Source organism: Bacillus sp. FJAT-27231, assembly GCF_001183975.1.
Lineage (GTDB): Bacteria > Bacillota > Bacilli > Bacillales > Domibacillaceae > Pseudobacillus > Pseudobacillus wudalianchiensis.
In genome coordinates, this window is record NZ_LFZU01000001.1 from 2,107,703 (window position 1) to 2,223,045 (window position 115,343).

122 protein-coding genes, 3 pseudogenes and 2 riboswitches (2 of these 127 running past the window's edge) are annotated in these 115,343 nt (G+C 40.1%); of the genes and pseudogenes, 33 read left to right on the top strand and 92 right to left on the bottom strand.

What is annotated here, in order from left to right; translation table 11 throughout:
- On the bottom strand, window positions 1-370 hold the 5' end (the start) of the coding sequence (locus tag AC623_RS09820; RefSeq protein ID WP_049662264.1) for a sigma-54 interaction domain-containing protein. It extends 1,034 nt beyond the left edge of the window; 370 of the gene's 1,404 nt are visible here — the first part of the coding sequence; its start codon is at window positions 368-370; the stop codon falls past the left edge of the window.
- Window positions 371-635: 265 nt separating this feature from the next.
- Here AC623_RS09820 and AC623_RS09825 point away from each other — a divergent pair, with 265 nt between their 5' ends.
- Genes AC623_RS09825 through AC623_RS09835 form a run of 3 tightly spaced genes read left to right on the top strand, consistent with a single transcriptional unit; the run spans window position 636 to window position 3,555 of the window.
- On the top strand, window positions 636-1,832 hold the full coding sequence (locus AC623_RS09825) for an amidohydrolase (RefSeq protein WP_049662265.1): 1,197 nt from the start codon (window positions 636-638) through the stop codon (window positions 1,830-1,832).
- A 38-nt stretch (window positions 1,833-1,870) separates the two neighbouring features.
- A complete protein-coding gene (locus tag AC623_RS09830; RefSeq protein ID WP_049662266.1) occupies window positions 1,871-2,077 on the top strand; it encodes a DUF3311 domain-containing protein in 207 nt (68 codons plus the stop codon).
- Window positions 2,074-3,555: a sodium:solute symporter family protein gene (locus AC623_RS09835; RefSeq protein ID WP_049662267.1), complete on the top strand. Its 1,482-nt coding sequence runs from the start codon at window positions 2,074-2,076 to the stop codon at window positions 3,553-3,555. The genes AC623_RS09830 and AC623_RS09835 overlap by 4 nt, the downstream gene beginning before the upstream one ends.
- A 126-nt stretch (window positions 3,556-3,681) precedes the next feature.
- Here AC623_RS09835 and AC623_RS09840 read toward each other — a convergent pair whose 3' ends face one another.
- From AC623_RS09840 to ytvI, 4 genes are all read right to left on the bottom strand, one after another.
- The gene (locus AC623_RS09840; RefSeq protein ID WP_049662268.1) at window positions 3,682-4,617 is read right to left on the bottom strand and encodes a metal ABC transporter substrate-binding protein; all 936 of its coding nucleotides are present in this window, start codon (window positions 4,615-4,617) and stop codon (window positions 3,682-3,684) included.
- Between the two features lie 12 nt (window positions 4,618-4,629).
- Window positions 4,630-5,493 (bottom strand): metal ABC transporter permease, encoded by an 864-nt coding sequence (locus AC623_RS09845; protein WP_049662269.1) that lies wholly within the window; start codon window positions 5,491-5,493, stop codon window positions 4,630-4,632.
- Entirely contained in the window at window positions 5,493-6,236 is a 744-nt protein-coding gene (locus tag AC623_RS09850) for a metal ABC transporter ATP-binding protein (protein ID WP_049662270.1), read from the bottom strand. Before AC623_RS09850 ends, AC623_RS09845 begins: the two co-directional genes overlap by 1 nt.
- 290 nt (window positions 6,237-6,526) lie before the next feature.
- The gene (ytvI, locus tag AC623_RS09855; protein WP_049662271.1) at window positions 6,527-7,558 is read right to left on the bottom strand and encodes a sporulation integral membrane protein YtvI; all 1,032 of its coding nucleotides are present in this window, start codon (window positions 7,556-7,558) and stop codon (window positions 6,527-6,529) included.
- A 187-nt stretch (window positions 7,559-7,745) separates the two neighbouring features.
- On the opposite strand from ytvI, the gene msrA reads away from it, so the two are divergent.
- Genes msrA through AC623_RS09870 form a run of 3 tightly spaced genes read left to right on the top strand, consistent with a single transcriptional unit; the run spans window position 7,746 to window position 10,864 of the window.
- Entirely contained in the window at window positions 7,746-8,291 is a 546-nt protein-coding gene (gene msrA, locus AC623_RS09860) for a peptide-methionine (S)-S-oxide reductase MsrA (RefSeq protein WP_049662272.1), read from the top strand.
- A gap of 51 nt (window positions 8,292-8,342) precedes the next feature.
- Window positions 8,343-9,761: a MocR-like pyridoxine biosynthesis transcription factor PdxR gene (gene pdxR, locus AC623_RS09865; RefSeq protein ID WP_049662273.1), complete on the top strand. Its 1,419-nt coding sequence runs from the start codon at window positions 8,343-8,345 to the stop codon at window positions 9,759-9,761.
- A 32-nt stretch (window positions 9,762-9,793) separates the two neighbouring features.
- A complete protein-coding gene (locus tag AC623_RS09870) occupies window positions 9,794-10,864 on the top strand; it encodes a DUF3900 domain-containing protein (RefSeq protein WP_049662274.1) in 1,071 nt (356 codons plus the stop codon).
- A 633-nt stretch (window positions 10,865-11,497) separates the two neighbouring features.
- On the opposite strand, the gene AC623_RS09875 is transcribed toward AC623_RS09870, so the two are convergent.
- Together AC623_RS09875 and AC623_RS09880 are read right to left on the bottom strand one after the other, a co-directional pair.
- Window positions 11,498-12,451: a zinc-binding dehydrogenase gene (locus tag AC623_RS09875; RefSeq protein ID WP_049662275.1), complete on the bottom strand. Its 954-nt coding sequence runs from the start codon at window positions 12,449-12,451 to the stop codon at window positions 11,498-11,500.
- A gap of 119 nt (window positions 12,452-12,570) precedes the next feature.
- Window positions 12,571-13,341, bottom strand: a complete 771-nt coding sequence (locus AC623_RS09880) for an SDR family NAD(P)-dependent oxidoreductase (RefSeq protein ID WP_049662276.1) — start codon at window positions 13,339-13,341, stop codon at window positions 12,571-12,573.
- 137 nt (window positions 13,342-13,478) lie between these two features.
- Here AC623_RS09880 and AC623_RS09885 point away from each other — a divergent pair, with 137 nt between their 5' ends.
- Window positions 13,479-14,075 carry a TetR/AcrR family transcriptional regulator gene (locus AC623_RS09885; protein WP_082174383.1) on the top strand — a complete coding sequence of 199 codons (597 nt, stop codon included), beginning with the start codon at window positions 13,479-13,481 and terminating at the stop codon, window positions 14,073-14,075.
- 760 nt (window positions 14,076-14,835) lie between these two features.
- Here the strand turns inward: AC623_RS09885 and AC623_RS09890 are convergent.
- The 6 genes and pseudogenes from AC623_RS09890 to AC623_RS09910 form a co-directional block, all read right to left on the bottom strand.
- On the bottom strand, window positions 14,836-16,611 hold the full coding sequence (locus AC623_RS09890) for an ABC transporter ATP-binding protein (RefSeq protein WP_049662278.1): 1,776 nt from the start codon (window positions 16,609-16,611) through the stop codon (window positions 14,836-14,838).
- Complete coding sequence (locus tag AC623_RS09895) at window positions 16,595-18,361, bottom strand: ABC transporter transmembrane domain-containing protein (RefSeq protein ID WP_049662279.1); 1,767 nt, start codon at window positions 18,359-18,361, stop codon at window positions 16,595-16,597. Before AC623_RS09895 ends, AC623_RS09890 begins: the two co-directional genes overlap by 17 nt.
- An 800-nt stretch (window positions 18,362-19,161) precedes the next feature.
- Window positions 19,162-19,332, bottom strand: coding sequence for a hypothetical protein (locus tag AC623_RS21455; RefSeq protein ID WP_156187021.1), 171 nt, complete (start codon window positions 19,330-19,332; stop codon window positions 19,162-19,164).
- Between the two features lie 423 nt (window positions 19,333-19,755).
- Entirely contained in the window at window positions 19,756-20,409 is a 654-nt protein-coding gene (locus AC623_RS09900) for a TetR/AcrR family transcriptional regulator (RefSeq protein ID WP_049662280.1), read from the bottom strand.
- A gap of 40 nt (window positions 20,410-20,449) precedes the next feature.
- A complete protein-coding gene (locus AC623_RS09905) occupies window positions 20,450-21,514 on the bottom strand; it encodes an ABC transporter permease (RefSeq protein ID WP_049662281.1) in 1,065 nt (354 codons plus the stop codon).
- Window positions 21,511-22,237 (bottom strand): annotated as a pseudogene (locus AC623_RS09910) (ABC transporter ATP-binding protein). The gene AC623_RS09905 and the pseudogene AC623_RS09910 overlap by 4 nt, the downstream one beginning before the upstream one ends.
- Window positions 22,238-22,444: 207 nt before the next feature.
- Between AC623_RS09910 and AC623_RS09915 the strand changes: the two are divergent.
- Window positions 22,445-22,870: a hypothetical protein gene (locus tag AC623_RS09915; RefSeq protein ID WP_049662282.1), complete on the top strand. Its 426-nt coding sequence runs from the start codon at window positions 22,445-22,447 to the stop codon at window positions 22,868-22,870.
- On the top strand, window positions 22,857-23,531 hold the full coding sequence (locus tag AC623_RS09920; RefSeq protein WP_049662283.1) for a PspA/IM30 family protein: 675 nt from the start codon (window positions 22,857-22,859) through the stop codon (window positions 23,529-23,531). The genes AC623_RS09915 and AC623_RS09920 overlap by 14 nt, the downstream gene beginning before the upstream one ends.
- A 48-nt stretch (window positions 23,532-23,579) precedes the next feature.
- On the opposite strand, the gene AC623_RS09925 is transcribed toward AC623_RS09920, so the two are convergent.
- The 4 genes from AC623_RS09925 to AC623_RS09940 all read right to left on the bottom strand — a co-directional run bounded on the left by AC623_RS09925 (window position 23,580) and on the right by AC623_RS09940 (window position 27,271).
- A complete protein-coding gene (locus AC623_RS09925; protein ID WP_049662284.1) occupies window positions 23,580-24,263 on the bottom strand; it encodes a type 1 glutamine amidotransferase domain-containing protein in 684 nt (227 codons plus the stop codon).
- Between the two features lie 51 nt (window positions 24,264-24,314).
- Complete coding sequence (locus tag AC623_RS09930; protein ID WP_049662285.1) at window positions 24,315-24,962, bottom strand: DsbA family oxidoreductase; 648 nt, start codon at window positions 24,960-24,962, stop codon at window positions 24,315-24,317.
- Between the two features lie 425 nt (window positions 24,963-25,387).
- Window positions 25,388-26,104 carry an SDR family NAD(P)-dependent oxidoreductase gene (locus AC623_RS09935; RefSeq protein WP_231603448.1) on the bottom strand — a complete coding sequence of 239 codons (717 nt, stop codon included), beginning with the start codon at window positions 26,102-26,104 and terminating at the stop codon, window positions 25,388-25,390.
- Between the two features lie 123 nt (window positions 26,105-26,227).
- Window positions 26,228-27,271, bottom strand: a complete 1,044-nt coding sequence (locus AC623_RS09940) for an S-layer homology domain-containing protein (RefSeq protein WP_049662286.1) — start codon at window positions 27,269-27,271, stop codon at window positions 26,228-26,230.
- A 307-nt stretch (window positions 27,272-27,578) separates the two neighbouring features.
- Between AC623_RS09940 and AC623_RS09945 the strand changes: the two genes are divergently transcribed.
- Window positions 27,579-28,124: a GNAT family N-acetyltransferase gene (locus AC623_RS09945; RefSeq protein WP_049662287.1), complete on the top strand. Its 546-nt coding sequence runs from the start codon at window positions 27,579-27,581 to the stop codon at window positions 28,122-28,124.
- Between the two features lie 190 nt (window positions 28,125-28,314).
- Here AC623_RS09945 and AC623_RS22170 read toward each other — a convergent pair.
- Together AC623_RS22170 and AC623_RS09950 are read right to left on the bottom strand one after the other, a co-directional pair.
- A pseudogene (locus tag AC623_RS22170) lies at window positions 28,315-28,410 on the bottom strand (SMI1/KNR4 family protein); the annotation flags it as partial.
- A 51-nt stretch (window positions 28,411-28,461) separates the two neighbouring features.
- Window positions 28,462-28,656 carry a DUF3916 domain-containing protein gene (locus tag AC623_RS09950; RefSeq protein WP_053104113.1) on the bottom strand — a complete coding sequence of 65 codons (195 nt, stop codon included), beginning with the start codon at window positions 28,654-28,656 and terminating at the stop codon, window positions 28,462-28,464.
- Window positions 28,657-28,847: 191 nt separating this feature from the next.
- On the opposite strand from AC623_RS09950, the gene AC623_RS09955 reads away from it, so the two are divergent.
- From AC623_RS09955 to AC623_RS09980, 6 genes are all read left to right on the top strand, one after another.
- Window positions 28,848-29,318: a hypothetical protein gene (locus AC623_RS09955; RefSeq protein WP_049662288.1), complete on the top strand. Its 471-nt coding sequence runs from the start codon at window positions 28,848-28,850 to the stop codon at window positions 29,316-29,318.
- A gap of 36 nt (window positions 29,319-29,354) precedes the next feature.
- Complete coding sequence (locus AC623_RS09960) at window positions 29,355-29,600, top strand: hypothetical protein (RefSeq protein ID WP_049662289.1); 246 nt, start codon at window positions 29,355-29,357, stop codon at window positions 29,598-29,600.
- Between the two features lie 148 nt (window positions 29,601-29,748).
- A complete protein-coding gene (locus AC623_RS09965; RefSeq protein ID WP_049662290.1) occupies window positions 29,749-30,177 on the top strand; it encodes an Hsp20/alpha crystallin family protein in 429 nt (142 codons plus the stop codon).
- Window positions 30,164-30,364, top strand: a complete 201-nt coding sequence (locus AC623_RS09970; RefSeq protein WP_049662291.1) for a hypothetical protein — start codon at window positions 30,164-30,166, stop codon at window positions 30,362-30,364. The genes AC623_RS09965 and AC623_RS09970 overlap by 14 nt, the downstream gene beginning before the upstream one ends.
- Before the next feature lies 1 nt (window position 30,365).
- Window positions 30,366-30,725 carry a hypothetical protein gene (locus AC623_RS09975; protein WP_049662292.1) on the top strand — a complete coding sequence of 120 codons (360 nt, stop codon included), beginning with the start codon at window positions 30,366-30,368 and terminating at the stop codon, window positions 30,723-30,725.
- A 16-nt stretch (window positions 30,726-30,741) separates the two neighbouring features.
- Complete coding sequence (locus tag AC623_RS09980; protein ID WP_231603451.1) at window positions 30,742-31,062, top strand: hypothetical protein; 321 nt, start codon at window positions 30,742-30,744, stop codon at window positions 31,060-31,062.
- A gap of 99 nt (window positions 31,063-31,161) precedes the next feature.
- Here AC623_RS09980 and AC623_RS21460 read toward each other — a convergent pair whose 3' ends face one another.
- Complete coding sequence (locus AC623_RS21460) at window positions 31,162-31,305, bottom strand: hypothetical protein (protein ID WP_156187022.1); 144 nt, start codon at window positions 31,303-31,305, stop codon at window positions 31,162-31,164.
- 309 nt (window positions 31,306-31,614) lie between these two features.
- Here AC623_RS21460 and AC623_RS09985 point away from each other — a divergent pair, with 309 nt between their 5' ends.
- The 3 genes from AC623_RS09985 to AC623_RS09995 are packed head-to-tail and all read left to right on the top strand — an operon-like array spanning window position 31,615 to window position 34,019.
- Window positions 31,615-31,842 carry a FeoA family protein gene (locus AC623_RS09985; RefSeq protein ID WP_049662293.1) on the top strand — a complete coding sequence of 76 codons (228 nt, stop codon included), beginning with the start codon at window positions 31,615-31,617 and terminating at the stop codon, window positions 31,840-31,842.
- Complete coding sequence (gene feoB / locus AC623_RS09990) at window positions 31,839-33,851, top strand: ferrous iron transport protein B (RefSeq protein ID WP_442853533.1); 2,013 nt, start codon at window positions 31,839-31,841, stop codon at window positions 33,849-33,851. Before AC623_RS09985 ends, feoB begins: the two co-directional genes overlap by 4 nt.
- A gap of 21 nt (window positions 33,852-33,872) precedes the next feature.
- Window positions 33,873-34,019 carry a FeoB-associated Cys-rich membrane protein gene (locus tag AC623_RS09995; protein ID WP_049662295.1) on the top strand — a complete coding sequence of 49 codons (147 nt, stop codon included), beginning with the start codon at window positions 33,873-33,875 and terminating at the stop codon, window positions 34,017-34,019.
- A 167-nt stretch (window positions 34,020-34,186) separates the two neighbouring features.
- On the opposite strand, the gene AC623_RS10000 is transcribed toward AC623_RS09995, so the two are convergent.
- From AC623_RS10000 to AC623_RS22105, 3 genes are all read right to left on the bottom strand, one after another.
- Window positions 34,187-34,648, bottom strand: coding sequence for a divergent PAP2 family protein (locus AC623_RS10000; RefSeq protein ID WP_049662296.1), 462 nt, complete (start codon window positions 34,646-34,648; stop codon window positions 34,187-34,189).
- 383 nt (window positions 34,649-35,031) lie between these two features.
- Entirely contained in the window at window positions 35,032-36,003 is a 972-nt protein-coding gene (locus AC623_RS10005; RefSeq protein ID WP_049662297.1) for a sensor domain-containing diguanylate cyclase, read from the bottom strand.
- A 365-nt stretch (window positions 36,004-36,368) separates the two neighbouring features.
- Window positions 36,369-36,497 (bottom strand): hypothetical protein, encoded by a 129-nt coding sequence (locus AC623_RS22105; RefSeq protein ID WP_269429910.1) that lies wholly within the window; start codon window positions 36,495-36,497, stop codon window positions 36,369-36,371.
- 229 nt (window positions 36,498-36,726) lie between these two features.
- Here AC623_RS22105 and AC623_RS10010 point away from each other — a divergent pair, with 229 nt between their 5' ends.
- Window positions 36,727-37,137 carry a DUF1259 domain-containing protein gene (locus AC623_RS10010; RefSeq protein ID WP_231603453.1) on the top strand — a complete coding sequence of 137 codons (411 nt, stop codon included), beginning with the start codon at window positions 36,727-36,729 and terminating at the stop codon, window positions 37,135-37,137.
- A 210-nt stretch (window positions 37,138-37,347) separates the two neighbouring features.
- Here the strand turns inward: AC623_RS10010 and AC623_RS10015 are convergent, their stop codons facing one another.
- The 3 genes from AC623_RS10015 to AC623_RS10025 form a co-directional block, all read right to left on the bottom strand.
- Window positions 37,348-37,944 carry a YdhK family protein gene (locus tag AC623_RS10015; protein WP_049662298.1) on the bottom strand — a complete coding sequence of 199 codons (597 nt, stop codon included), beginning with the start codon at window positions 37,942-37,944 and terminating at the stop codon, window positions 37,348-37,350.
- A gap of 106 nt (window positions 37,945-38,050) precedes the next feature.
- Window positions 38,051-38,725: a response regulator transcription factor gene (locus tag AC623_RS10020; protein WP_049662299.1), complete on the bottom strand. Its 675-nt coding sequence runs from the start codon at window positions 38,723-38,725 to the stop codon at window positions 38,051-38,053.
- Window positions 38,722-40,101 (bottom strand): sensor histidine kinase, encoded by a 1,380-nt coding sequence (locus AC623_RS10025; protein ID WP_331456993.1) that lies wholly within the window; start codon window positions 40,099-40,101, stop codon window positions 38,722-38,724. Before AC623_RS10025 ends, AC623_RS10020 begins: the two co-directional genes overlap by 4 nt.
- A 144-nt stretch (window positions 40,102-40,245) precedes the next feature.
- Here AC623_RS10025 and AC623_RS10030 point away from each other — a divergent pair, with 144 nt between their 5' ends.
- Window positions 40,246-40,572 (top strand): four-helix bundle copper-binding protein, encoded by a 327-nt coding sequence (locus tag AC623_RS10030; protein ID WP_049662300.1) that lies wholly within the window; start codon window positions 40,246-40,248, stop codon window positions 40,570-40,572.
- A gap of 104 nt (window positions 40,573-40,676) precedes the next feature.
- Here AC623_RS10030 and AC623_RS10035 read toward each other — a convergent pair whose 3' ends face one another.
- Both AC623_RS10035 and AC623_RS10040 read right to left on the bottom strand, forming a co-directional pair.
- Window positions 40,677-41,108 (bottom strand): DoxX family protein, encoded by a 432-nt coding sequence (locus AC623_RS10035; RefSeq protein WP_049662301.1) that lies wholly within the window; start codon window positions 41,106-41,108, stop codon window positions 40,677-40,679.
- Between the two features lie 25 nt (window positions 41,109-41,133).
- Window positions 41,134-41,919: a dioxygenase family protein gene (locus AC623_RS10040; RefSeq protein WP_049662302.1), complete on the bottom strand. Its 786-nt coding sequence runs from the start codon at window positions 41,917-41,919 to the stop codon at window positions 41,134-41,136.
- A gap of 297 nt (window positions 41,920-42,216) precedes the next feature.
- On the opposite strand from AC623_RS10040, the gene AC623_RS10045 reads away from it, so the two are divergent.
- Window positions 42,217-42,765, top strand: a complete 549-nt coding sequence (locus AC623_RS10045; RefSeq protein WP_049662303.1) for a helix-turn-helix domain-containing protein — start codon at window positions 42,217-42,219, stop codon at window positions 42,763-42,765.
- A 78-nt stretch (window positions 42,766-42,843) separates the two neighbouring features.
- Here the strand turns inward: AC623_RS10045 and fosM are convergent, their stop codons facing one another.
- From fosM to AC623_RS10060, 3 genes are all read right to left on the bottom strand, one after another.
- Entirely contained in the window at window positions 42,844-43,263 is a 420-nt protein-coding gene (gene fosM, locus AC623_RS10050; protein WP_442853566.1) for a FosM family fosfomycin resistance protein, read from the bottom strand.
- A 211-nt stretch (window positions 43,264-43,474) separates the two neighbouring features.
- On the bottom strand, window positions 43,475-43,750 hold the full coding sequence (locus AC623_RS10055; RefSeq protein WP_049662305.1) for a YqhV family protein: 276 nt from the start codon (window positions 43,748-43,750) through the stop codon (window positions 43,475-43,477).
- A gap of 161 nt (window positions 43,751-43,911) precedes the next feature.
- A complete protein-coding gene (locus AC623_RS10060; protein ID WP_049662306.1) occupies window positions 43,912-44,292 on the bottom strand; it encodes a hypothetical protein in 381 nt (126 codons plus the stop codon).
- Window positions 44,293-44,462: 170 nt separating this feature from the next.
- Between AC623_RS10060 and AC623_RS10065 the strand changes: the two genes are divergently transcribed.
- On the top strand, window positions 44,463-44,816 hold the full coding sequence (locus AC623_RS10065) for a hypothetical protein (protein ID WP_049662307.1): 354 nt from the start codon (window positions 44,463-44,465) through the stop codon (window positions 44,814-44,816).
- Between the two features lie 50 nt (window positions 44,817-44,866).
- Here the strand turns inward: AC623_RS10065 and AC623_RS10070 are convergent, their stop codons facing one another.
- Entirely contained in the window at window positions 44,867-45,349 is a 483-nt protein-coding gene (locus tag AC623_RS10070) for a C40 family peptidase (protein WP_049662308.1), read from the bottom strand.
- Between the two features lie 115 nt (window positions 45,350-45,464).
- Window positions 45,465-46,283: a GDSL-type esterase/lipase family protein gene (locus AC623_RS10075; protein ID WP_049662309.1), complete on the bottom strand. Its 819-nt coding sequence runs from the start codon at window positions 46,281-46,283 to the stop codon at window positions 45,465-45,467.
- Window positions 46,284-46,488: 205 nt separating this feature from the next.
- Here AC623_RS10075 and AC623_RS10080 point away from each other — a divergent pair, with 205 nt between their 5' ends.
- A complete protein-coding gene (locus AC623_RS10080; protein WP_049662310.1) occupies window positions 46,489-46,785 on the top strand; it encodes a DUF6509 family protein in 297 nt (98 codons plus the stop codon).
- A gap of 86 nt (window positions 46,786-46,871) precedes the next feature.
- Here the strand turns inward: AC623_RS10080 and AC623_RS21750 are convergent, their stop codons facing one another.
- The 11 genes from AC623_RS21750 to AC623_RS10130 all read right to left on the bottom strand — a co-directional run bounded on the left by AC623_RS21750 (window position 46,872) and on the right by AC623_RS10130 (window position 55,907).
- Window positions 46,872-47,012 (bottom strand): hypothetical protein, encoded by a 141-nt coding sequence (locus AC623_RS21750; RefSeq protein ID WP_176713704.1) that lies wholly within the window; start codon window positions 47,010-47,012, stop codon window positions 46,872-46,874.
- A gap of 166 nt (window positions 47,013-47,178) precedes the next feature.
- Window positions 47,179-48,462 (bottom strand): acetyl-CoA hydrolase/transferase family protein, encoded by a 1,284-nt coding sequence (locus tag AC623_RS10085; protein WP_231603455.1) that lies wholly within the window; start codon window positions 48,460-48,462, stop codon window positions 47,179-47,181.
- Window positions 48,463-48,610: 148 nt separating this feature from the next.
- Entirely contained in the window at window positions 48,611-49,645 is a 1,035-nt protein-coding gene (locus AC623_RS10090; RefSeq protein ID WP_049662311.1) for a ribonucleotide-diphosphate reductase subunit beta, read from the bottom strand.
- Between the two features lie 14 nt (window positions 49,646-49,659).
- On the bottom strand, window positions 49,660-51,885 hold the full coding sequence (locus AC623_RS10095; protein WP_049662312.1) for a ribonucleoside-diphosphate reductase subunit alpha: 2,226 nt from the start codon (window positions 51,883-51,885) through the stop codon (window positions 49,660-49,662).
- A gap of 206 nt (window positions 51,886-52,091) precedes the next feature.
- Window positions 52,092-52,269: riboswitch (cobalamin riboswitch) on the bottom strand.
- A gap of 102 nt (window positions 52,270-52,371) precedes the next feature.
- Window positions 52,372-52,785 carry a sporulation protein gene (locus AC623_RS10100; protein WP_049662313.1) on the bottom strand — a complete coding sequence of 138 codons (414 nt, stop codon included), beginning with the start codon at window positions 52,783-52,785 and terminating at the stop codon, window positions 52,372-52,374.
- Between the two features lie 141 nt (window positions 52,786-52,926).
- A complete protein-coding gene (locus tag AC623_RS10105) occupies window positions 52,927-53,556 on the bottom strand; it encodes a metal-dependent hydrolase (protein WP_049662314.1) in 630 nt (209 codons plus the stop codon).
- Window positions 53,557-53,656: 100 nt separating this feature from the next.
- Window positions 53,657-54,088 (bottom strand): spore coat protein, encoded by a 432-nt coding sequence (locus AC623_RS10110; RefSeq protein ID WP_049662315.1) that lies wholly within the window; start codon window positions 54,086-54,088, stop codon window positions 53,657-53,659.
- A gap of 33 nt (window positions 54,089-54,121) precedes the next feature.
- Window positions 54,122-54,577 (bottom strand): spore coat protein, encoded by a 456-nt coding sequence (locus tag AC623_RS10115; RefSeq protein ID WP_231603458.1) that lies wholly within the window; start codon window positions 54,575-54,577, stop codon window positions 54,122-54,124.
- A gap of 137 nt (window positions 54,578-54,714) precedes the next feature.
- Window positions 54,715-54,933 (bottom strand): hypothetical protein, encoded by a 219-nt coding sequence (locus AC623_RS10120; RefSeq protein WP_049662316.1) that lies wholly within the window; start codon window positions 54,931-54,933, stop codon window positions 54,715-54,717.
- Between the two features lie 110 nt (window positions 54,934-55,043).
- Window positions 55,044-55,358 carry a hypothetical protein gene (locus tag AC623_RS10125; protein WP_049662317.1) on the bottom strand — a complete coding sequence of 105 codons (315 nt, stop codon included), beginning with the start codon at window positions 55,356-55,358 and terminating at the stop codon, window positions 55,044-55,046.
- Between the two features lie 201 nt (window positions 55,359-55,559).
- A complete protein-coding gene (locus AC623_RS10130; RefSeq protein ID WP_049662318.1) occupies window positions 55,560-55,907 on the bottom strand; it encodes a hypothetical protein in 348 nt (115 codons plus the stop codon).
- A 213-nt stretch (window positions 55,908-56,120) separates the two neighbouring features.
- Here AC623_RS10130 and AC623_RS22110 point away from each other — a divergent pair, with 213 nt between their 5' ends.
- Complete coding sequence (locus AC623_RS22110; RefSeq protein WP_269429911.1) at window positions 56,121-56,252, top strand: hypothetical protein; 132 nt, start codon at window positions 56,121-56,123, stop codon at window positions 56,250-56,252.
- 101 nt (window positions 56,253-56,353) lie between these two features.
- Here the strand turns inward: AC623_RS22110 and AC623_RS10135 are convergent, their stop codons facing one another.
- Complete coding sequence (locus tag AC623_RS10135) at window positions 56,354-57,454, bottom strand: AbrB family transcriptional regulator (protein WP_049662319.1); 1,101 nt, start codon at window positions 57,452-57,454, stop codon at window positions 56,354-56,356.
- A gap of 124 nt (window positions 57,455-57,578) precedes the next feature.
- Here AC623_RS10135 and AC623_RS10140 point away from each other — a divergent pair, with 124 nt between their 5' ends.
- Window positions 57,579-58,451 (top strand): LysR family transcriptional regulator, encoded by an 873-nt coding sequence (locus AC623_RS10140; protein WP_049662320.1) that lies wholly within the window; start codon window positions 57,579-57,581, stop codon window positions 58,449-58,451.
- A 145-nt stretch (window positions 58,452-58,596) separates the two neighbouring features.
- On the top strand, window positions 58,597-59,181 hold the full coding sequence (locus tag AC623_RS10145; protein WP_049662321.1) for a hypothetical protein: 585 nt from the start codon (window positions 58,597-58,599) through the stop codon (window positions 59,179-59,181).
- A 495-nt stretch (window positions 59,182-59,676) separates the two neighbouring features.
- Here AC623_RS10145 and AC623_RS10150 read toward each other — a convergent pair whose 3' ends face one another.
- On the bottom strand, window positions 59,677-60,561 hold the full coding sequence (locus tag AC623_RS10150) for a DMT family transporter (RefSeq protein WP_049662322.1): 885 nt from the start codon (window positions 60,559-60,561) through the stop codon (window positions 59,677-59,679).
- A 663-nt stretch (window positions 60,562-61,224) separates the two neighbouring features.
- Between AC623_RS10150 and AC623_RS10160 the strand changes: the two genes are divergently transcribed.
- Window positions 61,225-62,094 carry a LysR family transcriptional regulator gene (locus AC623_RS10160; protein ID WP_049662324.1) on the top strand — a complete coding sequence of 290 codons (870 nt, stop codon included), beginning with the start codon at window positions 61,225-61,227 and terminating at the stop codon, window positions 62,092-62,094.
- A gap of 292 nt (window positions 62,095-62,386) precedes the next feature.
- Here the strand turns inward: AC623_RS10160 and AC623_RS10165 are convergent, their stop codons facing one another.
- The 17 genes and pseudogenes from AC623_RS10165 to AC623_RS10240 all read right to left on the bottom strand — a co-directional run bounded on the left by AC623_RS10165 (window position 62,387) and on the right by AC623_RS10240 (window position 82,830).
- On the bottom strand, window positions 62,387-63,985 hold the full coding sequence (locus AC623_RS10165) for an amidohydrolase (RefSeq protein ID WP_049662325.1): 1,599 nt from the start codon (window positions 63,983-63,985) through the stop codon (window positions 62,387-62,389).
- Window positions 63,986-64,336: 351 nt separating this feature from the next.
- Complete coding sequence (locus tag AC623_RS10170; RefSeq protein ID WP_049666493.1) at window positions 64,337-65,953, bottom strand: amidohydrolase; 1,617 nt, start codon at window positions 65,951-65,953, stop codon at window positions 64,337-64,339.
- Between the two features lie 370 nt (window positions 65,954-66,323).
- Window positions 66,324-67,697, bottom strand: a complete 1,374-nt coding sequence (locus AC623_RS10175) for a sigma-54 interaction domain-containing protein (RefSeq protein WP_049662326.1) — start codon at window positions 67,695-67,697, stop codon at window positions 66,324-66,326.
- Between the two features lie 566 nt (window positions 67,698-68,263).
- Window positions 68,264-70,453: a bifunctional diguanylate cyclase/phosphodiesterase gene (locus AC623_RS10180; RefSeq protein WP_231603460.1), complete on the bottom strand. Its 2,190-nt coding sequence runs from the start codon at window positions 70,451-70,453 to the stop codon at window positions 68,264-68,266.
- 177 nt (window positions 70,454-70,630) lie between these two features.
- A complete protein-coding gene (locus tag AC623_RS10185) occupies window positions 70,631-72,757 on the bottom strand; it encodes a bifunctional diguanylate cyclase/phosphodiesterase (RefSeq protein WP_049662328.1) in 2,127 nt (708 codons plus the stop codon).
- 56 nt (window positions 72,758-72,813) lie between these two features.
- Window positions 72,814-72,897, bottom strand: a riboswitch (cyclic di-GMP riboswitch).
- A 119-nt stretch (window positions 72,898-73,016) separates the two neighbouring features.
- The gene (locus tag AC623_RS10190) at window positions 73,017-74,159 is read right to left on the bottom strand and encodes a SpoIIE family protein phosphatase (protein ID WP_049662329.1); all 1,143 of its coding nucleotides are present in this window, start codon (window positions 74,157-74,159) and stop codon (window positions 73,017-73,019) included.
- 25 nt (window positions 74,160-74,184) lie between these two features.
- Window positions 74,185-74,544, bottom strand: coding sequence for an STAS domain-containing protein (locus AC623_RS10195; RefSeq protein ID WP_231603462.1), 360 nt, complete (start codon window positions 74,542-74,544; stop codon window positions 74,185-74,187).
- A gap of 12 nt (window positions 74,545-74,556) precedes the next feature.
- Window positions 74,557-74,955, bottom strand: coding sequence for an ATP-binding protein (locus AC623_RS10200; protein ID WP_049662330.1), 399 nt, complete (start codon window positions 74,953-74,955; stop codon window positions 74,557-74,559).
- 25 nt (window positions 74,956-74,980) lie between these two features.
- Window positions 74,981-75,802, bottom strand: a complete 822-nt coding sequence (locus tag AC623_RS22305; RefSeq protein WP_442853567.1) for a methyl-accepting chemotaxis protein — start codon at window positions 75,800-75,802, stop codon at window positions 74,981-74,983.
- A pseudogene (locus AC623_RS22310) lies at window positions 75,800-76,567 on the bottom strand (MCP four helix bundle domain-containing protein); the annotation flags it as partial. The gene AC623_RS22305 and the pseudogene AC623_RS22310, both read right to left, overlap by 3 nt.
- Before the next feature lie 2 nt (window positions 76,568-76,569).
- Window positions 76,570-79,155 (bottom strand): chemotaxis protein CheW, encoded by a 2,586-nt coding sequence (locus AC623_RS10210; RefSeq protein WP_049662331.1) that lies wholly within the window; start codon window positions 79,153-79,155, stop codon window positions 76,570-76,572.
- A 3-nt stretch (window positions 79,156-79,158) separates the two neighbouring features.
- Window positions 79,159-79,620, bottom strand: coding sequence for a chemotaxis protein CheW (locus AC623_RS10215; RefSeq protein WP_049662332.1), 462 nt, complete (start codon window positions 79,618-79,620; stop codon window positions 79,159-79,161).
- A gap of 287 nt (window positions 79,621-79,907) precedes the next feature.
- Window positions 79,908-80,429 (bottom strand): MogA/MoaB family molybdenum cofactor biosynthesis protein, encoded by a 522-nt coding sequence (locus AC623_RS10220; RefSeq protein WP_049662333.1) that lies wholly within the window; start codon window positions 80,427-80,429, stop codon window positions 79,908-79,910.
- A gap of 21 nt (window positions 80,430-80,450) precedes the next feature.
- On the bottom strand, window positions 80,451-81,461 hold the full coding sequence (gene moaA, locus AC623_RS10225) for a GTP 3',8-cyclase MoaA (protein WP_049662334.1): 1,011 nt from the start codon (window positions 81,459-81,461) through the stop codon (window positions 80,451-80,453).
- A gap of 43 nt (window positions 81,462-81,504) precedes the next feature.
- Window positions 81,505-82,131, bottom strand: a complete 627-nt coding sequence (locus AC623_RS10230; RefSeq protein ID WP_049662335.1) for a molybdenum cofactor guanylyltransferase — start codon at window positions 82,129-82,131, stop codon at window positions 81,505-81,507.
- A gap of 5 nt (window positions 82,132-82,136) precedes the next feature.
- Entirely contained in the window at window positions 82,137-82,367 is a 231-nt protein-coding gene (gene moaD, locus AC623_RS10235; protein WP_049662336.1) for a molybdopterin converting factor subunit 1, read from the bottom strand.
- Entirely contained in the window at window positions 82,360-82,830 is a 471-nt protein-coding gene (locus tag AC623_RS10240; protein ID WP_231603464.1) for a molybdenum cofactor biosynthesis protein MoaE, read from the bottom strand. Before AC623_RS10240 ends, moaD begins: the two co-directional genes overlap by 8 nt.
- Window positions 82,831-82,951: 121 nt before the next feature.
- Between AC623_RS10240 and moaC the strand changes: the two genes are divergently transcribed.
- The gene (moaC, locus tag AC623_RS10245; RefSeq protein WP_049662338.1) at window positions 82,952-83,446 is read left to right on the top strand and encodes a cyclic pyranopterin monophosphate synthase MoaC; all 495 of its coding nucleotides are present in this window, start codon (window positions 82,952-82,954) and stop codon (window positions 83,444-83,446) included.
- Window positions 83,447-83,456: 10 nt separating this feature from the next.
- Here moaC and AC623_RS10250 read toward each other — a convergent pair whose 3' ends face one another.
- The 15 genes from AC623_RS10250 to AC623_RS10320 all read right to left on the bottom strand — a co-directional run bounded on the left by AC623_RS10250 (window position 83,457) and on the right by AC623_RS10320 (window position 96,516).
- Window positions 83,457-84,479 carry a ThiF family adenylyltransferase gene (locus tag AC623_RS10250; RefSeq protein WP_049662339.1) on the bottom strand — a complete coding sequence of 341 codons (1,023 nt, stop codon included), beginning with the start codon at window positions 84,477-84,479 and terminating at the stop codon, window positions 83,457-83,459.
- Window positions 84,480-84,768: 289 nt separating this feature from the next.
- A complete protein-coding gene (locus tag AC623_RS10255; protein WP_053104118.1) occupies window positions 84,769-85,212 on the bottom strand; it encodes a GAF domain-containing protein in 444 nt (147 codons plus the stop codon).
- Between the two features lie 12 nt (window positions 85,213-85,224).
- A complete protein-coding gene (locus tag AC623_RS10260; RefSeq protein WP_049662340.1) occupies window positions 85,225-85,884 on the bottom strand; it encodes a response regulator in 660 nt (219 codons plus the stop codon).
- A 215-nt stretch (window positions 85,885-86,099) separates the two neighbouring features.
- Window positions 86,100-86,756 (bottom strand): sensor histidine kinase, encoded by a 657-nt coding sequence (locus AC623_RS10265; RefSeq protein WP_049662341.1) that lies wholly within the window; start codon window positions 86,754-86,756, stop codon window positions 86,100-86,102.
- 1 nt (window position 86,757) lies between these two features.
- Window positions 86,758-88,272: a nitrate/nitrite transporter gene (locus AC623_RS10270; protein ID WP_049662342.1), complete on the bottom strand. Its 1,515-nt coding sequence runs from the start codon at window positions 88,270-88,272 to the stop codon at window positions 86,758-86,760.
- Entirely contained in the window at window positions 88,265-88,549 is a 285-nt protein-coding gene (locus AC623_RS10275) for a hypothetical protein (RefSeq protein WP_049662343.1), read from the bottom strand. The genes AC623_RS10270 and AC623_RS10275 overlap by 8 nt, the downstream gene beginning before the upstream one ends.
- The gene (locus tag AC623_RS10280; RefSeq protein WP_049662344.1) at window positions 88,536-88,847 is read right to left on the bottom strand and encodes a hypothetical protein; all 312 of its coding nucleotides are present in this window, start codon (window positions 88,845-88,847) and stop codon (window positions 88,536-88,538) included. Before AC623_RS10280 ends, AC623_RS10275 begins: the two co-directional genes overlap by 14 nt.
- The gene (locus AC623_RS10285; protein WP_049662345.1) at window positions 88,837-89,046 is read right to left on the bottom strand and encodes a hypothetical protein; all 210 of its coding nucleotides are present in this window, start codon (window positions 89,044-89,046) and stop codon (window positions 88,837-88,839) included. The genes AC623_RS10280 and AC623_RS10285 overlap by 11 nt, the downstream gene beginning before the upstream one ends.
- Window positions 89,036-89,557, bottom strand: a complete 522-nt coding sequence (locus tag AC623_RS10290; RefSeq protein WP_049662346.1) for a Rieske 2Fe-2S domain-containing protein — start codon at window positions 89,555-89,557, stop codon at window positions 89,036-89,038. The genes AC623_RS10285 and AC623_RS10290 overlap by 11 nt, the downstream gene beginning before the upstream one ends.
- Before the next feature lie 14 nt (window positions 89,558-89,571).
- The gene (locus AC623_RS10295) at window positions 89,572-90,132 is read right to left on the bottom strand and encodes a 4Fe-4S dicluster domain-containing protein (protein WP_049662347.1); all 561 of its coding nucleotides are present in this window, start codon (window positions 90,130-90,132) and stop codon (window positions 89,572-89,574) included.
- Window positions 90,133-92,301 carry a molybdopterin oxidoreductase family protein gene (locus AC623_RS10300; protein WP_049662348.1) on the bottom strand — a complete coding sequence of 723 codons (2,169 nt, stop codon included), beginning with the start codon at window positions 92,299-92,301 and terminating at the stop codon, window positions 90,133-90,135.
- Window positions 92,288-93,370 carry a membrane protein gene (locus tag AC623_RS10305; RefSeq protein ID WP_049662349.1) on the bottom strand — a complete coding sequence of 361 codons (1,083 nt, stop codon included), beginning with the start codon at window positions 93,368-93,370 and terminating at the stop codon, window positions 92,288-92,290. The genes AC623_RS10300 and AC623_RS10305 overlap by 14 nt, the downstream gene beginning before the upstream one ends.
- A 109-nt stretch (window positions 93,371-93,479) precedes the next feature.
- Entirely contained in the window at window positions 93,480-94,001 is a 522-nt protein-coding gene (gene mobB, locus AC623_RS10310; RefSeq protein WP_231603466.1) for a molybdopterin-guanine dinucleotide biosynthesis protein B, read from the bottom strand.
- On the bottom strand, window positions 93,998-95,263 hold the full coding sequence (locus AC623_RS10315) for a molybdopterin molybdotransferase MoeA (RefSeq protein ID WP_082174389.1): 1,266 nt from the start codon (window positions 95,261-95,263) through the stop codon (window positions 93,998-94,000). Before AC623_RS10315 ends, mobB begins: the two co-directional genes overlap by 4 nt.
- 236 nt (window positions 95,264-95,499) lie before the next feature.
- Window positions 95,500-96,516: a zinc-binding dehydrogenase gene (locus AC623_RS10320; protein WP_049662350.1), complete on the bottom strand. Its 1,017-nt coding sequence runs from the start codon at window positions 96,514-96,516 to the stop codon at window positions 95,500-95,502.
- A 163-nt stretch (window positions 96,517-96,679) separates the two neighbouring features.
- Between AC623_RS10320 and AC623_RS10325 the strand changes: the two genes are divergently transcribed.
- Both AC623_RS10325 and AC623_RS22115 read left to right on the top strand, forming a co-directional pair.
- A complete protein-coding gene (locus AC623_RS10325; protein WP_231603468.1) occupies window positions 96,680-97,069 on the top strand; it encodes a hypothetical protein in 390 nt (129 codons plus the stop codon).
- Window positions 97,070-97,135: 66 nt separating this feature from the next.
- Window positions 97,136-97,261 carry a hypothetical protein gene (locus tag AC623_RS22115; RefSeq protein ID WP_269429913.1) on the top strand — a complete coding sequence of 42 codons (126 nt, stop codon included), beginning with the start codon at window positions 97,136-97,138 and terminating at the stop codon, window positions 97,259-97,261.
- Window positions 97,262-97,621: 360 nt separating this feature from the next.
- On the opposite strand, the gene AC623_RS10330 is transcribed toward AC623_RS22115, so the two are convergent.
- From AC623_RS10330 to AC623_RS10350, 5 genes are all read right to left on the bottom strand, one after another.
- The gene (locus tag AC623_RS10330) at window positions 97,622-98,077 is read right to left on the bottom strand and encodes a hypothetical protein (protein ID WP_197090960.1); all 456 of its coding nucleotides are present in this window, start codon (window positions 98,075-98,077) and stop codon (window positions 97,622-97,624) included.
- Between the two features lie 154 nt (window positions 98,078-98,231).
- Window positions 98,232-98,552: a 2Fe-2S iron-sulfur cluster-binding protein gene (locus AC623_RS10335; RefSeq protein ID WP_049662351.1), complete on the bottom strand. Its 321-nt coding sequence runs from the start codon at window positions 98,550-98,552 to the stop codon at window positions 98,232-98,234.
- Between the two features lie 332 nt (window positions 98,553-98,884).
- On the bottom strand, window positions 98,885-99,337 hold the full coding sequence (locus tag AC623_RS10340; RefSeq protein WP_049662352.1) for a hypothetical protein: 453 nt from the start codon (window positions 99,335-99,337) through the stop codon (window positions 98,885-98,887).
- A gap of 463 nt (window positions 99,338-99,800) precedes the next feature.
- Complete coding sequence (locus AC623_RS10345; RefSeq protein WP_082174390.1) at window positions 99,801-101,198, bottom strand: M28 family peptidase; 1,398 nt, start codon at window positions 101,196-101,198, stop codon at window positions 99,801-99,803.
- A 212-nt stretch (window positions 101,199-101,410) separates the two neighbouring features.
- Window positions 101,411-103,582 carry a sensor domain-containing protein gene (locus AC623_RS10350; RefSeq protein WP_049662353.1) on the bottom strand — a complete coding sequence of 724 codons (2,172 nt, stop codon included), beginning with the start codon at window positions 103,580-103,582 and terminating at the stop codon, window positions 101,411-101,413.
- Between the two features lie 204 nt (window positions 103,583-103,786).
- On the opposite strand from AC623_RS10350, the gene AC623_RS10355 reads away from it, so the two are divergent.
- Both AC623_RS10355 and AC623_RS10360 read left to right on the top strand, forming a co-directional pair.
- Window positions 103,787-104,584, top strand: coding sequence for an SDR family NAD(P)-dependent oxidoreductase (locus tag AC623_RS10355; RefSeq protein ID WP_049662354.1), 798 nt, complete (start codon window positions 103,787-103,789; stop codon window positions 104,582-104,584).
- A 150-nt stretch (window positions 104,585-104,734) separates the two neighbouring features.
- Window positions 104,735-106,147, top strand: a complete 1,413-nt coding sequence (locus AC623_RS10360) for an FMN-binding glutamate synthase family protein (protein WP_049662355.1) — start codon at window positions 104,735-104,737, stop codon at window positions 106,145-106,147.
- Between the two features lie 25 nt (window positions 106,148-106,172).
- On the opposite strand, the gene AC623_RS10365 is transcribed toward AC623_RS10360, so the two are convergent.
- The 9 genes from AC623_RS10365 to AC623_RS10405 all read right to left on the bottom strand — a co-directional run.
- On the bottom strand, window positions 106,173-107,276 hold the full coding sequence (locus tag AC623_RS10365; protein WP_049662356.1) for a GerAB/ArcD/ProY family transporter: 1,104 nt from the start codon (window positions 107,274-107,276) through the stop codon (window positions 106,173-106,175).
- Window positions 107,277-107,313: 37 nt separating this feature from the next.
- Window positions 107,314-107,535, bottom strand: coding sequence for a hypothetical protein (locus AC623_RS10370; RefSeq protein WP_049662357.1), 222 nt, complete (start codon window positions 107,533-107,535; stop codon window positions 107,314-107,316).
- A gap of 3 nt (window positions 107,536-107,538) precedes the next feature.
- Entirely contained in the window at window positions 107,539-108,747 is a 1,209-nt protein-coding gene (locus AC623_RS10375; protein ID WP_049662358.1) for a Ger(x)C family spore germination protein, read from the bottom strand.
- An 18-nt stretch (window positions 108,748-108,765) separates the two neighbouring features.
- Window positions 108,766-110,334 (bottom strand): spore germination protein, encoded by a 1,569-nt coding sequence (locus tag AC623_RS10380; protein ID WP_049662359.1) that lies wholly within the window; start codon window positions 110,332-110,334, stop codon window positions 108,766-108,768.
- A 164-nt stretch (window positions 110,335-110,498) separates the two neighbouring features.
- Window positions 110,499-111,539: an ABC transporter substrate-binding protein gene (locus AC623_RS10385; RefSeq protein WP_049666515.1), complete on the bottom strand. Its 1,041-nt coding sequence runs from the start codon at window positions 111,537-111,539 to the stop codon at window positions 110,499-110,501.
- A 67-nt stretch (window positions 111,540-111,606) separates the two neighbouring features.
- Window positions 111,607-112,386 carry an ABC transporter ATP-binding protein gene (locus tag AC623_RS10390; RefSeq protein ID WP_049662360.1) on the bottom strand — a complete coding sequence of 260 codons (780 nt, stop codon included), beginning with the start codon at window positions 112,384-112,386 and terminating at the stop codon, window positions 111,607-111,609.
- Between the two features lie 4 nt (window positions 112,387-112,390).
- Window positions 112,391-113,206, bottom strand: a complete 816-nt coding sequence (locus tag AC623_RS10395; RefSeq protein WP_049662361.1) for an ABC transporter permease — start codon at window positions 113,204-113,206, stop codon at window positions 112,391-112,393.
- 211 nt (window positions 113,207-113,417) lie between these two features.
- Window positions 113,418-113,876, bottom strand: coding sequence for a YaiI/YqxD family protein (locus AC623_RS10400; RefSeq protein WP_049662362.1), 459 nt, complete (start codon window positions 113,874-113,876; stop codon window positions 113,418-113,420).
- 48 nt (window positions 113,877-113,924) lie between these two features.
- Window positions 113,925-115,343, bottom strand: partial view of an ATP-binding protein gene (locus AC623_RS10405; RefSeq protein ID WP_049662363.1) — the 3' portion only. The gene runs 177 nt beyond the window's last position; 1,419 of the gene's 1,596 nt are visible here — the last part of the coding sequence; its start codon lies beyond the right edge, outside the window; its stop codon occupies window positions 113,925-113,927.

Below are 115,343 nucleotides of genomic sequence, written 5' to 3' on the forward strand. Positions count from 1 at the left end.
ACTGAGGGGTACTAGAAGCCAATTTGCTCATATCCCTGCCGTGAGCAATCACATATTTGCTCTTCCCCTGTTCATCAAAAATAATATGTCCGGTAGTCATATGCTTTTTCCCGTTCAATAAGGTTTGCACTTTTGTAATCCGCTCTCCTGTTTCGATGACATTTTTAATAACAGACGGTTGAAATACTTTCTCCTTTTCGAGTTCTTTTACATTTTTACCGATAATGTCTATTCCCTCGAAGGATTCTTTACTTGTTTTATTCATCCATAAAGTGGTCCCGTTTTTGTCGGCAATATAAATTGCGTCATCTAAGGAATCAAAAATTTTGAAAAAATCATTTGAATTTATGGAGATATTTTCTTTCTTCATCCATGGTTCTCTCCTTTTTTTAAGAAAAACGAGTCTTTATTGGTTCAAATCCTCACACTCTATTAAATACTTCAAAAAATCGAACCATATATAAATCAGCACCAAGGAAATCGAACCAAATTTGGTTCAATTATATATGAACTTCTTGAAAACTTCTATCAATTTATTTAAATTTACGCACTATTCCAACATGTAAGCGATTGAAAACAGGCACAGAAATTGCAGTATGAAAAATCGAACCGAAATAAAGAAAGGTGAGTAAAAAATGACAACTATTCTTGAACAACTCTCATGCTCTGTTGATCACATGAAAGAAGACATTGTGCACTGGCGGCGTTATTTGCACGAAAATCCTGAATTGTCGTTTCAGGAAGAAAAGACCTCCCAATTTGTGTTCGATACTTTACAGTCCTTTGGCGGTCTAGAGGTCACTCGCCCGACAAAAACAAGTGTAATGGCCCGGTTAATTGGCTTCCGTCCTGGCAAAACACTTGCTCTCCGAGCAGATATGGACGCCTTGCCTCTTCAAGAAGAAACTAGTTATGAGTTTGCCTCCAAAAACCCAGGCATCATGCACGCCTGCGGACATGACGGCCATACAGCCATGCTGCTGGCGTGCGCTAAAATTTTATCCGGTTTGAAGAACCAGATAAAAGGAGAGATTCGTTTCCTATTCCAACATGCTGAAGAGGTACCGCCGGGGGGAGCGATCGAAATGGTCGAAGCTGGTGTGATGGATGGGGTTGACATGGTGATTGGCTTGCATCTTATATCGACAATGGAAGTCGGAACATTGGCCATCAACTCCGGCCCCCTCCATCCCGCTTTAGGTAATTTTGACATTAAAATTCTAGGGAAAGGCGGACACGGTGCCTCTCCGCATGAAACGGTAGACAGTTTAACCATTGCCGCCCAGGTCGTGACGAATCTGCAGCACATTGTATCAAGAAACATTGATCCATTTGAAACGGTTACCTTATCGATTACCAAAATTCATGGGGGCGCTGTCGAGGGAAATACGGCTTACAATGTCATTCCTGATGCACTTGAGCTTGGCGGTACGGTGAGATGCTTTAATGAGGAACTTTTAAACTCCATCCCTGCATTGATGGAACGCATCATAAAAGGAATTACGGATGCACACGGCGCAAGCTATCAATTTTCATACAAACAAGGCTATCATCCCGTTATTAATGATGATCAAATATCTGCCCTTGTCGAGGAAGCACTGATAGAAGCGTTTGGGGCAGAAGCAGTCCATAAAGCGAAACCAAGCATGCCGGGAGAAGATTTCTCTGAATACCTTCAAAAGGCACCTGGCGCTTATTTTTACATTGGCGCTGGAAATGAAGCAAACGGAATCATCTATCCGCATCATCACCCACGGTTTGCCATCGATGAAGATGCCTTAAAAATCGGGGTACAAGCCTTTCTCCATGCGGTATTCAAATTGTTGGATTGATCCATGCACTATATAAATTTTCAAGAGGAGAACATGACATGAAAAACATTCACTTACTAGGCGTTTTGCCATTTATCGGAATGCTTGGCGGACTTCCCTTCGCTAACAGAGAAACACCATACGTTCTCGGAATGCCCTTTCTTCATTTTTGGATTGCTCTGTGGATCGTTCTCACCTTTTTTATTATGTTAACTATCTATAAATTTGATAAAAGCAATATGGATAAGGAAGGTGAAAAGGAATGAATATAGCAACGATTATCATTTTTGCTTTTCTTCTTTTATGTCTTTTTTTAGGAATTCAAGCGAAAAAAGGGAAAGAAATGAATATTGAGCAATGGGCTGTAGGCGGCCGTGGTTTTGGTTACATGTTTGTCTTTATTTTAATGGCCGGCGAAGGATACTCCACTTTTACGATGCTTGGGGCGAGCGGCTGGGCCTACTCAAAAGGCGCCCCTGCCTATTATGTCCTCAGCTATACAGCTCTGGCATTTGCTATTGGCTACTGGCTGCTGCCGCCTATTTGGCGCTATGCGAAAGAACATAACATTGTCTCTCAACCAGACTTCTTTACCTATAAATATAAAAGCAAGTCATTAGGAGTGCTGACTGCTGTCGTAGGCATTATTGCAATGATTCCTTATATTATTATCCAATTCAAAGGATTAGGCATCATTGTGTCTGAAACTTCTTATGGAACCATTTCGCCAGAGCTTTCCGTTATCATTGGAATGATATGCATAACGATTTATGTAATGATATCTGGAATCCACGGTTCTGCCTGGACTGCTGTTATGAAGGACATCCTAGTATTCTTTATTATTGCTTTCCTGGGGATTTATCTTCCCTATCATTATTATGGCGGACTGCAGCCGATGTTCGAAGCCGTAAGCGCAGCCAAACCGGATTTCCTTACTTTCTCCGAGTCAGGATTAAGTATATCTTGGTTTATTTCAACCGTTCTCTTATCAGTTTTTGGCCTTTATATGTGGCCTCATTCACTCGTTCCTGTCTTTTCCGCTAAAAATGAGAAGACATTTAAAAAGAACGCCATTATGATGCCGGCCTACACACTCATGCTGCTGTTTGTTTTCTTTGTTGGCTTTGCTGCCATTCTCAAAGTCCCTGGACTCGTTGGCCCTGAAGGAGATCTCGCTTTGCTGAGAATTTCTGTGCAAACGTTCAGCCCTTGGTTTGTTGGACTGATTGGAGCCGCTGGATTATTAAGCGCTCTAGTCTTAAGCTCAATTTTGCTGATGACAACTTCAACAATTTTAGCCAACAATATCTATAAATTATTTGATCCTAATGCCAGCAGTGTCAAAGTAGGAAAAATAGCGAAGCTCTGCGTTCCGCTCATCTCCTTGATATGTTTATATTTCACCCTGGGAAACAGTAATTCCTTAACCGTACTGTTTCTATCAGGCTTTAGTATCGTCACACAATTATTTCCGGCTTTTTTTGCCAGCTTGTTTAAAAAGAATCCTTTTACAACCCAGGGAACCTTTGTCGGCATTACACTTGGTGTTGGCATCGTTCTGTATACAACCGTCACACAGCAGACAATGGGAACCCTTTTCCCTCACATGCCACAGGTAATTAAAGATTTAAATATTGGTGTTTTAGCATTAGTCATGAATATTATCTCAATGAGCATCATTAGTGCTGTTATGCCCAAACATTCTTCTATTGCTGGACAAGAAAGCAAAGAAAAAGCGGTATAAGAAAAAGCAGGATGTCTCACTTAATAGAGTGGGAATCCTGCTTTTTTCTTATATAAAACATTTCATTAAACCATACAGAGTGGAATCTAATGGTTTTTGTTTTTATCACGATGATTAAGGCATCTCTTATTTTCCTTCCAAATTATCAAGAATCACCGTAATATTCGATTCCATCATCTTAATATAGGAATCTCCCTTTTCTCCAGGCTTGCCGAGAGAATCGGTAAACAATGTGCCGCCAATCGGTATGTCTGTTTCTTTCGCTACCATTTCCATACTGCGGGGATCTACACTTGTTTCTACAAACAAGGAAGACAAGTCTCTTGACTTAATAAGGTCTACTAGTTTTTTCACTTGCTGAGGAGTGCCCTGGTTTTCTGAATTGATTTCCCATATATATCCCGCTTCAAAACCGTAGGCCGCGCAAAAGTATTTAAAAGCTCCTTCACTTGTTACGAGGAAGCGTTTTTCCTTAGAGATTTGATTAAAATCTGCCACTGCTTCTTCGTGGAGCTTCTCTAGTTTGGCAATATATTCTTGTGCATTCTTTTTGTAAAAGCCGGCATTTTCAGGGTCTGCTTGAACAAGGGCATCCCGAGCATTTTTTGCATATTGAATGCCGTTACGAATATCAAGCCAGGCATGGGGATCTTCTTCCCCTTCATGACCTTTTGACGTTAAATGTTTCGGCTCTACCCCTTTACTCAAACGAAATACCGATCCATCTTTCTCTGATTTCCCTGCTGTCTCAATGAGTTTCTCAAACCAGGAATTCCCTGCTTCCAAATTTAATCCATTGTAAAATACAACGTCCGCATCAGTTGTTTTTTGGATGTCGAGCGGAAGAGGATCGTATTCATGCGGATTAGACCCGATAGGTGCCAGACTATGGATATCGATACGGTCGCCACCAATGTTTTTCACAATGTCATATAAAATAGAATAAGTCGTGACGACTTGCAGTTTTCCCTCTTTATCTGGGACTTTCTCTTCCTTTCCGCAACCGGAAAGCATAGCCATTATGAAAAGCCCTATTATAAGTAATTTCAATACATGTTTCATTTCTATTCCCCCTCACTCGTTATATAATGATGCTTTTTGTTTTCTTGTTTTTAGAGCCCGCCACAAGATTCCCTGTTTTGGAGAAAAAGCAAAAGCTAACAGGAACAGGAAGGTTGACACCAAAACGATCGTAGCGCCGGAAGCAAGATTGTAAGTAAAGCTAAAGTATAATCCGATAACAGAGGTTGCTACTCCTAACCCGGCAGAAAGATAAATCATGATCCACAACCGGTTTGTTAACAAGTAAGCAGTGGCAGCCGGTGTAATGAGCATGGCGACTACGAGTACAATCCCAACCGTTTGCAGGGAAGCGACAGTTACCATTGTGAGCAGGGTCATTAAAAAGTAATGAATCACTTTGACTGGCAGTCCATACGCTGCAGACATAATCGGATCAAAAGAAGTAATCAAAAGCTCTTTATAAAACAGATAGATGGAAGCAAGGACGAAAACACCGATTCCAAGTGTCGTCCACATATCTGAAGGGCGCACGGCGAGAACATTGCCAAATAAAATGTGATAAAGATCAGTGCTGCTTTTCATAAAGGTGATGAGGATGATCCCCAGGGCAAAAGCAAAGGTGAACATAATACCAATGGAGATGTCATTTTTAATGCGGCTGTTCTGGCTGACAAAACCGATCCCCATAGCTGTTAGGACCCCGGAAATGACCGCGCCGATAAAAAAGTTGATTCCGAGCATATAGGCGATCGCTACTCCAGGGAGAACCGCATGAGAGATGGCATCCCCCATCAGCGCCATCCCCCTTAAGATGATAAAGCACCCTACTGCCCCGCATATAATACCCACCATGACGGAAGTCAACAATGCTTTTTGCAAGAAGCTGTAATGAAGAACCGCTTCAATAAACCCCATCACATCTCTACCCCCAATTGGTTTAGAAAAGAAAACTGGCCGGAATAAGCTTTAGAGAGCATATCTGCCCGCCATACTTGATCAACGGTTCCGAAGCCAATCAGTTCTTTATTTAACAAAATCAGCTGATCAAAGTAGTCGTTTACTTTACTTAAATCATGATGAACGACGAGGATGGTTTTCCCTTCCTGCTTTAAGTCTTTTAAAATCGCCACAATCGCTTCTTCACTCGCTGCATCGATCCCGACAAACGGTTCATCTAGAAAGAAGATTTGCGCCTTTTGTGCGAGAGCACGTGCTAGAAATACCCGCTGCTGCTGGCCTCCAGAAAGTTCACCAATTTGACGGTTTTTAAAACTTTCCATTCCGACTCTTTGCAAGCAGTGTAACGCCCAGTCTTTGTCTTGCTTCTTTGGCCATTTGAACCAGCCTAACTTTGGATACGCCCCCAGCAGAACGGTGTCCAAAACGGTGATGGGAAAGTCCCAATCGATGTTGCTCCTCTGCGGCACGTAAGCCACCGCTTTTCTTTGTTCCTGAAAGCTTCTCCCGTATACTTGGACGTTTCCTTTATCTTTGGGAATCAAGTTCAACAAAGCTTTTAAAAGAGTAGATTTCCCTGCACCGTTCGGGCCGATGATGCCGACCAAGTTTCCAGGTTTGATCGCAAAGCTGATATCACTGATCGCTTCATTTCCATGATAAGAGACGAATAAATCCTTCACTGTCAGCGCCTCATTCATATCCATTCTCCTTCCGCTGTTTTCTGAATGCAGAATGCAAAAAAAATGATTTCATGCCATTAAGAGTTATTTACTTCCTGCTATTTTGTTTCCTTAGGGCAAAATTTTATTTAAAAAAAAATGATCTTCTTTTATAAGATTACTTTATGCAATGAAGAAAAAAACGACATATGTATACAACCAATATTTTTTCTCTAATACAAAAATTAAAGTATAATCAAACTTCTGTCAATGCTTTTGGCATAGAAAAATACACCATCCTTATTTGTGGATGGTGTATGCAAAAACAATTAAATTTTCCATCTGCTTTTCATAATCCCGGCTTCTCGCAGTGTATCGTACACAATCACGACGGCTGGGCCAACAAAAAAGCCGATAAACCCAAGCAGTTTGAACCCAATAAACAGACTGATCAAAGCGGCCAGAGGGGAAATGCCCATATTGCTTGAAAATACTTTTGGCTCCAAGATTCTCCGTACTACCGTGATGACAATAAACAGGACGATCAAACCGAAGCCAAGAAATTGATTTTCTTGGAAAAAACAAAAGATTGCCCACGGAACGAGCACCGAGCCTGTGCCTAAGATGGGAAGAATATCAACAAAAACAATCAAAATAGATAAAAGCAAAGCGTACGGGACTTTTAAGATAGCAAGTCCAATAAACGCCATCATAAAGGTGACGATGCTTAGGAAGATTTGTGCTTTAATAAAACCAATGCCAGCACGATTCAACTGAGCAGTAATTAAATACAACTTTTCTTTCGTCGTTTCCCTCAAATGCCGTTCTGTTTTAATCCGCAGCCGTGACAGTTCTAAACTAAATAAAAACACGGCAATTAAATAGACTAAAAACTCGATTAAAAATCCCGGTATCGCGGCGGCCAGCCCAAACAGCCACTCAACGATTCCCTGCAGCATACTCGTGACAGACTGCAGCGTGTTTTCGATTGTTTTTTCAAACGATTGGAAAACATCAACCGGCAGTGATTTGAAGTATTGCTGCGATTGGTCAATAAATCCCTTTAATGACTCTTTATAAAAGTCGTTAGCAAAAGGCGGTCCCTTTTCTGCGAGCGTGACGGCCTGATCGATGACGAGCTTCACGATAAACCAGACGAACAAGGCAATAAAAAGCAGATAGAGGATAAAGGTGGCGAGCACGGCCCGAAAGCGCGGCCATTTAAAACGCATCATGAACCACTTGACAGAATTCTCAAGCAGGATCGCCGTAATCAATGCCAGCAGAAATGGCAATGAGTATGGAATTAAATAGATTGTGATGATGATTAAAGCGGCTGTAATGATCCATCTTTTTATCATTGGTTTATCTACTGCTCCTTACTTCAATGACTCCTTACGTGTAGTTACTATAATAAACCATTTCTTTGGGAAAAGTCACTTTTTAAGCTAGCCGCAAAGTGTTTTTATAAAGATTGGCCCGTGACAAACTAAGAGAATAAGTGATAATATGAACTATTATTTCAAGTATACAAAGAGGTGGAAAACCATGAATAAAAGAGTAGAGAAAGCAACATTTGCAGGCGGCTGCTTCTGGTGTATGGTCAAACCGTTTGATCAATGGGACGGTGTGTACGAAGTCATTTCCGGCTATACGGGCGGCCATACGATAAATCCAACATACGAGCAGGTAAAAAGCGGAACGACCGGTCACTTAGAGGCTGTACAAATTACATATGACCCTGCTGTTATTTCCTATCAAACAATGTTGGATTTGTATTGGCCGCAAATTGATCCGACAGATGACGGCGGCCAGTTCCAGGACCGCGGCGACTCCTATCGGACGGCGATCTTTTATCATACACCAGCGCAGCAGGAGCTGGCGGAAGCCTCCAAGAGAGAGATTGAGGAAAGTGAAAAGTTTCAAAAACCAATTGTGACCCGCATCTTGCCGGCTGCCCCATTCTATCCAGCAGAGGATTATCATCAAGACTTCTATAAAAAGAATCCTGATGAATACAAAGCAGACCGCCAGAAATCAGGTCGGGATGAGTTTATTCAAGAACACTGGACAGAAGAAGATAGCAAGCAGTAAAACAGGATGATATGATAGAGGCAGCACAACAATAGGGAGATTGAAATACGAATGGGTACAAACCTTGCAAAATACGAAAAAGTGATGAATTACATTAAAAAAGCGATCTCAAGCGGCGATTGGCCGATCGGCAGTAAAATTCCGAGTCAGCGCAAACTGGCCGATCTGCTGTCGGTTAACCGCTCTACGATTGTTACCGCGCTTGAAGAGCTAAAAGCAGAGGGATTAATTGAAGGTGTGATGGGAAAAGGCACTATGGTTGTAAATAATACGTGGACCTTGCTTGCAGCAAGCCCCCCTTCCTGGGACGAATCCGCGCCGCTGTCTTTCCCTAAATCAGTGCCTTCCCCCGTTTTGGAAACAGATGAAATAAAAGCACCAGACCATTTAATTGAACTAAGCAAGGGCGAACTCGCACAGGATATTTTTCCAAAGGATAATATGCAGCAAGTCATGATGCGGCTTGCTCAAAGCCTGGAGCCCTTCGGATACGAGGAACCAAAAGGGTATCTTCCGCTAAGGCAGGCAATCAGTGATTATATGAAAAAACAAGGAACCAATGTTTCCCCCGATTCGATTTTAATTGTCTCCGGAGCGATTCAAGGATTGCAATTAATCGCTGCTGGCCTTTTGCATAAAGGATCGACCGTCTTTCTGGAAAAGCCGTCTTATCTGTATTCCCTTCATATTTTTCAGTCGGCCGGCATGAACTTATCCGGCTTGCCGATGGATGAAGAAGGATTGCAGTCCGCCCCTCTTGCTAAAAAGGCGATGGACGGTCCCTCTTCGATTCTGTATACGATCCCCTGTTTCCATAATCCGACCGGCATCTTAATGTCGGAAGCACGCCGAAAAGAGCTGCTCGATATTTGTGCGGAAAAGCGGCTTCCAATTATTGAAGATGATATTTACCGTGAGCTTTGGATCGACAACCCGCCTCCGCCTACACTGCAGTCACTCGACTCAAACGGCCATGTGCTGTACATTGGGAGCTTTTCAAAAACCCTCACGCCTGGCCTTCGCATCGGCTGGATTGCAGGAGCAGAACCAGTCATTGACCGGTTAGCGGAAATGAAAAAACAAACGGACTATGGCTCCAGTTCCCTCTCCCAGCTTGTAGCAGCCGAATGGATTTCGAGCGGTCTGTACGAGCAGCACTTGTCTTTCGTTCGTGAAGAATTAAAGAAACGGCGCACTGCTGCCCTAAACGTGTTAAATCAATATATGAGCGATCTTGCCGAATGGGACGTTCCGGCCGGCGGCTTCTTAATTTGGCTGCGAATGAAAAAGAATGTGCAATTAAAGGATATTCATCAAAAAGCGTATAAAGCAGGAATTTCATTGAACATGGGCAGCATTTACACAGAAGAGTCTGTTCAAGCCATTCGACTTTCCTACGGTTACGCTTCCATTGAAGAGTTTGAACAAGGCATTATAAAATTACGGGAAATCATCCTTGAGGACAACTAACATAAGATTGATTGAAAAATTAGGTGATAATAATGGATTTTAAAATACACTACTTATCCTTCTTTTTGATCCGGGTAGATGATAAAGAAGAAAACAAACGGGCCCAGCACTTTCGCACCCTCAATGAGGAAGAATATGAAAGCAGCCCGCTGAAAGACTTTCTTGACGGCGAATTTACTAAGATCGTAAAACGCAAGGCCGAACGCCATCCAAAAGCAGAACAAGTGCCGACAAAAATCGGCTTTTTCACAGCAGAACCGGGCCATGACTTAACGTCAAACCCGAACTATAACCTATTCGCTAAAGCCCGGGCTGCTTTTTCACTGTTAGAATTTCAAGAAGCAAGTGAACAGTTTGCCTCGCTTTACACACAAACAAGTGCTGCACGCGGCGGTGTATTCATTGTGGCTAAAGCACAATTAAGAAAATATTTTGATGATCCCTTTGTTTTTGTTTTAAAATGTGACTTTGAGCCAAAAGTAGCTTCCATTTCGGATGCCTCCTCCCTTATCGAGCATGTAGAACTGGCAATTACAACAAAAAACATGAAATCGATTCAGTACCCCTACATGCCCGAAGAAGGGATGATTGAAGAAGGCGAACTAAAAATTCATCAGGCTTCCCACGCCCGTTACTTTGAGGATTTCTTAAAATACGTTGGCTACGAACAATCGATGCCTGAAATCGTCAAAACGCAAGTGATGGACTTCGTGCGGGAAACGGTCATTGAAGACTTGGAAGATGAAAGTCCTGAACGTGCGCAGTTTGAAGAAGCGATGGAAATTTGGGCAGAGAGCCCGAAACGAGAGCTACAGGAGCGGTTTTCAACGGAAGAGATCGTGGAAGCCGCAAGCCGCATGGTGGAGCATACACCTGAATTAGAACTGAAGATGAAGCTCGACCATATGGGTGTTAAAGCCATGCTGTCAGACTTTGGAGAATCGGTTCATTTGGCTAAAATCGGCGACCGCTATGTCGTTCTGATGGAAGCTGATTCGGTTGTGTTTGAAAAAGGCTTCTCGCCGATTGAGTTTCATAAGCCTGAGGACTTGGATGAGGTCGTTGAGAAGATTCGGGAGAAGCATGGAAGCTTTTCGAGGTGATACGTGTGAGCGCTATTTCTATTAGAAAAGAGGGTTATTCAAGCATCTGCAACCGTTTATGTGATTAAAGTTTATGTTCTAAACATGTTGGTAAGGGATTCCTTTAATTAAATATACTTAAAATATTAAATTAAAAAGACAGTGAGTCTATCTTTGCTTACTGTCTTTTCTGATTTTCATAGCTATTTAACTTTGGAGATAGTAGGAGTAAACTCGCCTCAAAAACTTCAATTCATTCTTTAGAAAAAGAATAAAAATTTTTACATGAAGGACTTTATTCAAAAGAGTGGGAGGAATAAAAAGAGGCCGCTCTGTATTAAAGAGCTGCCTGCTTTATCAGTTGCTATCATTATTTTAAACAACTGATTTTCTCTTATAATTGTTACCACACTTTACATGTCCAGAGTGTATGTGGCAACACATGAGTACCGGTGAGTTTAATTAAATATCTAGGTTCCTATTCCAGTGGAATTTAGCTATTTTTCTAATACATATTCAACTTTGCCCTTTTTAGCTTGAGTAAAAAATTTCACATAAAACATGATGGGACCTAACTAGCTTAAAATATAAAAGCCTGTGAAATTTTAGAGGATTGTTTTATCCCAACCTCTACCTTATAAATTAAATTTACATTTATTCAAATACAGCTACTAAGCGGCCTTTTACTTCATGGTTTTTCAGTTTTTCGATGCCTTTGTCGATTTCTTCGAATGGGATAGTGATGAGATTTGGATTCATTTTTCCAGTAGCGAAGCAATCATATACACCTTTTAAGTCTTCTACTGACCCACCATTACTTCCTAAAAGCTTAATTTCTTTTGTAATCATTAAATACGTGTTGATATTTGATTCTAATTTACCCATACCAACAATGACAACTGTTCCTTGAACTTTTACAGCTTCTAATGCATCAGAAGTTGTTTGTCCAAAGCCGGCAAAGTCAACAATGACATCGCATTCTGCTTCTTTCATATCTAGAACAGTATCGTAAACTTTATTAGCTCCTAGTTCTTCAGCAAGTTTTCGAGCTTCTGGAGATACATCTGTAGCGTATACTTTACAACCTTTAATTAATGCCATTTGTAAGGCAAATTGACCAAGTCCACCGATACCGATAATTCCTAATTTTGTACCTTCTTTTGCTTGTCCAATACTGAAAAGAGCTCGATACGCTGTAATTCCTGCATCTGTTGAAGCTGCCCCTTCTACAAAGGAAACACTTTCAGGAATGATCACACATTGGTGAGCAGGAACACGCACTTTTTCTGCATATCCTCCGTCATAGTTGTACCCAGCAGTTATTTTCGTTGCTCGATCCATTGGGTTAGCCCCAACACGGTCTCCAACTTTAATACCTTCTACACCTTCCCCCACTTCAATAACAACCCCAGCAAACTCATGCCCCATAATAACAGGACCATTTGGGAAAAGTGGCATCCAACCTGGATCTTGTAATGCTGCAACGTCCGAATGGCATAAACCAGCAGCTTTCACGTCTATCACAACGTGACCTGGAATCGCTTTTGGATCTTCTTTTTCAATCAATTCTAGTGGTTTATTTGTACCTGAAAATTGCCAACCTCTCATACTATCTCCTCCAAATTGTTTTAATATATCGAGTTAATTAATAACTCAAAAAATAAACTCTTAATATTTCAGTCTAATCTAGCTTTTGAGCCAGCTTCATGGACTCATTATTCAATAAATTAAACGTTGTATAATGCTCCATCAACCGTGAATGAAGATGAACTAACATAAGTAGCTTCATCAGAAAGTAAGAAAGCAATCACGTTAGCTACTTCTTCAGGTTCACCGTAGCGTTTCATTGGCACCGCATCGTTATAGGCTGCTTGTGCTGCTTCTGCTGCACCTGGTGCAACTTTTGATTCAATATTACGCATCATTTGTGTATTAATAACTCCCGGGTTTACTGTGTTCACACGTACATTATATGGAGCAGCTTCTAACGCGGCTACTTTATTCATACCCATTAATGCATGTTTCGACGAATTATATAGCATCATTTGTGGTGAACCAATTAGTCCTGCTACTGAAGCAGTATTTACAATTGATCCTGCTTTCTGTTGTTTCATGATTGGTAATACATATTTTAAACCGTAGAAAGCACCTTTTACGTTAATGCTATATACGAAATCGAAATCTTGTTCCGTTATTTCTTCTATACTTTTTGCTGGACCTTCTACCCCTGCATTATTTGCAAATCCATCAATATGGCCGAACTTTTCCATAGTTTGCTCAACATAATTCTTTACTTCTGCTTCTTTAGAAACATCTGCCTTTAATGTTAGAACGCGATCTTCACCTAAGTTAAGTTCCTCTGCAACCGCTTTCACAGCAGCCTCATTTAAATCCACAAGGGTTAACTTTGCACCTTCACTTGCAAGTTTACGAGCAATTTCTTTTCCTATGCCTCCAGCAGCACCTGTAATAATTACGACTTTGTTTTCAAATCTCATATTAATACCCCCTCTAAAGATTTTGGTTATATTTAAAGTGTAATCGCTTTTACACTTTGTACACAATCCTTAACATTTGCTATAATGTCGAAGAAGCCAACACTTTCGATCAATCTGTCGAATAATAGGAGAGGAATATGATGAAATCCAATTCCACCCAAGCTTTAAGGACCAAGAGTTTCTTAAAAAAGGCATTTATTGAAATGGTACATAAGAAAGGATTTAGTACTGTTACGGTGAAGGACGTGGTTGATTATGCTCAATATAATCGAACAACCTTTTATGTGTACTATCAAAACATATACGATCTTGTTGAAGAGTTAATGGATGAAATGTTTGAAGCCATACAGTATTACAGCATGTCGAAATACCAAAGCGATAGCCGGGTAAAAGTAAAGGAGTTGACAACAAACTCTTTCGATTTGTTGTATTACATTTACGATAACCGTGATTACTTCACATTACTACTTTTAGAAGATACGTTACCATACATACACCAGCAACTGCCTGAAGCGATTTTTAATTTACTAAAATCTAAATTCGATATTCAATATGGAGTGTCGTTTGTCGATGATCATTCCCAAAAGCGCTATATGGCCTATGGTACGGCGGGATTAATTACGGACTGGATTGCGAAGGATTTTGATGTGACACCTGGTGAAATGACAGAACGCCTCATTCGTATTTTAAATACATTTGCAAACGGTTTTGTCATAAAAGAAATCGACACTTAATAATACCTTAACAAGCAAAAAAGAACGAATTCCACTAAAATTGGAACTCGTTTTTTAATATATTTGTGTTAGCTCCAACCAAACGACAGCTTCGCAATGGGTTGTATACGGGAACAATCTTCCCCATTTTGACCGTTCATCATTTCTAGATCTGTTCAGGTAATAGGTGTTATCTGTTCAACAGTTGCTTATATAAAAAGCACTCCTTGGCAGCTAACCAAAGAGCGCCGTACTTTTACATTTGGCACACTATCACATCTCAAAATCCTACTCTTTTACACGCATCAATTACATATTTCTCACGAAAATATTGGTCACCTTCTGGTAACATCGTGGTAACAAACTATAGAAAACTACCGAAAATCACAGTTCATTTAAAAACTTACAAAGCCCTAAAAAACCCTGATATAAAGCCAATCGGGGAAAGTTTAAACTGGAGATATTGTCCAGTTTAAACTCGCAACTAACACTATTCCCATTATAGATGAAATATCCATAATGCTCCAAAATGAATTACAATAAACCAACTCCTTAAAGAGTCAGCTCATTGTTGCAGGACAAACCTTTTTGTTCTATTCTCCTCCGCTATCACTAAAATTTCTGAGGAAACTCCTTTGTTTAGCTCTTAAGCTAAAGCTTCAATAGCATTCTTAATTTATTGAGCATCTAACTTACCTCTGAGAAAGACAATCAATCTCTTGGAGAATACATAAACATATAACAAAGTGTTTTTGTTCACGTGAATCTTTTGTGACAACTATTACGAAATGACGAGACCATTTTGCAACTGGTACATTTGATAATAGAGTCCTTTTTGCGCCAATAGTTCCTGATGTGTTCCTCTTTCGACAATGTTTCCTTGATGCAAGACGAGAATTAAGTCAGCATCTTGAATCGTTGATAATCTGTGCGCGATCGCAATTGTCGTTCTCCCTTTACGCATTTTTGCTAAAGCAGCTTGAATTTCTTCTTCTGTTTCCGTATCAATATTAGCCGTCGCCTCATCGAGAACAAGGATCTTTGGATCTGTCGCAATGGTTCTCGCGAATGCAATAAGCTGCCGCTGTCCACTAGAGAAAGTAGAGCCACGCTCAACGACTCGATGCTCGTAACCATCTTCTAGCTTTTCGATAAAGCGATGTGCCCGAACAAACTCCGCTGCTTCTTTTACTTTTTCATCGGTCATTGAATCGTTATGCAAGCGAATGTTATCCTTTATCGTCCCATAAAATAGGAAAGGGTCTTGAAGAACGAGTCCCATTTTTTCCCGTAACTCCTCACGTGAATATTCCTTAATGGACATCCCATCAATCAAGATATCCCCTCGCTCAAATTCATAAAACCTCATCAGCAAATTAATGATTGAACTTTTCCCGCTACCCGTATGACCGACCAACGCGACCGTCTCACCCGGTTTTGCCGTGAAGGAAATATCTTTGAGCACATCCTTTTTCCCATCATAGGAAAAACTGACGTCACGGAACTCGATTTTTCCGTCTTTGATTTTTGTTTCACCCTCATTCTTTTGTTCTGGTGCCATTTCTGATTCATCAAGCAGTCGGAATACCCTGCCAGCAGCAATAATGGCTTGTTGATACAACGATAGCTGTCTCATCACGTCATTCACTGGCCTAAAGAAACGATGCAAATACGTTGTAAAAGCATAGACCACACCAATTTCGACAGGACTATTTAAAGAGGTAATCCCGAAATAGCTTAGTGCCATAATTAAAGAGCCAAAATACACGAGCTCGACTGCAGGTCTTAAGAGCAAGCTGTCTAGTTTAATATTTCTGCGACCGGCAAGAAAATGCTTTTCGTTGATCGTTGAAAACTCTCTTTCCAGTCTTTTCTGCTGTCTGAACATTTGGATCATGGACATGCCCTGCAATGATTCATTAATCTTTGCATTCAACAGACCTAATTGTTCACGCATTTCCGCATAATAACGTGAACTGTATTTCCGATACATTTTTATGATCAAAAAGACAAGCGGAAGAATGATTAAACAAAATACTGCCAATTTCACATTTAAAATGAACATCGCGATAAAAATACCGATAATTAAAAATCCACTTTGGATAAAGCTGGCGAGAACCGTTACAAACAGTTCCTTTATGGCCTCTGTATCATTTGTCACTCTAGAAACAGTACTTCCCGCTGGAGTCTTATCAAAATATTTTAACCCGAGCCCTTGTACTTTTGTAAAGACATCCACACGGATTTTTTGAATGATTTTTAAGGCAATCTCCTGAAATTTATATTGTTGAAAATACGTAATAAACGACCTTGCTACATGAATTGCAAGGTAGCCTCCTCCTAAAAAGAGCAATGGCTGAAGAGGAAGATGTCTCGGTGCTAAATAGTGATCAATAAAGTGCGCAATCATTAGCGGTCCGACAATTTCCCCCAATGTAGCCAGCGTCAGCAGGATAAAGGCAAAAATAATTTTTTTATAATGAGGGGTCGTATAGGAAAGCAGTCGAAATAGGATCGTACGCTGCTCCTGTTTTGTAAATTCAGTTGGTTTGCCCATGAGATCCCCCTTTCTCTACAAGTGCTTCTAACTGCTGATGGAGATACATTTCCTTATACCAGCCATCCTGTTCCATTAGCTCATCGTGTGTACCCATTTGGGCAATCTCTCCTTCATCAAGAACGACAATCCTATCTGCATGCTGGATAGCACTTAAACGGTGTGCGGTAATAATCGTTGTTTTTCCAGCACGTGTTTCCCTTAATGATGCGAGGATCCCTTCTTCCGTTTTCGCATCAACAGCAGATAAGGAATCATCAAGAATTAGGACTTCTGGTTGCATTAATAATGCTCTGGCAATGGATATCCTCTGCTTTTGTCCACCGGAAAGGGAGACGCCTCTCTCGCCAACAATCGTCTCATATCCATCCGTAAATTGAAGAATATCCTGATCCACCTTCGCTAATTTCGCGGCATGATGAACCTCCTCGATTGAAGCGTCCGGCTTTGCGAATGAAATGTTTTCTGCAACCGTCGCAGAAAATAGAAAATGCTCCTGTGGTACATAACCAATGGCTTCACGAAGCCTTTCAAGTTTATATTGGTCTATACGTCTTTCGCCAAACAAAATGTCTCCATCAAAACCTTCACTCTCCCGAATGAGAAGTTTTAGTAACGTCGTTTTTCCAGCTCCTGTTTTTCCGACAATGCCAAGGGTTTCTCCCCTTCTTAATCGAAAGTGAATTTGTTTTAATACAGGGTGCTGTTCTCCTGGGTACGTAAAATCATTAATATGAAACGCAATATCCCCAGTTGGAACTTGATCTAGCGCATCTGGTGTATCTTTTACATCCACGGGTTCGTTTAGGATCTTCCTTATCCGGTCATAAGAGGCTCTTCCTCTTTCTAAAATATTAAAAAGCCAGCCAAATGCCAGCATCGGCCAGACGAGCAGCCCTAAATAGGCATTAAACGAGACGAGTTCTCCAATTGTAATCATTCCGTCTATGACAAACTTCGCACCAAAAGCAATGGATAAGAAAAAAGAGACCCCTACAATGCCAGCGATGGTTGGATCATATAAGGCATCCACTCGTGCAACTGCCAAGTTCTTTTTCACGACATTTGCTGATTGGTGATAAAATTCTTCGACATCTTCCTTTTCTTGACCAAATGTTTTAATGACTTTAATTCCTGTAATACTTTCCTGCGTTTTGTCGTTCAAAGATGAAAAGGCTTCTTGCGCCTTGTAAAACCGTTCATGAAGCAAACGACCATACCAGTTTGTCATAATCGCCATGAATGGCATGGGGATTAAGCAAATCAGCGTTAATTCCCAGCTGATCGTAGCTGCCATTATCACAACAACCGCAATTCCAATCGTCAAAGAATCGACCATTGTTAATACGCCGGCTCCAGCGGTCTGCTGAATTGCCTGTAAGTCATTCGTCGCATGAGCCATTAAGTCCCCTACTCTTTTCTTTTGATAGAAGGTTTGCGACATTTTTGTAAAATGAGCATACAGCATATCCCGCAGCTGTCTAGCAAGCTTAAGAGAGGAACCGAAAATCATAGCCCGCCAGAAATAGCGAATGACATACATCGAAATGCCTGTGACTGTTAAAATGATCATCCATTTCAGAAGCTCGCTTCCTGTTAAAGTCCCTTCTTTAATCGCATCTACAATAATCCCAATGATTTTTGGCGGAACCAATTCAAGCATCGCAACAATAATTAATAAAAGGATTCCTACAATATATGGTCTTTTTTCCTGTTTAAAGAACCATTTCAAATCCATAAAAACCTTCATTCAACCACCCCCTATAAAAACATAAGAATATGAACCCTGTCATTTCCTCTACACCAAATAAAAAGCACTCATTTGCGAGTGCTTTTCATCTTTCATTTTTACTGCTAAACGCTGTGAACTGTCGTGTCGGCCTCCAATTCACTTCAAAAACCAAAACCTTTGAACAAATATAAGTTTAGAGAAAAACTAGACAGTTTTCAAATAGAAAGAAATATCACTTCTATCAATCATTGTCTATTAATTGTCTAGTTTAAGCAAGGGATTCAACTCTTATATCCTCGATCAGAACAATACAATGCAGCTGTCGGTAGTACAGGTGGAGCGGCAGCGATTTTAGGGGGAGTTGCAATATGTATTACTGCGGGGGAAACAGCAGGCAGGACGGCGTTTGAGCAAGGACAAAATTAGGCTGCAAAGATACATGTACACACATCTAAAAGGGGCAACACACCAACGTTTTATTGATAATACTGTAGATAATGCTGGTTTTAGTTTAAATTCATACTGTCACAATCAGTTTAATATACTCTAACAAGCAATAAAATCACATTTTTGAATCTTTACTTAATCAATTAATCCTGAATTAACTTATTGTTCCCGACTTGTCGTTCCGAAAAATACAGGCTTTCAAATCAATTTTTTGCAATAACCTAATGTATAAAAAAAGCTAAAAACAATCTTTTCATAAAACGATTGTTTTTAGCTTTTTTAATGTTTTTCCGTATTAAATTGAATAACTGCATTCTTGGTTCTTGTATCTGCTGGAAAATGATTTATGTCAAAAAGCTTTAAAAACATCATTAAGAACGTTCTGACTGTTCCCTGTTAACTGCCTCATTATTGTCGTTAATCATACTTCTTACTTCTTGCACCATTTCATCAAACGTTTGGTTCACTCTATTCATAATCTCATCTTGAGACGTGTTGCCATTTTCAACATTGCTGCTTTCATTGTTATTGCCTTTTTTCAATTTCTTCACCTCCGATACAAATATGGTTTGTAACGGGAAGAAAAATATACTTTGAATTGCTTGTTCACTACGGCTTGTGTAATAAAGTTAATCTAAAATAGAGCTTTTATATTATTGCTTTTTTAGGCTGTAGAGCGATAATAAAGTTGTTTTAATTCACTAAAATAAACAAAAGCCTTACTATGTTTGATATGTAGTAAGGACTTTAGAAGTTGTTTAAAACCACATTGATCTAAAAGAATTTTACTGCTAAAAAGGATAATAAAGTCATTTCATTCTTTTTAACTAAAGCACCCGTTAGTTTAAGTATATTTAATCACAATCTTCAATACATATATCCGATATAACTCATTACTCTTTGTTATTGAAAATGTTACATTTTAATTGTCTCTTCTTACTAATGAGCATTTCATAAAAATCCTTTTATTGAGGAGATTGCCCAAACCCATTTAGTATAAAAAATACGATATCTTCAATGGCATCTTCGCTAATGGATTTTTTATTTAACAATACAAAATTAGAAATAAAGAATCCACTCATTACTGTGCCCAGCATTTTTAGGATTGAGTCGTTTGGTATGTCTTTTATATCTCCCCGTTGTTTGAATATCTCAATTACTTTTACTAAGCGAACAGACGCCGCTTCTAAAAGGTAGGGAAGTATTTCATTTTTAAGTTCTTCTTTATAAATTATTTCTTTTATGACTACCTGAAATATTTCTCTGTTTTCCGAGATAAAAGCAATACGATTTGTTAAAAAAGCTCTTAAAAACTCTTCAAATGTACACTTATCATTCATTATTTCTCCAATAAGTTCATCTGCCATCGCAGGGAAAAAATCTTTTATAAAAGGTACCATTATAGATAATAATAAATTTTCCTTTGTTCCATAATGTTTAAAAATTGTTCCCTCAGCAACGCCTGCCATTTTTGCTATTTCTGACGTTGCAGTATTTGAATATCCTTTTTCTGCAAAAAGTGTAATAGCAACCTCAATAATTTTCTTTTGTTTAACCGTTTGTTTATTTGATTTTTTAAGTATTTTAGCCATTTCATCCAATAGATTATTATTTACCATTTTATTCACCATCTTTGCTTAACGCTATATCGTTACCGTATTATAGCTTACGATACTTTTTCAGAGCAAACAAATTTAAGACGATAAATACTGCTGAAAAAGCCAACAAGATATATAAATTACTACTAATGTCAGTTAAACTTAAACCTTCGTACATTACTCCTTTTAACGCATCTGCTGCATAATACAACGGCATAAAGTTCGCAAATACTTGTAGCCACTCCGCCATTCCCTCGATAGAGAAAATGCCTGAAAAGAATATTTGTGGCACAACGATAATTGGAATGAACTGAATCATCTGGAACTCTGAACTTGCGAAAGAAGATAACAATATTCCAAGTGATAAAGCCACAAGTGCTACGATGATATTAATTAAAATAACATTCCAAATAGAACCGACTAAAACCATATCTAGCACATTGATTGCAAACAAAACAATAATAATGGTCTGTATCACCGCTAATATACCGTAGCCAACAAGATAGCCTGTGACAATCTCTCCTCTTTTAATAGGTGTTGCTAACAAACGTTCTAGCGTTCCAGTTGTTCTTTCGTTTAATAGCCCAATGCCAGAGATTAAAAAAACGAAAAAGAAGACAAAGAACCCTACCAAAATAGGACTAAAAGTATCAAAAAGCTCTGTATCGCTGCTACCATATACATAGTTGGTTTTCATCAAATCTTGTGATGGAAGTTCACTCGGAATTGCGTTTGCTCCCATTAGCTTTAATTGGATTTCTTTACTATAAATTTGCTTTACTTTCATTTCTAAGCTTTTTGCTATCGAAGGATCGTTATTAAGTAACGTTATTGTTGCTTTATTGCCATCGACTTGTAAAAATCCGTCTAAATTTTTATCTAATATAGTTTCATTCACATTTGAAACTTTGTTGTATTCTTTGACCTCAATGTCAGCATCTTTTAATTTTTCAATGATTTGCTGATTCCCATTAGCAACTCCCAAAACAGGATCAACGGTATTTCCATTAAAAACTAGGTTCATTAGTGTTAAAACTAATAAAGGAGCCACAAAGAGAAGAGCCAACGTACGCTTATCTCTAAGAATTTGTAATAAAATTCTCTTAATAAGTGCTACTGTTCTCATTGTACTTTCCTCCCCGCATCTAAAAATACCTCATCCAAACTATTTACTTCATATTGGTCTTTCAATTGGCGAGGTGTGCCAGTTGCAATAAATGAACCATCTCGAACCATTGCGATGTAGTCACATTTTTCTGCTTCATCCATTACGTGAGTCGTTACAATAATGGTTTTTCCTTCTTCATTTTTTAATCTTAAAAGCTCAGTCCAAATACTTAATCGTAATTCAGGGTCTATCCCCACAGTAGGTTCGTCTAAAATCAGAACTTTAGGATTTTGAATTAAAGCAATTGCCAAAGATAATCGACGTTTCATACCTCCTGAGTAAGCTGACACTCTTTTATTAAGATCGGCAGTTAGGTTAACTAAGTCAGCAGCGTAGGAAATGCGTTTCTGTTTTTCAGTTTTATCTAATTTAAATAGGGATGCGAAAAACATTAGATTTTCCTTACCTGTAAGGGCCATGTATAACGCATCTGATTGTGCCATATAGCCAATTTGCTGTAAGATATTTAAATTAGGCATTTTTTTACCTAATAAATAGATAGACCCTTTATCTGGAATATCCATACCAACTATCATTTTAACTAATGTTTCCAGCTCCAGAAGGCCCAATAAAACCATAAATACAACCTTCTTTAATATCAAAGTTGATGTCTTTTAATACAACTTTCTTTCCGAAACTTTTCGTGACTTCTTGAATTTGAATAGTATTTGTTTCACTCATTTTTTATTCCCCCTCTTGAAGGTGAGTGTTTAATCACTTACTTTTATTATATTTTTAAGTTGGTGGTTTTTCAATAACTTTATTATCTCTTTACATAGGCAACCCAAGATTTTCATTATTTTCCAACGAAATATTCTCCTTTCACCAAACTTTCACCTTCCCCCTTTAGAATTCAACCTATCAAAGAAAGGAAGGAGGAAATGGAGTATGAAATTAAATGTGAAGAAAAGTTTCTTTTGGGGGGCAATCGGGATAGTCATCTTATTATTTTTCAAATTTGCTTTGAGCTTGATGAGTTTCTTCTCCCCTTCCGGACAACCTCTTGAGCAAGGCTTTGTGGGCAGAGGGCATGGACGCGGTCCTGGTTTTGAGCCCCATCATGTTATGCATGGAGCGTGTCATGGAGGGTATTTCCCGTGGATTGGCCTACTTCTCTTCCTAGTGATCGCCTTGGCAGCTGTTGTCTTGTTTTTCAAATGGCTACGCCGAAAAAATGATTCACTTGAGCAATTTGTGAACATCCCGTTAACCGACTCTTCCGCTATTTTTATTGAAAGCAACGCTGATATTTTGGATACATGGGAAAAAAATCAAACGATGAAAAAGGAGAATGACAACGATGTGCCTTTTTAAAAGAATGAAATCCATTATGATGGCAGAGTTACATGGTGCACTGGATAAAGCGGAAGATCCAATTGCGATGTTAAATCAATATGGAAGAGAAATGGAAGAGAACGTGGCAAGGGGCCAGGATGCTCTTGTTAGACAAATTTTTCTTGAGAAAAAACAACAAGCCTTGATTTCTGAAACAGAAGCGTTGATTGCTAAAAGAGAGCGACAAGCAAGGCTTGCAGTAGAACAAGGTGACGACAACATGGCCACTCTCGCTCTTTATGAAAAAAGCCTCCAAGAAAACCAGCTGAAGCTGTACATGGAACAATTTAAAGCGATTCAGCAGCAGACAGAGTCCCTTAAAGAAAAATTGCAAGAATTCAAAGGAACATCCAATGAGCTGCTGCATAAAAGAATTTTATTAAGCAGCAGAGCGAACGTAGCTCGATCAATTAAGCAAATGCAACAAACAGCTATTTCATTTAATTCTGAAAGCGTCGTAAAAGGAATGGCCCGCGCAGAAGATCGTATTTTATTAATGGAGTCAGAAGTTCAAGCCTTTAGTCAATCTTTACAACCACATGAACCTTCAGCGAAAGGCTATGTGAATAGCAGCCTGGAAGAGCTTCTGCAAGAGGAGCTTCAAAAACTAAAGCAAGGTTCATCCAGAGAAACAGCCTAAACAATGTTTGGGAAGCGCCTTTTTTTATTACGGCGCTTCCCTTTACATTCATTTATTTCTTTTCTCAAATACCTTTACTAGTTCTTCTCCCATCAATTCAGATGAAAAGGGATCACGGCTTGTCACGATCTGCTCATCCGCCCATACGGCATGGGCTTTTTTAGACAAGTCTCCCTTATCATAAGAGGCAATTTTGGTCATTTCTTGTTCCAAGCTAAAAGGTAAAATATCAAGCAATCCTTCTGGTTCAATTTCATCCGGATAACCTGTTACCTTCTTTCCGGCAATGATGCTTTTTCCATCCGGACGCAGCGTCCAAATAAGAGGAGCCGGTCCATGACATTCGGCAGCTACAATCCCTCCATTATCATAAACGGCATTAATAATTTGATGTAAGTCTTCATTTTTAGCTAAGTCATACATGGCTCCATGTCCGCCAACGATTAACACGGCTTCATATTCCTTTGGATTGATATCAGCAAGTTTTGCTGTTTCATCTGCCTTCCCTGATTCATAGAGCGCCTTATACGTCCCTTCAGGATCATATTCTGGTAAGAAACTAGCCTGATCAACGACCGGTTTTCCTCCTAATGGAGAAGCCAAATCGACTTGATGACCTGCCTTTTCTAAGGCATGTAACGGAGCAAAAAGCTCTTCGCCCCACCACCCGGTTTCATAGTTGTTTTTTTCGTCCTTATATCCGCTTGAGAGAACAGTTAATACTTTTGCCATAACTTTCTTCACTTCCTTATTTTTATTATTTACTCTTAAAAAACCTTTTCCTTAACAGCCATCCCTATCGCAGGCCATGCCTTCGATTGAACTATTCGCTGTTTCCTTTTGGCTCTCTTCATTGATAATTTGCTCAAGCGTCTCTTTAGATCGGATTCCTCCGATAATGGTATTGCCGATGACAAACGTTGGAACGGCCGTAATGTTTGCTTCTTCATAGGCATGTTTTAATGCCTTTTCGTGTTCCTCTTTATAAGTTCTTCTCTCCAAGACTGTCCGATATTCTCCCTCGTTAAGCCCTATTTCTCCAGCTAATTTTGTCAGTACTTCAATATTCCCGATATCTTGTTCTTCTTGAAAAAAGGCACGAAGCACTCGGTCGTTATACTTGTTTCCCTTTCCTTGTTCTTTTGCGTATTGATATCCTTCAAACGCCAAATGTGTGTAGGGCTGTGGTGATACCTTTGACAGAACAATCGAGATTCCCATCCGTTCCGCTAACGGATAGACTGATTGCTTCCAGGTATTTTGCAAATAATCTCCCTCCGGCTTTAACGTTTCATTTGGAAAGGGACGCAGCTCAAAAGGCATCCATTCTACTTCTACATCTTTTCCTTTGATGGCTTCCTCCAACGGCTTTTCCGCTAAGAAACAAAAAGGACAGACGTAATCTGAATACACCTTAATTTTTATCCTCACAGTGATCCCCCCTTTTTATCATGCTGTACATCTGATCTATTCCCTTGAATGAAAAGTAAATTCATCTCGGGCGCCATTATTTTTGACATACTTTTGTATTTTTATTTTTTCTTTTGTTTTTATCATTTATTGGCCGAGGAGTTTTTTGATTGCTGATCTTTGATTTATTTTTTGAATTTTGCACACAGTGATTTTAGCATTTAAAATAACAGCATTTGGTTGACACTTTCCTTTGTTTCTTAAACTTTCCTTTTCTGAGTTTTTTGCATTTATTCAAAGCAGCCTTTTGACTGGTGCGCTCACTGTTAAATGTTTAAGTGATACTATCTCTTGCTATTTCGGGATTTAATTATAAAAAGAAACCGCTCAATTGAACGATTTCTTTGAAGGTCAGTCGTTTCATGTACATTAGAGAAATTTTATCTTTAATTAAATAAGAAAAGAAGTTTTAATAACCAAGCAATACTGCGCCATCGTTTAGTCACATACACTGTCTTCTTTTTCTTTTTTATCCCCTCATATATTTGCAAAGCGGCCTTTTCTGGAGGTGCCATCCAAAACATCTTGTCTCGATTGCCTTTGGCCATTTCCGTATCAATGAACCCGCATTTAACATCCGTTACAAAAATATTATTTTTTTGAAGCTTGAACTTTTTTCGAAGACTCACTAAATAATTCGATATAAAGGTTTTTGAAGCATTATATGAAGGAGCAGCAGGATTAGCCATTAATGCTCCGATAGACGATATACCGACTATATGTCCTGAATCTTTTGATAAAAAATGGTTATAGGCAATGTTAGTGATCGCTATAAATCCGGAAACATTAACGTCTACTGTCTCTTTTTCCAAACTTAAAATCAAATCAGGATTAAGATGCCCCACACCAGCACTAACTACCATTAAGTCTATTCCTTCCATCTCTTCAATAAATTCTTTTAAAAGATCTTTCGCATTCCAATGTGCAATATCTATACATTTGATATACGATTCATGCGGGAGCTGTTTTTGAAGAGCAAGTAGTTTTTCTTTTCTTCTAGCGACTAAACCAACTATATATCCTTCATTCGATAACAACCTTGCAAGCTGTTCCCCAATACCTGAACTTGCACCAACCACTACCGCTTTTTTCACGCCATCCACCACAGCCTCTTTTATTTTACTGATACAGATTTATTATCAATCCAAAAATCTATTACTCAACCATTCCCATTAAAAGGTCAAGCACGCCCTTTACCTAACAGAAAAACGGCCTTGCATTTCCTTCTATTCTGTTAGTGTGAATTCAGCCGCTATACGTACAGGCTCTTCTTTCCCTTCACTATGTGCGGGGCCAAATGTATGCCTCACTCTGTATTTGCCTGCGGTCATTAATGTTCTAAATCTGTCAAATGAGAGGGTTACTTTTTTACTTTCACCTGCTTCTATTGGTGGCAGATCAAGTAGAAATTCTGTGCCCAAATTGTATTTTATTTGCAGCCACTTATCTCCCTGTTTCTTTTCTAATATGTATTCACGGGTAGAGGCATAATCGAAATCTGCCGTATTAACAAGTACTATACTTACAGCCGTATCAGACGACAGGCTGTAGCTTTCCTTTTCTGTTTTTATTGTCAAGCCATTTCGCGAAGAAGGAAGATCACCGTAAGAGGATGGGGATAAAGCCGGGTCACTCAACCGGGCTGTCATGACAGCAAACTCCCCTCTTGTTACAGGGTCATTCGTGCCAAACTTCGTAAGAGACTTTCCGTTTGTAATCCCTGAAGCAGCAAGCCGGTTGATGGCGGTCGCGTATCTCCCTGTTGCATCTGTAAATTGGTGCACCGTTTCGTCCGGAGATGATAGTACATCATAATAGGCTCTTGAGAGAATAATAGCGGCTTCTCCTCTCGTGATCACATCATTGGAGCCGAAAAAGATATCCGTTTTTCCTTGGATGATTCTATAAAACTGAAGGTAGGAAATTTCATCTTTCGCACGATCCGGAATGTCCTGAAACGTCGACCTCTCCCCCGGCAGATGCAAGCTTTTTCTAAAACCGATGCCACGTGCTACAATCACAGCCGCATCTACCCGTTTGATTAGCAACCCCCAACCGAATGCATCTTCACTCACACCATTAAGGAACTTATTTTGATAAAGAGCCGATACCGTTTCCTTGTATTGTACAGGCACATCCTTAAAAGGAAATGTACTCGCAGGCTGTGCTAATACCGGATTAAAGTTGGCTGCTTCTGTTAAATCTGCAGGTATTGAGCAAAGGATCCCTGCTAATGAGGCTGCAATCAAACTATGTTTCATTTTTTTCATGTCTCTCTACTCCTTTCCACTTTAATTCATTATTTTATTTATTATACCAAACGAAAACCAATTTTTTACTATTGGTTAAGAAACTAACACAATATGCAGCTGCATAAAACGGTAAAAATGACGAAGACAAACACCGGCTTAAAAATGAATAGTCCACTCTAAATACAAATTTATCATTCTCCCATAGTTTGCAAGAATGGCAGATAAATCTATAATAAGAAAATATCGTTTCTTCTAAAAAAGCAGGAGTCTGCTGCAGACTTTTTACGATTAAACAAGGAAAAAACTAAACACGGGAGGCCAAAAGATGAAAATTAACCAGAAGGAATTTACTGTTAATGGAATAGACTACATCATCAGATCGGCTGTCAATAAAGATGCAGAGGAGCTATCAAGCGTTAGATTACAGATTGATGGAGAGACTGAAAACCTTGATAGAGAAAAAGGGGAAGCTTTCATTGATACATCTGGGTTTGAGTCACTTATCCAGGCAGATACAGAAAATGAGAAAAATCTCTTTTTAGTTGCAGTCGTAAACGATCGGATCGTCGGTTTTTCGAGATGTGAAGGAAATTTTTTAAAACGTTTTGCTCATAAAGTAGAGTTTGGGGTCTGTGTCTTACAAGATTATTGGGGATTAAGCATCGGGACAAATCTTTTGAAGGAATCCATCGCTTGGGCAGATTCAAATGGAATCACCAAAATCACTTTACAGGTACTAGAATCAAACGACAAAGCGATACACCTTTACAAAAAGTTTGGTTTTAAAGTCGAAGGCGTACTTGAACACGATAAAATCCTTTCAGACGGCCGCTATTACAACACCGTTGTGATGGGAAGATTTAAGGGATAAGGTCTTCCAGTCTAATCAAACCTCATAAAAATTGGCTTTTTAGAATAGAGAGGACATGCATTCTCTCTGCAGAGAAAGTCCGCTTCCTACTTTCTCTGCTTTATTAGGATAACTATATATGGGCTCACTTATAAACTTAGCTCTACCGTCACACCCATCCATCTTACTGTTGTTTCTATTCATCTATCTCCTAGATACTAACCGTTCCTCCCGCCCATCCTTTCATAAAATCTTTCAACGAGGAAGCAACCCAGGTTCGGCTATCGTCTTCATGATCCCAAACATAGCAGCTTCTCGTTATATTAAGGCTTTATCTTGATTAAATGCTCTGTTCTATCTAGCAAAGTCTGCATGCAAGCCCTTTTGATAGAAACAGTTTTTTAGCTGAAGAAATGAAAGACTGGGCAACTGGTAAATGCAGATGCCAATACCCATTGTAAAACTCAGACAGGAATGTCTCTGTTTCCTGCTCGATTCTCTCCATCATCTTTTTCGTTTTACGCTTTAATCCCCGTATTTTTTTATTCGGCATCGTTTCTCCCTCTGCTAAAAGTATGACTTATACTGCTTAAATCCCCTAGATAGCTATATGCATTTTCATTACAGGGTTTTTAGCTTTAGAAAATAAAAACCGCGAACCCTTACTCAAAGTTCAACATATGGTAAAGTATCGCCTAGATTTTGTTCTTATATTGTATCGAATATTGTGAAGGAGTGAAAATATTGACTCCTGCCAGAATAACGAATCACGTGAACGTGAATCAAATTTATGTTAATTCTATTGATACTTCTTCTGGAATTTTTGTAGGGACCAATTATGCTAACAATTGGTCTTCACATCGAAAAAACAATTATGGATTTGGATCCATCAGCCATTCTCAAGTTTCAAATAATTACAGTTACGTAATGGATAATGATTTAATCGATACTCCTATACAAAACAATCCAACGATTCTACTGGATGGACACATGGCTGAAAACCAAAATGATATTGATATTGGCCAAATTAATATCAATGTGCTGGATACGTGCGCAGCCGTTTCTGTTGGAGAAAATGAATTAACTGGCTGGAGCTCACATAGTAAACGAAATGCTGGTCAAGGAAGATTTACAGGGGAAGTTCACAACACGCAAAACTCCTCTCTCATCTTGGATGCCGATGTCATTGACTGTGAAATAAATGATAACCGCTAACATTTGCTGGTACAGGGAAAAAGGAGGAGGATTTACTTGGCAATAGCTTTTACATTAGGCTCTATCAATGTGAATTCTCAGAATACAAATTCAGCCATTTCTATCGGTGAAAATCAATTGCCTGGCTGGGCTGCACATCGAAAGGTAAATAACGGGATGGGTTTTCAGGCCGGGAATGTGTTTAACGCTGGGAATATGACGGGCGTTAACGATCCTGATGCGATAGACGGAATGATGAATAACCAAAATATTTCCCCTAGTGCTCAAGGTCAAGCTCTTTAGAATTTACGGCTTGACCTTTGTTTTATATCAATTCTTATAAACCTTTTAGCATACCGAAAAATGAAATTCATATAGTATATAAAGTCTTTTGCGCATCTGTCATTTTAATCAATATATTATAGTTCCACGTATGGGAGGTAGTAAATGAGTGGTACAACCTCATTTTCGTTCTAACGTTAAAGATGTGTTAGGAAAAGATTTTTCCGAACTATTGTATGAAATAGCCCCATTTGTAGAACCGAGAATTGATATTTTTCAATCCGATCATTATTTTATGATTTCTGTTGAAATAGCGGGGGCACGTCATGACGATATTTCTGTTAAGCGGCAACAGAATACTTTACTAATTGAAGGAACGATTCCTAATAGGCATATAGAAGAAAATATAAAGGTGATCAATAGCGAACGATTTTACGGCCCTTTTAAAAGAAGTGTATCAGTCCCGAAAACTTGCGCGCTAGAGAGATTAGACGCTGTATTACAAAGAGGAGTATTATGGATCACCATTCCGTTTCATTCTAACGCCGATGACAACGAAATTAAAATCTTTGAGGAGAATAGCCATGACATCAATTAAATACGGATCATTAAAGATTAATCAAATTACCTCTTCTTCTGGTTTGTTTGTCGGGACAAACATTCAAAAAGGCCGAAAAAGCAAAGCAGAACTTAACGAAGGCTTTGGCACTATTCGGGGCCGCCGCAATAAAGTGGAAGCAAATTCAGGGGTTGTAGCGAAAGATTCTAAAAAAGGAACAGGATAAGATGGACCAGGAACATATATTAGATAAGCTTGAGGAGCTGTATGAAAAACTTAATGCGCTCGAAACATCTATCCATAGGAAAGGTAACCTTTCTATTGTCATGAATATCGATGTGAAAGACCTGCACCTGCAGGAATTAAACTTAGAGGAACTGGCCTTTCATCTTGATAAGCTAGATATAAAAGAATTGAGCGGAATGCTGAATCTTGGAAATGCTTTTTCGCCTGTTGTTCATCCTAAAAAGGAACCTGAAAAGGCGAATACCCCAGAAAATCGGGAACAGACCGAAAAGAAAAAACAGACAGCTGACGATATCAAAATAAGTGTGAATGAAAAGTCAGTGCCCTATACAATCGATTAAGGAAAGGATGTTGGCTTTGAAGCGATTTTCCCCTTCTTTTTTCATTGGTTCCATTTCCATTGGAACAGTTGAAGGTGCCTCCTGTGTCAATCTTGGAAACAACCTTCCGAGCGGATTTGTAAATTATAAAAAACAGAACCAAGGGTTTGGCTCGATATCTGGGGATCATAATGATATTCGTGATATTTTAGCTACCATCGAAGAACAAGATATCAATGATTCTTTTCATTATAATGGAATAGATCACACAGAATACGAACAAGCCATTGAAAATGAGATGCTGAATACAAACGTTGAGATTGATGAAGTGAATAATAGCAGACAAGATGGCAAATGAGAATGTTGTTTTACTTAGATATGGAGAGGCAAAGTTCAACTCAAACTAAGCATGGCGCCGGCCGTTATGTCTATCTAAAGCTAATCAAAGATTTGCCTTTTATCCAAAAATAATTGTGAGAAATCCTAAGTCATTTTTGTATTTATCATGAATGGGCTTGAAGCAGCCCGTTTTCCCCGGTCGTGCGCCAGCTGCTAATTTCCTTATCATCGGCAATAATGACATGTTAATTTCTTTTACCATTTCCTCCCATATACTTGAATATACTCTGTCTTTATCTAAGACAAGGAGATTCAAGACCCTTCATCTTTTTATTATAGTAAGTATGCGAACAAACTTTCAACTTACTGCATCGTTCTCTGATCTCCATTCCACTTTCCTTTTATGCCGATATTTATATGTTTTGTTACAATCTCAAAAAAATGTTCTCTAAAAATAGCATTTACTGATATAATTGAGAAGAATAATCATTATCTATTTACGGACATGATGATGTACTTTTAAATACATGATAAAGCGTCTGATTTTTATTATTGGCTGGAGGGAATACACGTGCTTCTTTCGGAGTTAAGTCGAGGAGAAAAAGCCAAGATTGTGGATTTATCTAAAGTAAACGATATGGTAAAACGGAGATTGCTAGATTTAGGAGTTATGGAAGGCATGGAAATCCAATTAAAAGAACGTATGCCTTTTAAGGGTCCTTTTATGCTTAATCACAGTGGGCAATGTCTCGGGATTCGTCATCAAGAAGCAGTTCAGATTGAGATAAAGAGGCTATGATGAACCTTGCTCTGTTAGGAAATCCGAATACCGGAAAAACTTCTTTATTTAATAATTTGACCGGCTCTTACGAATATGTTGGAAACTGGAGCGGAGTGACGGTCGAAAAGAAAATTGGAACATTAAAAAATAAAACAGGACAGCTCATTGATCTCCCGGGCATTTACACACTAAACCCTTTATCAAAAGATGAGGGAGTCGTTTCAAACTTTTTTATTCATGATTCATTTGATGGGATCGTCAACATTGTGGATGCGTCCCAATTAGAAAGAAATTTAAATTTGACTATACAGCTTCTTGAATTTGGAAAGCCTATGGTGATTGGTTTAAATATGAACGATGTCGCCAAAAACCGAGGCATTTATGTAGATGAACAAAAACTTTCTATTGCCCTGCACGTTCCTGTTACGTCAATTATTGCACGAACAGGAGAAGGCTGCAGCCTTTTACGTGATCAACTTTCTAACTTACAAACGATAGAACAGCAGCCATTGATTCTTCACTATGGGGCCGCTTTAGAAAAAGGCATTGAAGCATTATCAAAGCTTATGCCAAAACAAGCTGCGAACAACTTGCCCCACCGTTGGCTGGCTTTGCAATTTTTCGAAGGCAATCAAAATGTACAGGACTTTTTGGCCACTTTCATATCAACGGAAACTTTGAAGGCGCTCTATGAAGAAACAGAACAAGCTGTGCAGAAGAGTCATGGCGTAAACAGCTTGTCTCAGTGGATATATACGGTTAGACGGACATACATCGACTCGATCATTGAGCAGGCAGTGGATCACCAGTCCGCTCACTCCACTAATTGGACAGACCGGATTGATGCTGTCGTGACCAATAAAGTTTTAGGACTGCCAATCTTTTTGCTCTGTATGCTCTTCTTATTTAAATTAACGTTTGATTGGTTAGGTACACCGCTTTCTGATGCTTTAGACAGTTTTTTTTCAGGGCCGTTAACAAACTGGCTATCATGGATTCTTACGAGTATCGGTGCTTCTTCTTTTATTCAAGCGCTCGTGCTTAACGGAATTATTTCCGGAGTAGGCGGTGTGTTAGTATTTATGCCGCAAATCTTTATTTTATTTTTCTTTATCTCTCTTCTTGAAGATTCAGGCTATATGGCTCGTGTAGCGTTAGTGATGGATAAAGTGATGGAATCCGTCGGTTTAAATGGCAAAGCCTTTATTCCGATGATTATTGGCTTTGGCTGTAATGTTCCTGGAATAATGGCTGCCAGAACCATTGAACAGCCAAAAGAACGATTACTTACGATTCTATTGACTCCTTTAATGTCCTGTTCAGCCAGATTGCCGGTATATGCGCTTTTCGTTGGCGCATTCTTTGTTCAGTATCAAACAATTATCGTCTTTTCACTTTATTTGTTAGGAATTGTCATGGCCTTGCTATTAGCTAAATTGTTTTCCATGACCATTTTAAAAGAGGAACAATCTTTGTTTGTGATTGAGCTTCCGCCTTATCGTCTTCCTCAATCAAAGGCGCTCTTTAGAAGCACCTGGGATAAAGGAAAAGGCTTTATCCGAAAAGCTGGTACATTCATTTTTGGGGGTTCCGTCATTATTTGGCTGTTAACTTATGCCGGTCCTCACGGTTTAAACGTTCAGATGGACGACAGTTTTCTTGCCTTAGTTGGCGGATTTGCAGCCCCGCTTTTAGCACCTCTTGGTTTTGGCACATGGCAGGCAGGCGCCGCCCTGATTACAGGATTTTTGGCAAAAGAAGTAGTCGTATCAAGCATGAACATTATTTATCACGTTCCAAATGTAGATTCACTGCAAGGGTTGATGGCTACGCAATTTACGCCGCTTGCTGCTTTTACCTTTATGGTGTTTGTTCTTTTGTACATCCCTTGCCTGGCGACGGTAGGAACGATCCGAAAAGAAACTGGTTCAGCTAAATGGACTTATTTTTCGATTATTTACGCCCTAGTATTAGCTTATGTCTTATCTTTTGTCATTTATCAAGGCGGAAAATTATTAGGCTTCTAACCCTCTAGGAGGAATGAACAGATGATAGCAAGTATAACGATTGGCACGGTTATTTTTGGTTATTCAGGCTGGACGATTTTCCGCTATGTCAAAAAAAGCAGAGAAGGAAAATGCGCTGCCTGTTCATTAAAAAATAGCTGTAAAAGCAAATGTGACTCTTTTAACTAAATCATTTGATTGTGTTTATAAAAAAGGGAGCTGTCTCAAAAAGCCGTGTTTATCAGCTTATGCGACAGCTCCCTTTCTATCTGGCAAGCAGTGCCCGATCTTTGGCAAAACGGATCCATTCCTCCAAGCATCTCTTATGTATATGGATTAGAGAACCGGAAGATTATCTATTTTCTCTTCGACATGTAATAGCCGGCCATGCCTAATAACGTTCCCAGCAAGGCTCCGCCTATCACTTCACCTGGCTTATGGCCAAGCACTTCTTTAAGCGGATCAGGCGCCTTTTCCTCATATTTAACCGGATCATCTTGATGAATTTTATCAATCAATTCATCTAAATCATTTACTTTTAAAGTCAATTCACCGGTTTGTCTGCGGATTCCCTGGGCATCATACATAACAATTAGACCAAAGATGACTGAAAGAGCAAAGTCAATGGTCGAGACTCCTTTTTTCATGGCAATATACGTAGCTAAGGATGATACTCCAGCTGAATGAGAGCTCGGCATGCCCCCTGTCGCCAAAAACAGTTCAGGCTTCCATTCTTTTTTCTTCATATAGTGAAGTGGAATTTTCGCAGCCTGTGCTGTCCCAATACTTGATAATGCAATGATAATACCTCTATTCAAGTCGCTCACCTCCATGTTATTTTGAAAAAAAGCAGCAGTTTTTATTCTCTTGCAGCATAAAAAGAAGACAGTATAGAAAACTTAGCCGTTTAATAGGATATTTCTCTTTTTTTAGACACCTTAAACAAAAAATTCATGGAACGATGTTATTGGCACAAAAAAGGAAATTTCTCTCTTAAAAAGGACTAAATCATGGGCACTACTGTACGGAACATTACATAACGGTATTAGATGTGTTATTCACTTTTTTATTAAAAAATTTAATAAAAAGTTTTTAGGCAAATAAAAAAGACCAAGCACTGGTCTTTTTAAAGATACATTATTTTCCACATTGATGGAGAGAAGAAAAATTTTATCTATATATTCAATATCTTCTTTTTTCGTTATAAACTTTCAGCAAACTCATTCTTTCTTTTTATTTTATCTGCATACATGTTTTTATCTGCCTGGGAAAACAAGCGCATCATTTGTTCTATTGAAAAAGGAGAATAACTATAGCCAATAGACATTTTAATTATCACATCAGAAGAGTATGTATTATAATGTTCGATCGCTTTTACTATATTAGCTATTAATTGTTTTATTTGTTTCTCTGTCCGATCAGCCACAATTAATACAAACTCATCTCCGCCAAGTCTTGCAACAGTTATATAATCGGAAGAAAATTTATTTAATATTCTTGCAGTCGTCTTTATTAATAAATCCCCAATGATATGTCCGTAATGGTCATTTGTATGCTTCAATTCGTCTAAGTCACATAAAATTATGGCGATCGGAGAATTTATTTCTTCATTAAATTTAGAAAAAACCAATTCAAAATACTCCCGATTATAACTATCCGTTAAAGTATCATGGTATAAACGATAGTTTAATTTTTCCTGTAACTCTACTTTATCATCTATAGTTCTTAATACTCCTTGAATAGCCACTAATACACCATTTTCATAAACAGGCGTCGCATATTCCTCAAACCACCTATACTTTCCATCTTTATCTTTCCACCTTTGAATAATTGCTTCACTATAATCTACTTGACCGGTAATTTTTTTATACAAAGTATCATAATCATCAGGATGAATATCTCTAAAACAAACATCAGGATTTACATAGGCATATGCAATGGACCCTTTTCCAAAAATATTTTCTGCGGAAGGACTAAGGTATTTATACTGTCTTTCCGGATAGACTTGGTAGTAATAAATAAAGTCCTTTGAATTTTCTACTACATTAACAAATTGGTTATGTTTCTCAATAAATCTAGCCCTTTCTTTCTGCCATTTTTTATATAAAAAAGGAATACTGAGGATCACTAGTAAAGCAGCAGTAGCGAATCCTGATGCAAACGCTGAATACATAACCAGCTACCCTTCTTTCATCTAAAGTTGTCTTATGAATATAATAACAGGAAATTAGGTAAAATTGGATAATTTTAAAAACTTAATACCTATATCTTAATTTTATTGTAATAGAAGAGTTTTATTTAATTTTGAATTTAGCACAAAGTTAATTTTAATTATATTTTATATAAAAATGCCCTTTTTTATACTATTTTCCATAAAGCAGTATCACTTCTTCAAGTAAGTCAATGCCCTTTACTATCTCATCCGGCTCGGTATATTGGTTTGGATGGCGGTTAAGCTCCTTCACTCATGGAACAAATATCAGGCCAACTGGACACCGTCTCGTCATGTTCATCGTATTGTGAGCCGCTCCACTTTGCCTATGCACATAAAAGCATGCGTTCAAGTTTGCTCTTTTTTTGGACAAGCAATTCTTGTAATGCTTTTTCACCTGAATGGTATTGACTGATTTTATCAAAAAGTAGTTGATATTTCTGCTTACTGTTCATTCAAATATCTCCTGTTCTATTATTCTCAGATTTAAAAACCCATATTATCATGATTTTACAAAATTGATCTTTGTGAATGTTCAGATATTTTTTATGAAAGAGGATATTTTAAAAAGAAATAGGCGATTTCTCAAAGATTTATAAATTTTTATTCTCCTATTTTATTCGTCTAGACAAGCTGTTTAGCGGCTGCATATATTATTACATACCAATTGAAAGGAGGAATTTTATGTCACACGATATGTCAAACAACATGTCTTCCTGTGAAAGACTTGCCAATATTATTGGAGGCATGGTTATCACTTCATCTCCCGCTTGTGTTGTTCAGCGTCTTCGAAACATTAATGCTACTATTTTAGGCCGTCGTACTCGCTCTCCATTAGCCCTTCCATTTGCCCTCTCTTTTGAAAATAATCGAAATGGCGAAACTCTTAATCTAGGCGAAACGGTCATCCTTCAAAGAGAAATCAACCCATTCCTAACAGCATTGCGTAAAAGAGGCATCACGGTTACAGCTCTTCACAACCACTGGCTTTTCGATGAGCCGCGCTTAATGTACATGCACTGGGAAAACGTTGGAGATCCATTTGAATTTGCAAGAAATAGTATTGAAGCAGCAAGAGAAGCAGGTCTCTTCTAAAGATCAGCCACTTATAACGTCTTTAATAGGCGTTATAAGTGGCTTTTTCTCTTCTTATCGCGAAAGTTATAAAAGTCCTTCCTATCTTATGTTCTCCAATAAGTAAAACCTTCGATAACTCAATGTTTCGAAGTCAGCAAACGAAAACCGCTTTCCTATAAAAAGAAAAGCGGTTTTACAGACAAATAGAATACTAACTTATAGCGCTTTTTATTTTACGGCTGACAATTCACTTTCAGTTACCCATTTATGGTTTTTTACCTTTTCTCCATTTGTTGTAGAAGTGTAATGGACCATGTAGACAGTTGTGTGTTCAGATGACTCTATTGTAGCTGCAGCCCCTTTCATCCCCTTCATATGGTCTGCTTCTAATGTTACCTTTGTCCCAGGTTCTAAAACTTTGTCGTCCGCTTCTTTTATTTCCTCTTGAATTACCCACTTATGATTGGTTACCCTTTCACCGCCAGTAGTTGGATTATAGGAGACAACATAAGCGATCGTATCGTAAGCACCTGCGATGGTTGCTTCTGCCCCTTTCATTCCCTTCATGTGATCCGTCTCAAGGATGGCTCTGTCTCCCACTTTATACGTTGGATTCTCTTTCACCTTTAATTCTTCTGGAACTTCTCCGGAGCTAGAATGATCCATTTCTTCATGGTCCATTCCTTCCGTTTGCTCTGTATGCTCTTGATTTTCGATATTTTTTGTTTCATCTTCCTTTTTCACACTTTCGTTCTGATCATTTGAGCAGGCGCCTAACAATAAAAAGAGAGCTGTACATAGCATCATTACTCGTTTTTTTAGCATTGTTCTAATCCTCCTTTGATGATTGTTGTATCATCTTATCAAGGAAATTTGCAGAAAATATGGAGGAACGCCACTAATCTAATGTAAGCTAGAAACTCTTTTGTCTTTACTTCCCTACCCACTTATAACCTACTCCCCAAACAGTGGAAAGATAGTGATCAACAGGAAAATGTACTTGCCGGAGCTTTTCACGAATATTTCGCATGTGTGAATCAATCGTTCTATCTTCTGTGAATGCTTCATCTCCCCAAATGCTTTCTAATAAATTGGCTCTCGAAAAGACTTTATTAGGATGTTGTAAGAGTAATCCGAGTAAAGAAAACTCCTTTGGCGTCACTTGGATCACTTGTCCATCGTAAATCAATTCATGAGCCTCTCCATCCCATAAGAGTCCATCGTATTCAATTTTCATTTTTTGATCGCTCTTGGCTCTCCTGAATACGGCTTCTATTCTTGCGAGAAGCTCTGCTTCATCGAATGGTTTGGTTATGTAATCATCAGCACCCATTTTTAGCCCTTTGACTACGTCCATTTTTTCATCTCTTGCCGTCAACATAATAATGGGAACATCAGAAAACCCTCTAATTTGTCTGCATGTACTCCAGCCATCAACTTCCGGCATCATAATATCTAATAGAACCAAATCAACATCATGTCTTTTTATATAGGAAATAGCTTTCAGTCCAGAATTAGTTTTGATGCATTGATAATTTGGTGTTAAGTAAATGCTTAATAAGTCTAACATTCTCTCTTCATCATCTACGAGCAAAATCGTGTTCATTCTATTGCCTCCTCTAGCCAAATCAAAAACAAAGTTCCTTTTTGCCTTTCACTTTTTATCTCAATTTGGCCTCTATGTGCCTCTACCAACTCTTTCACAATGGATAGCCCTAAGCCTGTTCCCCCTAAATTCCTTGAGCGGGATTTATCTACTCGATAAAAACGGTCGAAGATGAAAGGGATATCTTCTTTAGGGATTCCTATTCCTTCATCTTTAATGGAAATTAAGACTTTTCCTTTTTCTTTTTCTGCCCAAATACTTGTTTTTGTATGGGGAGAAGAGTATTTAATGGCATTGTCCAGTAAGTTAATCAAAATCTGTTCAAATCGCAAAGGATCTATCATCACCTCTATATGTTCACTGCACTCACATTCGAGATTCATCTTTTTTTCTTGAAAAGCTGGAAGCATTTTTTCACAAATGGCTGTGATATAAGAAGATAACTCTATTCTCGTTAGATCAATTACGAAAGCATTGCGGTCCAGCTTGGCCAAATTAAACAAATCTTCCATCATCGCAGACAATTTCTCAGATTCCTCATAAATAATGTTGAGATATTGGCCTCTCTCTTTTTCAGTAATATTTTTTCTTCTCGCGACGTCGGCGTATCCTTTAATATATGTTAAAGGCGTCCTTAATTCATGAGAAATACTCGATAAAAACTCATTTCTCTCTTCTTTCAAATGCTTTAAATCTTTTGCTAGCACGGTGATAGATCGTGATAATTCACCAAGCTCGTCTTCTCCTCTGCCGGGTAATTGCACAGAAAAGTCACCCTTGCTTAGCTTTTCTGTAGCCCTCTTCATTTGAATAAGAGGAGTGGTCAAAGCTTTTGATAAGAACAGAACCGTGACAATTAAAAGCGCCATGGTTAAAGCAGCTGCAAACAAGAAGTGCTCATTTAATTTCGAAATCATGCCTTGTATTTGATCCGTACTTTTGAACATATAGACGAATCCTCTCTGTTGGCCACTCGTTAAATAAGGACTAACCGTAGCAATATACGGCTCGTTCTCCCATCGTCTTTCTAAAATCTTTCCATTACGAGGAACATTTCTTAACTTTTTAGATACGATCTTCTTTTCTTCACTATCTACTTTAGAAGAACTGATGATCATACGCTGTTCATGATCTGTAATAATGACTTCCGTATTCGCTTTTAACTCCATTAAAGCAATATGGTGGAGTGTTTCTCTATTATAAGAATCCTCCAAAACTTCTCTATGACTGTTCCCTCTTGCAAGCAATGCCTGTAATTCCTCTTCTACCCTGCTTTCCACAAGACCGGTATGTAATACAAAAAACAAACAAACCTCAATCATGATCATGATAAAGAAAAACCAGAGACCGAGTTTTAACGTTATTTTGTTGATCATCATCACCACTTTTCAATTGTTATCCTTATCATACTGAATTCATCATCATAATTTGTGCAGTTTTTAAGGAGTTTTACTAAAATCGTTAGAAATCACATAATACGGGTAGATTTTAAATGACTACTACTACAAGGAGGAATCTTGATGAATACGATGTATGAGGAATGTATCAAATCTTGTATTGAATGCATGGAAGCATGCAACCATTGTTATGATGCCTGTTTAAAAGAGGAAGATGTGAAAATGATGGCCGGTTGTATCCGATTAGACAGAGAATGCGCGGATATATGTGCGTTAGCAGTTAAGTCTATGCAATCGAACAGTCCATTTGCTAAACAAATCTGCCAGTTATGTGCCGATATTTGCGAGGCGTGCGGAAATGAATGCAAAAAACATGAGCATGACCATTGCCAGAAATGTGCTGAGGCGTGTTTCCGCTGTGCTGAAGAGTGCCGTAAGATGGCAGCGTAATCTAGACGGAGAGTAAAAATAAACCAAGTCTGCCTCCCTTAACTAAAGTGGAGGCAGACTTGGTTTTGTTTCTCTCTTCCTAAAACTGGTCTTGTAAAAAAGTGTTAAGCCGATTTAGAAGCATCATCGTTATATTCTCGCCCTCTAAAGATCACGTGCCCTAATGAATAAAGCTTGCTTCCTGTAATAGCAAGAGATACAGCCATTGCTAAGAACGCAAGATCCAATTCATAACCTGCTGATTGTCCGTTTCCTAAGAAACCAGCTGCTAGTTTTACTTTTAAGATCGCTCCGATCATTATAAGAGCTAAGAGAGCGGACACCATTTTGGTGCCTAATCCGAGGATTAAAGCTATTCCGCCAGCTGTCTCTATTAAAGCGACCCCGTATGCCAAAAATCCTGGTAAGCCAATGCTTTCAAACCAGCCAACAATATTTTCTATTCCCCCTTGGAATTTTGCCAACCCATGAACAAAGAAAGCAATTCCCAACACAACCCGTAAAATCAGGGCACTCCATTCATATTTGTTTGTCATTCTAGATCCTCCGTTTTTCATTTTTTCATGAACCAAATTGCCATACACTATGGCTCAAGTTTCCATATCGATAGCTTCGATGAATAAGTTCAGCTTTTCTCTCGTCATCCGCTGCTCCCATTGCATAAAAGATGGGGATAAAGTGCTCATTTCCATATGGCGGCACAGCCAGGCGGGCTGTAGGAGCCAAAGTATTGTATTGAAACAGCGAGGTCAAGTCCCAATTTTTCAAATGGCGCGCGAGCCACTCATCGAAATCGAGGGCCCAATCATCAATTTCTCCATGATCTGACATCATTTTGACTGCTCCGAGATTGTGAACTGTTCCCCCGCTGCCAACAATTAAAATATCCTGTTCTCTCAGCTTTGCCAGCGATTTTCCGATTTTATACTGTTCCTCTGGTGTAAGCCGTGGATTAACAGACATGGCAATGACCGGGACATCAGCCTCTGGATAAAGCAGCCGAAGAACGACCCAAGCGCCATGATCCAAGCCTCGTCTTGTTTCTACTTCGTAAGGGATATCCTGTTCAGTAAATAACTCTTCAATTTCCTTAGCGACCTGATTATCTCCTTGAGCTGGGTATTGAATACGGTATAAAGCTTCCGGGAAACCTCCAAAGTCATAAATTGTACTATACGTTTCTACATTGCTTACCTTTTGTACTGGTGATTCCCAATGTGCAGAAAATAATACAATGGCTTTCGGACGAGGCATTGTCTTGCCTAATTCAGTTAGAAACTGTGTATATTCGTTATCTTCAATGGCTAAAAGCGGCGCTCCATGAGCGATAAAGAAAGACGGCATCATAATTTATTTTCCTCCTTCAATTTTTTTAATTTTATAAAAGATAATGGATGCAGCCGAATTGGGAGAGGATATTGAAAACATAAAAGTTTGCTATCCCTCAACTTCTCTTGCTTATTAAGATCAAAAGAGATTGTTTTCATACATGATAGAAATCATCGTGCAATCATCCAATATTTTTTATTTCTGATGTGAATATTTGTTTCCTATAAGATAACAAATTATTTAATAGATCGTCAACTGTTTTTTTGTTAATATAGAATTAAGTTTCCTATTAGACAACAACCGAGGTGTAATAGTATGGACATTGGTTCAAATATCCGAGTAATCAGAAATAGAAAAAAAATTACCATTGCACAAATGAGTGAGGCTACAGGCCTTTCAAAAGGATTCATTAGTAATATGGAAAATAATAATACGTCACCATCTATTGCTACGCTGCAAACAGTGGCTAATTTTCTTCATGTGCCTCTGCCGTATCTTCTGTTAGAAAAAGAAGAACGGATGAATGTAGTGAGAAAAAATGAGCGGAAATATACGACTCATAAAAGAGAAAACATTAAAGTCGAACATCTCATTTCAAGAGATGGGCTCACATTGCAGCATGTCGAATTTCCTCCCGGTACCGCAACAGGAGAAGAACCACACGTTCATGAAGGAAAAGAGTGCCACCTAGTGTTGAAAGGAAAAATCCTAGCTGAACAAGGGGAAGATTCTTTTATATTAGAGGAAGGGGATTCTTTTAGCTGGAATGCCTGCGCCCCTCACTTTGTGAAAAATATTGGAGAGGATACAGCAGTTGTTTTAATTGCTGTTTATACAGATTCTGCATCCGATGATACTTTATAAAAAATAAAAACCCGCCATTCGCGGGTTTTTATTTTTTCCTTCTTAATCTTAAAAATAAGTAACAGCTTTAATGGTCTTTTACAAGTAAAATTCCATGTGCTTTTTGTCTTGTTTGTAATAGTCCAGCCTGTCTTGTAAGGTGCCTGTATGAAATTCAAACTTATGCCCGTCCGGATCAGTGAAATAAATGGATTTTTTATCTCTCTCATCTCTAGTGCGGCCGATTAAAATATTTACTTGTAAATTCTCTAATTTTTCATATATACGATCGTAATCCTCTTCTTCTATTGAAAAAGCGATATGCGTGTAAGACTGTCTGATTTCTTCGCGCGGAATATTCTTTTCTACATTAAGTGCAAGCCATATACCATTTAGGTCAAAATAAGCCGTCCCCTTGCCTTTAACTAACAGCTTCGCTTCAAATACGCTTTCGTAAAATTGAATAGAACGCTCTAGATCCGAAACTGAAAACAAAAAATGATTCAAACCTTTTACGATCAATTTTATCACCTCCAAATTTTCAACTATTATACGCTGCTATTTTCTATTCAAAGAAAATTTGAAAAGCAGCCTCTATACAAAGACTGCTTGTTTGTCGGATTTATTACTTTCTAGGAAGTGAGTCTACTATTTAATTATAATCTTATAGTTTTAAAGGTGCACGAAAATAAACTACTTGATTATTAAGCTATTCAATAAAGTACTCTAGCTATCCACTTCTTACCCCATAAAGAATACAGCCTACTCCGAGAAACACCCAGAAGATCGTTTGAAAAGAAATTCGATCGGTAAGACCCAACAGCCCAATAGAAGTAGTGGCAATTAAGATGATTGGCCCTACTAAGGCCAGCGAGCTATTGAGAATGAGTGCCTTTTCAATATCATTGAATCGCAGCATTAAAAAAGCAGCAAAAATTTCAATTCCGCCCGACAGTATCCTTAATAAAGCCATGCCTAGTACCGCTTTTTCTATAAATGTAAACATACGCTCCTCCAGTAAAAACCGTTCTTTTTACATTTATATGCAGTCATATAGAAAAGCAGGACAAGGCTTGTGAACTTTTTTATCTGTCCTTCCTTTTGGTTATTATCTATAGTCTAATTTCTATGCTTTTTGTCTTTCTTCTTATGTTTCATTCATCTACTTTAACTGATCCTGCCATTAAAAACTTGTCCCCCGCCGTTAATTTTGATTACTTTAAGACGGTTATCTTGTTTGATAAAGACCGTTTTATATTGTTTTTCGCCATTTTTATTCGCAAGCAAAAGAATTCGCTTATTCTCATTATCCGTAACCGTTTCAAATATGTACTCTTGGTCATGAATGTGTTTCATTATTTCTTCATATTCAGGCAATGAAGTCCACTCTTTTTGGCCCTGGCTCTCCTTCCCCTGCTGGGCTGTCTCCTTATGCTGAACAGGCTGTTCCTTTTCTTTTATAGCTCCACGATTTCTCTTCTCCTCTTCGTTGCTGCAGGCTGCGAGCATGAGCGTAGCTATACAAAAGGACATCATCATTTTTTTCATCTGCTTCACCTCCGAGCTGTTGATGTCTTTTCTACTTTAACAAAAATTCTATTCTCGTTCCTCTGTCATGCACTGGTTCAGCTTCTTTAGGCTTTGGCCCTGTCATCTAGTGGTTTTGTACATAATTTATAGAGAGAATGACCTTGTTAACAAAAAGGAGAATGACGAACATGAATCCATATTATTTTTATCCTGACTTCATTCCACAATCAGTGGACCATTACGCTGATTATTCTTATATGCAGCCGGAAGAAGAGTTTGATGTAAATCGGCAGCCGCAGGCGCTGGAGAGAAGAATCGAGGTGCTCGAACGAGAAAACCAGCGGCAGGTTAGAGAACTAACGCGACTTAGCCGAGAGATCAATCGAATCAATCAGGAAATTAACCGAATCAATCAGGAGATCAACCGGTTAAATCAAAATGATGAACGCCACACGAGGCGTTTGAATCGATTAAACCAGCGATTACGTACAGTAGAAAATAGATTGCATATTCCATTCGCCGCAATGGAAGACGGATTCTAATAGCAAATAAAATCAAGCCAGGGATGACAGAACATCCCCGGCTTGATTTTTTATTTAATCACACGTTTAGCGCCCACATAACGGTCTTTCCAATATTTTTCATTCATTTTTACCTCTTTTACTCCTTTAGAGGTTGCCCCTACAAATTTGCCATTCCCCGTATAAACAGCAACAAAGGAAACTTTCCCTTTTGCCCCTGTTGCATAAAAAACAAGGTCACCAAATTGCAAATCTTTTTGTTTGACTGCTTTGCCTATTTTATATTGATCAGCACTTGTTCTCGGAATTTTCATCTTAGTAGCAGCTTCTTTATACACATATTGTGTAAAGCCCCCTGCATCAAAGCCTTTCGGGGAAGCGCCTCCATACTTGTAAGGCGCTCCTATAAGTATTTCTGCTTTTGCAGCTACTTCTTCTCCGTAATTAATAGTAGCGGATGCCTGCTTGACAGGTCCACATGCGAAAGAGAAAGCGAAAGCAAAAAGAGTAAATACTGCGACTGCCCATCTTGAAACTGGTAAATAGATGTTCAACGAAATGACCTCCTAATTGGAAAAAATTTAACACAAGAACAAATATATGCTCGCTTATGTTTAATATTCCACTATTGAAGCATAATAAAAAAGCAGATAAAAAATCTGCTTTTCATTAAACCGCTTCAACGAAAGGTTTCTTTTTTAACTGTTCAAGCATTTGCTTGGAAAGCGCTTCATAACCGAGCGCATTCGGATGCACGCCATCAGGTGCAAGGTATTGCAAGTGATGGCCATTAATCACTTTTGTCGTTTCGAGGACGATGGAATGATTGTATTTGTGAGCGACTTCATAGATTTTCACATTCCATTTTGGCAGTAACTGATCAGCCACTTTGTAAAGATCATGACTTGGTTTTAACGGGTTGTACATTTCTAAGAAAACAATGGCAGCGGACGGATTTTCTTTCTGAATCCGGTCCGTCATCGCCGTTAGGTTTTTGATAAATGTTTCCCGCATCGAGTCAAAATTTGCCACTACATTTTTGTAATCCCCTTGATAAAGAGTTTCCAAAATATCATTACCGCCGACATTAATCGTAATCAAGTCGGCTCTTTTAATTTGTTCATCAAACTTGCCTGTTTGGACTAGCGTATTTAAATTTGTACTGTTAATACCAAGAATTCCTTCATTTTCTAATACTACTGTTTTGCCCGTTTTCTCTTCTAAACGGCGTGAAAAATAATCGACAAAGCTCTCTTCATTTTCTGACCCAAAGCCAGCAATGATCGAATCGCCAATAGCTAAATGATTTAAACTCTCTTTATCAACGTTGCTAAAATAATCAACATAAGAGAGAGCGGCTTGCGCAGAGGTAGGCGCAGCCTCTTCTTTCATTTGCTGAATTCGATAAGTAGGATAATAAAGCCAAAGGGATACAGCAATGACAGCAGCAATGACAATCGAGATAGTATATTTAAATAAACGCTTCATTTTTAGCTCCTTTGCTTCCTCTAAGATTGTTATATTTTTTTCCATTTCAATTAGTAAAAGGAATGTCAATTCACTAGAAAGTGTAGACGAATCTTATAATAATCATACCTGTATTTTCAAGTGAAAAAACCTGGTATGCTTTTGTTCACAAGATTTGTGGTAAAATAAAACGGACCTATATTACTTTCAAAGGACGGATCAATAAATGAATATTACACACCATACGGTTGAGCTTCTTGAAGATCCATTTGGATTGCTTGCCGGAGAGAGATTTGAATTTCATCTGTATGCAAACGTAGAGGAAGAGGATGAACTCTATTCTGAATCTGGATTTTATATTCGCGTACTTTATTTAGTCGATGGGGATGAGGAAAAGATCATTCATTATCATTTGCATGACAGAGCAACAGGAGAAGTTCTTGACTTTGAACTAGAAGAAGAAGAGGAAGCTCTTGTGGCAGCTTACTGTCATGATCACCTTCCTAGTGAAGAAGCTGAATAACGGACAATACCCCGCCTGCAAACAGATCGTCGCTAGCGGGGTTCAACTTATTTCTTCTGTTAATGTTTCCGTAGTAATCACATCCTCTATTTTATCTCACTCTTCATATACTCCTGCAACTGTTCTTCTGTTAAATGCTTAACGAAGTGGTAAAAACTAATTGATTCCATTTCGTAATTTTCACAGCTTTCCATATAATACTCATAAGCTTCGCGATATATCTCCATAACACTCACCTCCTTCCTGTTATATAACAAAACAATTTTATTAAAATTAATGTATAACAGCTAGAAAGTGATGTCAATCCTTTGCCTCCACTTTACCCGAAATATTCGGAAAATAAACGATAAAAAGCGGATAGACAACGAAATTCGCGTCTATCCGCTTCCTTCATTAAAGGAAGTATCCTAATTTTTTCGCCTCATAAGCCAGCTCTTCCTGAAACTTTGGATGAGCAATTTGAATTAGGGCCTTTACACGCTCTCGAATGGTTTTTCCCCGCAGCTGGGCGATCCCATATTCCGTCACGACATAATCCACGTCGTTTTTCGAAGTGGTTACTGGTGTACCTAAAGCTAAAGCAGGAACGATTTTGGAGATGCTATCATTTTTGGTTGTGGAATGCAAACAAATAATTCCTCTGCCTCCTTGCGATAAACGCGCGGAAACCCCAAAGTCCGACTGCCCTCCGGATGAGGACCAATACGTGTTCCCAGCCTTCTCTGCATTGCACTGGCCCAGAAAATCAACTTCAATAGCTGCATTAATCGTGACCATGTTGTCTATTTGAGAAACACGGCGAACGTCATTTGTTTCATTTACCGGCAGCATAAAAATATCTCTATTTTCATGCATGAAGTCATACAGCTTCTTCGTGCCATAAGCGAATGTTGCTGTTGTTTTTCCAGGGTAATCCGTGCGCCTCCGATTCGTGACGGCTCCACTCTGATAAAGCTCTACTAATTGATCGGGTATCATTTCTGTCAAAATAGATAAATCCTGATAATTTGTCAAAGACTTCATTACCGCATTCGGAATCGCCCCGAATCCAATTTGCAAGCTATCCCCATCTTTAATAAGACTCGCAACATAGCGGCCGATTTTTTCATCTTTTTCCGTAATGACAGGCACTGGAGATTCTATTAATGGCTGATGATGCTCAATGAGCGCTGTGACTTCCGAAAGGTGAATTTGATTCCTCCCATAAGTTCGCGGCATGTATTCATTTACTTCCAGTAAAATCGTTTTGGCGGTTCTAGCGAGCGGTGCGGTATAATCGCAATTCGTTCCCAGAGAAAAAAAGCCGTTCTCATCCATCGGTGAAACAGTGGCCATTATCACCTGTTGGTCTGTTATTTCTTTTAACAATGCCGGTACGTCCGAAAAGTGATTAGGCAGCAGGTCCACAGCGCCTTCCTGAAACGCGTGTCGATCGCCAGCTGCTAAAAACATCGAAATGACTTTTAGCTCTTCTGGCTTCTTTCGAATCGCTGGCCGGGACGTTAACATTTGGAATAGCCGGTTTTCTTTTAAATCTTCTCTCTTTTCAAGTGCTGCCAGCAAAGCTGGTGGTTCGCCAGCCATTAAAGGGACGATAATATCGTCGCCTGCTTCAATCAAGCGAACTGCTTCGTCTGCCTTCATCAACTTTTTTTGATATTCTTTTTCATTCGCCACGGACGACACTCCCTTAAGCCGTTTGACAATTTTTTCATGCTTTCTCTTTATGAAAAGAGAAGATGTCTTGTCTTTATCATATATACTGGCTATTGGTTGTCAAGCAGTCTAGTTTTATGATGATGGGCAAACAAATAGATGACTATATTTATAACTCGTCAAAGCCATTCGCTTCACTTGTCTTTGTATAGGCGCGTGACTTTTGTTCAAAAAAGTCTGTTTTGCCGAGGTCTACTTCTTGATAAGCGATAATCCAGCGCATTGGATTTGTCCGATACCCTTCAAATGGTGCCGAAAAGCCTAGCTGTTCGGCTCGTTTATTTGCCATGAATCTGATATAGCTTTCTAGCTCGTTCATTTGAATGCCATCTATTTTGTGGCCAATAATCGATTTTCCCCATTCAATTTCAAGTTCCGCTGCCTGTCGGAAAGCTTCTTGCCCATAAGCCCGCAGTTCTTCTGTATCATATTCTGGGTTTTCGTTCAGCACTTCTTTAAAAATCTTTTCAAACAGCCCAACATGAAGCTGTTCATCGCGATTAATATAATTGATCATCGTACTAGTGGCGATCATTTTTTGATTGCGGGCTAAGTTGTAGAAAAAGGCAAAGCCAGAATAGAAGAAAAGACCTTCTAATATCACATCATAAATGACGGATTTAAGAAAATTCTCAATGGTTGGTTCGTGAGAAAATGCTTCATATCCTTTTGTCACAAATTCATTACGTTCTTGAAGAATCGGTTCAGTGCGCCAAAAATCAAATACACGATCTTGTGTTTCCTTATCAGCTACGCTAGAAAGAACATAGCTGTAGGAATGATTATGGATCACTTCCTGCTGAGCAAGAATAATCATCAAAGCATGCAAGCTGGAATCCGTTAAATAGTCCGCTGCTCTGCCGGCATAATCAGTTTGAATGCTGTCAAGCAAAGCGAGCAAGCCAATAATCTTCAAAAATGCATTTCTTTCATCAGGCGTCAGTTCACTAAATTGCTGACGGTCTTTCGTCATGTTAATCTCAAACGGCGTCCAAAAGTTCGCTAGCATTCTCTTATACTTCGGATAAGCCCAGCTAAAACGCACGTCATCCCAGTTTAAAATGTTGGAGCTTCTTCCATTAATAATAGCGGTAGACCGATTGGGTGCACTGTGATCGATAATCTCCCTTTTCTTAAGCTTCATAACTATTCTCCTCCTTATGAATGACAGCTTTCACATTCTTCAATATCAGAAGCGGTAGACCGCACATAATAAGTCGTCTTTAATCCCGATTCCCATGCATCTAGGTGTAAGTCTAACAAGGCTTTCGCTTTAATATCGTTGCGCACATATAAATTAAAGGATACAGCCTGATCAATATGGCGCTGGCGCTTGGCATTTTGGCGAATGCTCCAATGCTGATCAATGAAATAAACGGTTTTGTAGTACCATGTCGTCTGAGCTGACAAGTCAGGCGCTGTCACAGGTATTTTGTAATTTTTCTTTTCTTCCATATATTCTTTACGGAAAATTGGATCAATTCCAGCTGTTGAACCCGCGATCAAAGCGGTGGATGAGTTTGGAGCGACCGCCAGCAAATAACCATTTCTCATACCAGATGTTTTGACTGTTTCCTTTAACTGCTGCCACTTTGCTCCATTATAATCACGTTGTTCAAAGTAGGCACCACTATCCCAATCTGATCCTGCAAAGACCGGATATGAACCTTTTTCTGCTGCAAGTTCCGCACTTGCTTGAATCGTTAAAAAGGCAATTTGCTCATACAATTCATCACAATAATGGACTGCTTCGTTTGATTCCCAGCTCAACCCCTTTAAGGCAAGCAAATGCTGCCAGCCAAATGTGCCAAGTCCAATTCCTCTGTATTTCTTGTTCGTCAGCTGCGCTTGTAAAACAGGAATATTGTTCATGTCGATAACGTTATCGAGCATTCTTACTTGGATGGGGATTAAGCGTTCAAGCACTTCATCCATCACGGCACGGGCTAAAGAAATGGACGAGAGGTTACAAACGACGTAATCACCAGGATCTTTTGTAACCACGATTTTTCCGTCTTCTGTTTTTTCTTCGATTACGACCGTCGGACTCATATTTTGACAGATTTCTGTGCAAAGATTGCTTGCGTAAACCATTCCGGTGTGCTTATTCGGATTCGCCCGGTTAACGGTGTCTCGGTAAAACATGTAAGGTGTGCCTGTTTCAAGCTGGGAAATCATAATGGCTTTCATAATCTCGATAGCCGGAACTGTTTTTTTACTTATGTGCGGATGAGCTACGCACTCTTTATATCTCGTTCTAAACGTTCCCTCTCCCCTTTTCTCATCAAATGAATCTTCAAGAGAGTAACCCATCACTTTTCTTACTTCATGAGGGTCAAATAAATGCCAATCTTCTCGTTTATCGACTGCTTCCATAAATAAGTCAGGAATAGTGACACCCGTGAATAAGTCGTGTGTTCTGCGGCGTTCGTCTCCATTATTCAACCGGGTTTCCAAAAATGAGAAAATATCTTTGTGCCAAATATCCAAATAAACAGCAATCGCTCCTTGACGCTGGCCGAGCTGATCGACGGATACGGCCGTATTATTCAGCTGTTTCATCCAAGGAATCACACCCGAGCTCACATTTTTAAATCCTTTAATGTCACTTCCCTGGCTGCGAATTTTCCCTAAATAAATCCCAAGTCCGCCGCCGTTCTTACTTAAATTAGCTGCATCCGTATTGGCATCAAAAATTCCTTGCAAGCTGTCATCCACTGTATCAATGAAGCAGCTTGACAGTTGGCCATATGATTTTCCCGCATTCGCAAGCGTTGGAGTAGCGGTTGTCATATATAAATTAGAAAGCGCCCAATAGGCTTCCTTCACATAGTGCAGCCGTGTTGATTTAGGTTCATTCATCATTAAGGTCATTGCAATAATGAGCCATCTTTCCTGCGGAAGCTCTGCTGGCTGCTTATCTAGTGTACGGGCTAAATATCTTTCACTTAATGTGACAATCCCAATGTATGTAAATAATTTGTCCTTCTCAGGATCAATCAGCTTACTTAGCTCTTCTATTTCGTCTTTTGTATAAGAAGTGTTTAAATGAGGATTGTATATTCCTTCTTCAATTAAGAGCTGGATGAGCCCCGAGAAATCTCCGTATCCAGCCAATTTCTCCCCGCGTGTTGTCGCTGCCTGCTTATATAGTTGTTTTAAATACAATCGGGCTGCGATAAATGTCCAATCTGGTTCCGTGCTCGTGATCCGCTCAACTGCTGAATGTAAAAGCAGCTGCCAAACTTGCTCATCTGTCCACTCTTCTCTCGTATCAAGTGTTCCCTTTATCTTATTTTCATAGCTTGCCAGTTCAATATGGGGAAATTCCCTTTGAATTTCAATAAATGCCTCTTCTGCTATGCTTTGTACGGTTTGAATCATCTCTATTCCTCCTAAACGATCAGTAGTTTAGAAAGAGATTTTTTTAGCAACAAAAAAACCATCTTTCTAGATGAAAGATGGGATGAGGGCGAAGAAATAATCTTTTCACAAAGTGAGACAGACCTGCCCTTGTACACAATAAAGAGCCTGTCTGAATAAAAGACATTGTCGTTTTCTCCGCGCTTTCTTCCCAACTCCCGAAGAAGAGTAAACGCTGTAAAAAGGCAGGTCTCCTGGCTTATGCTTCTTCCTTCCACATTCCTTCCCGTCTATTCGACAGTGGATTTATCTGCGGTCGTCCACACTTACAGTTGCGGGTACAGCTTCGGTATTTCACCGAATTCCCTATTAAGCTGCAATAGCACCTTTTTACTAAATATTGATTTAATTATAACATTACCACTAAATGTTGTGTCCGGATTAGTATAACAATGATCGTTACCGGAGGCAACCCCGAATGAACTTTTTACTTACTTCGGTCTTTACTCACTCTGTAGTTAAAATAATCAATTCATCCTGATCAGAAGGGTCAACAGCTTGTGGAATAACAGCGGTTGTTTTTAAAAAAGTTTTATTCTTATCATTTGTAGGCGGATGCCCGGGATCAATTTCAAGAGAAAAAGGAATGGTGATGTTTTCTCTCGGTTTAATATCTCGTTGGATGGGAATGACTATTTCTTTTAACTTCTTATCAATATAGGAAAAATCGCTATCTTCCCGTATCTTATCCATTTGGACATGCACTGAAACGATTAAAGTCTCGATCGGTTCTGGCGCCTGCCCGCCATTAATTAGAACCTTCCCTTCAATTTTGTCTCCTCTTTGATAGGTCATTTTTGGAAGAGCGGTATCGATCTCGACTCCACCAATGCCAATACTAGACAAAATATGTTTCCACATGAAATACCTCCTTTCTTTCTATCCAATTTAGTTTAATATTCCCCGATGTTTTCTTGTTAATCTTTTCTTTGCTGGTTGTTAACTGTATTTGAATTTTGCACATTTTGTTTTTGAAAAAAGCATGCTTTATACAAAGCACGCTTAAAATTCTCTATTAAAGAGAGGCTGAAACCATTTAATCCCCCTCTTATTAGCCGGCCATATTTTCATATCTGCCACTAGATGACTCATATACGCGATAGAAGCCGCTAAAAAGCTGCCTTCGAGCCCAACACTTTGCTGAAATTGCCACGCAATCCCTGCAAAACAAGCTGATCCAATTAACGAGTGAGTTAAAGAGCGGTGCGATAAAAAGGAAGAGACCATAATAAATGCACTTAGCAGCAGCAGCCAAAAGATACCCATGTACCAGGCGGCAATCGCCAGAGCAGCTCCTGTTATAAACAGCATCATCCGCTGCTTGATAAACAGCCGTGGTAATACTGTTAAGCCTATACCAACAGTAAAACCCGCCGATTGCACGAAACCATTCAGCTTTAGATAACTGTAGCCCATTAAAAGCAGCCCTGCAGTGGCAAAAAATAAAATTAACCATTTTTTCGATATCGTAATTCGATTGGACAGCTTGCCGTTTACATCAAGGTCAGGAGCAAGGCCAGCGATTGCCCCAATGCCAATTAAGCCTGCTGTAGTAAGTGGGTCTGTATGTAAATAAACAGCTGTGGCTAATCCGGAGGCTCCTCCAATAGCCAAATGAGCCGATCCTTTCATCTGTTACCATCCTTTTCTTTTTCCCCATTATAACAAACAGATGTTCTTTATTCTATAAAAAATAGCATTGATGAAACCATCAATGCTATTTTTGGATGCCTTATAATACATCAAGCTTTACAACAATAGCTAATAAAATTTGAAGCAATACTTGGATATTGACGGCTATGTCGGTGTCAATTGTCACAACTTCTACATTTTTTGAGCCTTGAACAACGATTCTTTGGTTGTTCCGCTGTGCTGTTGTAGTAAATTGCCTAATGTCTTGGACAATATTATTCCCCTGGTCTGTATCGCCAATAATGATTTTAATAACAGCAGCAATGGCAGCTTGAATCCCCAATTGCAAAGACACTGCTACTTGTGTATCGGTTGTAGTAATATCAACACCTTCGGAATCCCTTACGATAATCCATTCATAAGAAATCTGCTCAGTCGTTACAGACTGCTCCGCCTCTTGTGAGACCTCTGCCTCGTTATTACGATTGGACTCATCGCAATGATCTAATGCTCTCCACTTTTTTTCACGCATATTTTTCACCTCTCTTTCCTTTTTTGTTTTAATTTATAAAATATCTAATTTAGCTACTAGTGCCACTAACACTTGCAACAATGCTTGAATGTTTACAGCCAAGTCAGTATCGACCGTTCTGATGTTTACATCTTTTGAATTGTCTATGATCGTTCTTTGTCTATTGATTTGTTCAGAATTAAATTGCTGAATAATATCTTGTGCTACAACCCTGCCGCGTTCGTTATTGCCAACCGTAATGCTGATGACCAATGCAATGGCCAATTGTAAGCCTACTTGTAGAGAAACAGCTGCTTGAGTATCCGTTGTACGTACAGTAACGTTACAAGACTCGTTAATGAAAATTAACTCATCAGACTCTTGGTCGATAGTCGAGAATTCCATAGCGTCTTGTAAAATATCAGCTTCTCTAAAATTATTGCGGTTATTGTGATGTTTGTTCATATTTTCTTTTTGCTCGTGTTTACGCTTGTTACGAGAATTTGACATGATTTTCACTCTCCTTTTCATTGGATATGTAATATTATATTAGCCTGTCGATTTAACGGCTTGTAACAATCACCCATAGGTTGTACCCATTTTTTTCAAAAGAAAAAACGCCTGCTTAGAGGCGTTTAATGATGACCTTATTTCTCTTCTTTTTTTATAGAAAAAGATTGGTCCATAAATGTATCTACTTGATGAGACAAATCCTCGACTAATTCTTTCAATAACTGTTTTTGTTCCTTAGAGAGCTTCTTTTTTGCTTCTTCTATATTGATATCATTTTTTTGAAAGATGTCACTGACAAGCAAGTCAATGATTTTATTGGGGATTCCATTAGAATTTTGGGATGAATCACTCATACGTATCCCTCCTTTTTGTTGACGCTCTGTTCTTTTACTATATGCAACAGTCATCCAAAGAGGAACCTGTTCATTTTTCCACACAAAAAACCCTGTGTGGGGTCACAGGGTTACATGTTAGAGTGACGATCAATAATCTGAAGAAGCCAATCCTGTACACTTTCAATATACTCTCCAGAAATATCTAGTTCCGCCAGCACTGTTCCTTTGCCAATGATTTTCAATCCAGGTACGATAGCTGGTTTTTTTGGATTCATTGAATATACAACGGTATCTATATGATGAATTGGAACACGAATATTTGTGACCGGACCTTTGCTAACTAGAAATCCTTTATCTACTTTAATAATATTCTTTTTCCAACAATATTCGGTATCAGTAGCCGTGCATTCGGGAACTGCGTCCTCATTTATAAAGGGTGTCATGTATTATACCTCTTTTTCGCTGTGTGATAGATAATAACAACTATAACCTATCAGCTTTACGTTACTTTGTAAACAAAAATTTTCACCCGCAAATTGGTTTTACATAATTTAATTATGTTAATTGATTATAAGCCCTTGATGAAATTAAATTTCCTCATAAAAACGCAGCCCCATTATAATTGTGGGGCCTTGTCTTCTGCATTAGATCACTTCAGCTTTTCTATACCCATTTGACTTTTGCTCTTTTAACTCTCTAATAAATGCTCGGCCATTTCTTACTCTTAAAAGATAGGATACATTGGAACGAGTGAAGATGGCTACATTGTCCAGTCTTCCCGAAATTGACTCAAGATTAAACCAGAAATTCGGCTTTGCATTTTTTCCGATTCTCACCACGTCCACAATTTCTGTTAATGGAATATTGACTTGATTTAACGAATCATTTGTCATCAACATTCCTTGATCTATTTTATAGTTTGACGATTGTTTTTTACGCTGTAAATAAAGCCCAAAAAACAATGCACCTGTAAAAAGTAATAGTAGTTCCACCTGATAACACCTCCTCTTCCTCTCTATATGGTGCCCTTCAAACATCACTTTTCCCATTTCTATTACTGTACCCACTTTTCTTCTTTTTACCCGTGAGGTCATATATTCTTCGGAAGAAAAACTTTTTTCGAAAAGTTTAAAGAAGGCAAAAAAAGATAATATCAATAATAAGGTATGTATGTTTTGAATGATGGCAGTTTTAGGAGGAGAAACATGAAAAAACTAGACGAAGAAAAGCTATTAATTAGAGTGACCCAATTAGAAGAAATTGTTCTTGAATTGTCTGATCGAATCAGACAAATGAGCGAAGAACTTATTGAAATGAGAGAAGAAAAGATCCATTAAAAAATGAGCAGTCTGAAAACGGTTATTCACCAGCTTTTAGACTGCTCTTTTGTTTGTAAGAGAGAAAATCGATAAAATAAGCAATACCAAGGCCGGCTTTATTATGCAGACGCATGGGTATGAACCTCTTTCTGTAACTCCCACATGTGCAGAAGGCGGAAAATTGGGGGAAGAATGAGACAGACGGCTAAGATTCTAAGTACTTGCACCGCCACAACAAACGTAGAATCTGCATCCAATACAACAGCAGTCGTCGCCATTTCAGCAATTCCTCCTGGTGCAAAAGCAAGAGCCGCTGTTTTGAAGTCGATGCCCGTTAATACAGAAACAAGATACGCACAAATAAACATGACAGCGATTAATCCCACTGTACTCATCAATCCAACCATGATTGTTTGCTTTAATCCGGCAAACATCTTTTTATGAAAACGAGACCCAATCGATACTGCAATTAAAATTTGTGACAAAATAGTTAAGCTATGCGGCCAATAGGCTACCATATTATGACCAGCATACACTGAGCTCAACGACTGGACAATCGCTACAGTCGTCATGCTTCCAAGCAGCCAAGGGGCTGGGAATTTCAAATGTTCCCCTGCATAATACCCTCCCCACGCTGCCATCGCTAATACAGCTGTCCAAAGCAGCTGGAGCGGATCAAATCCACTTGAAGCATGTTGAATAGCTGGCTCAGCAGCTGGATGAATGGCCCAAAGTGATACGATAACCGGAATGGTTAAAACAACTAAAAACACGCGCATCGTTTGAATGATGCTCACAACGGCGGTGTTGGCTCCCACCTCTTCTGCCAAAGCCGGCATTGCTGATAATCCTCCTGGTGCTGTACCGAAAAAGCTTGTTAGCATATCTGAACGGCTAAACTTCCAAAGAACGAAACCAGAAAGCAAAGAAAAAAGAACAGATAAGATGAGCATTAAACTAATGACCATCCAGTGTGATTGGAAAGCAGTTAAAACAGATAAATTAATTTTTTGCCCAAGTTCAATCCCTAATATGAGCTGACCAATGGATAGCCAGCTTTTCGGTATCTTGTTCGCTCCTGAAAATTGAGGAAAAGCAAAAGAAATGCTTGCCGCTACTATCAGTGTCCCCAACATCCAGCCAATTGAAAGACCTATCCATGACAATAATAGACCTCCCATAGCACTTACTATGAGAACGATCCACTTATTTTCTTTCATTTAATCCTCTTCTTTCTTTTCTTATTCTCTATAACTAATTATAATAAGAAAAAAGAAATAAATAAAATATTGCTTTTTTATATTTAAACATAAAATAAAGTTATACCAGAAAGGAAAGTAAAGGATGGACGATCGGGATTGGCTTGTGTTACAGACGTTGTTTCATGAAAAAAACATAACAAAAGCAGCTAACAACCTGTATATTTCTCAACCCGCACTGACGAACCGTTTGAAGCAAATCGAAAAAGAATTCGGTGTTCAAATTGTTAATCGCGGAAGACGCGGCGTACAATTTACCCCTCAAGGAGAGTACCTGGCAAAATGCGCCGACGACATGCTGTTAAAACTGCAGCATATTAAAGAAAATGTTCTAAATATGGAAAATAAAATAACCGGTACACTCCGGCTTGGTGTTTCTACTTTTTTTACTGATTATAAACTTCCTGGGCTGCTCAAACTTTTTAAAGATGAGTACCCTAATATTGAATTTAAAGTAACAACCGGCTGGAGCAATGACATTATTCATTTAGCTTATAATCAAGATGTACACGTGGCCTTTATTAAAGGGGATTATAGCTGGAAAGGCGGCAAAAAGCTGTTATTTGAAGAACCCATTTATATTGCCTCAACAGAAAAAATAGCATTAAAGGATTTACCTGAACTGCCGCGGATTGACTACCATACTGACCAAAACTTGCGAACGGTCGTCGATAATTGGTGGGCTGAAAACTATACAAAACCTCCGCTTGTCAGCATCGACGTCGATAAAGCAGGCACAAGCAAAAATATGATGGCCAATGGCTTAGGTTATTCTATTTTACCCGGTATGCTTTTAAACGATTTAAAAGATATTTATAAAATAGCGCTTCGTACAAAAGATGGACAGCCGATTATTCGAAAAACATGGATGGTTTTTCACGAGGAATCGCTTCAGCTTAATATCGTTAGGGCATTTGTTGAATTTATTGAACGGATTGATTTAGAAAAAATCAAGTAGTTTTTCTCTCTATAGAGAAGGCTATCCTTTTTTGCTGCTTCAGGGAAAAAATATTTATAGGCTTTTCATCTGATTTTCATTAAATTTTCATTTTTCTCGTTTATGCTAATCGTACGCTTTATATCAAATGGTAGAGGTATAGACAATGAATCCAAAACAAAAAACAAGCAAAAATACTTCCTTTTTATCAATTCATGTTCCAAACCCGAAAGAACAAAGAACCATTGCCGTTAGTTTGCTTATAACTGCTTGTTTGTTGTTGATTGGACTTTTACTCATTTCTCTCAATCAACAACAGCTAATGTCGCAAGAACACAAACACTATAAGGAATTCTTAAAACAGCTGGGCTCTATTTCAAGAATTATATACTTTGCCGTTTTTGCTATCTATCCCGTTTTTCTTTTATTGAAATGGCAACGGTTAAAAACGATAACGTGGCGGGGCTTTCAATTAAAAAGCTTCCTCCAGCTTCTCGGAAAAGTTCTCAGGAAATGGCATGTCCCTCTTGCTCTAGTATCTACAGGTCTAATTTTACTTCACGGATATTTAGCTGTTATAAGGGGCTTTGAATGGGATTTCACCAATATTACGGGAATCCTGGCGATCGTTCTCTTAGGTTTTCTCTTATTTATGGGGTTGAAACGATTCAAGAGAAAAGATAAAAAATGGCATTTAAAGTTGGCAATTGGTTTTATTATTTTATTTATGATTCATGCGTCTTTTGGTTAAATTAGCCTGTTCTATACTCATAAACGACTAAAACTTACTTATAGAGAGCCCTAACGAGACAAACTAGATTTGGGAACGGCCGTTCATTTGATTCTGCCAAAGGATTATTGGACAAAAGATCCAATAGACAAAGATAACCTGTTGCTACTTTAAAATAAGGTTTGTTCGGACACCCCTCACCAATCAGTACTCTACGATAAATGGAAAGACTCCAATTTGAAAAAAGCTGATCAAATTGGAGTCTTTCTCAATAGATTTAAGTTTCTGTTTTATAGAAAAGTTTGATCATTTTCTACCTGTGACGCCCTACAATTGCGCCCGATTGTGGAATAACTTAATGTATGTTTTCAGTCTCAAAACCAATTTAGTCTTCTTTTACTAATGCACTCGTTAATTGCAAAAGACAGAGATAATAAAGTGGTTTAACGTATTCCGATCCCCTTCCAACCAATGAATCATAGCAAGGTGTTCAAGAGAAACCATAGCAGCTTCCGCTTAATTTTCACCTTTTGCTTCCTTTAGTTTATTTCCCGATCGAAACAGTTCCCCATATGCTGCACCTCCTAAGATCAACACAGCCCCGGCTATTTGCACAAGGCTTAACTTTTCTCCTAATATAGCAGCTGAAAAAATCAATGCTGAGAGAGGTTCCAAATACCCGAGAATGGACACCGACTGAACAGGCAGCTGACCTATGGAAGAAAAATAGAAGTAACAACCGATTCCCGTGTTTATAACGCCTAGTATCAGTATAGGGAGCAAATTCCCTTCCATCATATTAACCGAAAGCCCTTGCTTCAAGCCCATAAAAATGACAACCGTTATAAAGCTAATAACTAACTGGCACGTGGCATTTTCAAGCCCCGTTATGCTTACAGCCTTTTTATTGAAAACCACCATAATGACATACATGATTGCCGATAATATTCCAAAAATCAACCCCAAGGAGATTCTTCCCTGGGTAAAAGCTTGTCCGTTTACACAAAGCATTCCAATTATCACTGCAAAAAATCCAAGTAGTTTAGCGCTTGTCATCTTTTCCTTAAAGATAAGTGGTGAAAGAATCATAACGATTACAGGGCCGCAATAATAAGCAAGAGTGGCAATACTTACGCCGATTTGTGTGTAAGCCTCAAATAAAAATATCCAGCTTGCCCCCATCGCCACGCTGGATATTACTAAATACAGAAAGTGGGATTTATTTTTCCAGAACTGTGCTTTCTGCTTAGACAGCGCAAATACGAAAATCAGAAATATGCTGCCAATCAAAGTCCGTAAATAAACAATTTCGTAACTGTTCAATAAAATGTAACTTGCAACCACTCCATTGGAGCCAAATAGGAGCAGTGCGACCACATATTTGAAATATGCACTTTTCATTCTTAATCACCATACTTCTACTAAAATCTATATTTGAATAACAGTCGGCTTGTACTTTTTAGAAGGCAGAAATTTATCTATAACCTCCATTGTTTTCACTTTCATATATCCCGTTGTCATCCCATCGCTACATCCATAACACTCTTCTAGAAGCGCATCTTTATCAAAAAATAACTTGTGCGAGATTTTCCTTGCCTTTTAAAATGCCAAATACAGTAGCAGCCCCAACTTTAACGCCCAAAATATTTTCCATCTGTTCTAAAGAAGCAAAGGAAACTAATGAAATATTGAATTCATGGCTGAAATCCTTGAATTTGAATAGCTTATCTGCGGTAGTTACAAAGGAAAAGCTTTTTTACCATTTTCATATTCAATTTTTATTGATTTCACTACAATCCTCCATTGAAATTGCTTTATCAGTATCTACACGTTCAAATGAAGTTTCTAACTTTTTTAATGATACGTAGACCATTTCTTGTAAAGATGAATTTATAACTGTCAGGTACTTTTTGCATAAAATCACTCACATAAAACATCGTTAAATACTCATCCCTTTCAAACTTGATTTTACAATAGCAATAGCATAGCATACTCATATGTATTACAGAATCAAATGTTTCTCATGTCATCTATGACAAAATCGGATGTAAGGGAGATAGAGTTATGAATATCCAAAAATATATGGCGTTTGTGAAAGCAGTAGAATATGGGAGCTTTACAAGAGCGGCTGAAGCATTAAACTATACACAGTCTGGCATCAGCCGTATGATTAAAGATTTAGAATTGGAATGGGGGATGTCCCTTTTGGAAAGAGGGCGTGCCGGTATTAGTTTAACATCTGACGGCTTACAATTACTGCCCCAGTTACGGCGAATCTGTAATGAACATGAAATTTTAATGAGGCAGGTCGAGGACTTACACGATATGCAATCTGGGATCATCCGTATCGGAACATTTTCAAGTGTGGCAACTCACTGGCTGCCTAATATGATTAAATTCTTTAAAAAGGATTATCCCAATATTGATTTTGAATTGCTTTTAGGTGATTATACAGAAATTGAAAACTGGATTATCGAAGGACGTGTCGACTTTGGGTTTTTACGGCTGCCGACAAAAGCTGAACTTGAAACGATCTTTTTAGAGCAGGACCGTTTGCTGGTAGTCATACCTCGAGATCATCCACTTGCTGATTGCGATAAATTTCCAATCAGCGAATTATTGCACAGTCCCTTTATGCTATTGGAAAAGGGGGCAAAAGCAGAAATATCCGAAATTTTTGAAAAGCATCAAATTTCACCGTTAGTTCATTTTACTACATGGGATGACTATGCCATTATGTCTATGGTGGAAAACGGGTTAGGAATCAGTATATTGCCAGAGCTGATTTTACACCGTATTCCTTACCAAGTTATAGCGAAAGAACTTGAAGTGCCTGCTTTTCGAAATATTGGCCTTGCTATGAGAGAGCAAAGATTGCTTTCACTTGCGGCTAAGAGTTTTTTGGAATATTTACCCTTTAGAAAAAGAGAGTGAAAAATCCTCTGTTACAGGCCAATTGTTAAAAAGCAAGCCTTGCTATTGAAAAAACTTTTCCATTTATAAACTTATTAAATGATAGTACTTATTATTTTGACCTTTTCTATACTATAAAAATAACGAATTTCTATATGGAGGATTTTTGATTAAATCTTATTATAAACGATATGCTTTTTTTAAATGATCGAACTTTGTTTCAACTCTCCGTTTGTGTTTCTTGCAGCCATTCCTTCGTTTTACTGACTTAAAAAGAGAATGCCTGTTATCTATAGGCATTCTCTTCTCCCATTTACTTCTTATATATAATTTTTCCGCCTACGATCGTCATTTCAATGTCAGTGGTCAAAAGCTCATCCGGATCTTCCAGCGCTAAAATATTATTCGAATAAACCGTCATATCCGCTAACTTTCCTGGTGAAAGAGTTCCTTTTTTGTGCTCCTCATTCGTGGCATAAGCACCGCCGATTGTAAATGTCTTTAGGGCATCAAGCATAGAGATTTTTTCTTTTTTATTCCAGCCATCGTGTGATTGTGAAGGCGCTCTCCGAGTAACCGCTGCATGAATACCTAATAATGGATCAACTGGCTCAACTGGTGCATCTGATCCTCCGGCACATAACACTCCAGCAGCAAGCAGGGATTTCCACGCATACAAATGTTGTATTCTCTCTTCCCCAAGTCTTTCCTGAACCCATGGAAAATCTCCCACTATAAATCTCGGTTGAATGTCAACAACTAGATTTGGCTTCGCGAGACGCTCGATTACATCTTCCCGAAGCAGGGATACGTGGATAATCCGATCACGATGCTGTACTCTTGGAAATTGCTCAAGGATTTGCAGAACGTTTTCCACCGCCTGGTCGCCAATTGTATGGACAGCGATTGGCATCGAGTGCTCTCTTGCATCTTTCACCATTTGGTAAAGCTCTTCCTGACTATGCTGCGCTTCCCCAAATTGACCCGGTGCGTCATGGTAAGCTTCCGACAGTAAAGCGGTTCTCTTTCCAAATGCTCCATCTGCAAAGATTTTGATGGCTCCGATTTGCAGCTTATCATTCCCATATCCCGCATGCATTCCTCTTTCCTTTAAGCGGTTAAGAAACGGATAATCAATTAAAAGATTGCATCGCAGGCCTTTTTGTTTTTCGTTTAGTAATTCATCATACAGTTGATACGTTTGATCAAAACCGCCCAAATAGATTGGATCATTCGTATGAACGCTTGTTATGCCTCTTTTCATGACATGATCCATTGCTTGTTCTAAGCCGAACTTTAATTCATCATATGTATGCTCTGGGATATGCTCTGTAATCAGTTTAGAAGCTGACTCAAGCAACACGCCCGTTGGCTTTTTCGTTATCTCATCAAGAACAATGCTTCCGCCTGTCGGTACGGATATCGAAGGATGGTAGTGACACACTTCAAGCGCTTTACTGTTAACGAGAAACGCATGATGACAGATCCGCTTTAGGAAAACTGGACAATGCGGCGCGACCTGATCCAATTCTTTAATCGTCGGAATGGTTCCGTCAGTAAACAGATTTTCGTCCCACCCCATTCCTAACAGCCATTTGCCCGGTGGTGTTGCATTCGCTCTTTCTCTTATTCTGTCTAGCATCTCTTGCTTGGATGTTACACCAATTAAGTTTAAATCCAAATATTGAAAAGCAATACCTGAGAGATGAAGGTGACTGTCGATCAAACCAGGGGTGACCATCTTTCCTTGTAAATCAATAATTTCGGTGTCGTTCTCTCCCCATTTTTGAATCATCTCTCGATGTGATCCAACCTCTGTAATGATTCCATTCTCCACGACAACTGTTTCCACTAACGGTTGAGCCGCATCAAGCGTATAAACCACTCCGTTAGTGTAGATTGTTTTTTGCATCCTGTTTCCCCCTATAGTATCCCGTAGAATTTAAATTGTTGCAGATACAAATTTCCTACTCGTTCTACTACCAATTTGGTCCCTAGTCTGTCATTATTTTATCAAAAACACCATTATTAGGAATAAAGTAATTAAAAATTTTGTCTGCTCGGTGAAAAACAAACCCTTTTAGATGTTCAGATCGATGAGTGGATCTTTAAAAATAAAGCATGTATTCAATCTGAACCTAAGTAAGAACAGAGTTAGATCTCTTATTATACACTCGGCAAAAAACTGACTAAATATTCAAAATAAAAATTCTGCAAGAAGAGAGAACTTTATGTCCTCTCTTCTTGCAGAAAAACACCTCGTTTAATTGTTTACTGCAGCCTCTTTTTGATACACGCAGTTTCCATCCATATACGTTTCCACTACTTGCACTTCATCAATGTTCTCTGGATTGATCTCAAGTATATCCTGGTCAAGCACAATGAAATCGGCATGGTATCCCGGTTTTAACTGGCCAACCTGCGGAATACGGGTGAGCTGCTGAGCGGCCCGCGTATAAAGCTCAATAGCCGTAGCGACATCGATTCGTTCATCCTGTCCTGTATCTGTTCCTTCATAAGCCTTACGTGTAACGGCGGATTTGAGTCCGAGGAATGGATTGACCGGATCAGCCCATGCTGTTCCTGGTGCGTCTGAAGAAAAGGCCACTTCTATTCCCATTTCCAGCATGGTTTTAATTGGGTACGTTTCTTTTGTCCGTTCCGCTCCCAGATTTTTCAAATAGCTTTCGATTTCTGCATAGAGGAAGACAGGCTGCGTAACAATGCCAATTCTCGCTTCCGCCATGCGTTTCATCGCTTGTTGAGTAGGCAAAGTCACGTGCTCAATTCTGACAGACGGTGCATCTTCTAACCAGCCTTCTTTATCGTAGAACGTATCGACGATTAAATCGATTGCCTGCTCTCCCATCGCATGAATCACTAATTGAATCCCGTATTTCTTAGCAGCCTCACCCGCTGCTAATAATTCTTCTTTTGACGTTGTCGGAATGCCATAGTTTTCTCCTTCTCCCAGAAACGGCGGGTTTACCCAAGCTGTTTGACCGGAAATGCTTCCATCGGAGAATAGTTTAATCCCTCCAATGTGGACAGGGTTATTTCGATTTATCCGCTCTTTGTCCTCAATCGGCTGCATGCGCAAGTCTTCCCACATATAGTAAAGGACTGTTCGCTGCTTAAGACCCTTTTCCTGTCCTTTTTTATACATTTCCAAATAATCAACCGGCGCTGTTCTTGACATTAAGTCTGTGATGGCCGTAATGCCGTGGGCAAACAATTTCGGACTTAGCTCCGCTAGGGCAGCTGCATCTTCTTCCATTGTTTGAACAGGCATCAGTTTAAATACTATTTCTCTCGCATTTTCCCGTAAAACTCCTGTTGGTTCACCGTTTTCATCTTTATCAATTTGTCCGCCTGGAGGATTTGGTGTATCCTTTGTAATGCCAGCCATTTCTAATACTTTGCTATTTACTGTAGCAATGTGAACACATGAACGGCTGGCGATGACAGGAACGTCTGGAGCTGCTTCGTCTAGATCCCACCGCGTCGGCATCCGGCCTTCTGCTAATTTCCCTTCATCGTATCCCCAGCATTCAATCCATTGGCCTTCTTTTAAACTTTTACGTCTCTCACGAATTTGTTCAATCAATTCGGCAATAGAATGTACATTCGGAGGAAGAGCCGCAATTTGTTTAGAATACATTGCTAAATGCCAGGGGTGAAGATGGGCATCAATGAAACCAGGAAGCACTCGTCGGCCTTGAAGATCAATGACATTTCCTTTGCATTGTTCAATCTCTTCTCCGTTTCCGATCCATGTAATCTTTCCATCCTGTACTTTCATAGCGCTTGCATATGGCTGATTGGGATTAGATGTGAAGATCTTGCCATTTATAAAAGTCGTTTCATATTGGTTATTCATGCTTATCATGTTCCTTCCTACAATAAAATTCTAAGATGCGTTCTCTTGGCGATTGGATAGCTTTCCTCTGCCAGCTGATTCATTCATTTGTTTTTAGTCATGAAGTTATCCGCTTTCATTCAATCGTTTTATTGTTTGGCATTTTGCTTAGGACAGCCAAAATTGAAAGCGTAAAAAAGACTCATCATTATTTTTATCATGCAATTTTCGTGCCAAAAAATAAAAATCTCCCTCATGAATCGTATTAAACGCCCTATTTACCCGCAAGGATAAAGCCAGATATTATTTTTCAAACTGGCTGGCAAGAAAAAAGTTCATTAAAAAAGCAAAAAAAGAGGGAAAAATTTATCCCTCTTTCGTAAAAACTTTTTTACCGCAGTCTATATTTGTCCATCTTATATTTTAAAGATTGTTTGGAAAGCCCTAATCTTCTTGCCGCTTGAGCAATAACACCATTTGTTTGTTCTAATTCATTTTCAATAATCTTTTTTTCATAGTCTTCCACAGCTTCCCGTAAAGAGCTGATCATACTGTTCATGACAGGATTTACAGGAGCAGCCATCTGATACTCCCTAATTCTTCTCGGTATATCTTCAATCGTAATACGATGGTCACTTGCATGATTAAAAGCAGTTTCTACCGCGTTTTTTAATTCTCTAATATTCCCCGGCCAATTATATGCTTTAAAGCAATCAATCACTTCCTGATCGACTTCATCGATAAAAATGTTCATGTTATTGTTATAAAACTCAATATAATGCTGGAGCAATACTTCGATATCCTCCTGCCGTTCCTTTAAGCTGGGCAGATCAAGTTGTACGACTCCCAGCCGATAATACAAATCTTCCCGCATCCTTTTTTCAGAAAGCAGTAAATCAGGATCTTCGTTCGTAGCAGAAATGACTCTAATATCTAACCTGATATTTTTTTTGCCGCCGATCCTTCTAATCGACTTTTCCTCTATTGCTTTTAAAAGCTTTACTTGAAGGCTAAGCTCTAAAGAATTGATTTCATCTAAAAACAGGGTGCCTCCCTCGGCCTGTTCAAACAAACCGGGTTTGTCTTCGGATCCCGTAAAACTCCCTTTCGTTGTGCCAAACAACGTGCTTTCTAGCAGATTAGCCGGGACTGCTCCGCAATTTAGAGAAACGAAGGAGTGGCTGTACCGGTCACTTAAATTGTGAATTGCCTGGGCGATGACTTCTTTTCCTGTCCCTGTTCTCCCATGAATTAAAACTGTCGAGTCGGTTTTGGAAATTTTTTCAATTTTTTGTTTGATCGCGGTCATTTTAGGATTTGCTGTAATGATGTCATCAATCGTATAAATGGTGTCATTTTTACGATACACTTTATGACGCGCGTATTTATCAAGATGCTGAATGTTTTTCTTATCAAAAAAGTGCTTTGAAAACTCAACAGCCCCGATAATTTGATCCCCTTCTTTAATCGGATAAGTCGAGTTAACTGATACGAACGCATTCCCTTTGTTTGTTGTCATCTCTTGCTTAACGTTGCAAAGCGGCACTCCGCTTCTCAGTACAGTCATCAATGTGCTATTTTCATTTGTTAAATCTTTATAGAAAGAAGTGATATGTTTTCCTAAAAAGTTTTCAGGTCTTAGATCAAGCTCTTTTAATATATTTAAATCGGCCAAGTCATAGAAAATGACCATTCCGTTCGCATCGACAATTAATACGTTGTCAAAATCAGATAAGCCTTTAAAGCTTTCTACATCGATCTTCACCTTTTTTCCTCCTATCTAGTTAGTGTAAAAGTGTCTATGTATGAGCAGATCGGCTGCTCGAGTATCCGCTTAAAGAGGAACATGCTTTTATTGTACCATTTCATTTTTTAAAATTAGTTCCTATTATATTGGGTTATTGATTTTTTTGCAGACTCATCAACATGCGTCTTTCCTAGTGCACAAACCGAAAGCGAACCAGCTTTTGGTTCATGAATGGAATTCAAAAGCAGCAAAGTAAAGTATTTCTCCACAAGCTATTGAGACTTTTCACTTATACTGCCTATTCCTCTTGGTCAAATAGAATGGCTATCTAAAAACAATATCATAATTTTTACGCTTTGATAATAAACAAAGAATGCTTTGTCATGGTCAGCAAACGCATAAATCTTGTAAAAGTCCTATCCACCGTACAAGAAAATAACCATTCAATACTAGTATCAATGACTTTATATTAGGACCAGGCCACTTTCTTTTGTAGCTGGACAGTCCTGATCTTTTTAACACAAAAATCCCCTAGCTACTTGCTGTTAATGATTCACACCTAGTAGCCAGAGGTCTTATTCGCTTTATCTATTTCCTGCTTGTACATGCTTTAATTGATCACAATATATTTTGGATTGCTGTTGCAGCTCCTCGAACTCAGCACTTAATCTTTTCGAAGAAGCTGGCGGGCTAAAAAGGTATCCCTGCACTTGATGACAGTGCTCTTCCCAAAGAAATTCAAGCTGGTCAAATTGTTCCACCCCTTCAGCTATAACGGTTAGTTCTAGATGTTTGGCAATCGAGATAATCATCGCAATCAAGGCAGCGTCATGTTTATTTGTCCGGACATGACGAACGAATGAACGATCGATTTTTACACAGTCAATCGGTAAGTCTTTCAAGTAATACAAGGAGGAATAGCCGGTTCCAAAATCATCTATGGCAATGCGTACACCTAACTGCTTTAATTCCGCTAAAATATCAGTTGCATAACTAACATTCATCGTCATGCTTTCTGTAATTTCTAATTCTAAATAGCGCGGCGGCAGATCTGCTTTTTTCAAGCTGTCTTCTACTAAATCAACGAGATTCCGCTGGAAAAACTGCCGGGTAGATAGATTTACAGCGACGCTTAAGTCAGAGAAGCCTTGATTATGCCAGTGTTTCAGCTGCTTACAAGCCGTTTTAAGCACCCATTCTCCAATTGGCACGATGAGTCCAGTTTCTTCAGCAATCGGTATAAATTCCCCTGGGGATACCCATCCTCTCTCCGGATGCTTCCAACGAATTAATGCCTCTAGCGAAACAATACGTCCTTCATGCAAATTCACCTGTGGCTGATAGTAAAGGTACAGCTCTCCCTTATCAAGTGCTTTATGTAAATCATGCTCTAATACTAATCGGTCCATCAGCTGCTCGTCCATATCATCATGATAAAACGCATAACGGCTGAACTCATTTTGTGCTTCAAACTTAGCAACCTGCGCATGCTTTAAAAGTTCATCTACATTTTTCCCATGTTCCGGATATAAGGCAATTCCCATATTCAAGGTAATATTCAGCTGTAAATGCTGGATTCGAAAAGGCTCTGCCATCAACTTTTGGAGCTTTCGACAAATAGTTGCTGCTTCCTCTTTATCTTTTATCGACTTGAAAAAAAGTGTGAATTCCTTCCCTCTCATCTTTCCAAGAAATCCATTATGAAAATCGGCCTCCTGCAATCGGGCCGCAACAGATTGCAAAATTAAATCGCTAAAGGAATGGCCGAGCGACTCATTCATCGCATCAAAGCGGTCAATTTCAATAATAAGAATGGCTGTCTTCTCTTGCGGCTCCCGTTTTAGCAATTCGGCCAGCTTCTCTTTAAAATAACGAAAGTTCGGTAATTTCGTCAATTCATCATGATAAGCCATGTAATGAAGAGACTCCTCGGATTTCCTTAATCGTTGTTCCGCCTGTTTTAACAGTTGAAACGGTTCTTCTACCGCTGTATAGTACAACGCTCTTAACAAAAAATAAAAACCTAGCAGCTGAAATAAATGGCCGATAAAATTAGCAATATCGTATACACTTTTATAAGAAGTGAACATCGAATCACCAATCATTAAGTAAAGAGAAGCAACGATCATCATAAAATTGCGATTTTTTGCCTCTTTAAAATTCTTAATTAAAAAAACAATACAGAGACATTGCAGCACAATGGCCGTATATTGCAGGCTGTTCTTTATCACTGTAGTGCCTGTCCCTTCTACCACTAATTCAGGCAGGAGCTTGGCGGGATGATAAATAATAGCCGTCCAACTCAAGAAATAAATGAAAGCAAAACTATAGGCCAGCCACCGATACTTTGAGTTTACTTGCTTTTCCGTCGATATAATAATTAAAAATAGTCCTAAAGCTTGCGTCAGCCGTGAAACCATATAAAACCAAGTAGCTGTATAAGGCGTGCTTTCTATTAAAAAGAATGGCATTCCTTTATAAGTGATCGTATGAAGGACTTCCAGCAAACTAATGGAAAAGAAGAGCGCTCCCAGCCACAATCGCTGATTCGACATAATGTGTGGAAAGACCATCCATGCCTGAATAGCGATTGTAAAGGAGGAGGCAATGATAAAAATTTCAAAAATTAAATGAAGCGTGATATAGTTCTGCTCTTTAAAAACAGCAAATAATGGTTCGCGAAAAAACAAGACAGGAATTAAGAACAAAAGGGGCATAATGACTCCCCCTCTATTTACTTTCCAAAATCCATTTTTCGTTGCTAGTTGACTCAAAGACAAACGCTCCTCTCCTCTATCCTGAGGTATACACCTTTAGATTTCTTTATACGTTTGGCTAGCATGCGAACCTTATAAGCCATCACAGATAATTCACTTTTTATCGACTCATTCTGCCATTTGCTAAAGCATCAGTGTATTCATTTCCCCTGAATTTATTTAAAATTTATTAATCTAATCGTTACTCTCCTGCTTTTTTTGGGCTTCCATTAAATATGTTTCAAAATCTTGGCCAGACAGCGGCTTACTAAACAAAAATCCTTGCCCCTGATTACAGCCGTCCTCATGCAGTATAGCTAATTGCTCTTTGCTTTCCACTCCCTCAGCAATAACATTCATGCCAAGTGTCCGTGCTAGGGTCAGGACAGCTTGCACAATTGCCTGACTTTCTTCATTATGGTGAATATCGCGAATGAAAGAAGCATCAATTTTTAACGTATCGACAGGTAAGTACTTAATATAGCTAAATGAACTATACCCGGTGCCAAAATCATCAATCGAAATATGAATCCCTAAATCTCTAAGCTGCTGTAAAGTATCTGCCGCATGATCGAAATCCGCAAATACACTTTCTGTCACCTCAAGCTCCAGCAGCTCTGGGTCCAGCTCTATTTCTGTTAAAATCTCTTGAATTTTTCCCACGATGTTTGGATGGGCCAGTTGGCGGACAGACATATTAATAGATATTCTCAACGGTTTATAGCCTTTAAGCTGCCATTCTTTATTTTGTTTGCACCCATGGCGGAGCACCCATTCCCCAAGAGGAAGGATCAAGCCAGTTTCCTCAGCCAGCGGAATAAATTTATTGGGAGGAATGCGCCCAAGCTCTGGATGATGCCAGCGGACAAGTGCTTCCATTCCAATGACCTCGTTATTGGTAATGTCCATTTTAGGCTGGTAATCAATATGAAATTGCTCGAGTTCAATAGCTTTTCTCATCTCATTTTCTAGTAAAATCCGCTCTAATGATTTTTCTTCCATTTCAGTTTTAAACAGAGCGTATCCGTTGCGTCCTCGTTCTTTTACAAAATAAAGGGCGGAGTCCGCCTTATTTAACAGCTCATCCGGCTGCTCTCCATGCTCCGGAAAACGAGCGATGCCTATACTGCAGGAAAGGGTATATTGCTGCTCTGCGACCTTTAACGGCTTTTGAAAGTTGGATTGAATTCTTTTGGCTAACCGCTCAAGTTCTTCCGTGTTCTGAACATCTCTCAGCAAAATCGTGAATTCATCGCCGCCTAAGCGGGCGATTAAATCGGTTGTACGAACGGACTTTTTAATAAGACGGGCCGCTTCTGTCAAAATGAAATCACCCGTTTCATGGCCCCATGAATCGTTGACAAATTTAAAACGATCTAAATCAAGAAACATCACAGCAAACTGGGATGAGGTTTTTTTTGCCCGTTCTATTTCTTTTCGCAGCTGCTGCATGAAGAGCCGGCGATTCGGAAGATCTGTCAACGTATCATGATAAGCTAAATGATAAACCATTTGCTCTGATTCTTTTCGTTCCGTTACATCCCTCATCGCTAATACGAAGCTTTCAATTTCTCCGTTTTTAAAGATAGGGCTAATTTTTGTTTCCATGTACTTATACTCGTTGCGAATTGTTCGTATACGAAATTCAAGCTGAACAGAAATTTTCTTTTTCGCAGCAAGCTTATCTAGCTTCGCTGAAAGCTGCTTACGATCTCTTTCGTGTACATATTGAAACAACTGTCCCGATGCTAATACATCTAGATCGTAACCAACCAAGCAAGAATGGGAAGGGGAAACGTATCGATAGTTCCCTTGTTTATCAATCACCGCAACTAAATCAGATGAATGCTCTGTAATAAGACGATACTTTTCTTCGCTCTCTCTTAATTCTTCCTCTATTTGTTTGCGGCTGCTAACATCGTTTCGTATAGACACATACTGATAAGGCTTCCCATTCTCATTTAGAAAAGGCACGATCGTCGTATCGACCCAATAAAAAGAACCATCCTTTGCTCGATTCCTTACCTCTCCCCTCCAAATACGGCCGGTCCCAATTGTTGCCCACATCTCTTTAAAAAAGGAGCTAGGATGATAGCCGGAATTTAAAATTCGGTGATCCTGTCCCAGCAATTCTTCCTCGCTGTACTTTGAAATCTTAGAAAATTGCTCGTTTACGTACAAAATCTTTCCTTGCTGATCCGTTATGGCTACGATAGCAGACTGATCAAGCGCATATTTAACATCTGTCAGTTCTTTTAAAACCACCTCGAACTGTTCACTTTCCCTGTTATCAGGATTATTCAAAAGGGAATATTTAGGCATGGCAGATCTCTCTTTTCTATTCTATATTTATCTATAAGGCAAGCAAAAAACCGACTCTAAAAAAGAGTCGGTTGCACTACTCGCTCCAAGCCATTCAAGTGCCCACATACAAATGACTATTCATCGCTTCCACTTTAAAGGCAATATGTAAAATAAGTCCATGATCTTTATACGATTATCATAGAACTATATGCCCAATAAGTCAATAAGCAGAAGGCGGATAGGTTGTGACATTAGACCGACTATTGGTCAAATTAAGTTAATAGAGAATGGCCGTCACGATCGTTATGTCATCCTCAAAAGTGTTCGGATTTCGGGAGTATTTTTTTTCTTTGAGCAATTGACAAATAATCTGTTCTGATTCCAAGTGACAATGCTGTCTGACCATCTTTTTTAATTCCTCAATAGCTGCTCCTACCGTCTGTTCCCCATGCTCGATCAAGCCATCTGTATATAAAACTAGCACTGCTCTTCCTTCATAATCAAACTGTCCTTCCTTCACTTCGATCTGCTCTATCATTCCTAATGGAGGACAACTACTCTCTAATTCTGTCACATCGCCTGTATAGTCAATAAATAGTCCGGGTGGATGACCAGCTGACGCATACCTTATCTGTTTTGAGGCTGTGTCAATGTGAACATAAATCCCCGAAATAAAATACGTGCGTAACGTTGCTTGCTGGGATTTAAATAAACTATAAACATGGCTGTTCATTTTTTCTAACACATTAGCGGGTTTCACTGTTTCGTATAAAACAGATCGAAGAAGCGAACGGATAGAAACAGCTAACAAAGCAGAAGTAATGCCATGTCCCATGACATCCAGTACGAATAGGCTATATTCATGCTCATTCAGCTGGTACCAGACGTACAGGTCACCGCCAATCATTGTTGAAGGCAAATAAGCCCCTGTAATATTAATATCTTGATTTCTGATTGGCTGGCTTAACAGCTCTTTTTGCACTTTACGAGCTAACCTTAAATCTTCTTGGAGTTGTTGCTCGGCTTCTTTTTTGGCTGAAATATCCGTAAAGACAGAAGCATAAAAAAGCGGTTTCCCTTTCTCGTCCTTGATCACTGTTATTGTTGTCCACTGAACATAAAACTGGCCATCTTTTCGCTTGTTCCAAATTTCTCCTTTCCATTGACCATGTCGAGCGATTGAGTCCCATATATTTTTATAAAAAGCCTCACTATGTTTCCCAGACCGAATCACTCTCGGTGTTAAACCAATTACTTCTTTATCAAAACCGGTAATTTCAGTGAATGCTGGATTAATAAACAGGATCTTTCCTTCAACGTTTGTCACCATCACGCCTTCCATGATGCTTTGGAAAAGCCGATCAGCCAAAAATTCACTCGCTTCTGATAAAGAGGCCGTCAAGGGTTTCGTACGCTTCATTGCTGCTCCCTCCCCTTTCCCAGAGCTAGCAAATGGAGGGATTGTCATTTTGAGCTGCCTCAAAAAAGTTAATAGCTGCTTCTATATCAGGAAACAATTTAATAAACGCTGTGAACTTTACAATTACAAAAATTTCTTCAATGGACTGGCCAATCCCTGAAATCGCCATATCCTTTTGCTGCTTACGCATATTCATGACACTTTCAGCTATGATTCCAAGTCCAGCACTATTAATGTACTGTATTGGCTTTAGATCAAGAACAAAATAATCTGCCGATCCTGCCGTAAATTTCAGCATAGCGGCCCGGAACAGCTCAATATTCTTTAACGTAATGTCTTCTTCCCAATGCAACACTTGTATACGATTAAAGCTTTCTATTTTCACTCTTTCTCCCCCTTAATGACGACTTTTCTGCATATGAAAAATGACATAGCCTTCTTTTTCATCCAGCCAGACTTTATCCATAATATTTACTATTAATTGAAGCCCTCTTCCACAAGAAGACACATTCACCTCTTCTTTTTTTCCAATACAAAAGCGGCTTCCTTTTTGCTTTAAGGAAATTCTAATCGTGTGGTTATCGACGTTCCAGCTGAGATATACAGATTCGTGACTTGATCCTCTCCCATATTCGAGGGAGTTAACGGCTGCTTCTTCGAGAGCGAGTCGAAGCATGATTTGGACAGTTGGCGGAAAACCAAGTTTTTCCGCCAACTGATCGTTTCTTTTCATTGCTTCCCATACATCTTTCTCTGTTTTGATTGGCATTTCTATACAATTAAACTGGAGACTCATTCTCTTCTTCCTTTCAAGTCTCTCACTAAATTTTGAACTTAGCAGCTAGGTGATTAAGGCTCTCTGCCATGCTTGCCAAGTCCGCTGCCGTAGAAGCCGTTTCTTGAACACTGGCTGCTGCTTCTTCAGAAACCGCGGCAATGTTTTGCACAGACAACAGAACTTCTTGTGCTTGCGCCGCTTGTTCCTCGCTTGCAGAAGCAATTTCAATTACCTTCGATGCATTTTCTTTTACAAGTGATAAGATCGTTCCGAAGGTTTCCCCTGCTTGGACTGCTTTATCATTGCCACTGTCAACCGCTTCAACTGAACGTTTTGTATTTTCCTGAATCGTAACGATAAGTTCAGAAATTTCTTTTGTTGCTGTCCCACTTCGTTCTGCCAGTTTGCGAACCTCATCAGCGACTACTGCAAATCCTTTTCCTGCTTCACCTGCACGTGCTGCTTCAATCGCCGCGTTTAAAGCTAACAAATTCGTTTGCTCGGCAATATCGTCGATCACTTCAATAATTTCACCAATTTGAACTGATTTGTCAGCCAAGTCTTGAATACTGGCATTAATTTGCTCCATGCCAGTGATCGTTTCATTGATCACTTTTTCACCATCTTGAGCTGCCTCTAGTGTTTTTTCAGAAAGATTAGCTGCGTCTTCTGTGTTTCTGGAAACCGCTTGTACCGCTGTGGCCATTTCAGTAACCATGTCAGCAGACGTTCCGGCATCATGCGCTTGCTGCTGTGTACCTGTTGCAACTTCTTCTGTACTCGCAGAAATTTCTTCTGCATTGGCAGCAAGGTTAGAAGCACTCTCATTTACTTCTGCAATAGCTGTTCTCATTCCAGCGATCATTTGATTAAATGATTGGACTAATTCGCCAATTTCATCCTTTGATTGATAATCGCTTTGGACGGCCAAGTCCCCTTCTTTAGCTTTCGCCATTTTTTCAACCATATCTTTCATTGGCGCTGTAATTATCCGAGAAATCGTTAATCCCAACATCAATGCAATAACGGCAGAAGCCAGAATGACGATCACCATGAAAATAGAAGTAGTCTTTTCCTTGCTATTAATTTCATTAACTAATTTTTCAGCAGAAGAGGCGTTGTAGTCAGCCAGCTCTTGTAAGGTAACATTTAGGTCATTAAGCAGCTGCTTTAAATTCTGTTCATAATAACGAAAAGCTGCGTCTGGTCCACTTTTAGCTTTTAGAGCATATAATTGCTGGCGTTTCTCCTGAATTTGCTTTAATTCTTCATCAATTTGAGGTAATCGCTCTGTTTCATAGTCCATTAAATTCGTTTTTTTATAAAGTGATAGATCTTTTTCAATGTTCTTGTAACGCTTCTGAATTTCATCTAAAATAGCTTGTTCCTTTTGTTGATCCTTCACTAAGATATATTCTTTTACAAGTGCTTCATTTGCACGTGTTTGTGCACGTAAGTCATTAATCCATTTTATTGGCAGCAACCGGTCTTGATAAAGGGTGTTTGAACGGTCAGCCATTTGTGACATGTTATAATAACCAAAACCGCCGACGGCGATAATAAATAATAAGGAAGTCGCAATCAGTGTAATAATCTTTTTAGCTATATGGGCATTTTTAAGCCATGACATAATTATTTCTCCTTCACTTGTTGTAATAGGGTACTCTCTGTTAATTCTTCTATGTTAAACAAAGAGGAAAGATGGAGCAGAATAACAAGCCGTTCTCCCAAATTACAAACGCTTTGGATGTAACGATCATCCGGCTTGTTTTCTTGAGTGGCTGCTTTCTCCGTTGTTTCTTTATTTACTTTCATTACTTGAACAACCTGATCAACGAGCAGGCCAATCGGTGTTTCTGCTGTTTCAGTGACAATTACTCTTGATTTTCTCGTCAATTGGCCTTCTGCAAGATGAAGGCGCCGGCGCAGATCCATAACAGGCATAATGTTTCCTCTTAAGTTCATCATGCCAATAATGGAAAACGGTGAGTTCATAGCTGGTGTAAGTTCAGGCACGGTAATGATATCCTTTACTTGATCGACAGGCAGTCCGTATTCTTCATTGCCGAGTTTAAAGGTTGCTAGCTGAATCGTTTGCTCTGATTGTTTCTTTGCCATTTTCTCGATAGCACCATGACCTGATGGTTCTGCCGTTCCTTCCTCGTATACGATCGCTCCCGCATCTAAAATGAGCGCCACACTTCCGTCTCCCATAATCGTGGCGCCAGCAATATACTTCGGCATACCGATATATTGTCCAAGCGGCTTAATGACAATTTCTCTGTTGCCAAGTGGTTTATCAATCACGATGCCAACTCTTTTTTCTGCTAAACCGATGACGACTACAAAAAGCCTTTTCTTTCGTAAGAGTGTATCCTCACTAGCTTTTAATCGCCGATGCAGACGGATAAGAGGCAGGACACGGCCCCGAACAACACCAACTTCTCTGTTTTGAATGGTTTGAATTTTATCTTTATCGAGCCGGATAATCTCCTGGACATTAGCCAGTGGCACCGCAAATTGTTTTTCTCCCATTTGAACGAGCAGTGAACGAATAATCGCCAACGTAAGCGGCAATTTAATGATGAATGTCGTTCCTTGTCCAACTTCTGTTTCAATATCGATCATGCCGTTTAGCTTTTCGATATGGCTGCGCACAATATCCATTCCAACGCCGCGCCCTGAAATATCGGTAATCGCTTTCGCCGTAGAAACCCCTGATTTAAAAATGAGAAAAACAGCGTCTTTAGGACTGATGCGCTCCGCTTCCTCCACTGTGATCATGTTCTTTTTAACAGCTGACTGTTTAATTTTTTCAGCATCGATTCCTCTTCCGTCATCCGAAATAGAAATGACGATATGATTTTCCTCATGGGCTGCTTTCAGGCGAACCGTTCCTTTTCGAGGTTTACCGATCCGTTCCCTTTCTTCAGGGGATTCAATGCCATGGTCAAGCGAGTTTCTAAGCAAGTGAATAATAGGATCAGCAATTTCTTCAATTAAATTTCGATCAAGCTCCGTTTCTTTTCCTTCTAAAATAAATTCGATGTCTTTATTGGCTTTTTGTGAAATATCCCGAACCATACGTGGAAAACGGTTAAACAATTGTTCAATCGGCAGCATCCGGGTTTTCATCATTCCTTCCTGGAGCTCACTCACAATTTGCCTAAGGTTATTCGTTGCTTCCTGGAAGTTTTCTACATCCGCATCATTCGGATAACGGCTTTCAAACCGGCTTTTAATGTCAGCCAACCTTGTCTGTCCGATGACTAATTCGCCGACAAGATTAAGGAGATTCTCAAGGCGGTCGACATCCACCCGAACTGTTTGCTGCACTTTCACTTTTGCATCTGCCCGGACCGGTGTTTGATTGGTTTCTTCCATCTTCTTCCGTCCAGTTACCTCTAGCTTCTTCCCTTCTAAGAAACTATTAAGATTGTTCTTCGTTACATCAGTTAAATGAATAGCCTGAATATCCGAAATACCTTGGATCGCTTTAAATACATCCTGATTTTTTGACTCTGTCACGACGAGGTAAACGAGATTCCCAGTAAAGGCTTCTTCATTTTCAATCACTTCCGCTTCTGGATAAGAAGCGACAATCTCGCCAATTTCTTTTAAATTATTGTGAATTAAAAAAGCACGCACCGATTTCAGCATAGCTTTTTCGTTAATGGAGACATACACGGCCACCACATTCATATTCATATCAAATGCTTTTTTCACAATCTCTTCTTGATATTGATCAAACTTTACATCTGGGTATATAACGTCCTCTGACGAACTCTTTGCGGTTTCTTGTGCCGGTTTGTTCTTTGTCTCACTCTCATCTGCATTTGTTTTTACTTGTTCAAGGCGCCCCGTTAAATCCGAGACGTCCGCTTCATCAAGCGTACCGTTTAAAATGGCTTCCTTTAGTTGCTTAATCGCATCAATTGATTCAAAAATAAGGTTGATAATTTCTGTATTCACTTTTAATTGCTGATTACGAATTAAATCAAACACATTCTCAACCTTATGGGTTAGCTCCTTCATCTTGTCAAATCCCATAGCGGCTGAAGAGCCTTTCAACGTATGCGCTGATCGAAAAATTCGTTGAATCGTATCAAGATTTTCTCCATCCTGCTCAAGGTTTAATACTTCTTCCTCAAGAATTTGTATTTGTTCATCTACTTCATCTAAGAACGCCCCTAGATAGAGAGACATATCCATATCCATTCTTTACACCTCCTTGCTTATTGCCGGATAAAGGACATTTTTCAGATTAAGAATGCCAATCAGCTGGCCTTCACGTTTAACAAATCCGTTAAAACATTCTTTTTCAATGGAATTAAATACATCAAGCGGCGGCTCTAAATTCTCTTCTTCCACATAAGTCACCATCGCAACCTCATCGACAATTAAACCAATATCCCCTGTCGTATCATTCACAATAATAATTCTTGTTTTCTTCTGAAAAGATACAGCTTCCATCCCATAACGTTTCCGTAAGTTAACAACAGGAATAATATTTCCTCGCAGATTAATAACGCCTGCAATATAATCGTTTACTTCCGGTACATCGGTGATCGGCTGAATGCGGATAATCTCCATCACTTCCTCTATAGAAAGGGCACAAAGCTGCTTATTAATTGCAAAAACAACATATTGTCCCGGACGACTTTTATCTATTAGTTCATCCATTTTATCCCCCCGACCCTCTTACATTCCCAATTAAATGATTTTTATTATGCTTTTATCATATATAAAAGCCAGTTAGCAGCCTATCAGGGAAAGTCCCCATCTTCCTGCGGAAATTCCCTTAGTGTGAAAAATTTTCCGCCCGCCAATTTGGCATAAAAAAAGAAGGATAGCAACAGCTCATCCTTCTTTAGGGACACCATTAAACCAATTGAGCATACTCGTCTTAATAAAGAAAAAGCCTGTCAAAGAGTAAAAGGATCCTTTAGCTCTTTGACAGGCAAGACGATTTATTGATTTTTATTAAGTTCCGTTACAATATGACCGATCTCACGCAAAATTAACTTCTCCATTCCGAGAGCAACAGCCCCGGTCGAGCCCGGAAGTGAAAAAATAACCGTCTTTTCAGCGACTCCAGCTACAGCCCGAGACATAAGAGCCGCTGACCCGATGTCTTCTGTGTAACTAAGGTAACGGAACAATTCTCCAAATCCCTTCAGCTCTTTTTCAAATAAAGGCGTGACAGCTTCAATCGTCACATCCCGCTTGGCAATACCAGTGCCCCCATTAAGTATCACAGCTTCAATGTCAGCATCTTCAATTCCTTGGCGAACTAACTCTTCAATCCTCGCTTTGTCATCAGGTATGATTTGATAGTACCCGACGGAATGGCCATTATGAAGCAGGAGCTCTTTAATCTTTTTTCCGCTCTTGTCCGTTTCTTCTGTACGCGTATCACTAACTGTGATGATCTGGCAAACAACATGCTTTGCTGCTTGTTCTTTATGAGCATGTACTTGTCTTTCACTCATGGAGATCACTTCCTTTCTTCCTTAACCGCCAATATAGGACATCTCAATTTTCGGCCGGTTTTTAGCGGTTTCTTCTGTTCGTTCATCAGAATAACGATCTGTTCTTTTGTGCCAAACAGAAGCAATAAATTGCTTCACTTCCTCTATTGATCCTGAAGAACGAAGAACAGGCTTTAAGTCCGTACCTTTTGCCGCAAACAAACAAGTATACAGCTTTCCATCTGCTGATACCCTTGCTCGCGTACATGTAGAGCAAAATGACTCGGTTACAGAAGAAATGACACCAAACTCACCACTGCCATCTTTATAGTGAAAACGGCTTGCCACTTCTCCGTAATACGCTTCATCAGCAGGCTCTATTGGAAACCGGCTGTTAATGAGCTCAACAATTTCTCTTTTAGATACAACAGAAGAGAGCTGCCAGCCATTCGTACTTCCAACGTCCATAAATTCAATAAATCGAAGCGGAATGCCTTCCTCCTTGAAGTGAGCGGCCATTGGCAATATTTGTTCTTCATTGACACCTTTTTTGACGACCATGTTGACCTTTATACCCAAACCAGCTGTTTTGGCTGCTTCAATGCCTTTTAAGACGGTTTTTACACTGACGGAGCGGCCATTCATTCTTTTAAAAATCGCATCATCAATTGCATCCATACTAATATTCACTCGTTCCAAACCAGCCGTTTTCAGCTCTTTTGCATATTTCGGCAGGAAGACGCCATTCGTTGTTAAGGCAATATCTTTGATAGCCGTTTTAGTGTACAAACCATAGATGAGCTCAGGCAAGTTTTTCCTAAGTAACGGCTCGCCCCCCGTTAGTCTGACTTTCTCTACTCCCAGTTCTGTTGCAGCCTGGACAACACGAATAATCTCTTCAAAACTTAAATATTGCTCCTTTGGCAAAAACGGATAATCTGCACCGAAGATTTCAGCCGGCATACAGTAAGAGCAGCGAAAATTGCATTGATCCGTCAAGGAAATCCGAATGTCTCTGAGCGGTCTGTTAAACTGGTCTTTTACTTGTCCCATTCCATTCCCCTTTCTGGATGCCGCCTGGCTTAACAGATTCCCGTTATGTTAGCGGATCACATGACTTACCAGTAAATAATTGGCTATAGGCATCCTTCGTATTAATATTTTGGAATAATGTATCTGCTGACAACAAATCAGCTTCTGTTCGTTCTTTAACCGTTATCTTTCTAATCATATCAATCATTCTATAATTCCCGCTAGCAAGCTGTTCTGTCACAATAGGCAGCACTCTCCGGTGATAAACCGCGACGAGCGGATGGATTTTGCCATTTATAATCGGAATAACAGCATCCACGCTTTCGTCGGCTGCAGCAGCCAGCTGACTCACTACCTCAGCTGTAATGAGCGGCATATCGCAAGGGAGTACAACGTACCATTCAGCGTGACTCTGCTTCATTGCACTGTATAATCCCGAGAGTGGTCCATTGCCCTGGTAAGGAGGCAAGTCTTCTAGGACCTTGACCGCTGTTTGGCGATTAAATCGATCCGTAAGAGAGGGATGACTAATAATCATTATTTTATCGGCAAGAGGAGCAAGAGCCTCCATAGCAAATTCAAAAAAATATTTTTCTTTGAATTTAGCAAAAGCTTTTGGCCTGCCGAACCTTCTTGATTCTCCACCTGCTAAAATAACACCGGCCCACTGCTTCTTTTGTTTTACCAGCAATATCTTTACCCGCCGCTCACAGGTGGAATAAGTGCAACTGTATCACCTGACTTAATGACATCGTCCACATCTGCATATTCTTCATTAACGGCGACGATTAAGGAATCGGTATCAATCGAATGCTGTTCATGCAATTCTTGTAATAGCTCTTTCACTGTCAGTTCATCATGAGCAAGCTCTAACTGTTCCTGTCCAACCTGCTCCTTTAAGTGGGCAAAACAAAGCACATTAATCATAAATTTCTTCCCCCTTTGGCTTTCCTTCCGGATAGGCTTCTGTCTCTAATTGATTTCCAATCCACTCTTCTCCGTCTTCCCAATGCTCTTTTTTCCAGATAGGGACAATTTGCTTGATTCGTTCAATCGCATACTCACTTGCCCTAAAGGCATCTTTACGATGAGGGGTAGAGACAGCAATCACAACGGCAATATCAGAAATAGCTAAATCGCCTGTTCGGTGTGTAATCGCTGTGTTGGCATCTGGCCATTTTTCTTTAATCTCTTCCCCGATTCTTTTCAGCTGTTTTTCAGCCATTGATTGATAGGCTTCATATGTTAACGACAGCGTTCGACGGCCGTGTGTGTATTCTCTTACTGTCCCGATAAAGTTAGAAATAGCCCCAGCCTCGGGACGAACTACTTTTTTTGTCACTTCTTCAACCGAAATCGGCTGATCCGTTACGATAAACAAATGTTCCAATTCTTGTTCCCTCCCCATGAAAATATATTTATTACAGTTCTCTTATTTCAGTTGATTCTCCTTCCATGTTACAATCAAATCAGCTTTCTTTAAGGTAATCATTGCAGAAAAGAGGGATCTTATGTCTGAATTTACTCATTTTAATCAGCAAGGAAGAGCCAAGATGGTCGATATTACGGAGAAAAAACCGTCCCACCGGTCTGCTACGGCGCAAACAAGCATCCTTGTGAATGAACAAATTTATCAGCAAATTAACAACCATGCGATCAAAAAAGGAGATGTTCTGGCTGTCGCCCAAGTAGCTGGTATCATGGCAGCTAAACAAACTTCTACCCTTATTCCGATGTGTCATCCAATCCCCATAAGCGGCGTCGATATTGCATTTGACTGGTTAGAAGAAAAACCTGACTACAGGCTGACTATTACCGTTTCCACAAAAACAAAAGGCAGTACAGGAGTGGAAATGGAGGCTCTTACTGCAGCTTCTGTCTGTGCTTTGACCGTCTATGACATGTGCAAAGCGGTAGACAAAGGAATGGTAATCGGCCCAACTTATTTAGTTAAAAAATCGGGCGGCAAAAACGGTGATTACAACCGTGAGGGAGCCGTCGACTAAAGAAGAGAAACTAGCCAAATAGTTTCGTGTAATACTTTTTTGCCTCCGCCTGGTCATTCGTTCCATGCACAAGCATGCGTCCATCGTGAAATACAGCGAGACGATGCAAAGGAAAGTGAATGGTCACCATATACGGATTGCGCTTAACTGGATAGCCTTGCCCTGCAAACGTCTGTTCTAACTCTGAAAGATTCACTTTTCTTGCCTCGGCCGGGCGGATTTGCACTGTATTTCTTCCGCATAACACTGATGTTTTTGTCAGATTTTCATGAGATAAATGTGGATACACAGGCGACTCTCCGCACGTAGGACATTCTTTTCTTTTCACTTTGTTCACGTTAATTTCTTTATGCATATTCTTCCAAAGATCAAACATAATGAGCTTCCCATTTAATGCCTGCCAGTCTTCTACTAATATCTTCATCGCTTCCGTTACTTGGTAAGAGACGACATGAGTAGCAGCTGGCCCAATAATGCCCGCCGTGTCACACGTATAACCACTGCCGACTGCTCCTCTTTCCCATAGACAGCGAAGACACGGTGTTTCCCCAGGAAGGATGACGAAGACCATTCCATGACTTCCTGTACATGCTCCATAAATCCAGGGTATACCAAGCTGATGGGCGACGTCATTGATCATCAGCCTTGCTTCATAATTATCAGTGGCATCGATCATCAAATCTGCTTCTTCAGCAAGTTCCAACAATTCAGCGTAGGAAGCGTCAATCACTTCTGCCTGGACCGTGACAGTTGAGTTAATAGCCGCTAGTCTTTGCTGTGCAGCCATCGCTTTTGGAACCGCAAGCCTTGAATCCTCTTCACTATAGAGCTGTTGCCGCTGCAAATTGCTTTCCTCTACGTAATCACGATCAATAATCGTTAGACGGCCGATGCCCGCTCGTACTAATGCTTCTGCATTTCCTGTACCAAGCGCTCCCGCACCAACAAGAAGTACATGCTTCTCTTTCAGTTTCCTCTGTCCTTCTCTACCGATAGGAGAAAACAGCTCTTGCCTTGAATAACGTCCTTGCATCTCTTTATCTTTCCTTTCTAGTGGCAAGACTTATTGTTCAAGCAGGGTCTTTGACACGATCCGTGTTTCTTTTACTGCTCGTGCTCGTTCTTCTATGCTAAATAAACCGACCCCGCGGAGGTTGTTATTTCTTCAAGTTCTTCTTCTTATCTTCAACAACAAGCCGAACAACTCCTTCAAATTCTCTTATCGTTACACATATTTCGTCTTTTTTAGCGTATTTGCGAACAGTCATATGCCCCTCTTGAATAAACCTGGTCAATGACTGTTTCCTGATACCGACTGAGCTTCAGATCATTATGATACTTTCAAGATCTTCCGCAAACATTTGCACGTCCAACTGTTCTTTTTTCGTAAATATTGCCTTGTTCCTTCGTCCAATAAGCAAGACTCCCTTTGGATGGTTGGAAGGAAAAAGCGGCACTGCATAAACGGATACAAGTTTTTCAGCGAGCATAATAGGGTAATCTAGTACCGTCCCACTAATGTTGTGCGGAAATTCCTCAACGAGAATGGGTCGGCCAGTTAAAATGACTTTTCCAGCCACTCCTTTGCCATAACGAACGGTAATTCGTTTATATTTATCGTTGCTAGTGCCGGCTGCATAGCGCCACGTAATGTCTGTTCCTTTTACATTTTGAAAAGCAAGAGCCACAAAATCAATGGAAATACGCTCTCTTAATTGATCAAATAAGCGGAGTACTTGCTGCTCTTCCCCTGTATTATTTATCATAAATGATTCCTCTTATATACCATAGCCGAGAAGCCCTTTCTTCAGAGCGTATGCCACAAGCTCCGGCCGTGTTTTCATTTGCAGTTTCTCCATTAAGTTTCCTTTATGTGTTTCGACAGTCTTGACACTGATTACTAATTGCTCTGCAATCTCTTTATTAGAATAGCCTTTAGCAATAAGCGTTAACACTTCCCTTTCCCTATCTGACAGTGAATGATACGAACCCCCTCCTGAACCACTTTGCCGTATCGTACCTATGTACTCTTCCATTAATCTTCTTGTCGCTGATGGATGGAGGTAAGCTTGTCCTGAAGCGACTGATCGGATAGCAGATAACAGCTCATCATGCGGCGCACTCTTCAACAAACAGCCAGAAGCACCGGCTTCAATTGCCTGAAATAAATATTCCTCATCATCGTGCATCGTTAAGATGAGAATATGAACATGCGGAAGCTGCTTCTTTAATTCTGACGTAGCAGATAAGCCATCTTTTCCATGAGGCATGCTTAAATCCATTATGACAACATCAGGATGAAGCTCCAGCGCTTTTTGAATTCCTTCATTCCCTTCTGATGCCTCTCCTACCACCTCTATGTCAGAATGATTATTTAACAGCATTTTCAGCCCCATTCGAACTACAGAATGATCGTCCACAAGTAATATTTTAATCATGATAGCAATCCCCCTCATTATTCACTTCCCGTTCTATCTGCCAATAAATCCTTACTAAACCAAAAAATACTGAAAGCCTCCAATGATGGAGGCTTTCAGGCTATTGAAACACTTTAATTTTTATTGCTTGCCTTTTTGAATCGACCACGACTTAAATTAAATGGCCGCTATTTTCCTCTTTAGCCTAATCTTATTTGACATGAACAATCGCTGCACTACGAAGGCTGCTCAAGAGGAAGCGAAACCTTGATAGTAGATCCCTTCCCTATCTCGGATTCGGCTGAAAATGCACCTCCGCCGAGATCCATCCTTCCCTTCATCGCTGCAAGCCCTGACATTTTCTTCAATGCTTCCTTCATGTCAAACCCTTCGCCGTAATCTTTTATTTGCATTTTTACAAGAGACGGTTCCCACTCTATTATAATAGAAGCGCGCGATGTGTCAGCATATTTAGCAATATTGGCAAGCGCCTCCTGACAAACACGGAATAAAACGAGCTTCCCGCTTTTAGATATATCTTGCGGAGTACCGCTTGACTCGATTTCTACTATAATACCATAAGTCGATGTGAATAGCTTAGCATAACTTTTAATGGCAGGGACTAGTCCAATTTCCAAAGCTGGCGGATAAAGTTCCACTGACAGCATCCGTACTTCATTAATTGTTTTTTCCATGAGTAAAGCGGTTTCCTGCATATACTGCTTCATCTCTGGCTGATCCAGGCCGGTTTCCAAAAAGCCTAAACTAGTGTAAATACCGTACAGTGTCTGCCCTATCCCCTCATGGAGCTCCGTAGCAATCCGTTTTAATTCCTCTTCTTGGAATCTAATAATATAGGAGCTGATTTCTTGATCCACCAGCTTTTTCTCCATCCTATCCCTCCTTTGACCAATTTAATTTTTGCTCTGTCATGTCACTAATCAACCCGACATACTGCTTCACTTCACCTGCTTCATTTTTAATGGCACTAATGGTCAGCCACTCTAGGTAATTACGGCCGTCTTTGCGTCGATTCCATACTTCACCTTGCCATGATCCTTTTTCTGCTATTGCTCCCCACATTTTCTCATAAAATTCCTTCGTCTGAATGCCAGATTTTAAGAAGCTTGGATTCTTGCCGATCGCTTCATCTGCTTCATAACCTGTTAGTTGAGTAAAGGCGGGATTGACCATAATAATCGTGCCGCTCTTGTCTGTTACAATCATTCCTTCCGCTGTATGGCTAATAATCTGTTTAGAAAGATCGAGTCTCTCTTGGAAATACAACCAGATGACTAATACAAAGCTTACGAGCGCCACCTCAGACAAAGCCATGAATCCAATCGCATAGTGGCCAGTTAAATTAAACAGTAATGTCAGCATCAAAGGAGGGAAAAAGCCGCCGAGTCCGCCCATTGCCGATACAATGCCGTTCACAATTCCTGCCTGTTTGTGAAAATATGTTGGCACAAGTTTAAAGATAATGCCATTTCCAGCGCCTGCACAAAATGCAATTGTTAAGCAGCCGACTGTGTACCATTGAATGGAAGGAGCAAATGACAAAAGTACAGAAGCACCTGTCACTCCGGCAAAAACAAACATAAGCAGAACCAATGAATGAAAACGGTCAGCCAGCCAGCCGCCGAGCGGTCTCATGAAAGTAGCCACAACAATGAAGCCTGCTGTTCTCATACCCGCATCCACTTTTTCCAGACCGAAATTTGTGACAAGAAAATTTGGTAAATAAATCGTAAAAGCGACAAATGAACCGAATGTAATAAAGTAAAATAAACTAAGCATCCACATTTTTTCATTTTTATAGACACCCTTGATTTGTTCTACTAATGGTGTTTTTACTTTCTCCTCTTTTTTATCCCCAAGGAAAAAGTTAGCTGCGAAGAAAAGACCGACTAAGATTAAATATAATTGCACAGTAGCAGACCAGCCAATATTTGAAGCGATAACTGGGGCTGCAAAGGTACTAATCGCTGTTCCTAAGTTTCCAGCTCCGTAAATGCCGTTTACAAGTCCATGTCGTTCTTTCGGATAATATTTCGGCAATGAGGTAACACCAACAGAGAAAATAGCACCGCCAACCCCTAAGAATAAACCGCCGATCATCAGATCCACAAAGCTATTTGCTATACTAATGTAATAGATAGGAAAAAGAAGAACAACGAAACTAGCAAGGAAAATCTTGCGTGCTCCAAATAAGTTTGCATAATAACCAAGCGGAATTCTTAATAAAGAGCCAAGAACAACCGGTATCGCTGTAACCCAGGCAAGCTGCTCTGGCGGAATAGCAATATCTTCTTTAATAAATGGCATGAGGGAGGATAAAATAACCCAAATCATAAAACCAACTGTTAAGTTTAGCGTCTGTAACGGCAGCTGAACTTTTTTATTCATGGAAAGTCTCTTCCTTTCGAATCATATAGATTAATTTATTTTTTTCGTCGTGAGCGATCCACAGCCTATCATCTTTCACTACTTGACTCATTCGCGGAATTGCAAGAAAATGGTGCTGGTCAAAATATAAGCGGAGATGAGTGCCGTCCGGACAAAGTGTCACCTGTTCGATTATTTTTTTCGTCCACGGCGCCTTCGTCCCATTTTCATCATGGATAGCTAACTGGACCGGAATGGATACGTAAGAATCTAATTCTGCTATATTAATGAGTTCCACAAGAGCCACACCCTTTCGTGAATGGATAAATATAAAACTGATAGCCTTGTATATAGTTCCAAAAGCGCTCGTCCGCCTCATCTTCCAAATGTAAGACTAGCTCTTCTTCAGAAGACCAACTACTCATGCCCTTCACCTCGGCAATGACCACTTCAAGACCATCCTGCTTCTTTTCTTCCAAATACCACTTCAACCGCTTGCCGCTAAACAGCTCCTCGAGCAGCCGGTCAATCTCCTGTTTGAACTCACCTTGTTCAGGTCTGATAAAACAAAAATCTAAATAGGTTTCATTGTTCATTGTGATGCACCCCTTTGCGCTTTCTATCCTGCTGATAAACAAATAGAGCAATCGGAAACAACAGAATATTGAATCCGCAATAGATTAAAACTGTTACATAATGTCCAAAGAAATATTGGTGAACCATAAATTGAGTCAAAACGATGTGCATCATCAAAATGGCACAAAGGACAGCAACACTTAGATAGCTACGCTTCATAGCGTTTTACCCCTACTGCATAAATCGTACCGTTTTCTACTTCTACTTTAATTTCCGGCAGCGGACGTCTTGGCGGACCCGCAGTTGGCTCTCCCGTCTGGGCGTCAAACTTTCCATGATGGCACGGACAGATCATTTCGCCTTTGTCCTTCACCCAAAATACCGGGCAGCGAAGATGCGTACAGGCATTTTGATAAGCAACATACTTGTTTTCACTAAGTCTGATTAACAAGGCACTATCATGCTCACCCGGAAAGGAAAAATTAACAGAATCGCCAATCGCTACTTTTGAGACGTCAGCAATTTTCTTTCTTGGATAGCCTTTATTACCAAGCCCCATTAATTCCTTCGCTGCTACCGCTCCCCACGGGAGTGAAGAAACAGCGAATAAACCAGCCGCTCCAACGAGTGTTTTCATGAATCCCCGGCGATCCAGCGTTCGTTCGCCATTACGCTGGATATTATGAGTATAGTTATCTTCTTGAAAAGGAATCTTATTATTTTTGTCCATCGTGCTTATTCCTCCTAAAACAGCTTCGTTACCCCTTGTAAAATCCCCGGGAGGCTGATCTTGACGTTCGTTTCTCCTTCTAAATAAGGCATGCTTGTGACCCATTTTCCGTTATCAAGGTTATGCTGCTGCTTTTTATTTTCAATTTCTTCGTCTGTTAACCATTGAAGTGTATTAGACGGACAGACGCTTGCGCACATTGGCGGGATGCCATCTTTTGTGCGGTCAATACATAAATCGCATTTGTACATTAAGTTCTGTTCTGTATCAAATTTAGGAATGCCATATGGGCAGGCAATCGTACAGTTTTGACAGCCAATACACTTTTCTACAAGAGCAGATAAGACAGCTCCTGTTTCATGAATTTGAATCGCTTGGGCCGGACAGCTTCTCGCACATGCCGGATTCACACAGTGAAGGCACATAAGAGGCATCGTCTGCCGGTTAACGAGAGGATTCACGTCGTATACATAGTTTCTATTTCGTTCTTCGTGTCCTCCGCACTGGGTACATGCTGCAAGACAGGAGCGGCACCCAATGCAATTTTCCAGTTCTAAATACAGCCTCTTTTTCATTTATTGCACCTTCTTTTGTTCTAGTTTTTCAATTTGCGCGGCACATGCTTTAAATTCCGGCATGCGTGACATTGGATCAAGCGCTGCAATCGTTAATAAATTGATAGATTGCTCATGTCCGAAATGATAGGGCACAAATACTGTATCCTGTCGAATAGCTTCCGTAATCTTTACTCGGTATATTCCTTCTCCACGGCGGGTAAACAGCCGAACATTTTCTTCATGATCGATGTCATACTTTAAGGCGGTTTCCGGATGTACTTCCACAAATGGTTCCGGGCACATATCTTTCAAAAATGGAATCCGTCTCGTTTGGTTGCCGGACAGATAATGATAGACGACCCTTCCAGTTGTTAAGCGAAGTGGATATTGTTCATCGGGCTCCTCCGCTGGCGGCCGATAGGGCAGTGCACAAATCTTTGCCCGGCCATCCTCATGATAAAATTTCTTATCCAGGAACATATGCGGTGTTCCAGCATCCTCTTCATCTTTACAAGGCCAGAAGATTCCATCCTGCTTGTCGATCTTATCCCAAGTGGCCCCATAATAATCAGCATATCCGCCTTTAGTAGCTAATCGGAATTCATCGGCAACATCCTTTGCTGTGTGCAGATGAGAAAAATATTTTCCTCTTCCGAGCCGTTCAGCTAGTTCTACTTGTATTTTCCAGTCCGGTTTTGATTCCCCAATCGGCTCTTGAGCTTGATTAATCTTAATAATCCGTCCTTCTAAGTTGGTGACCGTTCCCTCATCTTCTGACCACGTAACCGATGGAAGCACAACGTCAGCAAACTCTGCTGATTCTGATAAATAAAAATCTGCACAAACCATAAAGTCAAGATTTTTCATGGCCTGTCTGACAAAGTTAAGGTTTGGCGCTGAAACAGCTGGATTCGAGCAGAGCAGATACAAGCCCCGAATCGTTTTTTGCTCCATCAGTTCAAACATTTCATAAGCGGAAACACCCGGTCCCGGCATTTCCTCTGGTGTAATGCCCCATACATCACATACTTCCTGAACATGCTTAGGGTTGGTAATTTTACGGTATCCCGGTAAAAGATCTGCTTTTTGTCCGTGCTCGCGGCCGCCCTGGCCGTTGCCTTGGCCGGTAAAAGTAGCCACCCCTGCTTTTGCCCGTCCAATTTTCCCCGTAACTAGCGCTAAATTTACATAAGCGGACACATTGTCGACTCCCTTATGTTGCTGCTCCACTCCTCTTGCGAACATAACGATCGCATTCGGCGCTTTACCGTAAATCTCTGCCGCTCGGACGATCTTCTCGACAGCGACCCCGGTAAGTTCACTTGTGTATTCAGGTGTAAATTCTTTAACGAGTTCTTTCGTTTCTTCAAACCCGTTCGTATGTTGACGAACGAATTCTTCATCCGCATAGCCATTTTGGATTAAGAGATTTAAAATACCATTCGCTAGAGCCAAATCTGTTCCTGGTTTTAAATCAAGATGAATATCTGCTCTTCTGGCGATCGGTGTTTCACGCGGGTCGGCTACGATAAGATAGCCCCCCCTTTCCTGTACTGCCCAGACGCGGAACATAGAGGTCGGATGACATTCAGCTGTGTTGCTGCCCGCAATAAATAAACAGTCGGTTTCATGAATATCAGTCCATGGAAGAGTGGAACCGCGATCAACTCCGAATGAGCGCAGGAATCCTCCTGCTGCACTCGACATACAGAACCGGCCATTGTAATCGATATAGCGTGTTCCGAGAGCCACACGGGCAAACTTTCCAGTTAAGTAGCACTTTTCATTCGTCATCGATACGCCGCTGAAAACGGATAAGCTGTCTTTTCCGTATTGTTCTTGAAGCTCTTTAAATTTAGTAGCAATGAGATCATAAGCTTCTTCCCAGCTCGCTTCCCGAAAGCCTTCTTTCGTCCCCTTCAGCGAAGCATCATCACGAATGAGCGGCTTTAACAAACGATCTTTGTGATTGGTCTGCTGATAAGCCGTCACCCCTTTTGGACACATTTTACCGACCGTGACAGGCCAGTCATATCTTGGCTCTACTCCGATAATTTTGTTCGTGAGCGTGTTAACACGCAAGTTCATGCCGCACTGCATGCCGCAATAGCTGCAATGCGTTTTAATTAACCTTTCATTTGGATGTGTTAAGTTATCTATTTCTTTAAAAAATTTATCCCTTTGCATTCTGATTCGTCTCCTTGACTTTAATTTCGTGAGTCGCAATGCCGGAGAAACGGGAGATTCGATATTTACGTCGGCATGGCAAGCATAATTCTGCTAAGTTAAAACCATCTTCCATATCAAAATGAATATCATTTGTTCCGAGAACTTCGCGTACATCATTAGACTGTTCTGTGGAAACGAACGACTCGCCGCATACTTTGCACTCTTTCATGGATTGTTTCGCATAATGCTCGCGGTAGTTTTTGACAAATACACTCAATGGGCGGAAAGGAATGTGCGCAAGCTTTCCGAAAGGAAGATAAATCAGTGTAACAATAACGGCATACTGATGAATAAGTGACATGATCGGCTGTCCTTGTCCGTGCAGGAAAATGTTCATAAATGTGAGCAGTAAGCCTGTAATCGAAACAAATAATAATAAATATAAAGGGAGAAAATCGTACATGAATTTTTGCTCTGCGCGTGCCTGCATATTTTTCAGGCGGCGGTATAGCGCCATACATACTCCGATGATCACCATAACGGCTGTAAAGTTCAGGGCGTTATAAAAGAAGAAGGCTAACACCCCGTCTGCTTTTACATGCAGAATGTTCATTCCGAGAGCAATCACTGTGTAATAGCCATTTTCCTCCATTGTGAAGTACATCCAGCCGAATACGAGCGGAAACGTAACAAAGCAGGAGAGGATACAACCCCAGCCAATCAGGATATGCTGAGTCCAGCGGTAAATTCCCCGATTCCAGATAAAGTTATAGATCGCTAGGTGATCAACGGATGTTTTAGCTGTTGTGGGACGGAATAATAACTTCAATCCTTTTTTGATGAAAATCTTTGTCGGCGGTCTCTCCCCCCAGGCGATGAAGCGGTAGAAAAAGCCACCGATAAACACGATCGTTCCGACCATGTAACCGTAAAGATTTAAATCAATATGGGTAAACATTCTTGTTCCGATAAAAGATAAAAGAATCAGGGCGCTGACGGTGAGAAACATCGATTTTGCATAATGAGAAGCAAACGCATTGTTAATGGATCGTTCCTTCTTTTGTTTGATAATGGCTGTTTGTGGCATTTTTTGCTTCCTCCTTACAAATAAAAAGAACACTATCTGATTCTTATCATAAGAAAAAGATAGTGTTCTCCATATCGGGGGATTTCCCCATCTTCAGGGGGATATTCCCTTATTGTGCAAAAAAGCAGTCTTTTACATAGCGGACAAACCAACTTTTATAGGTTTCTTTTTCCTCAAGCAGAAAAACAGGATAACCCTGATTCTTTATAGAGAGTGGCTGCCAGCTGATCACCGCTTGAATATTTTGGAGCTGATCGAGCAAATTTAGCTCCTTTTCCTCTTTAATTAAGACGATCTTGGGATGCTCTGCCTGTTTGTAGCCTTCTACAAGCAGGAGATCAACAGGAAGAGAGCGGTATAACGCAAGAATTTCTTCCAGCTGCCAGTTTTCTTTTGCAGCCGTAATCTGCAATACACCCCCACCTTCTACCCCCGCAGCGAGAGCTCCCGCCTGGCGATGCCTATCGCTATCTTTTTGCTTTTCGGAAAGGGACGGGGTACCGCCATGTCCGTGGTGTTTTAAAGAAGCCACTGTCCATCCTTGGCGGGCAGCTTCTTCAATTAGCTCCATCATCAGCGTTGTTTTGCCGCTGTTTTGATAGCCCGTCACTTGAAGAATGGGCTTATTCACTCCCAAGGCCACTCACTGCCTTTATCAGAATCAAGGAGGAGCACGTCGACCATGTCTCCTTTTTTAAAATTTCTCGTGCCGCCCGGAAGCACCATGAGCACATCCGTATAGGCAAGCACAGCAACCGCATTCGATTTATTAAATCCACTTGGATCTACTTCTAAGCAGCCATCTTTTATCTCGATGGCACTTCTCACAAAGCGAGTGAATGGATTAGGCTTTAAGAAGTCCCCCATTAGCCTAGCTGTTACCTTTTTCAAATGAGGCTCCTTGGCGAATGAACGATGAAGAACGACCGGCCTGACAAACAGTTCAAACCCAACATAACAAGCGGAAGGATTTCCAGACAAACCGAATAAAATTTTTCCGTCCGTCTCAGCAACCGTCGTTACGCTTCCTGGACGCATCGCTACTTTATTGAACAGCACGTTAGCTCCTATTTCCTTGTAGATATCCGGTAAAAGATCGTAGTCACCTACCGAAACCCCTCCTGTTGTAATAAGCATGTCTACCTTCTCCAACGCTTCTTGAATAGCTGCCAGACAAAGATCAAATTGATCCGGAAGCTTGCCGAGATAAAGCGGCTCAGCTCCTGCCCGTTTAATTTGGGCGAGAATCATATGGGCGTTGCTGTTACGAATTTTTCCCGGCTCTAACTCCTCATGGACATCTAACAGCTCTGACCCGGTGGCAAATACCCCAATAACAGGCTTCTCCGCCACTTCTACCGTACTATACCCGAATGTCGCTAAAAGGGCCATCACTCCTGGATTAATAGATTCTCCTTTTTCGACGAGCACTTTTCCTTCTTTTGTATCTTCGCCAGCGAAGGAAACGTTATCGCCCGCTGTGAAGGGGCGTTTAATCGTCATATATTTATTCTTTTCATCTGAATGTTCGGCTGTCAGTTCAAACATAACGACCGCATCGCACTCGTCAGGAATTTGGGCACCTGTCATAATTCGTACGGCTTCCTGCTCCTTCACTTCTCCTGTAAACACATCGCCAGCTGCAATTTCGCCGGCAACCCGGAATGTAACCGGGTGATCTTGTGAAGCGGTCTCAGAATCTTTGGCGCGGATCGCAAAACCATCATAGGGAGAGCGATCAAAAGGCGGGACCGGATGCTTGGCAATCACATTCTCCGCCAATCTCCGCCCGTAGGCTTGATCAATATGTATTGTTTCTTTTTTTCCGCTGCCCGCTACAGCCATCACTTTTCGTACAGCTTCAGCAACGGTGATTGGTGTTCTTTTCTCCAATTTCCTTCTCTCCTCTTTTTCTTTATTTGCTTTTAAGCAGCCTCTTAAAAAAATTCGGCTCTATTACACTTGATTGTTAATTTTTATTTTAATCGACTATTGAAAAACAACCTTTATCATTAACAGAGCCAGGAGTTAAAGAAGATACAATGGGTGCATGCAGCTGCATGCACCCATTGTATCGTAAAGCCCTATTCGTATCAAAAGTTCACTTATAAGAAATAATAGGTCTTTTCTTACTCATCACCTTCTGGAATTTCCAATATAATTTTGCCAAACTGCTGGCCTTTTTCCATATAGCGCTGAGCCTCAGCTGCTTCTTGCAGCGGGAATATCCGATCAATAACCGGCCGGATTTCATGATCAGCAAAAAATTGAAGCATTTCTTCAAAATCCCGCGAACTCCCCATCGTGGTTCCTTTGATATCTAAATGTTTAAAAAATAGGCGTGGAAGCACAAGGTCCGGCACAGGGCCTGCCGTTGCTCCGAAATTAACAATTCTTCCTCCCATCTTAGCCAATTGTATTAAATCGTTAAAAGTCTTTCCGCCTACTCCATCAATTAGAAGATCCGCACCGCCTATTTCGCCTTTTAAATCTCTTACATATGTATCTGAACGGTAATTGGCTCCTCCTATCGCCCCAAGCTCTTTCGCTTTCTCAAGCTTTTCATCACTGCTTGAAGTGACATAGACATTTGCACCAGCTGCTGTTGCAATTTGGAGGGCAAATAAAGCTACTCCACTGCCGATTCCGGGAATGAAGACCGTCTCATCCCTCTTCACTTCTCCTCGAACTACTACTGCTCGATAAGCCGTCAAAGCGGATAACGGCAAAGCGGCCGCCTCCTCCATCGATAAGTATTCCGGCTTAGGGTACACATTCTCGATTGGTACCGCAACGTATTGAGCATAGGTTCCATTTGTCGGCATTCCTAATATGGAATAACCGGGACCGTTAAAAGCATCGCTCTCTCCCCAATTCAAAGAAGGGTTAATAATGACCTCACTACCAACCTCAATATTCTTAACATTCTCTCCTAAGGCCGCCACTTCGCCTGCTCCATCTGACCCGAGTATAGCCGGCAGCTCTATGCCAGGGTATTTTCCATATGGGATCCATACATCTCTTCGATTTAAAGAAGCATATTTTAATTTAACGATTACTTCATTTCCTTTTGGCTTAGGAGTCACTACTTCTTCGTATGATAGATGATCAGGTCCCCCAAGTTCCTTCAAAACAATCGCTTTCACCGTCAAGTCCTCCCTTTCACAAATTCCCCTCTTTCTTCCAACCTAACTGAATAGTCAGTAAATAACAACTATTTTGCTTTGATACAGCACACACCAATTCTAGCATCCTTAGGAACCATCACATGATGAGTAGAATAAACTATGATACAAGGATGTGACGATCTTGGAAAAAAATATCAAAGTCCAAAATGAACTCCAATTTATATCCTCTTTGCAGCGCAACATCGATATTATTACGGCCATTCTTCTGTTGACCGGCCAAATAACGATCGTAGGGATTTTTATTACTTCCGGCGGTTTTAGTTTGACATTGAGCGGCCCCCTTTTAGGAGGCAGCCGCGCAAGAGGGATAAAAGGAAGTCAAACGTTGGATCTTACAGTCGATTTAATAGACATTCTAATAGCGATCTTATTAATCAAAGATGACATCCGGGTTGTCACTCTTGGTCTTGCCCCTGGAACCTTTAGTCTCAACGTTAGCGGTCCAATTTTCGGACTTCCAAGAACACAAGCAACACTGCCTTACTTAAAAAAGAATTACACCTTTTTCTAAAAAAACCATATCCAGACATTTTCATGTGGATGATCGTTTATTACAGCTTTTTAAAAAGGAGAATGAATGATGGCATTAGCGAATTTACCAACTTTTTATCCGTCTAAATCCGAAGTGTTTCTGATCGCTCTCCCTTTAATTATTTTTATTTTCTTCTTCCTAGAGCCAAGAGCGGAAGATACTGCTCCGTAAAAATGAAATATTACTTTTGCTTTCCGAGTGAAGGATATGCTAGTAAACAGATAAAAAGAATCTTCATTATTCAAGAAAATGGGCGCGTGCCCTTCTCCTTTTGGTAAGAAACCTCTTTTTATTTTTGTTTGGACAAGCTAGTGATTTATCTCACCATTAACATCAAAAAAGAAACGGGTTAAGCCCTTATCATTACTGGACTTAACCCGCCAACAATAAATCATTCTAGTTTAAACCTGCTAAACAAATGCCTGTTAATTTTGAAAAAACCGGCCTTCCTATCAAGAAATCTTTTACAATTTCTCCGGACTAAAAGCATTTTCCTCATGAACAACAGAATTCGTCTATCTCTTTACTTTTTTACCAGTAGTATGGGTAGCCGTAATACGGATAGCCATAGTATGGATAACCGTACGCATATGGATAGCCATAGTATGGATAACCGTACGCATATGGAGCTAACAAGGCGCCAGCTAACAAACCTCCAGCGAGTCCTCCAAAAAAAGGATAGCCGAATCCAAAGAAAGGATAGCCGAACCCAAATCCAAATGGTCTCCCAAAAAATGGCCGGCCGAAAAACGGTCTGCCAAATCCAAACGGACCACCAAATCCGAATGGTCGGCCGAATCCAAACGGACGGCCAAACCCGAATGGTCTCCCGAATCCAAATGGTCTCCCAAAACCGAACGGTCTACCGAATCCCCCAAACGGTCGGCCAAATCGACCAATTCTGCTATCAGCCTCAATTGGCTGCTCCTCTTCTGCACGCATGTCATGCAAATGGTCTTCTGGAAAGATTTGAGTTTCTGTGTTCATAAAAACGCCCCCACTTTTAAAAATGAACTTTCAATTAATCATATGCTTTAATTTTTTATTTTCCTGGGCGCTTTTTAATCTATCCTCTAGAATATTGATTTGATGAGCTGTCAGAATTTAATTGGAAACTGGTATTTGTCGTCCTCAACGATGTTTAATCTGCTGGTCTAGGCCCCACCTTCATGCCAGAGCTTTCCACTGTCAGGATTGGCCGAACCGTTACATCCCCGTTTACATAGACCTGGCACGATAATCGTAAAAGATCTTCAATCCCTTTTTCAGAAAGAGCACTTTTTTCAATTTCTGTTGTTTCATAGTATTCACCTGCTACTACTTCCACACGGCAAGTAGTACACCTTGCTTTTCCCCCACAGCGGTGAAGGATATGAACACCATTATCTTCTAATGCTAAAACTAACTTTTTCCCTTTTTCTACTTTAAACTCTCCATATCCTATAACAGAAACGATCGGCATACAGACACACCCCTAATAGATCCATTTTATCCATTTCTTTTCCTCACAAGTTTTGGTTAAAGAACAATTTTGTATACTGTATAGAGATGGGAAATTTGAAAAATAAAAAAGCCGGCAATTCTGCTGGCTTTTTCTATTTTCTCACCACTTCAAATACGGCAGCCAAAACCGGTCCTCCAGCAATATCTGTATTTCCTGCATTTATTCCATTTTCAAACCGGTACAACCCCGGCTTTAAATCTGAAACATCAATCTCTGACTTCATTTCTTTGCCGGGAGACAGCCGCTTAATACATACTCATCGGTTTGGGGTTCATTGGATAAACATACTTCTATTCATTATCTGCCCACTTACTGACCGAGTATGTTTTGCTCACTTCTACATCAGTTGGCCCCCAATTAATTGTTTTCACTTCAAGAGATTGATCAGCCACTTTTTCTTCAGCTGTTATTTTAACGTTTAACTCTGCTGTTTGGTAAGGCACATAAAAGCGGTGCTGGACGGCATCTAACAGTTGCTCCGATTGTTTATTTACTACATTCGCGGTTAGACGGTACACCTTATTTTCTTCGTCAGGCAGTTTAAGAAAAGCATCCTGTCGTCTAACTGCTTCTTTTTCAAGTATGGATGTATGCGCTTTCTTCTCCCAGTCATAATCCTCTAGCAGAAGCTGCATCTTCGTCCCATTCGGCAGCTTCTGCAGCTCATCGGAAACGAGCTGGTTCGGGCGCTGTATCGGTCCCGGAACATTTACAAATAAACCATCTAACAGATTCGTCTTCATTTCTTTTTCTATAATGAAGTCTCCTTGTTCCCAAGCTGGTTGTTCCCATTAAGGAAATGCAGGCTTCATTTTTTCCCTGCCGCTTCACTTCCAAACTGGTTCGACAAGTCATTTTTCTCCTTTGCCTGTTGGCATTTCTGATTTGTGTCTTGTGACTCTTCTGTACTGCCCCCCTGTTAAAATGACGATAAAAAGAGCGAAAATAGAAATACAGCTTTTCATAGAATCCTCCTTTGTTGTTTAATTTCTTGAACAGGCGGAGGATATTCTTCCAAACGTTAGCATTTAATCTTAAAGTGATCTCGTTTTATATAAAGGTATATTTGTGAATTTTGCATATACTGGTTTGAGATAAATTTGTTACAAAATAAAAATGCATCCTGAAAGCAAACTTTCAGGATGCATTTTTTATTCAACTTGTTCATGAAATTAGTTTCGATTACACGGCCCTCTCCATGTTTTATTAAAGCGGGCGGTCTTCAAATGGCGGTTCCACTGGTTTTGGCGCTACTTTAGATCGCTCTAACGCCGGTGTATCCTTGCGGGCAATTTGATAAATGCCAGCACTCACGACCTTTGCCATGTTTTCCATTTTTTCTTTGCTAATATGATCGATTGTGTCGGTCGGTTTGTGATACTCAGGCTCAAGCGGTGCATAGGAGAAGGCAGCTGATGGAATGCCGCTGTCATGGAATGGCTGATGATCACTGCGTCCCACTTTTCCATAAGTTAGCTCTTTATACACACGCGTGCTCGCAGATGCACCGGTATTTGTCACAACGTTTCGCTGGCCGTCTACGGTGAACATAATCATCTCGCCAGCGTTCTTGCTGCCGACCATGTCAAAATTGAACATGCCGATAGAACGATCCTTCTCCTCTTCCGTTAGTGTAGAAACGTAATGATAAGAACCGAGCAATCCAAGTTCCTCCGCTCCAAACGTCAGAAAACGAATTTCTGTATCTGTTTGCTGATCACTTAACACTCGGGCGATTTCAAGATTTACTGCTACACCGGAAGCATTATCGCTTGCCCCTGGAGAGCCTGGCACCGAGTCATGGTGTGATCCCACATAGAGGATTTGACCTGTGTCATGATTTTTATGAGCCTTTTTCGTGGCAATTACGTTATAAGATGTTTTTGTTACAAAGCCAGCCCCGAGAACTTTCACTGTAGCGGTAACAGATTCTTTTTCGCCTAGTAAGGACTTCAATTGTTTTCCTTCTGCCTTTGTTAACCCGAGTGTAGGCACAAAGCTTCCAGAAGAAGGAATGCTACTTTGCAAGATACCATCTCTGTCATTATAAATAAGCAAAGCTTTTGCACCAGCGGCTACTGCATTGGCCGCTTTTTCAGCAAAAGTAAGGGTTCCCCGTTCAACCAGCACAATTTTCCCTGCTACATCCTTGCCGGCAAAGTCAGATGCTTGTCCTAAACCAGCAAAAACAATTTCACCAGTCAGCCCTTCATCCGGTGTACTAGGAGAGTACTTGAAAGCGGTCGGCTTTAAGTTCTGTTCGGGATGTCCCGCCACCTGAGCAGAAACTTCTTTTGCTTCCTGATACGTTCGAAATTCAAATGGCTGAATGTCTACGTCTAAACCATAGGAACGATACTGAGCGGCAATGTAATCAACCGCCTTTTTCTCTGCTGCTGTGCCTGCTACGCGTTCCCCAATGCCGACAGATAGTTCTGATACGTGCTGATAGATTGTTTCAGCATCAATTTTTTTGACAATTTTATTGTCAAATGCCTGTGAAGCGGCTAATGCCGTAACTGGCGCCTGATACACCGCCAGCGGTGCCATCATCATACCTGTTGCAATCGTTCCTGATAAAACTGCCTTTTTCCATTTCCCCATCTTATTCCCCCGCTTCCCTTGTTCGTGTTTGATCTCTTGTGCCTATGTAAATGTATAGGTTAGTGATCATTCTATAACAAAGTAAGCGTTTTCAAAATAGGCTTTTATTCCGATATTTTCCTGCATCATTCATATTAAAGAAACCCGCACTAGGAAATTTAACCCATATAAAAAACTGTCTCATGCACCTAGACAGTTTTTTCATCTATCTATTAATTATTTAACCCTTGAAGAGACTCAATCCAAAAGCGCTCAATTGTCCTAGGTGAAACTGGTTTGCTATAAAAATAGCCCTGCACTTGATTACACTTATTATTTAAGAGAAAGTTAATAGTTTTTCTATTTTCGACACCTTCCGCAATCACATTTAAGTTAAAAGTATGAGCGATTTGGATAATTACCTTTACAATCTCTGCGCTTCCTGAATCTTTGAATACATCAAAAATAAAATTTTGATCAATCTTTAAACAATCCACAGGAAATGTTTTTAAATAGCTAAGTGAAGAATAGCCTGTACCAAAATCATCTATGGATAAATAAATACCTAATTTTCTTAGTTCATTTAATACGGCGCCACTCTGTTGGGATAGCATACTATTTTCTGTAATTTCTAGCTCCAGGCAAGAAGGATTTACTCCTGTTTTTTGTAAAATCCCCTCTACTTGCTGGACAAAATTGGGACTTTGCAATTCATTCGCAGAAATATTTACCGCCATTCTAATCGCTGGATAGCCTTTTTCCAGCCATTCTTTCATTTGCTTACACGCTTCGGTTAAAACCCATTTGCCAATCCTGCTAATCAGTCCCGTTTCTTCTGCCAAGGGAATAAATCTCCCTGGGCTAACCATTCCGTATTTAGGCGATTGCCAGCGGACAAGCGCTTCTACTCCAATCATTTTGTTTGTCTTAATATCCATTTTAGGCTGATACAAAAGTGTTAACTCATTCGAATTAATCGCCGATCGCAACTCTTTCTCCATTTCAGCCCTTTGCTGATGCTGCCTGTATAATTCAGGTTTGTAAAAAACAAAACTATTCTCTTTCACTTGCTTGCTTTTTTGTAAAGCAAGATGAGTATGCTGCAGCACGCTTTCTACATCTTGGCTCAGCTCTGGGAAATGGCTGATGCCTAAACTAAAAGAAATAGAAATTTCATGGCTGTCAATCACAAAAGGCAGGCTTAGTTGATCAAGCAGCTCGGTCACAGTCGAATCAATCTTGTCAGAGTCACGCCAAACAACAAAAAACTCGTCACCTCCGACTCGGTAAACCATAGCAGACTGTTTAAAAAATTCTTTTATCCGCTGCCCTGCCAGGATAATTAATTTATCCCCTATCTTATAACCAATAGAATCATTAATGGTTTTAAAGTTATTCATATCAAGATAAAAAGCAGTAAAAGGCTCTTTTCTTTTCATTTGCCGGTCTAAGTCCTCTAAAAGCTTCATGCGATTAGGCAGCTTGGTCATGTCGTCGTGATAAGCCATAAAATGAACTTTTTCTTGCATTTTCTCAAGATCTGTCACATCGCTCGTCGTTCCAACCACTTCTACAATTTGGCCGTCTCGTTCAACCGGAGTGAGAGAAGTGAACAGCCATAGTTTTCCGAGTTTATATTTATAGGAGACGGATTCCCCCCTAAATGCCTTTTCATAGTGCTCAAGAAAAAAAGAAGCCTTTTCTTTTGGATAAATGGAATAAAGAGATTTATTAATCTGCTTCGTATGATCACTTTTGAATAGGTTCACAATTCCGCCATTTATATACGTGTAAACAATTTCATCCCGTTCATTTCTCTTCAGTTTAAAAACAAGGTGATTCACTAGTTTAATAGTCCGGTCGTAATCCTCAGCCATTGACATGCGCAGCTTTTCCTCAAGAAATTTCCCTTTAGAAATATCTGTTCGAAAAGCGATATGGTAACTTACTTCTCCTCGTTCATCTTTTATCGGAACGATGGTCGTCTGCACCCAATAGTGCTCGCCATTTTTGGCTTTATTTCTCACCTGCCCCCGCCAAACTTTTCCCGAGGCAATCGTAGCCCACATATCCTTAAAAAAAGCTTTAGGATGATAGGAAGAATTAATGAGGCGGTGATTCTTTCCGATTAATTCCTCTCGTACATATTTAGAAATCTTACAAAAACTATCATTTACATACAAAATTCTTCCTTTTGTATCCGTAATACCGATGATGACAGCTTGATCCACAGCGTTTAATAAGTCCGTATGATTTCGAATAAACCTTACAACCTCGCTATCTAACCGTTCAAAAGCGGCTCGTTGCTTTACATCAAATTTATTCAAAGAAGCATGTAGTTGTTGCAAGTCCATTAGAAGAAGCTCTGGTTGATCATCATAAACGCTTCTACTGTATCCCACCATCCTCACTCTCCGATCAACTCACCAATGTATGTGAATAATTTAGGCAGATTATACCAAAGTTACTAGGTCATTACAACTACACACAAAATAAATTTATATATTTCGCCAAAATAATGTCTTTTTTACGACCGTTACCGCATCATCTAAATGATTTGTTATACTATTAAAATAGTTTAGACTATTTTAATAGAAGGGAAGAAAAAAATGAAGGTACATACACAATTTAATGGGAAAACTTGTCTTGTAACAGGAGCAGGAAGCGAATCAGGCATTGGATTTGCTGCGGCCAAAATTATTGGCGAGCTTGGCGGCAAAGTAGCGATCACTTCCACGACGGAACGAATATACGAGCGAGAAAAAGAGCTGAGAGAGCTTGGAATTGAAGCAAAAGGCTATATAGCTGACCTTATGAGCTTTGATCAGGCAGAACAGCTTGTTCACCAAGTGATCAAGGACTATGGAAAAATTGATATTCTCATTAATAATGCGGGCATGGGACAAGTAGGCTCACCAGAAAAATTCATTCCTTTCGTTGAACTCGATACGGAAGAATGGAACATTTCCATTTCACGCAATTTATCTACTTGCTTTCATGTCACACGAGCGGCCCTTCCACTAATGATCGAAAATCGATACGGCCGAATTGTCAACGTTTCCTCTGTCACCGGGCCACTTGTCAGCAATCCCGGGGAATCTGGCTATAGCGCGGCAAAGGCGGCTCTGGTTGGTATGAGCCGAGGCATTGCGATTGAGGTGGCCAAACATAACATTACAGTGAACAACGTAGCTCCTGGCTGGATTACGACCGGATCACAAACAGAGCATGAAAGAATAGCCGGGGAAAACACCCCAATGGGCAGAAACGGCCAGCCTGAGGAAGTCGGGCATTTAATTACATTTTTAGCATCTGAACAGGCCTCTTATATTACGGGTCAGCTCTTCGTTGTAGATGGCGGAAATACAATTCAAGATTATAAAGGTCCCCGGGAACATTATTATTAAGCAATCATTTTATGTATTTTTAAACTTCTTCTCCTCTATAAGGCTACAATTATTGTTGGACAAGCTCTTTTCTTCTTGACGAATAAATAAAGTAAAAATAGGAAATAATGCGGGCAGCTAAAGAATCTAAATCAAGATTGAGGAGAGAACATGCCATATATCGTATCCTATTTAACATTTGGGATAACCATTACATTATTTATTCTGTTTTTATTCTTACTTATTAGTTGGCGCTGGGTGATAAAGAAAATGGTTCAACATGCTGGAAACATTATTTTATCTGACAGCTACCAGGAAAATATTATGGAGCTCATGCCCGGTCTGCGGCATATGGGCATTCAAAATACATTGGAAAATAGCTTGCGGGCAGAAACAGGCAAGGTGCTTCATCGCCCGCTCGGTTCTTCGAAAAAATGGCCGCACCTTGATTCTATTACGTTTATTCCTGCGCAAACGTCTCCCTTTGCTGTCAGCAGTGAAGAAGAAGTAGACGTAGAGGTAATCATTGGCCCAAAAGCAAAAAAGCCAATGAAAATTAACATTCCGCTCATGATCAGCGGGATGGGCTATGGCGTCTCGCTAAGCGAACGAGCAAGGCTTTCGCTGGCTGGTGCGGCTAAAAATACTGGAACAGCGATTAATTCCGGTGAAGGTGGCGTGCTGTCCGAGGAGTTACAGGCAGCTGGAAAATATATTTTACAATTTTCCAAAACGGAGTGGGCGAAAGAAGAAGAGACCATCAAGCGTGCCGACATGATTGAAATTAAGCTTGGTCAAGGCGCATTATTCGGAATGGGAGCACACATTTCTCCTCAAGACTTAACAGGCAATGCCCGTAAAGTCATGGGGCTTCAACAAGATGAAATGGCCATCATCCATGAACATTTTTTCGAAGACCAAACATTATACGACTTGAAAGAGCTGGTGGAACAGCTTCGAAAATTGACTGGAGGCGTCCCCATCGGGGCAAAAATAGGCGCAGGGGGTAAAATTGAGAAAGATATTGATCACTTAATCGAAATGGGCGTGGACTATATCGCGATCGACGGGGGACAAGCGGCAACTTATAGCGCCCCTCCTATTTTATCTGACGACTTTGGCATTCCAACCTTGCATGCAGTCGTTCGAGCTGTGAATCATTTAGAGCAAAGAAAGATGAAACAAAAAATTAGTTTGATTATCTCCGGCGGTATGTTGACACCGGGTCACTTTTTAAAAGCACTTGCCCTTGGTGCGGATGCCATTTATTTAGGATCATCTATCTTATTTGCTGTATCACATGGTCAATCCACCGCTCCCCTTCCATTTGAGCCTCCAACCCAAGTTGTTTGGTATAACGGCAAGCTGAAAGATCAATTTAAAGTCGAAGAAGGAATTAAGACGGCAGAAAAGTTTTTAACTGCCAGCGCAGAAGAAATGAAAACAGCCTTGCGGGCCATGGGGAAACGTTCATTAAAAGAGCTGTCAAAAGAAGATTTAGTATCCTATGATGAATCCATCGCTCGAATTGTTGGCATTCCTTTTACATTCGATCCTTGGACAGATAATCATGAAAAAAACTAGTTATTGCGCTGACACCTTATTATTTTCATTCATTGACAGCTCTGATTTTCCCTTTTCTTTTCCGGATCATAGCGATCATTAATAATAATAGCGGAAAAAGAACTTGAATCAAAATTGAATAAAAAGGAAATGACTGATTTTCATCCCGGGCAAATATCATCATATTTGGTATCCCCCAGAAAGAGAACTCGGCAATTAGAATTCCTACCGGCCATACAATCGGACGGTAATCGGAAAGATTCAGCCACTGGGCAGTACCTAAAACGACTGCAAAATAGAAAACAGTGAGCTTAACAAACGCTCCCAAAATCCAAACCGCCATAATAACAGCGTCCAAGTTCTCAAAAAAGTTCGCCCAGCTAATATACCGTCCGGCGTTCATCAAAGGATAAGTCTTAGATGCTGTCGACACGCCCAGGACGAAAAGAACGGTCAAGCTCACAAGCGTTAGCGTAATCATTACAGCTAACACATTGATTATCCCTTGCTTCATGGCTTTTTTTCTATCAGATAAAAAAGGCAGGAAAAAGGCAATTAAAAAAAATTCAGCAAACCATCCGCTCAGCACAACAGCCCCTTTAGCTGGAGGAACAATCCCCTCCTCCAATATCGGAAAGACATTTTCAAATTTAAAATCTGGGCTTAGTAATATAATCAAAATAATAAGCGGAACGAAAAAAGCAGGGAAAAACAATTGGGCTGCCCTTGCCATAGTTTCTAAACCGCCGTACACTGCGAAGGCGCAGACAAGGAGCATCAAGGCAATAATGACCATAATGGGAGTTTTAAATAGAAAGGAACTCACAATAAATTCACTGTAAGACCTGGCAATCTCTCCCGTCATTTCAAGATAGAATATCAGAACAAAAAACCCGATAATCTTTCCTGGTATCCGGCCAATAATCTTTTCACTGTATTCTATAATGGTCTGCTCCGGATAAAGTTTATGTAATTGAACCGCTATAAATACTACCACAAATCCCATGAAAGATGCCAAAATAGGTGACATCCAGAGATCGTGGGCAGCAAACTTCGCTGTAACGCTTGGAACCGTAAGAATAGCGGTGGCCAGAATGGTGGGATACATCATCATGGACAGCTGCAAGGATGAAATTTTAACTTCCTTCATCTACTTTCCTCTTTTCTTAAATAAATCAAGATACAATCTAATTTTTCATAAATTGTCCAAGCGGCCCAAAAATAATTGCTTTCAATTGAATAGGCCCGCTTATGTGCTGAATGTCAAACAATGATAGTCCCCAGCCCACCAGTAGCATCAAATTAAATACCCATTTATCTTTTCTAGGAGCTTGCTTCATTTTTGGCCACTGAAACAAAAAGATGCCTACAACGATGAATGCTACCATAAAGAAAGTTGTCCATTTCATTCATTATCTACCTCTTTCTCTTGCTTTTTCTGGTTGATTGATATATCCTTGCCTGCGAACCTCGGCCTTCACTTGGACTTGTACTTTCACCCTTGGAAAGACCTCTTCCCAGCGATTTTCAACTCGCTTCCATTGCTTCGGATATTTCCGATGGAACTCTTCCGCAAAATCAGCAATGTCTGCTTTCAACTCATGCTGTGCTTTTCCAATGACTCCCTCAATCCGTTGTTTAACGCTCTTTTGGAAAGCTTGTTGTACAAGCTTTAAAGAATTCGGATCGTTAACATCTAAATTCGTTCCATTTTGTATAACCATTCCCGTTACTTCAACATCCATCTTCATTTTCCACTCTTTATTTTTAATTTGGGGATCAACATTCACTTGTACAGTCCCAAGAGTGAAGGACAACTCCCCCTTTTCTCCAGGGGGCCTCACAGTAACGGTATATTCTTTTATTTCATTTTTTAGCCACAGAAGCCCTCTCGTTTCTTTCCGTGAAAGATCACCGACCATTCGATCTTTTTTAAATACTGCTCCTCCGATAAATGCTGTATAGTCGTAAGAGCTCTCTTTATCTCCTTTCTTTGAAGCTACTTTCATATATGGAAGTACTGCACCTTGAGAAGCACCCGTCAATAGTTCATCAAAATCTTGTAAAGTAACGGCTAATCCACTGCCCAGTGTAGCTATTTCCCGGACGGCTTCTCCCGAATAAGGTTCCAAATTTGTTTTCATCGCTAGAATGTTTTTCGCCTTTCCTTTACTAACGAACACATAGCCTCTCTCTCTTGGCTCTGGATGACGAAGCAGGAAATCTAGAGACTCATATACTCCCTCTCTCGCCAATTCTTCACCAAATAAAAAGACTTTACATTGGCCCCAAAAAATTTTACGGGGAAAGTCTGCTTGCAGCTTCGATAAAGCGTCTGCAATGTTGACCCCTGTCTGAGAGATAACAAATGTTACATTCTCACCTCCGCTGCCTCCACCTCCTCCACCTTGCCCTCCTCCCATCGCTTTAGGGATAAATATTTGCAAGGAGAGCTCAACTTGGTTGACATCCTTTTTGTCAATCGCGGCAGCCGTAATAATGGCCAAATCATTAATCTCAACTCTGTCCCAACAACCACTCAACAAAAAAAGCGAGCCACTAAAAGATAAGAAGAGAAGGGCACGTTTTATGAAGCTATTTCTCTTTTTTTTCGCCAACATGAGTGTTCACCTTCTTCCCTAACGTTTCCCTTTATCTCTCTCTGGATTCGGTGCCTGGTGTGGGGACTGCCGATATGCGTTAGACTCCCCAGTGAAATGCGGCCGTGTATTCATCATCCACCAAGGGGCTCTCCACAGCATATCTTTCAGCTCTTTTTTCTTCAACGGAGCTAGGGGCGCTAAATAAGGCTCTCCAAGGGAGCGCAGCGTACACAGGTGAATGACAATGACTATAACTCCCATTACAACGCCCAACAATCCTAACGTTCCACCAAGAAAGATGAGCGGAAAGCGAAGGATACGAATAGACATACCCGTAATGTAGCGGGGAAGCATGAAAGAAGCGATACCCGTAATAGCCACCACAATGACCATTGGCGCCGAAACAAGTCCTGCCTGAACAGCTGCCTGTCCAATAACGAGGGCTCCGACAATGCTAATAGCTGACCCAATCTGTCTCGGCAGTCGAACACCAGCCTCGCGCAACGCCTCGAACGCCACTTCCATGATTAATACTTCCACTAAAGCAGGAAAAGGAACCGTTTCCCTGGAGGCTGCAATGCTCAGCAGCAGCGTAGTTGGCACCATCTCTTGATGAAACGTCGCAACCGCTACATAAACAGATGGAAGCAAGAGAGCAACGCCGAGAAAAAGATAGCGCAGCCATCGAACAAACGTGCTAATAACAAAACGCTGATAATAATCCTCTTGTACTTGCATCAAAGAAAAGAAAGAAATAGGGGCAATGAGAACAAATGGCGTGCCCGCTACTAAAATGATGACACGGCCTTCAAGTAAATTGGCACAGGCTACATCCGGCCGTTCAGTTGACAAAATTTGCGGAAAGGGTGAATAGGGATTGTCTTCAATCAATTCTTCAATATAATCACTTTCCAAAACGGCATCTATTTCAATTCGCTGTAATCGATTGTTAACTTCTTTAATAAGTGTCGGATCAGCCAGTCCTTCTATATAAGCAACCGCCACATTCGTTTTCGTGTACTCCCCAATCTTCATAGGTTGAATTTTTAGGGCAGGACTTTTGATAATGCGGCGCAATAAAGATGTATTAACACCTAAAGATTCAATAAACCCTTCCCGCGGCCCTCTAATTGATGACTCGGCCTGCGGCTCTTCAATGCTTCGCTTCTCCCATTTAGCCAATCCTAACGATAAAGCTGTCTCTTCTCCTTCACATAGGAGAATGGGATTTCCACTTGAAATCGACTCAATACAATCAGCTAACAAATGGACTTTTTCTACTTTGGAAACTGATAACTTGTTTTCTAAAAATTCATTAAACGACTGTGGAGTATCGGCTGTTTCCTTCATAAGGGGAGAAAGAACATAATCTTCAAGGCCCTTTACATCCGAAAGGCCTTCGATGTGGATGATCATTGCTCTCGTTTTTCCGAAAAGAAAAAAGGAACGAAAAAGAACGTCTGAACAGTTTGTATAAATAGACCGAAAAGTTTCGACGTTTTGATCGAAATTCTCATGCAGCTTCTCCTGAGGTTTAGCCTCTCGCTGATCTGGGCGCTTCTTCTCCTTTTTCTGTCTCAACAACTTGCTTACATTACGGATCACCCTAGTCCCTCCCCATCTTTGATATCCGCTCTTATTCCTCTTTTTATAGTTCTTCATTTGGGTTATTTTATACAGAAATCTTTAAATTGGCACCGTTAGGTTTTTCTCTCTTTTGAATATAAAAAAGAAGAGCATAGCCCTTTCGACTATGCTCCTTCATCTGTTTATTTCTGATCATATTCTCCAATCACTTTAACGGCTTCCTCCGTCAATGATGGATCGATTGCTTTATTCAAGTCCACATCCCCACGGATCGCCCCATTTGCTTTATACATCTCATATTGCTTTCTAATGTCTTCAATGTACATTTCTCCATTTGGATTCAGACCGGTTACGAAGACTTTCTCCCACAGCGAGGCATCTTTCAACGCAGTATGTTTTGTCATAATGCTAATGATTTCTTCTTTATTCTTCCCTTTCATAAAAGCATCATTGTAATCCCGGACTCCTTTTAAATAAGCCGCCATAAACCGTAAAGAAACGTCTTCTTCTTCATTGATAAATTTAGGTGAGGCAAGAACCATGGCAATTTGTGCCTCCGGTGCATAGTCGGTTGTATCGCCAAACCGAACATGCATCCCTTTCTCTATCCCCTGTGTAATGAAAGGTTCAATTTGCAAAGCGGCGTCCACTGAACCGTTATCAACAGCAGCGAGCATACTGCCGAAATCAGGCATCAAAACGAATTCAACGTCCTCTTTTGTCAGACCCCCATGCTTGATCATTTGCTGAAATATATAATCATCTACCCCATTTTTCGTGGAAACGGCAATGCGCTTCCCCTTAAAATCAGCGTATTCCTTTATTTCATTCTGCTTATCTTTGCCAATCACAAAAGAAAAATAAGATTTCCCTTTTACATTATGACCCTTATCCGCGATGATCTTCACATCAATCCCTTGAGCAATTGCATTAAAAAAGGAGGCTGTCGATACACCGCCGGCAATGTCTACCTCACCCGCAGCGAGAGCCGGCAGCATATCATCACTGTTCGCAAATTGAGCAAACTTAACTTCAATATTATAATCCGCAAAGTAGCCTTTCTCTTTAGCAATATAGAAACCAGCTCCTGAGGCAGCTCCGTCTTCTGCAATGACTACAGTCGTTTTCTTTTTAAGAGGTGCTAAATCGTCTGAAGGATTTTTCTTATCTATGTTCGTACTAAAATTCTCATCTTGTTTAGATTGTGCACAGCCGCTTAACATAAATAAAATAGCCATCATGGTCATAAACGAAACCTGAAGCAGTCGCTTTCCCATTGCTCTTCCCCCTCTATTTTCTAGACGCCTGTACTTCATCCTGCAAGTGCTTGCGAATCTCTATAAAATGAGCAGCTGCATCCGGGTCTGCCCGTACCTGTTCCATCGTTCGCGGCCTTGGCAGATTCACCTTTATTTCTTTGACAATTTTTCCTGGCTGCGCACTCATGAGCAATACGCGATCAGCTAGTAAAAGAGCTTCATCAATGCTATGAGTAATAAAGAGAACGGTTTTTTTCGTTTCTGACCAGATTGCCAGCAGCTCCTCCTGCAAAATGAATTTGTTTTGTTCATCTAGTGCGGCAAACGGTTCATCCATCAATAAAATCTCGGGGTCGTTTGCAAAAGCACGCGCAATGCTAACGCGCTGTTTCATCCCTCCAGAAAGCTCTTTTGGATAAAGTGAGGCATACGCAGTAAGACCCGTTTTCTTTAAATAGTAAGCCGTTCTCTCTTTTATTACGCTTTTGGGCAGCTTTCTCATCTTTAAACCAAACGCCACATTTTCTTCTACTGTCAGCCATGGAATGACTCCACGCTCTTGAAACACCATTGATTGAAGCGGACGATCTTCCTGGCTCGTCATAATCTGATATGAACCGGTGCTTTCCTTTTCCAGGTCTGCCAGTATACGAAGCAGTGTCGTCTTGCCGCAGCCGCTCGGACCAACAAGGCACACGAATTCTCCTTCTTCGATAGTAGCCGAGATGCGATCCAGCGCCTTCACGCGGCTTTCTTTTTTGTAAAAAACTTTCGTTAAATGTTTAATGATAATTTTAGGCTGCCTGCTCATTTTATCACCTCCAAGGGAGCAGCTTTTTTTGCAATATCCGCAGAGCTACTGAAAAAAGATAGCCAAAAAACGAAATAAGGATCAGCCCTACAAACATTTCTTTTAATAGAAAAGCTTTATATGATGTCCAGATTAAATAACCAATGCCAGATGTAGCGCCCATCATTTCTGCTGCCACGATCGTCAAGAGGGCGATGGCCTGCCCCATCTGAATGCCTTCGAGCATAACCGGAAGAGAGCCTGGCAAGGCAATTTTAAGAAAGTACTCTCTAGAGCCCGCTCCGTAATTTTTAGCTACATCCAGATAAATCGCATCAATATTCAGCACGCCAGCAGCCGTATTAATCACAACCGGAAAGAATACACTTCCCGCAATGGTAACAACTTTAGACACATCGCCAATGCCAAATAAAATAATAATAAGCGGAAGCAAAGCGAGTGTTGGAATCGGCATTAACGCCATAATAAGCGGGGAAACAAAATGGCGGATTGGCGAGTAAAGCCCCATTAGCAAGCCAATGATGATACCGGGAATAACCCCAAGCAAAAAGCCAGCAAAAATCCGGTAAAGAGAAATCCAAATGTGCTGGAATAATTCACCGCTCACACTCATTTCGACCAAGGTCTTGATAATTTCAGTCGGCGGCGGAAAAAAGCGGGGATCCATTAAAGCAGTGCGCGATAACACCTCCCATAACAAGAGGACAAAGATGGGCGAAGAAATCGTTAGCGCTCTTTTATACCTCTCCCTGCGCTGCCGCCTTTTCCATTCTTGCTGTTCCACTTTAAAGGGATCAAACTGAACGGCTGTTTTTTTCATTTCTCATATTCACCACCTCTACAAAGATACAGTATGTAAATAGCCCAGAAAGTGTGAAAGATCATGGAGAATAAATGAATCCGTTCTTTTAGTCGTATGTAGAGAACTTTGAACTTTTTCACAAAAAAAGAGCCCGGTCAATACCGGACTCTGATCATTGCAGATAAGGCCTATTCTATGTCTTATCAGGCTAATGGCACCTATTCACTTTTCACTCGAACTCTCCAGCCGCCGTCACCCGTTTTACGAGTTCAAGGAAATGTTCTTCAAATCGCTGATCATCTTCTTTTTGGCGTTTTTTAGGCCCCTTCATTCTCCCGCCAGCCTGCCGCGCTTTTTTTGCAACATGACGAAATCCAAGAAGCTGGTCAATGTTATCCGTTGTGTACAAACGGCCATTTTGGTCAATGGCATATCCATTTTTAGCGAGAACCATCGCCGCTAGCCCATAATCTTGAGTCACGACAATGTCTCCTTTTTTCACACGATTGACTAGCACAAAATCTACCGCATCTGCTCCTTTGGAAACCGTAAGCGTCTCCGCACCGTCTCTCTGCATAATATGAGCAGTATCACAAATTAGCAAAACTTCTAATCCGAACGATTTAGCGATTTTGATTGTCCGATCTACTACCGGACAACCATCTGCATCAATTAAGATAACAGTCATCCATAAACGACTCCTTTTTTACCAAACTCTTTCACAGCGTACAACGAATTAACAAGAAATAAGCGGCAGCGTAATCTCAACAGTCGTTCCTTCTTTTATTTTGCTGTGAATGGTCAACCTTCCTTTATGCTGCTCAATAATACGTTTAATGACCATGTAGCCTAGTCCGGTTCCTGTCTCCTTCGTTGTATAAAAAGGGGTTCCCAGCTTTTGAATTTGTTCTGGCTTCATCCCTTCACCTTTGTCAATAATTTGAATGCTTATCTCTTTATTTTCTGTTCTTTTTACACGAACAGCTAGTTGTCCCCCAAATGGCATCGCTTCTATACTATTTTTAAAGAGATTGATAAATACTTGCTTTAATTGATTTTCATTGCAATGAATAAGCAGGTCGCCATCCTTAAAGTCAGGAACGATTTGAGTATTGTTCATACTGGCCTGCGCTTGGAACAAAACAATCGTTTCCTCTAGTATATGTTTTATATTTTTTGGATGAAAATGGACAACATTCGGTTTTGACAAAATTAAGAATTCACTTACGATGAAATTGATGCGGTCAATTTCATCTAAAATTAGATGAAAATGTGAGTTATCTTCAAAGTCCTCTTTAATAAGCTGAATAAAACCACGAACAGTCGTCAAAGGGTTACGAATTTCATGAGCGACACTAGCAGCCATCTGGCCGATTGCCGCCAGCTTTTCTGCATTTAGCAGTAATTCTTCTGTTCGCTTGCGCCGAGTAATATCCTTTATTTGAGCAAAGGATCCAATTAGTTTTTGTTCTTCATCTAGAATGGGCAGCGCATCAAATAAAACCGTCACCCTTCCACCACTCTTTTGCCTAAAAGCTATTTCTAGATCGGTATACCGGTCTCCTTCCTCAAGCACCTTTCTTAAATAGAAACCAAAGCCTTCTAATTGATCAAGAGGTTGGAAGAGAACGTCCTCTTTTTTTAAACCTGTTATGTTTTCAGCTGAGTGATTGAAGCCAATCAACTTTCCTGATTTACTTGAAATCATGATCCCATCTCTTGTTGTATCCATAATGAGCTGGTTAATAATATATAGCTTCTCATTCTGATGTAACAACTGCAGCTCTCTTTCAATAGAATCTTTCATCATTAACAGCAACGTTAATAAAAGTGGACTGCCACATTCAACAGCTGTCATAAAGGTAATCGTACCGATTATTTCTCCCTCAATCTGATCTATTATAGGTACGCCGTAACAAGTGCACGAATGAAGGCAATGATGAAAATGATCCGGCCCAATAATCTCAATGGGCTGTTTATGCTTTAATGTCAAGCTGACAGAGTTGATTCCGCAGTGTTCTTCCGTAAATCGGACCCCTTCTTTAATGCCGAGTTGATTAACGGTATCTTTGATCGTTTGATCTCCATTCATTTGGATCACGTAACCTTCCTTATCGGTCGTTGCCGTCAGGACAGGTACACCTTGCATAGATGA

Coding starts and splice junctions, on each gene's coding strand:
- AC623_RS21750 (WP_176713704.1), bottom strand. CDS start 47,012: ATGGAGATATATCGCGAAGCTTATGAGTATTATATGGAAAGCTGTGAA.
- AC623_RS09950 (WP_053104113.1), bottom strand. CDS start 28,656: ATGCCGAATAAAAAAATACGGGGATTAAAGCGTAAAACGAAAAAGATG.
- AC623_RS09925 (WP_049662284.1), bottom strand. CDS start 24,263: ATGGCAAAAGTATTAACTGTTCTCTCAAGCGGATATAAGGACGAAAAA.
- AC623_RS10100 (WP_049662313.1), bottom strand. CDS start 52,785: ATGTGGAAACATATTTTGTCTAGTATTGGCATTGGTGGAGTCGAGATC.
- msrA (WP_049662272.1), top strand. CDS start 7,746: ATGAATAAAAGAGTAGAGAAAGCAACATTTGCAGGCGGCTGCTTCTGG.
- AC623_RS10080 (WP_049662310.1), top strand. CDS start 46,489: ATGAATATTACACACCATACGGTTGAGCTTCTTGAAGATCCATTTGGA.
- AC623_RS09870 (WP_049662274.1), top strand. CDS start 9,794: ATGGATTTTAAAATACACTACTTATCCTTCTTTTTGATCCGGGTAGAT.
- AC623_RS09840 (WP_049662268.1), bottom strand. CDS start 4,617: ATGAAACATGTATTGAAATTACTTATAATAGGGCTTTTCATAATGGCT.
- AC623_RS22305 (WP_442853567.1), bottom strand. CDS start 75,802: ATGATCGCTGGAATGAGAACAGCTATTGCAGAAGTAAATGAGAGTGCT.
- AC623_RS10025 (WP_331456993.1), bottom strand. CDS start 40,101: ATGATCAACAAAATAACGTTAAAACTCGGTCTCTGGTTTTTCTTTATC.
- AC623_RS09900 (WP_049662280.1), bottom strand. CDS start 20,409: ATGGTAAATAATAATCTATTGGATGAAATGGCTAAAATACTTAAAAAA.
- AC623_RS09825 (WP_049662265.1), top strand. CDS start 636: ATGACAACTATTCTTGAACAACTCTCATGCTCTGTTGATCACATGAAA.
- AC623_RS10280 (WP_049662344.1), bottom strand. CDS start 88,847: ATGAACAATGAAACCTATTTAGATTTTTGTTTTATCAGACCTGAACAA.
- AC623_RS10145 (WP_049662321.1), top strand. CDS start 58,597: ATGAATCCAAAACAAAAAACAAGCAAAAATACTTCCTTTTTATCAATT.
- AC623_RS09940 (WP_049662286.1), bottom strand. CDS start 27,271: ATGAAAAAAATGAAACATAGTTTGATTGCAGCCTCATTAGCAGGGATC.
- AC623_RS09880 (WP_049662276.1), bottom strand. CDS start 13,341: ATGAGATTTGAAAACAAAGTCGTAATTATTACAGGTGCTGCTGGAGGC.
- AC623_RS10115 (WP_231603458.1), bottom strand. CDS start 54,577: ATGTCAAATTCTCGTAACAAGCGTAAACACGAGCAAAAAGAAAATATG.
- AC623_RS10075 (WP_049662309.1), bottom strand. CDS start 46,283: ATGAAGCGTTTATTTAAATATACTATCTCGATTGTCATTGCTGCTGTC.
- moaA (WP_049662334.1), bottom strand. CDS start 81,461: ATGGGACAAGTAAAAGACCAGTTTAACAGACCGCTCAGAGACATTCGG.
- AC623_RS10285 (WP_049662345.1), bottom strand. CDS start 89,046: ATGAAGCGTAGCTATCTAAGTGTTGCTGTCCTTTGTGCCATTTTGATG.
- AC623_RS10020 (WP_049662299.1), bottom strand. CDS start 38,725: ATGAACACGATTTTGCTCGTAGATGATGAAGAGAGAATGTTAGACTTA.
- AC623_RS10355 (WP_049662354.1), top strand. CDS start 103,787: ATGAAGGTACATACACAATTTAATGGGAAAACTTGTCTTGTAACAGGA.
- AC623_RS10170 (WP_049666493.1), bottom strand. CDS start 65,953: ATGAATAACCAATATGAAACGACTTTTATAAATGGCAAGATCTTCACA.
- AC623_RS10065 (WP_049662307.1), top strand. CDS start 44,463: ATGAATCCATATTATTTTTATCCTGACTTCATTCCACAATCAGTGGAC.
- AC623_RS10135 (WP_049662319.1), bottom strand. CDS start 57,454: ATGAAAGAAAATAAGTGGATCGTTCTCATAGTAAGTGCTATGGGAGGT.
- AC623_RS10035 (WP_049662301.1), bottom strand. CDS start 41,108: ATGACAAACAAATATGAATGGAGTGCCCTGATTTTACGGGTTGTGTTG.
- AC623_RS10335 (WP_049662351.1), bottom strand. CDS start 98,552: ATGCCGATCGTTTCTGTTATAGGATATGGAGAGTTTAAAGTAGAAAAA.
- AC623_RS10030 (WP_049662300.1), top strand. CDS start 40,246: ATGAATACGATGTATGAGGAATGTATCAAATCTTGTATTGAATGCATG.
- AC623_RS10365 (WP_049662356.1), bottom strand. CDS start 107,276: ATGAAGGAAGTTAAAATTTCATCCTTGCAGCTGTCCATGATGATGTAT.
- AC623_RS10200 (WP_049662330.1), bottom strand. CDS start 74,955: ATGAGTCTCCAGTTTAATTGTATAGAAATGCCAATCAAAACAGAGAAA.
- AC623_RS10360 (WP_049662355.1), top strand. CDS start 104,735: ATGCCATATATCGTATCCTATTTAACATTTGGGATAACCATTACATTA.
- AC623_RS10105 (WP_049662314.1), bottom strand. CDS start 53,556: ATGAAAGGATCGGCTCATTTGGCTATTGGAGGAGCCTCCGGATTAGCC.
- AC623_RS10160 (WP_049662324.1), top strand. CDS start 61,225: ATGAATATCCAAAAATATATGGCGTTTGTGAAAGCAGTAGAATATGGG.
- moaC (WP_049662338.1), top strand. CDS start 82,952: ATGTCTGAATTTACTCATTTTAATCAGCAAGGAAGAGCCAAGATGGTC.
- AC623_RS22105 (WP_269429910.1), bottom strand. CDS start 36,497: ATGAACAGTAAGCAGAAATATCAACTACTTTTTGATAAAATCAGTCAA.
- pdxR (WP_049662273.1), top strand. CDS start 8,343: ATGGGTACAAACCTTGCAAAATACGAAAAAGTGATGAATTACATTAAA.
- AC623_RS09905 (WP_049662281.1), bottom strand. CDS start 21,514: ATGAGAACAGTAGCACTTATTAAGAGAATTTTATTACAAATTCTTAGA.
- AC623_RS10055 (WP_049662305.1), bottom strand. CDS start 43,750: ATGTTTACATTTATAGAAAAAGCGGTACTAGGCATGGCTTTATTAAGG.
- AC623_RS10150 (WP_049662322.1), bottom strand. CDS start 60,561: ATGAAAAGTGCATATTTCAAATATGTGGTCGCACTGCTCCTATTTGGC.
- AC623_RS10300 (WP_049662348.1), bottom strand. CDS start 92,301: ATGCAAAGGGATAAATTTTTTAAAGAAATAGATAACTTAACACATCCA.
- AC623_RS09850 (WP_049662270.1), bottom strand. CDS start 6,236: ATGAATGAGGCGCTGACAGTGAAGGATTTATTCGTCTCTTATCATGGA.
- AC623_RS10255 (WP_053104118.1), bottom strand. CDS start 85,212: ATGATAAATAATACAGGGGAAGAGCAGCAAGTACTCCGCTTATTTGAT.
- AC623_RS10090 (WP_049662311.1), bottom strand. CDS start 49,645: ATGAAGCTTAAGAAAAGGGAGATTATCGATCACAGTGCACCCAATCGG.
- AC623_RS10165 (WP_049662325.1), bottom strand. CDS start 63,985: ATGCAAAAAACAATCTACACTAACGGAGTGGTTTATACGCTTGATGCG.
- AC623_RS09920 (WP_049662283.1), top strand. CDS start 22,857: ATGTGCCTTTTTAAAAGAATGAAATCCATTATGATGGCAGAGTTACAT.
- AC623_RS10040 (WP_049662302.1), bottom strand. CDS start 41,919: ATGATGCCGTCTTTCTTTATCGCTCATGGAGCGCCGCTTTTAGCCATT.
- AC623_RS10345 (WP_082174390.1), bottom strand. CDS start 101,198: ATGGGGAAATGGAAAAAGGCAGTTTTATCAGGAACGATTGCAACAGGT.
- AC623_RS22115 (WP_269429913.1), top strand. CDS start 97,136: ATGATGGCATTAGCGAATTTACCAACTTTTTATCCGTCTAAATCCGAA.
- AC623_RS10395 (WP_049662361.1), bottom strand. CDS start 113,206: ATGAAAAAAACAGCCGTTCAGTTTGATCCCTTTAAAGTGGAACAGCAA.
- AC623_RS21460 (WP_156187022.1), bottom strand. CDS start 31,305: ATGGTAAAAGAAATTAACATGTCATTATTGCCGATGATAAGGAAATTA.
- AC623_RS10010 (WP_231603453.1), top strand. CDS start 36,727: ATGTCACACGATATGTCAAACAACATGTCTTCCTGTGAAAGACTTGCC.
- AC623_RS10220 (WP_049662333.1), bottom strand. CDS start 80,429: ATGAGTGAAAGACAAGTACATGCTCATAAAGAACAAGCAGCAAAGCAT.
- AC623_RS10370 (WP_049662357.1), bottom strand. CDS start 107,535: ATGAAATGGACAACTTTCTTTATGGTAGCATTCATCGTTGTAGGCATC.
- AC623_RS10015 (WP_049662298.1), bottom strand. CDS start 37,944: ATGCTAAAAAAACGAGTAATGATGCTATGTACAGCTCTCTTTTTATTG.
- AC623_RS10290 (WP_049662346.1), bottom strand. CDS start 89,557: ATGGACAAAAATAATAAGATTCCTTTTCAAGAAGATAACTATACTCAT.
- AC623_RS10330 (WP_197090960.1), bottom strand. CDS start 98,077: ATGAACACAGAAACTCAAATCTTTCCAGAAGACCATTTGCATGACATG.
- AC623_RS10215 (WP_049662332.1), bottom strand. CDS start 79,620: ATGGATGAACTAATAGATAAAAGTCGTCCGGGACAATATGTTGTTTTT.
- AC623_RS10260 (WP_049662340.1), bottom strand. CDS start 85,884: ATGATTAAAATATTACTTGTGGACGATCATTCTGTAGTTCGAATGGGG.
- AC623_RS09995 (WP_049662295.1), top strand. CDS start 33,873: ATGATAGCAAGTATAACGATTGGCACGGTTATTTTTGGTTATTCAGGC.
- feoB (WP_442853533.1), top strand. CDS start 31,839: ATGATGAACCTTGCTCTGTTAGGAAATCCGAATACCGGAAAAACTTCT.
- AC623_RS10340 (WP_049662352.1), bottom strand. CDS start 99,337: ATGAAGACGAATCTGTTAGATGGTTTATTTGTAAATGTTCCGGGACCG.
- AC623_RS09875 (WP_049662275.1), bottom strand. CDS start 12,451: ATGAGAGGTTGGCAATTTTCAGGTACAAATAAACCACTAGAATTGATT.
- AC623_RS10350 (WP_049662353.1), bottom strand. CDS start 103,582: ATGGTGGGATACAGTAGAAGCGTTTATGATGATCAACCAGAGCTTCTT.
- ytvI (WP_049662271.1), bottom strand. CDS start 7,558: ATGATAAAAAGATGGATCATTACAGCCGCTTTAATCATCATCACAATC.
- AC623_RS10110 (WP_049662315.1), bottom strand. CDS start 54,088: ATGCGTGAAAAAAAGTGGAGAGCATTAGATCATTGCGATGAGTCCAAT.
- AC623_RS10190 (WP_049662329.1), bottom strand. CDS start 74,159: ATGAAGCGTACGAAACCCTTGACGGCCTCTTTATCAGAAGCGAGTGAA.
- AC623_RS10120 (WP_049662316.1), bottom strand. CDS start 54,933: ATGAGTGATTCATCCCAAAATTCTAATGGAATCCCCAATAAAATCATT.
- AC623_RS09845 (WP_049662269.1), bottom strand. CDS start 5,493: ATGGGGTTTATTGAAGCGGTTCTTCATTACAGCTTCTTGCAAAAAGCA.
- AC623_RS10210 (WP_049662331.1), bottom strand. CDS start 79,155: ATGGATATGGATATGTCTCTCTATCTAGGGGCGTTCTTAGATGAAGTA.
- AC623_RS09885 (WP_082174383.1), top strand. CDS start 13,479: ATGATGAAATCCAATTCCACCCAAGCTTTAAGGACCAAGAGTTTCTTA.
- AC623_RS09830 (WP_049662266.1), top strand. CDS start 1,871: ATGAAAAACATTCACTTACTAGGCGTTTTGCCATTTATCGGAATGCTT.
- AC623_RS10305 (WP_049662349.1), bottom strand. CDS start 93,370: ATGCCACAAACAGCCATTATCAAACAAAAGAAGGAACGATCCATTAAC.
- AC623_RS10375 (WP_049662358.1), bottom strand. CDS start 108,747: ATGTTGGCGAAAAAAAAGAGAAATAGCTTCATAAAACGTGCCCTTCTC.
- AC623_RS10005 (WP_049662297.1), bottom strand. CDS start 36,003: ATGTATTCAGCGTTTGCATCAGGATTCGCTACTGCTGCTTTACTAGTG.
- AC623_RS09890 (WP_049662278.1), bottom strand. CDS start 16,611: ATGGGCAAACCAACTGAATTTACAAAACAGGAGCAGCGTACGATCCTA.
- AC623_RS10400 (WP_049662362.1), bottom strand. CDS start 113,876: ATGACTGTTATCTTAATTGATGCAGATGGTTGTCCGGTAGTAGATCGG.
- AC623_RS10045 (WP_049662303.1), top strand. CDS start 42,217: ATGGACATTGGTTCAAATATCCGAGTAATCAGAAATAGAAAAAAAATT.
- AC623_RS09895 (WP_049662279.1), bottom strand. CDS start 18,361: ATGAAGGTTTTTATGGATTTGAAATGGTTCTTTAAACAGGAAAAAAGA.
- AC623_RS09915 (WP_049662282.1), top strand. CDS start 22,445: ATGAAATTAAATGTGAAGAAAAGTTTCTTTTGGGGGGCAATCGGGATA.
- AC623_RS10060 (WP_049662306.1), bottom strand. CDS start 44,292: ATGAAAAAAATGATGATGTCCTTTTGTATAGCTACGCTCATGCTCGCA.
- moaD (WP_049662336.1), bottom strand. CDS start 82,367: ATGATTAATGTGCTTTGTTTTGCCCACTTAAAGGAGCAGGTTGGACAG.
- AC623_RS09835 (WP_049662267.1), top strand. CDS start 2,074: ATGAATATAGCAACGATTATCATTTTTGCTTTTCTTCTTTTATGTCTT.
- AC623_RS10185 (WP_049662328.1), bottom strand. CDS start 72,757: ATGCCTAAATATTCCCTTTTGAATAATCCTGATAACAGGGAAAGTGAA.
- AC623_RS09970 (WP_049662291.1), top strand. CDS start 30,164: ATGACATCAATTAAATACGGATCATTAAAGATTAATCAAATTACCTCT.
- AC623_RS10125 (WP_049662317.1), bottom strand. CDS start 55,358: ATGACACCCTTTATAAATGAGGACGCAGTTCCCGAATGCACGGCTACT.
- AC623_RS10095 (WP_049662312.1), bottom strand. CDS start 51,885: ATGATTCAAACCGTACAAAGCATAGCAGAAGAGGCATTTATTGAAATT.
- AC623_RS09945 (WP_049662287.1), top strand. CDS start 27,579: ATGAAAATTAACCAGAAGGAATTTACTGTTAATGGAATAGACTACATC.
- AC623_RS09975 (WP_049662292.1), top strand. CDS start 30,366: ATGGACCAGGAACATATATTAGATAAGCTTGAGGAGCTGTATGAAAAA.
- AC623_RS10250 (WP_049662339.1), bottom strand. CDS start 84,479: ATGCAAGGACGTTATTCAAGGCAAGAGCTGTTTTCTCCTATCGGTAGA.
- AC623_RS10385 (WP_049666515.1), bottom strand. CDS start 111,539: ATGTTAAGCGGCTGTGCACAATCTAAACAAGATGAGAATTTTAGTACG.
- AC623_RS10270 (WP_049662342.1), bottom strand. CDS start 88,272: ATGAATAAAAAAGTTCAGCTGCCGTTACAGACGCTAAACTTAACAGTT.
- AC623_RS10265 (WP_049662341.1), bottom strand. CDS start 86,756: ATGGAGAAAAAGCTGGTGGATCAAGAAATCAGCTCCTATATTATTAGA.
- AC623_RS10295 (WP_049662347.1), bottom strand. CDS start 90,132: ATGAAAAAGAGGCTGTATTTAGAACTGGAAAATTGCATTGGGTGCCGC.
- AC623_RS22110 (WP_269429911.1), top strand. CDS start 56,121: ATGAAAAAACTAGACGAAGAAAAGCTATTAATTAGAGTGACCCAATTA.
- AC623_RS10390 (WP_049662360.1), bottom strand. CDS start 112,386: ATGAGCAGGCAGCCTAAAATTATCATTAAACATTTAACGAAAGTTTTT.
- AC623_RS10140 (WP_049662320.1), top strand. CDS start 57,579: ATGGACGATCGGGATTGGCTTGTGTTACAGACGTTGTTTCATGAAAAA.